Origin of the sequence: Paraburkholderia metrosideri (genome assembly GCF_904848625.1) — a bacterium.
Taxonomy (GTDB): domain Bacteria; phylum Pseudomonadota; class Gammaproteobacteria; order Burkholderiales; family Burkholderiaceae; genus Paraburkholderia; species Paraburkholderia metrosideri.
The window spans coordinates 1-115,343 of the sequence record NZ_CAJHCP010000011.1 but is presented as its reverse complement, the minus strand read 5'-3'; the positions used below and the strand labels follow the sequence as shown (position 1 = coordinate 115,343).

The window sequence follows — 115,343 nt, the reverse complement described above, 5'->3', positions numbered from 1 at the left end:
TCGCCGGCGTCGTTCGCCGGCATCGCTCCGCACGTCACCACGCTCCTCACCATCATCATGCTGGCGATGGGCGTCACGCTGTCGGTGGCCGATTTCCAGCGTGTGTTCACGCGGCCCGCGCCGGTGATCGCCGGAATCGTGCTGCATTACCTCGTGATGCCGCTCGCCGCGTGGGCAATCGCCAAGGCACTGCGCATGCCGCCGGATCTGACCGCCGGCATGGTGCTGGTAGGCAGCGTGGCGAGCGGCACCGCGTCGAACGTGATGATCTATCTGGCGCGCGGCGACGTCGCGTTGTCGGTGACCATCAGCGCGCTGTCGACACTGGTCGGCGTGTTCGCGACGCCACTGCTCACGCGCCTTTACGTGGACGCGTCGATTTCCGTCGACGTCCACGGCATGCTGATGAGCATCCTGCAGATCGTCGCGCTGCCGATCGTGGTCGGCCTGATCATCAACCATCTGTTCGGCAAGATCGTGCGCAAGATCGAGCCGATTCTGCCGCTGGTCTCGATGGTCGCGATCGTGCTGATCATCGGCGCCGTGGTGGGCGGCACGCAGAAGAGCATCGCATCGGTCGGGCTCGTGGTGATGGTGGGGGTGGTGCTGCATAACGGCATCGGCCTTCTCGGCGGCTATTGGGGCGGCCGTCTGCTCGGCTTCGACGAAGCGGTCTGCCGTACGCTCGCAATCGAAGTGGGCATGCAGAACTCGGGCCTCGCGGCCACGCTCGGCAAGCTGTATTTCACGCCGATTGCCGCGTTGCCGGGTGCGTTGTTCTCGGTATGGCACAACCTGTCGGGCTCGCTGCTCGCGGGACACTGGGCGGGTCGCCCGGCGAAAGGCTCGACTTATCCGGAGGGTCAGCAGGTGCCGGAGGCCAGGCGCGGATAAGCTGGGTTTGCCAGAAACCTCAACCATCGCGGTCTCGCGCCAGGCGATGACCGCGATGTTGCGATGTTGCGATGTTGCGACCGCGCGACGCGCGGCGCGCGCGGCGCGGCGCGCCGCGGATGGTTGGCGCCCACCGCGCTTCCTTCGCTCACGCCGTCCATCTGTTCCAGCCCGGGCGATCGCGCTCTGCCTATCAGTCCACGCATCGCGACCGCATCCGAACAGCGAGCCGGCGCTGACGCCGCGCTCAAACACTTCGCCTGAAACCCACTACCCCGAATCCCCCGCCGCTGCCCGCCCCAAAAAACCCCACTCGCAGAATCCCTTAGAATGCATTTCTCGTCAGCGTGAGCTACGCTGCCGCCACGAAAAGCGTACCAACCAAGGGAAGACAGCGTGCCGGGGCATCACAACCAGAACGACGACGCACAGCAGCACAAGCACACATTCCGCCAACCCCGGAAGCCACTCACCTGGGAATCGGCGAGACATTTTTTCCTGCTACTTTGCGCGACGGCATTTCTGACCGCCTGCGCCACCAAACCTCCCGCCACCGCGTTCGATCGACCGATCAGCCACGCGCTCCCCGCCACCGAAACCACTGCGCTGCGCACCGCACTTGCGCCGCTCGAAGCCGCGCATCCGGGGCAATCGGGTTTCCGTGTGTTGTCGAACGGCACCGACGCGTTGCAGATGCGCATCGCGCTCGCACGTGCGGCGACCAAAACCCTCGACATGCAGTACTACATCGCCAACGAGGACACCACCGGCAAGCTGCTGCTCGGGGCCGCGCTCTATGCAGCGGACCACGGCGTGCGGGTGCGCATGCTGGTCGACGATCTGAATTTCAAGGACATCGACCGCGTGATGGCGGGCCTGAATTCGCACGACAACATCGAGATTCGCGTCTTCAATCCGTTTGGCAGTGCGCAGGAAGGCATGTTCGAACGCACGACGAATCTCTTCACGCAGATCGGCCATTTCACTCGCCGCATGCATAACAAGGCGATGATCGCAGACAACCAGCTGGCGATTGTCGGCGGCCGCAATCTCGGCGACGAATATTTCAGCGCAAGCGAAACGCTGCAATTCCGCGATCTCGATGTGCTGGCCGCGGGCCCGATTACCGCCGACATTTCCGCGAGTTTCGACGACTACTGGAACAGCAGCATTTCCTATCCGCTGCGGGTGCTGAACAAACAGAAATTCGATCAACAGGAACTCGACGCCACACGCGACGATCTGCGCGCGCACTGGCGCACCAATGCCGATCCGTACAACGCCAAACCGCTGAACGCGACACCGCTCGCGCAGCAGATTGCTAACGAGTCGCTCGGCCTGACCTGGGCGCCCGCCGAATTCAAGGCGGACTCGCCGGACAAGATCGAAAATCCCTCACCCGATTACGTCAGCCCGCCGATGCAGCGGCTAAGCGAATTGATGCGCGACGCGCGCCAGGATTTCCTGATCATTTCGCCATACTTCGTACCGCACGAGGGCGGCGTCAAGGCTGCCGGCGAACTGACCCATCGCGGCGTCCGTATCGCCGTGCTGACCAATTCGCTCGCCGCCACCGACGCAGTCGCGGTGCAGGCGGGCTACAGTCCGTTTCGTGTGCCGTTGCTGCAGCAAGGCGTCGAACTGTACGAATTCAAGCCGCAGCAGGACACGCCGACCGCGCGTCTGACCGGCTCGAAATCGCGCGCCAGTTTGCATGCAAAGACGTACGTGATCGACCACAAGATTCTGGTGATCGGTTCGATGAATCTCGATCCCCGTTCGGCCAATCTGAACACCGAACTGGCGCTGGTGATTCACAGCCCGCCACTCGCCGAACAGGTCGCGCAGATCTTCGCGCGCGCTACATCCCCGGAGGCAAGCTACCGCGTCACGCTCGCGGACGACACGCAGCTTGCCTATCTCCACTCGATCGGTGCGCCACTGTCACCGCTCGTGTGGACCGATACCGAAGACGGCATCAGCCGCACCTACATTTTCGATCCACAGGCCGGGTTATACCGGAATGCGTTAACGGGTCTATTCTCCCTATTGCCTGTCAACGCAGAACTTTGAGAAGCGGAGTTGAACATGACTGAAGACGTACGCATGGAGCGCGACACGTTCGGCGAAATCGCGGTGCCGAACGCTCGTCTATGGGGCGCGCAAACGCAGCGCTCGCTGCAGAATTTCCGCATTTCGACCGAGAAGCAGTCGCCCGAACTGATCACTGCGCTGGCCATCATCAAACGCGCTGCCGCCGAAGTGAACACGGGCCTCGGCGTGCTCGACGAAAGCAAGGCAAAAGCGATTATCGAAGCCGCCGACGAGATCATCGCCGGCAAGCACGCCGGTGAATTTCCGCTTGCCGTGTGGCAGACCGGCTCCGGCACGCAGACCAACATGAACCTCAACGAGGTGATCGCGAATCGCGCGAGCGAGTTGCTTGGCGGCGAGCGCGGCGAAGCGCGCAAGGTGCATCCGAACGACGACGTGAATCGCGGCCAGTCGTCGAACGACGTGTTCCCGACCGCCATGCACGTGGCCGCGGCCGACGCGATCGTCAAGCATCTGCTGCCCGCGCTGAAGACGTTGCGCACCACGCTCGACGGCAAGGCCAAAGCGTTCGCCGACATCGTCAAGATTGGCCGCACGCACTTGCAGGATGCGACGCCGCTCACGCTTGGCCAGGAGTTTTCCGGCTACGTCGCGCAGTTGGATCACGGCATGCAGCACGTGGAATCGGCGCTGCCGCATCTGTATCAGTTGGCGCAGGGCGGCACGGCGGTCGGCACCGGTCTGAACGCGCATCCGCAGTTCGCGGACAAGGTCGCAGCCGCCATCGGCAAGCAAACCGGCCTGCCGTTCGTTTCCGCGCCGAACAAGTTCGAGGTGATGGCCGCCGCCGACGCGCTGGTGTTTGCGCACGGCGCGTTGAAGACCATCGCCGCGAGCCTGAACAAGATCGCCAACGACATCCGCTGGCTCGCGAGCGGCCCGCGTTGCGGCCTCGGCGAGCTGTCGATTCCGGAAAACGAACCGGGCAGCTCGATCATGCCGGGCAAGGTCAACCCGACCCAGTCCGAAGCGCTGACGATGCTGTGCTCACAGGTGTTCGGCAACGACGTCGCGGTGAATATCGGCGGCGCAAGCGGCAATTTCGAGTTGAACGTGTTCCGTCCGATGATCGCGCATAACGTGCTGCAATCGGTCCGCCTGCTCGCCGACGGCGCGCTGAGTTTCAACGACAACTGCGCGGTCGGCATCGAGCCGAATCACGACCGTATCGAAACGCTGCTGAACGAATCGTTGATGCTGGTGACTGCTCTCAATCCGCACATCGGCTACGACAAGGCCGCGAAGATCGCGAAGAAGGCGCACAAGGAAGGCACGACGCTAAAAGCGTCGGCGCTGGCGCTGGGCTTTGTCACCGAAGCGCAGTTCGACGAGTGGGTTCGTCCGAACGAGATGGTGGGGAATTAAGCGGGACTTGCTGCTGTGGAAATCGTGCAAGGGCTTAGAGTCTGGCAGCTTGCACGGCGGTGACTGACTGGCGTTCCGGTGGCATGACACCGGGATAGCCGCGCCGCAGTTTCACGTCAGCAATCATCTGCCTATCTGATCCGCCGGCCGCGTGAACCGCACGTTCACGCGGCCGTTCTGCTTTTCAAATCGACGCGCGCCGCGAGTACGCCGCTTAAATCTTCCCCTGCGCCACTTCTTCCGGCTTCAGTTCGACGATCGCGTCGAGCGCTTCTTTCACGTCCATCGCGTATTTGGCCAGACGCTTCTGCTCGTCGGTCTCCGGCACGAAAGCCGGCACCGGCACTGGATGACCGTTCTCGTTGACTGCGACCATCACGACCAGGCAGTCCGTGGTTTGCAGCAGCTCGCCGCCCTTCGGATCGCCCGCCTGCACCGACACGTGAATGTGCATGCTGGTGCGGCCCGTCGTCACGACCCGGGCGCGCAACTCGACCAGATTCCCCACCAGAATCGGCCGACGAAAGCGGATATTGCCGACGCTGACCGTCACGCAATAGCGTCCCGACCACACTGCGGAGCACGCGTACGCGGTCTCGTCGATCCACTTCATCAGCGCGCCGCCATGCACCTTGCCGCCGAAGTTGACCGAGCTCGGCTCAGCAAGAAAGCGGAAGGTGGTTTCCGAACGGTCCAGCGGCGCTACGGATGGGGTGCTCATATTGACTCCGGTCAATCGGATGCATTGAAAGGAGGCGATTATACGAGCGCAATATTGCTTGCGTCGCGAGTCAGAGCGGGTTGTGGTGCGGGATTGTTGTGGAAACGGGCGCGATTCTTCCTGGCGGCTGTCAGGCGATCAAGCTTGAGGCGAAGCTAGCTCGCGCCCATTCACGCTTATTTGCGGACCGAGATGCCTTCGTCGATCGTGCCGTACATGTTGATGCTACCGGTGCCCGCACCCGAGCCCGATCCGCCGCCGCCCTGCGCGCAGGCGGTGCAAAGCAGAACGATGGCGACGACGGCAAGAAGAGTTTTCATGACAACCTGTTCCAGCAAAGACAGACGTAAATTCTAGCCTGGCGGGACTGGGCGGCGCAGAAAGGTGCCCGCCCGCTACTGCCGTGATGACTGGCCCCCGCGCCTGACTGCACGTCTTCAACGCGTCGTCTCCACCGAACTTTCGTCGCCGTGCATTCGATCGTTCACGCCAGGCTGAAACATCGAATGCTTTAGCCCGCTACAGTGGACTACATGGCGCGTTCCGCGCCACCAATTGGAGACGTCAATGACCGCCACGCTCTCAGACGAACAGAACCACTTCCCCGGCTTGAGCCGGATCGGCTCGCTGCTCGCCGATCCCGGCCGCGCTGCGATGTTGTGGGCGCTGATGGACGGCAGCGCTCGCCCCGCCGGCGAACTGACGATGATCGCGGGGCTGTCGCCGTCGGCGGCCAGCGCGCATCTGGCGCGTCTCACGGACGGCGGCCTGCTTGCGCTCGAAGTGCGCGGCCGGCATCGCTATTTCCGGATCGCGACGCCGGAAATCGCTGCATCGATCGAAGCACTCGCCAACGTCGCGCAGGTCAGCGCGCCGCAGCGGGCTGCGCCGCGTCCGGCGCGCACCGTGCCGCTCGACATGCGCTACGCGCGCACCTGCTACGACCACATGGCGGGCGAACTGTCGGTGCGCGTTTTCGAGCGGCTGGTCGAGCGCGGCTTGCTGACGCTGCACGGCACGTCGCTCGAAGCGACACCGGACGGCGTCGCCCGCTTCACCGAATGGGGGATCGATATGTCCGTGCAGAAGAGCCGCCGGCGCCGCTTCGCGTGCACCTGCCCGGACTGGAGCGAGCGGCGTCCGCATCTGGGCGGCGCGCTCGGCGCGGCATTGCTGGATTCGTGGTCGGCGCACGGCTGGGTCGAGCGGACCGAGCGGCCGCGAATCCTGCGGATCACGCCGAACGGTCATCGTCATTTCGATGCTTTTCTCGCGGCATAAAGCGATATGCGACGCTCGAAGCGGCTAAGCCAATCCGTCCAACCATCGACGCCAAGCCATCGTCGAGACGTTTTGTTACACCACGATAGACGCGCCTTACAAAACCGGGGGCCTTGAAACAAACGCCACGGGTAAAGTGACTCACGGACCCGGCACACGGCTGCGTCCGTCGGAGATAAATCATGAGAACAGTCACCAACCACCCTCGTTCGACGCGCCGCCTCAACGGCTACGCGCGCTATACGCTGATCGCCAGCGCCGCCTTTCTGCTGGCCGCACAAACGGGCTTCGCGCAGGACATGCAGCCGCCACCCGCGACCCAGGATCCCGCTGCCAGTCAGAACATCGATCCGCCGGGCCGCGTTGCGCGGCTGAACTACACGGCCGGCGCGGTGACCACCGAACCCGCTGGCGCCACCGACTGGTCGTACGCACAGATCAACCGTCCGCTCACCACCGGCGACCAGCTCTGGGACGATCAGAACGCGCGCGCCGAATTGCACATCGGCTCGACCGCCGTGCGCCTTGGCCAGTCCACCAGTCTCGACGTGCTCAATCTCGACGACAACGCCGCGCAACTCAAAGTCGCGCAAGGCACGCTGTCGACCCGTGTGCGTGAGCTCGCACCGGGCTCGTCGTACGAAATCGATACGCCGAATCTCGCACTCGGGCTGAACGGCCCTGGCGACTATCGCGTCGACGTTGCGCCGGATGGCAGCAGCACGACGGTCACCGTGCGCAGCGGCAATGCGACCGTGTACGGCGACGCCGGCCAGGTGCCGGTGGCGGCGGGCCAGCAGATCCGCTTCGGCGGCACGAGCCTGCAACAGCTTGCCGACAACGGCGTGCCGGGCCTCGACAGTCTCGATCAGTGGGCCGCGACGCGCGACGCCACTGAGGACCGCTCGGTGTCGGCGCAGTACGTGTCGCGCGACGTCCCCGGTTACGAGGATCTCGATGCCAACGGCACGTGGCGCAACAGCCCGCAATACGGTGAGGTATGGGTGCCGCGCGCCACGCCGGCCGGCTGGGCGCCCTATCACGACGGTCACTGGGTATGGCAGGCGCCGTGGGGCTGGACCTGGGTCGACGACGAACCATGGGGCTTTGCGCCGTACCACTATGGCCGCTGGGCGCAGGTCGACGACACGTGGGCGTGGGTGCCGGGGCCAATGGTGGCCGACGCGCCGCCGGTCTATGCGCCGGCGCTGGTCGCATTTGTCGGCGATGACGAAGGCGGCGGCGGGGTCGACTGGGGGGTGAGTCTGGCGGTCGGCGGTGCGCTCGCAGCGGGCGTCGCATGGTTCCCGCTCGGCCCCGGCGAGCCGTGGCATCCGCATTGGGGCGGTCACGATCACTGGAGTTCGGGTTACTACAACCGCGTCAACCGGACGACCATCGTCAACAACTACAACCGCAACGTCGACATTCACAACACGTACATCAACTATCACGCGCGGGGCGGCGTGACGGCGGTGCCGGCGACTGCCTTCGTGCACGGCCAGCCGGTCGGACGTTTCGCGCAGAAGGTCGATCCACAGCAATGGCGTAACGCGCGGATCAACCCGGGTGCGCCGGGCATCGCGCCGGTACGCGAGAGCTTCGGGCCGGGTCTGCGCAACGCGAATTACCGGCCGCCCGCCGCAGTGATGGCGCGGTCGGTGGTCGCGACGCGGAATCCGGCGATGCCGGCCGCTTATCACGACAGCCTCGCACAACGTTTCGCGCAAAGCGGCGGACGGGTGCCCGGTGCAGGTCAGCCGATTGTGCGGACCTCGGTGCCGGCGCGGATGGTGGGTGGTCCAGGCGGATTGCCGGCGCAAAATGTGCGGGTTGTCCAGTCGCACGTCCCCGGACGTGTGCCGGGAGCGGCGATGGCTGGCGGCCCGAATGGAGCGCAGCAGGCTGGGCAGCGGCCCGGTGAAATGCCGGGGCAGGCGCAGCAACGGGGTGGCGAAGCGCCGGGCCGCCCGGGTATGGCGCCGCAGATGGCGACGCAGATGGGTGGCCAGCGGCCGCAGCCGGGAGAGATGGGCCGTCCGTCGAACGGCGTGCCTCGGCCTCCGCAGGCGAACGGTGGCGGCAATCCGGGCGCTTATGCGCAGCAGCACGGGATGCCGCAGCAACCAGGCCAGCAGACGGGCGAGAGCGGACGCCGCGAGCCGGCGTGGACACAACCGCATACACCGATGGCGCAGCAGCAAGGACAGCAACGCGGTGGACCTCAGGAACAGGCCGGACGGCCTGGGTTTGCGCAGCAGCCAGGCGGCCAGACTGAAGCCGGGATGCAACAGCGTGGCGCGTCGCATCCCATTGAGAATCCGGCGATGCAGCAGCAGGCACGGCAACAGGAGGTTCATCCGCAACAGGGGCAGCAGGGGCAGCAGCCGGAGCAGCAAGCTCGCATGGAACCGCGCGCTGAACAGCGGCCTGCGCAAATGCAACAGGCGCAGCAGCAGCAAGAGCAGCAGCGGATGCAGCAGCGGATGCAGCAGCAAAGCCAGCAGCAAGCTCAGCAGCAACAGGAGCAACGGATGCAACAGCAACGTCAGCAGCAGGCTCAGCAACAACAGGAACAGCGGATGCAGCAGCAACGCCAGCAGCAGACTCAGCAGCAACAGGAACAACGGATGCAGCAGCAACGCCAGCAGCAGACTCAGCAGCAACAGGAGCAGCGGATGCAGCAGCAACGTCAGCAGCAGCAGCAACGCCAGCAGCAGGCTCAGCAGCAACAGGAACAACGTATGCAGCAGCAACGTCAGCAGCAGATGCAACAACAACCGCGTCCGCAGCAAGTGCAGCAACAACGTCCTCAGCCACAGCAGCAGCAACAACACGCTGAGCAACATTCCAACGGCGGCAACCGTGACGACCATCACAAAAGCTGAGCAGGCACCGATCCGATAAACCGCCAGCGCCGCCAGGCTGCTCGGAAGAGTCATAAAAAAACCCCCGCGATTCACATCGCGGGGGTTTTTTCTTCTAGCAGGCCAGAATAACCAGCCAGCCTGAATTCAAATCGCCATTGGCGCCGTCAACGGTTCATGGTGCCTATAACCGACCAGCGAGAAATCAGAAGGCTCGATTTTCTCCAGCCATTCCGGCTCGTACACGCCGGTTTTCGCGTAATCCGGCACGCGGTCGGAAATCGCGAAAGCCGGGCTCTCGTACGGTTCACGCGTGAGCTGCTGTTGCAACATATCGAGCTGATTCTCGTAAATGTGCGCGTCGCCGATAAAGTACGTGAACCAGCGCGGCGTATATCCCGTCAGGCGTCCCACCAGGTGCAGCAACGCCGCGCCTTCGGTCAGATTGAACGGCGTGCCGAGACCCACATCGTTACTGCGGATATACAGGCACAGCGAAATCTCGCGCTTCGCGACATTCGGCAGGAACTGGTACAGCAGATGACAAGCCGGCAGCGCGATCTGGTCCAGCACGGCCGGATTCCACGCGTGAAACAGAATGCGCCGGTCGGCGGGGTTCTGCATGATCGTATCGAGACACTGACGCAACTGGTCGATCGCCTTGTACAGCAATACCTTCGGGCTGCCGTTTTCGTCAAATTCGGTCACGACCTGGAAGCCGCGTGCGGCCGCGTCGGCAAGCTGCGCGCTCGCGCCGGCGTCCAGCACCTTGTACGCCGGCCACTGACGCCACTGCACGCCGTACACATCGCCGAGATCGTCCGGTCCCTGCCGATACGGGTTGGCCAGCCATTGCGGATTCTGGTTGGCGTTGGCGTCCCACACCTTGCAGCCGAGATCGCGAAAATCCGCAGCGCTGCGTGACGCGCGCAGAAATCCGACCAGTTCGCCAATGGCCGACTTGAATGCCAGTTTTTTCGTCGTGACCGCGGGGAAGCCCTGCTGAAGATCGAAGCGCAACATGGCGCCCGGCATGCTGATGGTACGGATGCCCGTGCGGTTCTCCTGCCACGTGCCGGTGTCGAGGATCGTGCGAACGAGGTCGAGATATTGTTTCATGCAGGTTCCTTCGACGAGGCGCGGACCAGAGCCCGACCGCGCGCCACGGAGATTGAGCGTAAAACCCGATTTTAACAAGCGCAGCCGGACAACGTCCGGTCATGGCTCTAGAAGGCGGGAATATCGACGGGAAATGGGGCTGGCGGAGTGGGCGACACGAACAACGGGCTTGATGCGCGGCCGTCTGTCAACGTGACCGCGCTTCCGGAACCCAGGTGATCAACGAATCAACGAATGACAGCGTGGCGGCCCGTCAGCGCAAACCACGCGCTCAGGGCAAGGAAACCAACGCCAAACGTCTCAAAGATGCGGCACAGAAGCCGGCAAATCCCCATGCGGTGCAGACATCGGCTCGCCTTCCATATGCCGCATGCCATGCGAACACAGCAGACGATACAAGGTCACGCGCGAAATGCCGAGTTCCTGCGCGGCATCGCCAAGCCGCCCGCGATGACGCAGCAGCGCCAGCTCGATGGCCTGCCGCTCAGCCGCTTCACGTGCCTGTGCAAGCGACACCGGCACGATCTCGACATATTCGGCCAGTTCGAGGTCGCGAGCGGTAATCGCGCGCCCCTCGGACATCACGATCGCGCGCCGCACCCGGTTGATCAACTCGCGCACGTTGCCTGGCCAGCCGTAGTTATGCAACGCCGCGATCGCGTCAGGTGCGAAGCCGCGCAGTCGGCGGCTCGCATCTTTCTTAAAGCGCTCGAGCATGTGCCGCGCCAGCAGTTCGATATCCTTGCCGCGCGCGCGCAGTGGCGGCTCGTCGATTTGCAGCACACACAGCCGGTGATAAAGGTCAGAACGAAAGCGTCCTTCGATCATCGCGGCGGTCATATCCACGTGCGTGGCCGAAATGATGCGCACGTCGACATCGATCGCACCGTGGCCGCCTAGCCGCTCTACTTTGCGCTCCTGAAGAAAACGCAACAGGCTCGCCTGGCTCTCGAGTGGCAAATCGCCGATTTCATCGAGAAACAGCGTGCCGCCGTTGGCCGCCTCGACACGCCCGATCTTGCGTTGATTGGCGCCGGTAAACGCCCCACGTTCATAGCCAAACAATTCGGATTGCAGCAGATGCGGCGGAATCGCTCCGCAATTGATCGGCACGAAAGGCGCATTGCGGCGCGCCGAGCGTTCGTGAATCGCAACCGCCGTCAATTCCTTACCCGTGCCCGATTCGCCGGAAATAAACACCGGCGCGTCCGTCATCGCGACTTTGCGAATGGAACGGAATAGCGCGAGCATCGCGTCGCACGAGCCGACCATCTCCCCTTCGGCACCTTGAGATGCATCGTTTGAAGCGGGTTCGCCAAGCGAAATCATCCCGTAAGCGTGCCCGACGGAATCGACGATCCGGTCGCCGGAATAAGGCACGGTCACGTAATCGAAGCAATAGTCACGCACCAGACGGCGCAATGCGGCGTCCTGCAACTGACCAGGCGTGGTCGCTGCCACCCAGCCGACATTCGGCATGGTCAGACAGGATTCGAAAGCGGCAATTTCGTGCGGCTGAAAATCGCTAGAAAGATCAAGCAGGCCGCCCGCTGCCATTCCGGCGCGAACTGCCCGGCGCACATCGCGCGCCGATCCCACGACTTCAACATGCCAGCCGCGCTGATTAAAGCGGTTATGCAATTCCGCGCTTGGATCGCGCGAAACATAAATCAGTTGCCGCGTTGCGGGTTCCATTATTCAGATCCTCTCGTCAACGAACGTTAAGGATGACGCACGCACCTGAACCTCAAAATTCAGACACGCTGACTCATTCGGGATTCGCGAATAGCAAATACCGAACGGCCATTCCATTCCGTGCGGACAGCTGATCCCCAAGTAAGCGGCGTGTGTGTTTGAGACGGCCCATTTGTGGGCTTTTTTAAATCTGAAGCTCTTTTCGAGAGCTTACTATACGCGCGCCGCTTGGAAAACAAATATGCGAATTTAATCGGGGACCCTTGCCCAGCAAGGCCTTCGTGGCATAGGCCTTTTATTAAACCGACAAATAAAACATTAGTGGAAGCGCTTTTCCTGGCGTTCACCCGGAGGTACTTCGTACCGTCGCGATTAACAAATTATAGGTATTTTGTGCCCACCGTTTCAGCGTTGAAACGTTTTGGTCCGATTTCCAGACTCTTACTCTTTATTTTCGGGTCGCATCCCCGCTGCACCAATGGATTGCGAGCGATGGCACACGTTTCGCTAAATGCTGTGCACCAAGGAGACACATCATGCGATTCGTTGGCCGCATTGATCTGAACAATATCGTGCACTACGCCGCCCTCTGTGCCGCGCTTGTGCTGATTACCGTGCCTGGCGGTGTCCACGCACAGGAGGCCGGCCAGGCCCAATCCGCCACACTGGCGGATTTCGCCGCCCCGCTCGGCCATGCCCCGTTCGTTTTCACGAACCCGGAACCCGCCGTGAAGACGTCAGCCGAGGCAACCGCTGACACGCTCGCCGAAAGCAGCCAGCTCACCGGCTACCCGCTGACGCTGCCGGCCGATGGTGCAGCGATGAACGATATTTCGCTCGACGACCAGGTGCTCTCGCGTCAACGCGGCGGAGCGCTCGGCATGGTGATGGTCGCCGCGACACCGCAACTGATGAGCGGCAACAGCGGCGTCACGCTGTGGGACGAGATCGCTCCGCCCTCACCCATGCCGATTCCCGTCGACGCAGCACGCAGTGCCCAAGGTAACGTCGCCACGTACCAAAGAAAGTAACGCGAACAAATTAACGATGCAAACAGATGGCGCTGACTGACCGCACAAACGACCAGACCGACGCCGCGACCAGCAAACAGAATAAAGGACCGAGACATGACCACCCTCAACAGGACGCCGCGCGCGCATAGCTCGCCGGCGGCGTCGCCCGAGTTCGCCTCGACGCCGGGCCTTGCGCTGACCTGCGGCAGACTGCCCGCCGCGCTGGCAGGCCTTCTCACCCTGTTCGCCACCTGCTTCGCGATCGACGCTCACGCGCAGCAGGTCGCCAATCCCGGCGACATCATCGTCGAGCGCACGGTGACACCGCGCGACGCCTTCGTTCCCGTGCCACGCGATCAGGATCCGGTCGCGGTGCGCGCCACCACTTTCCCGGCCAACTCGTTCAATCCGGCCGTCGCCCAACTCGTGGGCGATACCGATCTGACGAATGCGCACGGGTCCAGCGGTGTCGCCGACAGCGGCGTCCTCAGCGGCAGCGGCGGCATGCAGGCGGTCACGCAGATCCTGAGCGGCCGCGCGACCGGCAACAACATCGCGCTGAACGCCGGCGCGATCGGCGGGCCGGCGGCAGGTATCGGCGGGACCATCACGTCGTCGGTGACAGGCGCGCTGGCGCCGCTGTCGAACGTGCTGAGCGGCGCGCTCGGAGGCCTGAAATGAACGCCCTTCGCTTCGATCCGCTGCGCTTCGCGATGTGCGTCTGCCTGAGCGGCGCGGCGCTGGTGGCGAGCCACGCGCACGCGCAAGCGGTGCCGCAAGTGGGCGCCGACGCGACCATCGGCAACGGTGCGGGCGCGGGCGTGACCGGCGCGTTCACCGTCAACGAAACGGCGGGCCTCAATAACGCGCAGGTCAATCAGGTGACGATCACGAACGGCGCGCTGACCGGCAATGACAACGCGAGCGTGCAGAGCGCGTCCGGTGCCGCGAAGGTCACTAGCGCGCGGGCGACGATCGACGCCAATGCTTTTTCGAATACATCCGGTGCGGTGCTGGTGAACCAGTCGGCCGGAGCAGGGAATCTGCAGCGCAACAGCACCCAGATCGGGACTGCCGCGCTCGGAGTCGAGACCGTCTCGGATGGGGAGCTATCCGCGACGGCCGCGAAAAACGGAGGTCCGGGTCAATCCATCGGGGTTCATAGCGTCCGCGAGGCAAACATTTCCAGCGATGCCTTCAAGAACGTCAACGGAATCGTGCAGATCAACCAGACAGCCGGCGCCGGTAATGCAACGGCAAACAGTTTTGTGCTCCGTCCCCCGGCGGGCACTTTTTTTAACTGACCACACTTAAAGTATCGGAGCGAATCATGAAACGCACTCTTATTGCCGCAGCCGTTTTCGTTGCCGCATCCGGCAGCGCATTTGCCGCAAAGCCCGTCTATCTGTTCAATGCCACGATGGTCGGCGAAGCGGTTGGCGTCGAGGGTCTGGTTGGACTGTATGGTTGCGTCCACGTGTCCAGCACCGCCGGCGCGGTGATCAACAACACCCAGTCGGTCAACGTGCAGGCAGCATTGATGCCGCAGGCGCAGAGCTATACGGTCGGCGCGGTCACACAGTCCTATAACGACGCGAACAGCTCGATCAAGACCAGCGGCACCGCCAGCGTCACGCTGTCCCAGTCTCAAACGACGAAGACGTCCGGCTCGCAATCGCTCCAGGCGTCGGGCGGCTATGCGTACGGCAGCCAGAGCGCATCGGTGACGGGCGGCGGCTATGAAGGCAGCCAGCAGGCTTCGGGCATCGTCGGCGGCTTCACGCACACCGCGTCGAATTCCGGTGGCCATATCGCGGCGGGCGGCTCGATTGGCGGCGGCTACAACTACGACACGCATAACTCGCGCAACGGCAGCAGCGGCTCGTTCAGCGCGGGCGCGGGCTTGCAGGCCGGCTATCGTGCTTCGGACTATGCCAACACGTCGGGTGTCGCCGGCGGCTTCGAAGCTACCGAAGCTTCCGGACAAGGCAAGGCGTGGAACTACAACGCCAACGAAGGTTCGGGCTACGCGGCAGGCGGCGAACAGTCGTCCGGTCATTCGAGCAGCCATACGTCGACGACCAGCACCTACGGCGCACAGTGGGATATCAGCGGCAGCCTGAAGACGACCAACGAAACGACCACCGGCTCCGTCACGCAGTACACCAACACGCAGGCTCCCGGCACGCTGACCGCGACCACCGGCGCCAACGCCGCCAACAACGTGTCGGGCAACCTCGGCATCAACATCGCAGAAGGCATCAGCAACGCGCAAAGCAACGACACGTCGCTCGCCTCGGTCGATGTCGGCAACGTGTTCGGCAATGCGCAAATCTTCAGCACGCAATCGTCGGCTGGCACCGCTCAGATCAACAACTTCAATCTGAACGCGTCGATCGGCGATGGCTCGCTGTCGGGTGTGACGGGCAATGTCGGCGTGAACGTCGCGTCGGGTATCGGCAACGTGCAGAACAACAGCCTCGCCGGTGCAGTGACGACGACGGACCAAAGAAACGCCTCGACCACGGCGATGGTCGCCACGGATGACAACTCGCAATCCGCCAGCATGACGGTCGCGGGTCAATTCCAGGGCACCGCGATGCTGGGTGCCGGCGCGCTCTATAACGCGTCGGGCAACATCGGCGTGAATATCGCGGGCGGCGCGGGCAATCTGCAACACAACGGCCTCGCCATCGCAGCGCTGAACAGCGGCAAATAAGCTGACCGGCACAAGAAGCCAGAAGCAGATCGGGAGGGACGTGCCGGCCGCCATTCGAAGCGGCCGGCACGGATCAAGGCAGGAGACCAGTATGACCGGGTACAAGGGGTTCCCGGCGCGACGGTGGTTGGCCGTTGCGCTGGCAGGCTGCGCGCTGTGCATGGACCAGAGTTACGCACAGTCGACCATCGACACGTCCACGCTGGTGGGCGTGCCGTTGAAAAAAACGATCCGTTCGATGAAGGACATTCGTTACAGCCACATCGTCAGTCAGCAGTTCGACTACAGCTGCGGCGCGGCAGCGCTCGCCACCCTGCTCAAGTTCGGTTACGGGATCGATATTCCGGAAACCGAACTGATTCGCCGGATGATGGTTTTCTCGACGCCCGCCGTCGTGATCAAGAACGGCTTCTCGATGCTCGACATGAAGAAGTTCGTCGAGACCATCGGTCTGCGCGGCCGCGGCTTCCGGGTCAGTGCCGACGCGCTCAATCATTTACAGATCCCCGTCATGGTTCTGATGAACATCGACGGGTATGAGCATTTCGTGATCGTCAAGCATGCGGAAAACGGCCGCGTATTTCTCGCGGACCCGGCGCTGGGCAATCGCATCGTGCTCGAAGAGGATTTCGCAAAGACCTGGAACGGTCTCGTGTTCGCGGTCCTCGGCAAACCCTTCAGGGAGGATTCACCGCTGTTGCAGGACAACGAGTCGCTCGCGCTCAAGCTGCGCGCCAGTGCGCTGGCCAACGGCACCGCCGCGACTCCCTTTGTCGAGTACGGCTTGATCAAGGCAGACCTGTTCTGACCCAACCATGAAGCAACATCTCACTCAGCTCGGGCTGGCCTTCTGCGCCGTGACGTTCGGTGCAACCGGCAGTGCCCATGCGTCGCAAGGGGCCGGCTCGCCATCGGCGCCGGAATCGCTTACGTCATCTGCAACTTCCCACGACATGGAGTCCGCCGCCGTCAAGGTGCAGACGGTCGACGACGATGTGCTCGCCACCCAGACCGGCAAATATGCCGGCGCCACGATGATTTCCGGCTTCGTGCTGAACGTCATTTCGCAATGGCAGTTGCCCAACGGCGTGAGCGCGCTAGCCCAGGGGACGCTTAGCGCGGCAACCAATGCAGCCGGTCAGCTCATCAGCAGCGTGAGCACCCAGGCGAGCGTGACAGGCAAAGGGCACGGCGACTCGGGGGCCAATCCGAACGCGCAGACACGCGGCGGACAAAGCATCGCGGTCAACGGCGTGTCGCAGGTCACGCAGGTCGCCGGCGACAGCAACAGCGGCATGAACTCCGCCACGATCGACTTCAACAGCGGCGCTCTAGCGTCGCTGGGCAGCGCCAATACCCCGTCCGCCTTAGCCAGTAACGCGAACGGCTCCGTCACGGCCGGCATCGCGTTCGGCAGCACGGGCGTGAAGGTGTCGCTGCAAACACCGGCCGGGCTCGCCACCCAGACCATCACGCCGGGCAACGGACAGATCGCCCAGTTACTACAGATTGCAGGCAATAACCAGCAGGTCGCCAATGCGCTGCAGTTGAATCTGCAGACGCACCAGATGTCGGCGTCCATGCTCCGCCAGATCGGCGTACTACAAGCTCTGCAAAACAGGAGATAGACAGGAAGCCAAAGGAGAAAAGCGGCGGGCCGCCACCTGCCACACAAGCAGCAAACGCAGTACAGATACGGCCGGGCGACGTCAGTAGAAGGACCAGCGGCATCGCGCAGCCGGAACACCGGGGGAGTGCAAAATGACAAGACTTTCATCGACCAGGGCGCCACGCATGGCGCTGGCGGCCATTCCGGCTGCCGCCATGCTGTTTGCCTTTTCACAAGGTGCGAGCGCGCAGGCGCTGGCGGGACAATCCGTAGAAGACCGGCTGAACACGTTGATGCGGGTCGTCGACGAACAGCAGCGGCAGATTCATTCGCTTGAACGACAGGTCACTGATCTGGAAATGTCGCAACGCGGACGCGGCGTGCCGGGCGTGGGGGCGCCCGCCGGAAGCGAAGCCGTGGCGGAACAACCGGGCGCAGACGGCTTGCCGGTGCCGCTACCGCCACTCGCGCAGGTCAATCCCGGCGTCCCCACGCCGGGTGGCAACACGGGCACGGCGACCGGCGTGCCGGTCAACCCGCCGTCGCCCGACGGCGGCAGTGCGGGCGGTCTGCCGCAGGCCACCGACGGCAGCGGCCGCACCGGCACCGTCGGCCAGACCCAGCAGGCCGCCGAGCCGACCCGCACCCAGGCCGAGCAGGCCGTCGTGCAACGCGAGCACGCGCCGCTGTTCGACCACAATCTGACGATGGACCTCGGCTTCAGCGACACGTACTACGATCGCCGTCAGTTGCAGTTGTCCGGCTTCCTCGCGCTCGACGCGATTTTCCTCGGCAACATCAACCTGGGCGAGACCAAGTCGCACCAGGTGATGGCCGATCTCGACACCCGCTATGGTCTGACCGACCGTATCAGCGTCGACCTCGACGTGCCGTACGTGTACCGGCGTAGCAACTTCATCGTCGGCGGTGCGGGTGGCGCGGCGAGCACGCTGTCGGATGCGTCGGTGAGCAGCAACGCGCTCGGCGACGTCAACTTCGGGATCTACTATCAGTTCCTGAAAGAGACCAACAGCCTGCCGGATATCGTCGGCAGTCTGCGGTTCAAGGCGCCCACCGGCACCTCGCCGTTCGGCGAGAAAGTCGTGCAGATCGACGAGAACAACACCAACCTGGTCGCGCCGACCAAGCTGCCCACCGGCACCGGTTTCTGGAACATCACAGCCGGCGTTTCGGTGCTGAAGACCTACGACCCGGTGGTGCTGTTCGGCAGTCTTTCGTACACCTACAACATCGCGCGCTCGTTCGCGGACATCTCCTCCGTGCAGGGACAAACCGAGCCGGCCACGGTCAAGCTCGGCGACGTCGTGCAGTTCGGCGGCGGCGTGGCGCTCGCGTTTTCGGACAAGGATTCGGCCAGCATCTCGTTCACGATGGCGCTCGAACCCGAATCGGAAACGCGTGCGCCGGGCGGCTCCTACACAAAGGTGCCGGGCAGCGAAACCACCGCCGCAGCGATGAATTTTGGCCTGAACCACGTCGTGAACAAGCACCTGACCATCAACGGCTCGGTCTCGATCGGCATGACACCCGACGCGCCGAACTTCGTGGTTGGCGTGCGTTTCCCCTACACCTTCTGACGTGAAAACCCAAGCGAGGTCGACCGTGCGTGAATCACCTCATCTGACCAGTGTTGCCAAGGTGGCGGGAGCCGGCGCGGGCGCGCGTCTGTCGCTCGCGGTACCCAATGGAAGCTCCGCCGACGCGCCTGCCGACCTGTTGACCAGCCGCGCGCAGGCGAAGGCCCTGGCGCCCGGCGCGGGGCCGTCGGCGTCGACGTATTCCGCGACGGGGCGGCGCCTGCTTTACGTGGCGCGCACGCTCGACGAAACGTTGATCGCGCATCTGAAAAGCCGCGGCTGGAATGTTTCCGCTGCGCGTTCGGCGCATGAACTCGGGCGGCTGGTGAAGCCCGATCTGGCCTGCGCCGGCATCGTCGATCTGGCGAGCTTTCCGCCACGCGACCTGGCCGGCCTCGAAGCCAGCCTGCGTCAACAGCAGATCGGCTGGATCGCGCTCGCCACCAGCGAGCGGCTCAATGATCCGGTGGTGCGCCGGCTCGTGCGGCATTACTGCTTCGACTTCGTCAAGATGCCGGTCGCGCAGGCGACGGTCGACTACCTGGTCGGCCACGCGTTCGGCATGATGACGCTGTGCGATCCCGAAGCCGCGCCGCCCGCAAGCGAGTCCGGCGACGACGAAATGGTCGGCACCTGCGAAGCAATGCAGCAACTCTTTCGCACCATCCGCAAAGTGGCCAACACCGACGCAAGCGTGTTTATCTCCGGCGAATCGGGCACCGGCAAGGAACTGACCGCGCTCGCGATTCACGAGCGCTCGCCGCGCCGCAAAGCGCCGTTCATGGCGATCAATTGCGGCGCGATTCCGCACCATCTGCTGCAATCCGAACTGTTCGGTTATGAGCGCGGCGCGTTCACGGGCGCGAATCAGCGCAAGATCGGCCGCGTCGAAGCCGCCGACGGCGGCACGCTGCTGCTCGACGAAATCGGCGATCTGCCGCTCGAAAGCCAGGCGAGCCTGTTGCGCTTTTTACAGGAAGGCAAGATCGAGCGGCTCGGCGGCCGCGAATCGATTCGGGTCGATGTGCGGATCATTTCCGCGACCCACGTCGATCTCGAAGACGCGATGCGCGACGGACGCTTCCGCCCCGACCTGTTCCACCGGTTGTGCGTGCTACGGGTGGACGAGCCGCCGCTGCGCGCGCGCGGCAAGGACATCGAGATTCTCGCGCAGCACATTCTCGGCAAGTTCAAGACCGACAGCGCGCGCAAGATTCGCGGCTTCGCGCCGTCCGCGATCGAGGCGCTGTACAACTACAACTGGCCCGGCAATGTGCGCGAGTTGATCAACCGCGTGCGCCGCGCGATCGTGATGGCGGAGAACAAACTCATTTCCGCCGACGACCTCGACCTCGCTCAATTCACCGAGCAGCAGACCATGACGCTGTCGCAGGCGCGCGAGGCCGCTGAAAAACGCGCGATCGAGGCGGCGCTGTTGCGCCATCGGCATCGGCTGAACGAGGCGGCGGTGGATCTGAATATTTCGCGAGTGACGCTGTACCGGCTGATGGGTCAGCATGGTCTGCGCGAACTGAGCATCGCCGACGAAAAAGCGGCGCTCGCCGAGGACGAGCCGGCGCAGACGTGACCCCCGGCATTCGGCGGGACGGGCCGCTACGGCGGCCCGTCAGGCGCGTCAGGTAGAATCGTTCAGATTACATTCCCTTTTCCATTCGATGACGACGCTCACCCTGATCGTCGCTCGCGCCAACAACGGCGTGATCGGCCGCGACAACCAGTTGCCCTGGCGACTCCCCGAAGACCTCGCGTTCTTCAAGCGCACCACGATGGGCGCGCCCATCATCATGGGCCGCAAGACGCATGAATCGATTGGGCGGCCGCTGCCAGGACGCCGCAACATCGTCGTGACACGGGACGCCACCCGGCGCTTCCAGGGCTGCGATGCTGCGACCACGCTGGAAGACGCGCTCGAACTGGCCGCGCAGGATCAGGCGCCGGAAGCGTTTCTGATCGGCGGCGCGCAGTTGTATGCGGAAGGGTTGCGCCAGGCGGACAAGCTGATCGTCACCGAGATTTCCGCCGACTTTGAAGGCGACGCCACCTTCCCCGAGCTGGATGAAAACGAGTGGGAAGAGGTTGCGCATGAGACCCATCGTGCAGATGCGCCGAATGACTTCGATTACGCATTCGTGACGTATAAGCGCAAGGGTGTTTGAGCTTTCGCGGGCGTAACGCCGGCTCGGGGTCGAGGTTCATCGCCACAAAAACAAAACGCCACGCAGAGTTTGCGTGGCGTTTTTTCGTTTGCAGCGGCGCTGGAGCGATTCAACCTGCCCGCGGCTAATACCCGTTACTGCCCGGCAATCGTCATCCGTTCGATCAGCACCGAGCCCGTCTGCTTGGTGCCGCGCGTGATCGTGTCCGCGCCGATCGCGACGATATGGCGGAACATCTCCTGCAACGTGCTCGCCACCGTGATTTCCTCGACCGGATACTGGATCTTGCCGTTCTCGACCCAGAAGCCCGACGCACCGCGCGAGTAGTCGCCCGTCACGTAGTTCACGCCCTGCCCCATCAGTTCGGTCAGCAACAGGCCAGTGCCGAGCTTGCGCAGCATCTCTTCGAAGTCGTCTTCGGGACGCGTGTTCGAACTTTTGAACGACAGATTGTGCGAGCCGCCCGCGTTGCCGGTGGTCTTCATGCCGAGCTTGCGCGCCGAATAGGTGGACAGGAAATAGCCTTCCACCACACCGTCCTTCACGACCGAACGCTGTTTGGTGCGCACGCCTTCTTCGTCGAACGGCGCGCTGCCCATCGCACGTGCGGCGTGCGGGTCTTCGACCACCTGAATATGCGGCGCGAATACCGGCTTGCCGAGGCTGTCGACGAGGAACGACGTCTTGCGATACAACGCGCCGCCACTCGTGGCCTGCACGAAGGCGCCGAGGATGCCTGCGGCAAGCGGCGCTTCGAACAGCACCGGCACCTTGCGCGTATCGAGACCGCGCGCGCCGATGCGCGAGAGCGCGCGTTGCGCCGCGTAGCGGCCTACCGCTTCCGGATCGGCCAGATCGCCGGCGTTGCGGGTCGACGTGTACCAGTCGTCGCGCTGCATGTTGCGGGCGCTGCCGGCAATCGGCGCGCACGCAATGTAGTGACGCGAGTACGGATAACCGGCGAGGAAGCCACGCGAGGTGGCCAGCACGAACTGCGAATGCTGCGCTGAGACGCTGGCGCCTTCGGAGTTCTTGATCTGCGGATCGGTGGCGAACGCGGCGTCTTCCGAGCGACGGGCGATTTCAACCGCTTCGTCGGCGGACAGATTCCACGGGTGATACAGATCGAGGTCGCGCGGCTCGGTTTCGAGCAGTTCGGCTTCAGCGAGACCGGCGCAATCGTCTTCCGCCGTGAAGCGCGCGATGTTGTATGCCGCCGCGACCGTATCCTTCAGCGCTTGCGACGAAAAGTCCGAGGTGCTCGCGTTGCCGCGCTTGTTGCCGATGAACACCGTCACGCCGACCATCTTGTCGCGATTGTGTTCGATCGTCTCGACTTCGCCGCGCCGCACGGAGACGGACAGGCCGTCGCCTTCGGAAATCTCGGTTGCCGCGTCGGTGCCGCCGAGTGACTTCGCGTGACGAAGGATGTCCGAGGCGATTTCCTTCAGTTCATCCTGGGTATGCGGAAAAAAGCGCTGCTTGACGTCCATGTCTGCTGCCATTGTCGTTGCCATCCTGTTCGGGGCCGAGCGGCCCTGTGTGTTTTGCACATGCCACGCACGCGCGTGACGAAGCATCCCGCGATCATAGCAAGGTACGCGGCGCTGTACCTGGCAATCGCCTGGTGATTGCGTGGTGATTGCGTGGGCTTTGGCTGGTCATTTGTGTGCGCACGGCCTGGACGTTCGCATGGGCATCGGGCTGGTCCTTCGCGTGACAACGGTGCGAACCTTCGCATGCGCGTGGCCGGCATTTCGCGCATGGACGGCCCGGACGTTCGCACGTGCAACTGACTGGGTATTCACCTGGGATCGGCCCGGCCGATTGCCCTTCATCGCCTGGCAGTTCACCCTGCTCTCGCAGCCAGCCGCACGGCCGGCCGCGCATCGCGCGAAGCCCTGCTTCGGGCCTTATCGCGGGTTCCGAGGTGCCCGGCACGCTACAATATCGGTATGACACGCAAAACCCGCATTCAACCCATCGAGTCCGCCGAACCGGAAGTCGACGAAAACGGCTACGACCGTCCCAGCAAGTCCCAGCTCAAGCGCGACATGCACGAGCTGCAGGAGCTGGGCTCGGCGCTGATCGCGCTGCCCAAAGATGCGCTCAAACGCATGCCGATGCCCGAAAAGCTCGACGACGCCGTGCGCGAAGCACGCCGCATCACCGATCACGAAGGCAAGCGCCGCCAGGTGCAATACGTCGGGCGCGTGATGCGCTCGCTGCTGGACGAGGAAACCGCCGCGCTGCGTACCGCGCTCGACACCTATAACGGCGTCAACAAGGCGGAAACGGCCAAGCTGCACTGGATCGAGCGTACCCGCGAAAAACTGCTCGCCGACGACGCCGCGCTGACCGATTTCATCCGCCAGCACCCGAATGCCGATCCGCAGCAAGGCCGCACGCTGATCCGCAACGCCCGCAAGGAAGCGCAGCAGAGCAAGCCGCCGCGCTACTTCCGCGAACTGTTCCAGTGGATCAAGAACGCGGACGGCCCGTCGGCGCAGTCCGATTCCGACGCCGACGGCGCGCTGGACGACGACGATGACGACCGCGACGACTAAGCCCACGGCTGCCCAACGCAATCACCCTGACGAAATCGTGATCGGCCTCGTGTCGATCAGCGATCGCGCGTCCACCGGCGTGTACGAGGACAAAGGCATTCCGGCACTGCAGGAATGGCTCGGCACGGCGCTGAGCTCGCCGTGGCATGTCGTCACCCGTCTGATTCAGGACGACGCACCGACTATCTCCGCGACGCTGGTCGAACTGGTCGACCAGGTGGGCTGCGATCTGGTGCTGACCACCGGCGGCACCGGGCCATCACGCCGTGATGTGACGCCCGAAGCGACGCTCGCGGTCGCGACGAAAGAGATGCCGGGTTTCGGCGAGCAGATGCGGCAGATCAGCCTGAATTTTGTGCCGACGGCGATTCTGTCGCGGCAGGTCGCGGTGATTCGCGAAACGGCGGATCACGCGGCGCTGATTATCAATCTGCCGGGGCAGCCGAAGTCGATCAGGGAAACGCTGGAAGGGTTGCGCGATGCCGAAGCGGGCGCCGTGAAAGTGCCGGGAATTTTCGCGGCCGTGCCCTACTGCATCGACCTGATTGGCGGGCCTTATGTGGAAACCAATCCCGAGGTGGTGAAGGCGTTCCGGCCGAAAAATGCGGTGCGGGCGCCGCGTACCTGAGAACGCGCCGGCAGCCGCGCCCGCGAAACCAGCGGCTGCCCCCTACTACGCTTAAACCTCGCTTACCCAGCGCTGCCCGACTCGTCCGGCGCCGACGGAATCAGGAAATGCTCACGGTAGTACTTCAGCTCGTCGATCGATTCATGAATGTCGGCCAGCGCCGTGTGCATCGCGCGCTTCTGAAAACCCTTGTAAATCGCGGGCTGCCAGCGGCGGCACAATTCCTTCAGCGTGCTGACGTCGAGATTGCGGTAATGGAAAAACTGCTCCAGTTCCGGCATCCAGCGCGCCATGAAACGGCGGTCCTGGCAGATCGAGTTGCCGCACATCGGCGATTTGCCGGGCGGCACGTACTGGCCGAGGAAATCGCGAATCTGCTCGGTGGCGTCGGCTTCGCTCACCGTGGACGCCTTGACACGGTCGATCAGTCCCGAGCGGCCATGCGTGTTCTGATTCCACTGATCCATTTTGGCGAGCGTTTCATCGCTCTGATGAATCGCCAGCACCGGGCCCTCGACCAAACGGTCGAGCGTCGAATTCGTCACCACCACCGCGATTTCGATGATGCGGTCGGAGTCGGGCTCGAGCCCGGTCATTTCCATGTCGAGCCAGACGAGATTCATGTCGCTGCGTACGAGCGGCTGGTCGGTGGATGCGAGGATGTCAGTCATGAAGGCAACCCTGATGACCGGGCAGACGGCTCCTGTGCAAGCCTGCCTGCCACGGCGATTGTTCGTTTGAAATTGGTTTGCGCGCCCGGGTTGAAATCCGGTTTGAGCGTGCTCCCGCCGCGAGGCAGGAAGAAACATATAATTCTCGCATAGATACCACGGAATCCCCGGATGCCTACCCTGTACTTCACCGTTCTGTTCGTCATCGCCGTCGTGGCAATGGTCGGCACCAAACTCTGGCTCGCGTCGCGGCAAATCCGCTTCGTCGCCGGGCATCGCGAGCAGGTGCCAAGCCAGTTTGCCGGCACCATCGCGCTGAGCGCGCACCAGCGTGCCGCCGACTACACCATCGAACGCACCCGTCTCACGATGATCGAAATCGTCGTCAGCGCGGCCGTGCTGATCGGCCTCACGCTGCTGGGCGGCGTGCAGGTGCTCGACCTGGCCATCTCCGACTGGATCGGCCGTGGCTACGCTGGCCAGATCGCACTGGTCGCCGCCGTCATCGCGATCACCAGCGTGATCGACCTCCCGTTCGACTACTACCGGCAGTTCGTCGTCGAACAGCGCTTCGGTTTTAACCGGATGAGCAAAGGCATTTTCTTCATCGACCGTCTGAAGGGCGTGCTGCTCGGCGCCGCGTTCGGCTTGCCGCTGCTGTTCGTGGTGCTGTGGCTGATGAACCAGGCCGGCAGCCTGTGGTGGCTGTGGACGTGGATCGTGTGGGTCGCGTTCCAGATGCTCGTGCTGGTGCTGTATCCGTCGTTTATCGCACCGCTTTTCAACAAGTTCGAACCACTCAAGGACGAAGCACTGAAAAACCGCATCGAAGCGCTGATGCAGCGCTGCGGCTTCGCGGCCAAAGGCCTGTTCGTGATGGACGGCAGCCGCCGCTCGGCGCACGGCAACGCGTACTTCACCGGCTTTGGCGCGGCCAAGCGAATCGTGTTCTTCGACACGCTGCTCGCGCGTCTGTCCGGCAACGAGATCGAAGCGGTGCTCGCGCACGAACTCGGCCACTTCAAACGCCGTCACGTGATCAAGCGGATGCTCGTCACGTTCGCGATCAGCCTCGTGATGCTCGCGCTGCTCGGCTGGCTCACGCAATGCGTGTGGTTCTACGAAGGCCTGGGGGTGCGGCCGTCGCTGATCGGCGGCAATAGCGGACTCGCGCTCGTGCTGTTCTTCCTCGCGCTGCCGGTGTTCGCGTTTTTCGTCACCCCGCTCGGCAGCCTCAGCTCACGCAAGCATGAGTTCGAAGCCGACGCGTTTGCCGCGACACAAACCGATGCGCAAGATCTCATCAACGCGCTCGTCAAGCTGTATGAGGACAACGCGTCGACGCTGACACCCGATCCGCTCTACACCGCGTTCTATTACTCGCATCCGCCGGCATCGCAGCGGATCGACCGACTGATGCGCCACGCATGAGCGGCCGCTCCCCGAAGAAAGCACCGCGCGCGCCGTCGAGCGCACGCGTAGGCGGCCTAGTCGTGGCCGCGCATGGCCGTCACTATCTGGTCGCGCCCGAAGACGGTGGTCCGATGCTCCAGTGCTTCCCGCGCGGCAAGCGCAGCGAAGTGGCGGTCGGCGATCGTGTGATTTACGAACTGGCGTCCACTGATCAGGGCGTGATCGTCGAGATCGGTGAACGGCGCAATTTGTTGTATCGCTCGGATCAGTACAAGTCGAAGCTGTTCGCGGCCAATCTCGATCAGTTGCTGATCGTGCTCGCGACCGAACCGCACTTCAGCGAAGACCTGCTCGGCCGCGCACTGGTCGCCGCCGAAGCGAACGAGTTGAAGCCGCTGATCGTGCTGAACAAGATCGACGTGACGGGCGAGCTGGAATGGGCGCGCAAGCGGCTCGAGCCGTATCGGGCGCTGGGCTACACGGTCGTCGAGGTGTCGATCAAGACGCAGCCCGACGCCGCGCGTGCCGTGTTGATCGAACATCTGCATGGTCATTCGACGTTGCTGCTCGGCCAGTCCGGGATGGGCAAATCGACACTGGTGAATCTGCTGATTCCCGATGCCGAAGTCGCCACGCGGGAAATCTCGACCGCGTTGAATAGCGGCCGTCACACCACGACGTTCACGCGCCTCTATCCGTTGCCCGATAGCGCCGATAGCGAGGGCGGTGCGTTGATCGACTCGCCGGGCTTCCAGGAATTCGGCCTGCACCATCTGACTGAAGGACGGCTCGAACGCGCATTCCCGGAGTTCCGGCCGCTGCTGCCGAACTGCCGCTTCTACAACTGTCACCACCTGCAGGAGCCTGGCTGCGCGATTCTCGAAGCTGTCGCCGATGGCCGGATCCGCCGCGAACGGCACGCGCTTTATGCGCAACTGGTGCACGAAGCCAGCCAGGTCGTCCGCTGACATGAAACTGATGCGCGCGCCGAACCTGATCACCGGACAGCATTGGGTCAACGTGCTGGCGACGGCGGGCATCGCGTCCGAGTTGCACAACCGGTATCTGAACGGCGCGCTCGGCGATATTCCCGCCGATCAGTGCGCACCCGAATTGTGGCTCGTCGATGAACGCGACGAGGCGATGGCGCGGAGGTTGATCGAGGCGGCGTTGCATGGACCGGCGGCGGGCTCGCCTGGGTGGCGCTGCCGGCAGTGCGGTGAGGCGCTGGAAGCGCAGTTCACGGTGTGCTGGCAATGTGGGACGGAGCGTGATCCCCGGGATGGATAGAGGATCGGGACTGCGGCGCGTGATGGTAACGGCGCCTGGACAGGGTGATTAAAGCAATAAAAAACCGCGCATACGCGCGGTTTTTTATTTCATCGCGACGATCCTGACCAGCGATCTCACGCGAGCCATACCGCGATGGTGAGCATCAACAGCAAAATCATCCACAGCACCACTGCGCGCCACACCAGACCCACTGCCGATTGCAACGTGCGCGGCGTGCAATCGTCGCCGACCTGCATTGGACCACCGTCGCCGGTAGCAAGCGCGTCGAGGCTCGACGGCTCGGCCAGCGGCCCGCTCAGACGCGCGCCCAGCGCTCCGCTTCCCGCGGCCAGCAATACACCGTCGTTCGCATCCGGCCACTGACGCGCGTGATTGCGCCACGCGTAAATCGCATCTTCAAAATTACCGACAATCGCGAAGCCCAGCGACGTCAAGCGCGATGGAATCCAGTCGATCACGAAGAACGCACGTTGCGCGAAACTCGAAAACGCCGCTGTACGGTCATCGGCCGGCTGCGCCCACGCGCGGGCCAGATATTCAGCAATCCGGTAAAGCACCGCACCCGCCGGCCCGACCGGAATCAGGAACCAGAAGAACACACCGAACACATGCCGATGCGATGCGACCACCGCGTGAATCAGCGTATGACGCACGATTTCGCTGACCGGCATGTCCACGGTATCGAGCCCTGTCCACTCGTTCAGAATTTCGCGTGCGCGCGGCACGTCGTCGTTATTCAACGCGAGGTGGATGTCGGTGAAATAGTGGCTGAACTGCCGGAAACCGAGCGTGAAATACAACACCGCGACGTTCCACAGGAACGCCAGCGCAAAGTGAATGTGATACAGCACGTAGTAGACGAGCGCGACGGCCAACGTCCACGGCACTACGACCACGAGCCACGCGAGCAAGCCGTGCTTGGGCTTGCCCGCATCGAATCCGTGCGCCGCCGACTCCGCATGGTATTGAAGCAGCGCGGACACCGGGTTGTTCGGTGACAGTGCGCGTACCTGTTCAATGATCAGAGCCAGCAATACGGAGAAAAAAGTCATGCGATGCGCCGTGCTTTTTAAGTTTTACGATTGTTTTATAACGATAGCACAGGGTCGGATGCGACTGAGCGCAGGCGCTGACAAACACGCGACAACTGCACAGACCGCTTGATTACGCGGCAAGGAAGCGATACAGATTGCGCAGCATGGCCGCCGTCGCGCCCCAGATGAAATGGTGGGTACCTGTGCTGCTTGCGGGTTGCTCGTCTGTGCCCGTCGCCGTTTCTTCGCGTGGATATGGCATCGCGAAAAAGCGGCGCTCGCCACCTTCGTAGCGGAACAGGCGTTCTTCGTGGTTCGCCGGGTCCATCAAAAACGCGAGCGGCACCTCGAAGACTTCCGCGACTTCGAGCGCATCCATTTTTAGCGCGAACGGCGGATGCACGAGGCCGATCACCGGCGTCACGCAGAAGCCCGTTCCCGTCAGATAGTCGGGTAAGGCGCCAAGAATTTCGACTCGCGACGGCGCAAGCCCCACCTCCTCTTGCGCTTCACGCAATGCGGTTGCGGTGGCGTCGTCGTCGAAAGGTTCGTGACGGCCGCCAGGAAAGCTCACCTGGCCAGCATGATCGTTCAGATGATCCGCACGCTGCGTGAGCAATACCGCCAGCCCATGTTCGCGGACCACGAGTGGCACCAGCACAGCGGCGACGCGTGGATCGGCGTGTGTATCGCGCCACGGCGCCTCGATGATCGGCTCGGGGGTCCACTCAAGGGTTTGCTCGAAGCGCGCCCGCAGCCCATCGGGCGTGAGAATGTCGCCGGTCACCGGCGGCAGATGGGAGCCCGTCGCGACGACAGGCAATGATTCAGGCTCAAAGACGGGACGGGTCAACGGGTCTCTCGAAATAGGCGGATTGGGGACATGCCGCTATTTTGACCTGGCAAACAAAAAAGCACCCACAGGGGGTGCTTTTTCTTACAGCATTTACGCTTGGGAAGCAGCGCGGTCTTTCGAGACCAGCTTTTCCTTGATTCGAGCCGACTTGCCCGAACGGTCGCGCAGATAGTACAGCTTCGCACGACGCACATCGCCACGACGCTTGACGACGATGCTTGCCAGCAGCGGCGAGTACGTCTGGAACGTACGCTCGACGCCTTCGCCCGACGAAATCTTACGGACGATGAACGACGAATTCAGACCACGGTTACGCTTGGCGATCACGACGCCTTCGTAAGCCTGAACACGCTTACGCGTGCCTTCAACCACATTCACGCTGACGATCACCGTATCGCCCGGAGCGAATTCGGGGATGGTCTTCTCGCCGAGGGCGCGCGCGATTTCTTCCTGCTCGAGTTTTGCGATCAGATTCATTACTGACTCCTAGATCCATCTTGTCGGCGTTCGTACCTGCCTCGCACTCAGTTTCCTTGCGTGCTCGGCTACGGCCCCGATAGAGGATGGGTTCACATCTGGCGCCGTACACGCATGTGCGGTGCCGCCTGGTGTCCGCTCGAAAGACCGGAGGCTTTACGCCTTCGACTCTTCTTTCGCGAGACTCGTCAGCCATGCCTCGTCGGCACGGCTCAACATCTTGTTCTTTCTGGCCTTCACGATCAGATCGGGCCGCTTGTTCAACGTATTACGCAAGGATTCCCGCCGACGCCACGCTTCGATTTCCTTGTGATGGCCGCCAAGCAGCACATCAGGCACACGCACGCCGTCGTATTCCTCCGGACGCGTGTAATGCGGACAATCCAGCAACACGTCGACAAAGCTATCCTGCACCGCCGACTGTGAATCGTTGAGCACGCCGGGCAACTGGCGTACGACCGCATCCATCAAAGCCATGGCCGGCAATTCGCCGCCGGACAACACGAAGTCGCCAAGGCTGACTTCTTCGTCGACAACACGGTCGAGCAAACGCTGATCGATCGCTTCGTAGCGCCCACACAGCAGGATCAGACCGGGCTCGGCAGCGAACTGCATGACGCGGTCGTGATCCAACGTGGCGCCTTGCGGCGACATCATCACGACGCGCGATGCCCCAATGCCCTGCTCCGCCTGAGCCGCTTTCGCGGCGCCGATCGCGTCTTCCAGCGGCTTGGCCAGCATAACCATGCCGGGGCCGCCACCGTACGGGCGATCGTCGATTGTGCGGTAGTTGTCGGTCGTGAAATCGCGTGGATTCCACGTACGCAACCCATAGCGTTCCTGTTTCGCGGCCCGGCTGGTGATACCCCAGTCGGTCAGCGCACGGAACATGTCAGGAAAGAGCGTCACGACATCAAACTGCATCGCTCTCTCCGTTCAGCGAATGATTTAGTAATCGGCTTCCCATTCGACGGTAATCTGCTTCGCCGCCTGGTCTACCGTTTTGACAAAGACGCCGACGAACGGGATCAAGCGCTCACCAGCAGCCGGCTTGCCGCTTTTGTCAGTAGCCGGATATTCGATACGCATCACCGAGTGCGCACCGTTGTCGATCATGTCTGCAACCTTGCCGAGATTGACTCCGGCAACGTTCACCACGTCCAGGCCGAGCAGGTCGACCCAGTAGAATTCGTCGGCTTCGAGGGCCGGAAATTCGCTGCGGCTGATATAAATGCGGGTGCCGCGCAGTGCCAGCGCCACATCACGGTCAGTCACGCCGCCCAGATGGGCAACCACACTGTCGCTATGCGTTTTCGCCTGCAATGACGGCGCCGACTTGCGCTCCTGGCCTTTTAGAAGCCACCAGCGTTTCGCGCTCAGCAGAGCATCGCCGCCGTGCCCCGCATCTGCATGAGCAGCTACCTTGACCCAGCCTTTGAGGCCGTAAGCGTCGACGATTGCGCCGACCTCGACCGCGTCGGCCGGCCAGCTTTCCACTGTTTCCGTGCGCATTTCTGCCGCAGCGGAACCAGCGTTTGCAACATTGGCTTTCGCCTTGCCTTCGGCTCGCTCGACCGGCTTACGGACGAATGCACCGAACGGCGCCTGATCAGACGCCTTAGCGCGCGGAGCTGCCACTTTTGCCTTCACGCGACCTGAACTGCTTGAATCACGCTCAGACATAAGAACACCTCGCTGCCAGCTTCGACGTCTGCTTCAGTAAAACAACTCGCGCATCGGACTGCTCACGCAACGCGCGCGAGCCGCCGGCGGAACCGACGACGATACGCATGCTAGCTACCATTAAGCAGCCGGCTGCGCCTTTTGCGCTTCTTTCACGAGACGCTCGACGGTCGGCGACAGTTGTGCGCCAACACCTTGCCAGTACGTCAGGCGGTCCTGAGCGATACGCAGGGCTTCGCCCTTCGTAGCGACCGGGTTGTAGAAACCAACGCGCTCGATGAAGCGGCCGTCACGACGGTTACGCGAATCGGTTGCGACGATGTTGTAGAACGGGCGCTTCTTGGAGCCGCCACGAGCCAAGCGGATGATGACCATACTAGAATCCTTGAAAACCGGGGTTCGGAACGACTGAAACACGCGATTATAGCGGGAAACCGACGCCATAACAAACACTTACGGCGATAAACTGAGTGACCGCGTTGCACCGGCCGTCCAGACGAGGCTCCCCGACCACGCCCAAACGCCCGAATTACTTGACGGAGCGCCCGTGAAACTGCTGCCATCGACTGCGTTTTTGCCCGTTTTTTTTCTCGCTTGCGTGCGACTCACCGGTTTCGCGCGCGCGTCGCGCGGTTGGATTCTGCGTTGCGCGGCGGCATCACTGGTCGCCGGCCATGCATTATCGGCATTTGCCGCGCTACCGGTCGAGCGCATCAAACTGCCGCCGGGCTTTCACATCGAGGTTCTGTCGGATGCCGTGCCGAGCGCGCGGGCCATGGCGTTCTCGCCGAAGGGGATTCTTTATATAGGGAGCCTCGACGGACACGTCTACGCACTCGAATTGCAAAACGGCCGGGTGACGGGCCGCCACGTGATCGCTTCGGGCCTCGAGAGTCCCGCAGGCGTGGCGTGGCGGGACGGCGCACTCTATGTCTCAGCGGTATCGAAAATTCTGCGCTTCGACTCAATTGACACCCATCTTAGCGATCCGCCCAAAGCTGCCGTCGTCATTGACACTTTGCCCACCGAGACACATCACGGCTGGAAATTCATCGCCTTCGGCCCGGACGGCAAACTGTACGTACCGCAAGGCGCGCCCTGCAACGTCTGCCTGAAAGACCGCAGCAAGTTCGGGATGATTGGCCGCATGGAGCCCGACGGCAGTCATTACGAAGTCGTGGCGCGCGGTCTACGTAATTCCGTCGGATTCGCGTGGCATCCGGTGACGCATGAACTGTGGTTCACCGATAACGGCCGCGACGAACTGGGCGACGACGTCCCCGACGACAAGCTCAACCGCGCGCCGCGCGTCGGGATGGACTTCGGCTTTCCGTACTGCCACGGCGGCGACACGCCCGACCCCGAATTCGGCAAAGATCATCCATGTAGCGCATTTACACCGCCAGTGGTCAAGCTAGGGGCGCATGTAGCGTCGCTAGGCATGCGCTTCTATACCGGCCCGATGTTTCCGCCTGCCTATAAGAACAACATTTTCATTGCCGAACACGGGTCTTGGAACCGCAGCAAAAAGGTTGGCTATCGCGTCGTGCGCGTGACCACCGACCCGGACGGCACCCACGCACACCAGGAAGTCTTTGCCGAAGGATGGCTTCAGCCAGGCGAAAACGTCTGGGGGCGCCCCGCCGATGTCTTGCCGCTGCCCGACGGTTCACTGCTGATCAGCGACGATTACGCCGGCGCAGTTTATCGGGTGACATATACGGCGCCTTAGTCTTAATGTGCTGTGCGGCGAGGCAGCAGGAGTCCATACCGCCTCGCTGGGTCAACCCGACCGCGCAACGATTGCGCAACAACTGCAGGAAAAACCTGTCATTTCGCCTCACCACTACTGCCTATCGCGTCAGCCGTGTGATCACCGCAACGGCGCGGGCGTAGAATGCGCGTCGATCCGCACCCAATCGGTGTGCCACTCCCCTCGACCGCCTGTCACTCTGCCCACGCCCCCATGTCCACCCTTGTTTCGGCTTCCACGCGCTTCAGATCCAAGACGATAACCGCTGCACTGGCGTTCTTCCTGGGCAGCCTCGGCGCCCACCGTTTTTATCTGTACGGCAAACGAGACTTTTATGGCTGGGCGCATGTGGTCGGCACGCTGATGGGCATTCCCGGCGTCTTGCTGCTGATTGCAAGTGAACGGGTCTCGCTGCCTGGCTGGGTGCTCGCCTTTTTCGGCACTGTCTCTGTGCTCTCCGCATTTCTCGCCGCCATCGTCTACGGGCTGCGTCCGGATGAAAAATGGGACGCGCAGTTCAATGCGCACACCGAGAAAAAAAGCCAATCCGGCTGGACGGTCATCTTCATCGTGATTTTTTCACTGCTGATCGGCGCGTTTCTGTTGATGTCCGCACTCGCCATTTCATTCCAAACCTACTTCGAAAGTCAGGTGCAAGCGGCCAAAGACCTGTCGCAGTGAAAACCCAACTCTGCCCCCGCTAGAAAAGATTCAATTGCGGATTGACGCGCGCCAGCTCCTCGGCCCGCGACGGCTCGATCCGCCGAAAGTGCGACATATCGAGGATGCCGCGGTCGCGCCGGTTTAATCCCAAGCGACGCACCGCTTTGTGAAATCGCTGTTTGAGCAGATCCGCCCACAAGCCTTCTCCTTTCATTCGCGTGGAGAAGTTCGAGTCGTAGTCCTTGCCGCCCCGCATATCGCGCACACGACTCATCACGCGGTCAGCACGGTCAGGGAAATGAGCGGCTAGCCAGTCCTTGAACAATGGTGCGACTTCCCACGGCAACCGCAGCACGATATAGCTCGCATTAGTCGCACCCGCCTCGGCACAAGCTTCGAGCACACGCTCCATGTCCGGCTCGGTAACGAAGGGAATCACCGGCGCAATGCTGACGCCGACCGGAATGCCCGCCTCGCTCAACGTGCGAATGGTGCGTAAGCGGCGCGACGGCGTGGCCGCGCGCGGTTCGAGCGTGCGCGCAATCTCTGCGTCTAGCGTGGTGATCGTAATCGCTGCCATGAATTGGCCACGCGCAGCCATTGGGGCGAGCAGGTCGATATCGCGTTCGATCAGCGATGACTTGGTGATCGCCGCAAACGGCTGGTTGCGCTCGCTGAGCACCTCAACCACCCTGCGAGTCAGGCCAAGCTCGCGTTCTGCAGGCTGCCACGCGTCGGTGTTGACGCCAAGCGCAATGGGCTCCGGTACATACGATTTCTTCGACAACTCCCTTTCGAGCAATTCGGGCGCGTTGATTTTTGCGTAGATCCGGCTTTCGAAATCGAGCCCCGGCGACAACCCCAAATAACTATGCGTGGGCCGCGCAAAGCAATAGATGCAGCCGTGCTCACAGCCGCGATACGGATTCAGCGATACGCTAAAAGGAATATCCGGCGACGAGTTGCGCGTGAGAATGGTTTTGGCCCGCTCTTCGAAAACCTGCGTGCGCAAGATTTTAGGTTCGTCACCCTCTTCTTCTGCAACATGCAGCCAGCCGTCGTCCACGACTTCGCGCTGATCGACTTCATACCGGCCTTGCAGGTTCGTCACTGCCCCACGCCCCTTGCGAGGCTGAGGCGGCGCAATCGGAAATTCCTGGACGAAATGAGGATCGGATTCGGTCACGGTTGAAGTCACACAAAACAGAAACGGCGCAAAACACCTGTATGAATATACAGTGTTTACGCCGTTTGTCGAGTGCAACATCACACGCCCAGGCTACCGCTCAGTCCCCCACCGCGATGGTCAGCGTTTCCTTGATTTCTTCCATCACTACGTAGCTTTTTGACTGCACCGCCCCGGGCAGTTGCAGCAGGATGTCGCCGAGCAGCTTCCGGTAATCCGCCATTTCGCCGATGCGCGCCTTGATCAGATAGTCGAAATCGCCCGACACGAGGTGGCATTCCAGCACTTCGGGGATTTTTTGCACCTCACGCCGGAACTGGTCAAACATGTTGCCGCTTTTGTGATCGAGCGTGATCTCGACGAATACCAGCAGCGCAGCGCCTAGTTCAGCTGGGTTGACGCGCGCGTGATAGCCGGTGATCACGCCATCGCGCTCCATCCGCTTGACCCGCTCGATGCACGGCGTGACTGACAGCCCGACCTGTTCGGCCAGGTCCTTCATGGCCATGCGGCCGTCCTGTTGCAGGAGCCGCAGAATCTTGCGATCGAGTTTGTCGAGTGCGCGGACCGGTTGGCGCTGTGTTCGCATGGTGTTTTTTCTGAAAATTCTGAAAATACAATAACAAAACCTACCTGACTGTTAATAGTATAGCGGTTAACACTGGGCGATCCGCGTTACACCTCGTGAATCGACGTGAGTCGGAAAATTCCAACGAATCGACGAGCGCATCGCCCTTCAAACTTTTCTGAATACCTGGAGCAGCTATGCGAGTCGTCGTCCTGGGCAGTGGCGTTGTCGGAGTCACGAGCGCGTATTACCTCGCTCGTGCGGGCCATGAAGTCACGGTTATCGACCGCGAAGCCGGTCCGGCACTCGAAACCAGTTTCGCCAACGCGGGTCAGATTTCGCCGGGCTACGCATCGCCGTGGGCTGCGCCCGGCGTGCCGCTGAAAGCCGTCAAATGGATGTTTCAGAAGCACGCGCCGCTTGCCATCCGGCTCGATGGCACGCAATTCCAGTTGCAATGGATGTGGCAGATGCTGCAAAACTGCACGTCGTCGCGTTATGCAGTGAACAAAGGCCGGATGGTTCGTCTCGCCGAATACAGCCGCGACTGCCTGCAGGCATTGCGCGCGGACACCGGCATTCAGTACGAAGGGCGCACGGGTGGCACGCTTCAGGTGTTTCGCACACAGCAGCAGTTCGACGGCGCGGCGAAGGACATCGCCGTGTTGAAAGACGCAAATGTCCCTTATGAGTTGCTGTCGGCGGCTGAGCTTGCTCAGGCTGAGCCCGCGCTTGCTGCCGTGTCGCATAAGCTGACCGGCGGTCTGCGTCTGCCGGGCGACGAAACGGGCGATTGCCAGATGTTCACCAAGCGCCTCGCGGCATTGGCCGAGGAATTGGGCGTCAAGTTTCGCTACAACACGCCGATCGACGCACTCGCAATGGCCGGTGAGCGTATCGCCGGCGTGCAATGCGGCGCCGAACTGGTTCGCGCGGATTCGTTCGTGGTCGCGCTCGGCTCGTACTCGACCCAGTTCCTGTCCGGCCTGGTGAAGATTCCGGTTTATCCGCTGAAGGGTTATTCGATCACTGCACCGATCGTCAACGCGGCAGCCGCGCCGGTGTCCACGGTGCTCGACGAGACTTACAAGATCGCGATCACGCGGTTCGACGACCGGATTCGTGTCGGCGGCATGGCGGAGATCGTCGGCTTCGACAAGTCGTTGCGCCAGGCACGCCGCGACACACTGGAACTGTGCGTGAACGACCTGTTCCCGGGCGGCGGCGATACGTCGAAGGCCACGTTCTGGACCGGCTTGCGTCCGATGACGCCGGACGGCACGCCGATCGTCGGCCGCACGCCGGTGCCGAACCTGTTCCTGAACACCGGCCACGGCACGCTCGGCTGGACCATGTCGTGCGGTTCGGGTCAGTTGCTCGCCGACGTGATGTCGGGCAAGCAGCCGGCGATCAAGGCGGACGATCTGTCGGTGCACCGTTACCTTGGCGAGACTGGCGGTGCGCATCGTCCGGCTTATGCCTGAAATCGGCTGACGCTCGAATCGTTGCAATAAAAAACGGCGCCTCGCATTCGAGGCGCCGTTTTCGTTTCAGGCCGAAAATTCAGGCCGGAAACGCCGACCGCAATCGCTGATAAATCAGAACTGATCCGCCGACAACGCCAGCACGCTCTCGCCACCCTTCGCGCTGACAATCGACGCTTCCAGCGCCGACGCCTGCGGCAACACATGCTCGGCGTAGAACTGAGCGGTCGCGATCTTCGCGCCATAGAACGAAGGATCTTCGTCACGCTTCTGAGCGGCCACGAGCAACGCACGCGCCATCTGCCAGCCGCCCAGCACGACGCCCGCCAGCTTCAGATACGGCACGCTGCCCGCAAACACCGCATTTGGATCGCTCTTCGTATTGGCCACGACGAAATCGACCACCGCGCTCAACGAATCATGGCCTTGCGCCAAGTACTTCTTCATCGAAGCGAACGCGGCGCCCTGTTGCGAACCCAGCGCCTCGACCGTTTCAGACACGCCCGCAAGCAGCGCCTTCGCCACCTTGCCGCCATCGCGCAACGTTTTGCGGCCGATCAGGTCATTCGCCTGAATCGCCGTCGTGCCTTCGTAGATCGGCAGAATGCGCGCATCGCGGTAGTACTGCGCGGCGCCCGTCTCTTCGATGAAGCCCATGCCGCCATGCACCTGCACGCCCAGGCTCGTGACATCGATCGACAACTCCGTGCTCCAGCCCTTCACGATCGGCACGAGATATTCGTAGATCGCCTGATGTTCGGCGCGCGTCGCTTCGTCGGCATGTCGATGCGCGATGTCGCAATGCGCGGCCGCGACGTACGCCAGCGCACGCGACGCCTCGGTCAGCGAGCGCATGGTTGCCAGCATGCGACGCACGTCCGAATGCTGGATGATGGCGACCGACTGTTTCGCAGAGCCATCCACGGGACGGCTTTGCACGCGATCCTTCGCGTACGCCACTGCGTGCTGGTAAGCGCGGTCCGACACGCCGACACCCTGCATGCCAACCGCGAAGCGCGCCGCGTTCATCATGATGAACATATACTCGAGGCCGCGATTTTCTTCGCCGATCAGATGACCGATCGCGCCACCATGGTCGCCGAACTGCAGCACGGCCGTCGGGCTCGCCTTGATACCGAGCTTGTGTTCAATCGACACGCAATGCACGTCGTTCCGCTCACCGAGCGAACCGTCTTCGTTGACCAGAAACTTCGGCACGATGAACAGCGAAATGCCCTTCACGCCTTCCGGCGCATCTGGCGTGCGCGCCAGCACGAGATGGGCGATGTTCTTCGCCATATCGTGCTCGCCCCACGTAATGAAAATCTTCGTGCCGAACAGCCTGAAAGAACCATCGCCCTGCGGCTCGGCGCGCGTGCGCACCAGCGCGAGATCGGAGCCGGCTTGCGGCTCGGTCAGGTTCATCGTGCCGGTCCATTCGCCGGAAATCAGCTTGGGCACATAGGTTTGTTTTTGCGCTTCGGTGCCGGCGGTGAGCAGCGCTTCAATCGCGCCGTCGGTCAGCAGCGGACACAGCGCGAACGACAGGTTCGACGCGTTGAGCATTTCGACGCAAGGCGTCCCGATCAGCTTCGGCAGCCCCTGGCCTTCGTAGTCGAGCGGATGCTGCACGCCTTGCCAGCCGCCTTCGGCAAATTGCCGGAACGCTTCCTTGAAGCCGGGCGTTGCCGTGACCACGCCATCTTTCCAGCTACTCGGATTGCGATCGCCTTCGACGTTCAACGGCGCCAGCACCTCCCCGCACAATTTCGCCGATTCTTCGAGCACAGCCTGCGCCGTGTCCAGGTTCGCATCTTCGAAGCCGGGCAGCGTCGCGATATTGTCGAGACCGGCCAGCTCCTTCATCACGAACAGCATGTCCTTGATGGGCGCCGTATAGCTCATGTCAGTTCTCCTCCTGCCTTGATATAAAAAAAGGGCGCTGGACTTGATCGGTCCTGCGCCCTTCGTGTGCTGCCAGACGCCTTTTACTCGACGCTACGGCGCTCTGGTGGTACCGCGATGATTAGCCGAGTTCGCTAACCAGCTCCGGCACGACCGTGAACAGATCGCCCACCAGACCGTAATCGGCGACGCTGAAAATCGGCGCTTCCGGGTCCTTGTTGATCGCGACGATCACCTTCGAATCTTTCATGCCGGCCAGATGCTGGATCGCACCCGAAATGCCGACTGCGACGTACAGTTGCGGCGCGACGATCTTGCCGGTCTGGCCGACCTGATAGTCGTTCGGCACGAAGCCCGCGTCCACTGCTGCACGCGATGCGCCCAGCGCTGCGTTCAGCTTGTCGGCCAGCGGTTCGAGAACCTTGGTGTAGTTCTCGCCATTACCCAGACCGCGGCCACCCGACACGATGATCTTCGCCGACGTCAGTTCCGGACGGTCCAGCTTCGTCACTTCACGGCTAACGAACGACGAGATGCCGCTGTCTGCCGCGGCTTCGATCTTCTCGACCGCTGCGCTGCCGCCTTCGGCTGCGACTGCGTCGAAACCAGTCGAGCGCACCGTGATGACCTTGATCGGGTCAGCCGACTGCACCGTCGCGATCGCGTTGCCCGCGTAGATCGGACGCTCGAACGTGTCGGCGGAGTCTACCGCGGTGATGTCGCTGATCTGCGCGACGTCGAGCTTTGCGGCGATGCGCGGCGCGATGTTCTTACCGTATGCGGTGGCCGGCGCGAGAATGTGCGTGTAGTCCTTCGCGATGTTCAGCACGGTTGCTTCAACGTTCTCAGCGAGGCCGGCTTCGAGTTGCGGCGCGTCGGCCAGCAACACTTTCGACACTCCCGCAATCTTCGCCGCCGCATCAGCAGCAGCTTGCGCGTTATGCCCTGCGACCAGCACGTGAATATCGCCGCCAATCTTCTGCGCCGCTGCGATCGTGTTCAGCGTCGCGGCCTTGATCGACGCGTTATCGTGTTCTGCAATTACCAGATTCGTCATTTCGTCCGTCTCCTTACAGCACCTTGGCTTCGGTCTTCAGCTTCTCGACCAGCGTCTTCACATCCGGCACCTTCACACCGGCGGAGCGCTTCGGCGGCTCGACGACTTTCAGCGTTTTCAGGCGCGGTGCAACGTCAACACCCAGGTCTTCCGGCTTGATCGTTTCCAGCGGCTTTTTCTTGGCCTTCATGATGTTCGGCAGCGTTACGTAGCGCGGCTCGTTCAGGCGAAGGTCGGTCGTGATGACTGCAGGAAGCTTTAAAGCCAAAGTTTCGGCACCGCCGTCCACTTCACGCGACACGGTAGCCTTGCCGTCAGCGACAACCACTTTCGACGCAAACGTTGCTTGCGGCAGGTTCGCCAGCGCGGCCAGCATCTGGCCGGTCTGGTTCGAATCGTCGTCGATGGCCTGCTTGCCGAGAATGATCAGTTGCGGCTGTTCCTTGTCGACCAGCGCCTTCAGCAGCTTGGCGACAGCCAGCGGCTGCAACTCTTCGCTCGATTCGATCAGAATCGCGCGATCTGCGCCGATGGCCAGCGCGGTACGCAGCGTTTCCTGCGACTGCGTCACGCCGCACGACACAGCGATCACTTCGGTCGCGACGCCCGCTTCTTTCAGACGCACGGCTTCTTCAACTGCGATTTCGTCGAACGGATTCATCGACATCTTCACGTTCGCGATGTCGACACCCGTGCCGTCCGACTTGACCCGGACTTTCACGTTGTAATCGACCACTCTCTTCACTGGCACCAGGATTTTCATGCACACGCTCCAAAGTTACGAATACGTCAACCCAACGAACATTATAACGACTGCCCTCATGACAGCCTTGTCGCGGGCGCTTTAGCAGGAGGATATCGCTCCTCAGTGGCGTGACGGCAATATCGAACGATCGTTCTATTTTAATCTCGAAAAAACCCGGGCGACAACCCCGGGTCCCGACTTTTGACTCTAATTTCGCATTGCCGTCTTGTCTTGCTGTGTCTTTTTGCTATGCCGATAAGCCACCGGCCTACCAGGCGGCGATCACCGCGCCGCCGAACTTGCTGTCGATAAACTGCTTCACTTCCGGCGAATGATACGCCGCGACCAGTTTGGCAACCCACGGCTTATTCCGGTCGGCTTCACGGATCGCAATGATGTTCACGTACGGACCTTTCGGGTCTTCGATCGCGATGGCGTCCTGCTTCGGCTTCAGACCCGCTTCCATCGCGAAGTTCGTGTTGATTACAGCGGCGTCCACATCGCTCAGCGAGCGCGGAATCTGCGCTGCGTCGAGTTCGACGATCTTCAGCTTCTTCGGGTTGTCGACGATGTCGAGCGGCGTCGCCTTCAGACCGGCGTCGGCGCGCAATTTCAGCAGACCGAGTTTTTGCAGCAGCAACAGAGCGCGGCCGCCGTTGGTCGGATCGTTCGGCACCGCGATCTTCGCGCCCGGCTGCAATTCGGCCAGCGTCTTCACTTTCTTCGAATAGATGCCCATCGGGTACGTGACTGTGTCCGCGACACGGATCAGCTTGTAGCCGCGATCTTTCACCTGCGCCTGCAAGTACGGGTCGTGCTGATAGCTGTTCGCGTCGAGATCGCCGCCAGCGAGCGCGGCGTTCGGCTGCACGTAGTCCGAGAACTCGACGATCTTGATGTTCAGCCCGTTTTTCGCCGCGACCGTCTTCACGACTTCCATAATCTGCGCGTGCGGACCGCCGGTGACACCGACCTTGATCGTGTCTTCGGCGTACGCCACCGTGGCGAACAGCGACGCGGCGCCGAGCGCGGCCGCCAGCTTGAGAATGAAACGACGTTGCATGATGGACCTTTCCGAGTGGCTCTTTAGCGGGTTCCGATAACCCTTGTTGATTTATTTATGGCTCAGACGACGCACGAGCCAGTCCCCGAACGACTGCACGAGTTGCACGAACACGATCAGGATCACGACGACCGTCAGCATCACCTCCGGCAGGAAGCGCTGATAACCGTAGCGAATGCCGAGGTCGCCCAGACCGCCGCCGCCGATCGCACCGGCCATCGCCGAATAGCCGACCAGCGACACGAACGTGATCGTCAAGCCGGCGACCACGCCCGGCAGCGATTCCGGCAACAGCACCTTGAAGACGATCTGGCTGGTGGTCGCGCCCATCGCCTGCGCCGCTTCGATCAGCCCGCGATCCACCTCGCGCAGCGCGGTTTCCACCAGACGTGCGATGAACGGCGCGGCGGCGATGGTCAACGGCACGACCGCAGCCGCCGTCCCGATCGACGAACCCACCACCAGACGCGTGAACGGAATCACCGCGACCAGCAGGATGATGAACGGCGTCGAGCGGACCGCGTTGACGACCACGCCCATCACGCGATTCACCCCGACGTTTTCCAGCACGCCCTGACGGTCGGTCAGATACAGCAACACACCGAGCGGCAACCCCACCACAGCGCCGACCAGTCCGGAAATGCCCACCATCACGAGCGTTTCCCAGAACGACTGGACGAACATATCGAACATTTCACTCAACATGCGAGAGCTCCTCCACCACCACACCCTGTTCACGCAGATACGTCAGCGCCTGCGCCACCTTCGCCGGTTCGCCGCCCGCGAGCACCGCGAGCGAGCCGAACGCCTGCCCCTGGATCTCGTCGATCTGGCCGTGCAGGATGTTGAAGTCGAGTTCGTAGCGGCGAATCGTTTCCGACAGAATCGGCTGATCGACGCCGGAGCCGGTGAACGCGAGGCGCAGCAAGTGACCGCTGCCCGTCTTCAGACGTTCGGCGACGCGCGCCTTCATCGCGGGCGGCAGCTCCTGCGCGATCACGTCGCCGATCAGCGCGCGCGTGACTTCGTGATGCGGTTGCAGGAACACGTCGATCACCTTGCCCTCTTCGACCACCCGGCCTGCGTCCAGCACCGCGACGCGGTCGCAGACCTGCTTGATCACGTCCATCTGGTGGGTGATCAGCACGACTGTCAGGTTCAGTTCGCGATTGATGCGCTTGAGCAGGTCGAGAATGGCCCGGGTGGTTTCGGGATCGAGCGCGGAGGTCGCTTCGTCGGAGAGCAGCACTTTCGGCTTGCTCGCGAGCGCGCGCGCAATGCCGACGCGCTGCTTCTGGCCGCCGCTGATCTGCGCCGGATAACGGTCTTTCTGGGCAGAGAGGCCCACCAGGTCGAGCAGCGGCAGCACATTGGCCTCGATCTCGCCGCGTTTCATGCCGGCGAGTTCGAGCGGCAGCGCGACGTTCTCGTACACGGTACGCGACGACAGCAGGTTGAAGTGCTGGAAGATCATGCCGATCTCGCGACGCGCCTCGCGCAATTGCGCGGCGGGCAGCGTGGTGAGATCGCGTCCGTTGACGACGATATTGCCTTCGGACGGGCGCGTCAGCAGGTTGATGGTGCGTACGAGCGTACTCTTGCCCGCACCGCTGCGGCCAATGATGCCGAACACCTCGCCCGCCGGAATCGACAGATTGACGTTGTGCAGCGCCTCGACCCAGCCCCGGGGCCCAGCGAAGCGCTGGGAAACATTACGTATTTCGATCATGGAAAAACGAAACGGCGGAGTCTGTTCGCGAGCGTTGTACGCTCCCGACAAGCGGCCGCCGTTGCTTTTATTGGGATTTGAGGCCGCAATTCTACCGCAGCGCTGACATTCCCTTTAATAATCAATTCCGATCTTTTCATAACCTGTGAGCATTAGAGGGATCCGAAGGTACGCGAGGGTCGCGCGCCAGGCGCGGCTCCGACTATGATCGGGCCTCACCAATCAGGATCAGGGTACGCCGCCACCATGGAGACATCTCAACCGAGCTCGAACAGCAACGCGCACCCGAGCGGCGTCAACGTCGGCCGCAACACTGCGGTGCTGCCGCGCTCGTCGGTGACGACGGCCGACGGCGTGGAACTGCCGCTATACCGCTGGCCGGCGATCGGACAGGCGCGCGCCACAGTCGCGCTGGTGCATGGTCTGGCTGAGCACGCGGGCCGCTATGCGGCACTGGCGGCACGTCTGAACGCGGTCGGCATCGAACTGGTTGCAATCGATTTGCGCGGCCACGGGCACGCACCCGGCAAGCGAGCCTATGTAAAGCGTTTCGACGACTATCTGCTGGATACCCAGGCGCTGCTCGACGAGGCGGCGCAAAGTTGCGTGCCGCTGTTCCTGATGGGACACAGCATGGGCGGCGCGGTGGCCGCGCTCTACGCGATCGACAGACTCGAAGCGACGGGTCGCCGGTTGAACGGCCTGATCCTGTCGAGTCCCGCGCTTGCGCCTGGGCGCGACGTGCCTGGCTGGATGCTCAAGCTAAGCCAGCTCATCAGCCGTCTCTACCCCACCTTTCCGGCGATGAAAATCGACGCCGCGTTGCTGTCGCGTCTTCAGCCTGTGGTGAACGCCAATCGTAACGATCCGCTCGTGCATCACGGTGCGATTCCGGCGCGCACGGGCGCAGAGTTGCTGCTGGCGATGGCGCGTATCGAACGGGGACGGGCGGCGTTGCGTATGCCGCTGCTGGTATTTCATGGCACCGAAGACAAACTCACCGAGCCCGAAGGCAGCCGCGAATTTGGCCAGCATGCGGGGTCGCCGGACAAGACGCTTACGCTGCACGACGGCAGCTATCACGAGACGATGAATGATATGGATCGGGATCGGGTGATCGGTGCATTGATCGACTGGATCGACAGGCGGCTGGTGCGGGCGTGAGCGGCGATGGGCGCCAGCTGTTGCAGAGGCCTCGTTTTCGCAAGCCCTCACTGTTGCGAAGCGCGGTGATTGCGCTCGCGTGATCGGCGACCAATGAGCAAGCCGCTCAGCGTTTCCAGTCCGGCGGGCGTTTATCGATGAACGCCTGCACGCCTTCGAGAGCCGACTCGTCCATCATGTTGCAGGCCATCGTCTGGCCGGCGAGTTGATACGCCGCTTCAATCCCCATCTCGAGCTGACGATAGAAAAGCCCTTTGCCTGCGCTCACCGCTTCGACCGGTTTCGCGCAGATGCTGGTGGCGAGCCTCGCCAACTCCGCATCGAGCGCGTCCAATGGAACCACGCGGTTCACGAGGCCTTGCTGCTTTGCTTGCGCGGCATCGATGAAATCGCCGGTGAGCAGCATTTCAAGCGCCGCCTTGCGCGACAGATTGCGCGATAGCGGCACCGAAGGCGTCGCGCAAAAAAGCCCGAGATTCACGCCGGACACCGCGAAACGTGCGGTGTCCGCCGCGACCGCCAGATCGCACATCGCCACCAGTTGACAGCCGGCCGCCGTCGCAACGCCCTGCACGCGCGCGATCACTGGCTGCGGCAGACGCTGGATCGTCATCATCAGCTTCGTGCAGCGCGCGAATAGCGCCTGGTAATAAGCCAGCGACGGCGCCGCGCGCATCTCCTTCAGATCGTGTCCGGCGCAGAACGCGCGTCCCGCCGCGGCAATCACGACCACGCGTGCGCCGTTGGACTGTGCAATGCCGTTCAACCCATCCTGCAGACCATCAAGCATTGCTTCAGATAGCGCGTTGAACGCGTCGGGCCGGTTCATCGTCAGACTCACGACGCCTTTAACGCCATAGGCATCGTGTTCGATCTCGACCGGCGAGGTGTTGCGGGTGTCGTCGGAATTCACGGCTAGCTCCTCTTCGCTGTGATTGCTTCTGCATTGCTGCAGCGGCGCGCACGCAGCGAGGCTCAGATTCCCGCGAGCGAACGCACGTGAGCGACCACACTGCGCCCAAGCGCCGACAGGTTATATCCGCCCTCGAGACAACTGACGATCCGCCCACGCGCATAGCGTTTCGCGATTTCGCGCATCTGGTCGGTGATCCACGCGTAGTCGTCTTCGACGAGGCCCATGTTGCCGAGGTCGTCTTCGCGATGCGCATCAAAGCCTGCCGAGATGAACAGCATCTCGGGCTTGAATTCATGCAAACGCGGCAGCCACAACATATCGACCGCCTCGCGCACCGCCATGCCTTTCGAACGCGCCGGCATCGGTACGTTGCACATGTTCGGCGCCTGGTTGTCCGCGCCGGTGAATGGATAGAACGGATGCTGGAAGATGCTGCACATCAGCACACGCGAGTCGCCCGAAAAGGCCGCCTCGGTGCCGTTGCCGTGATGCACGTCGAAGTCGATGATCGCCACGCGCTGCATACCGTGCACGTCGAGCGCGTGACGTGCGGCGATAGCGACATTGTTGAAGAAACAGAAGCCCATTGCGCGTGCCGGCTCCGCATGATGGCCGGGCGGCCGTACGCTGCAAAAGGCATTGTCGTAACGGCCTTCGATCACCGCGTCCGTCGCCGCTACCGCAGCGCCCGCCGCGCGCAACGCCGCCTGCCAGGTATGCGGGTTCATCGTCGTATCGGGATCGATCTCGGCGATGCCCTCAACGGGCGAACGGCTGCGGATGTAATCGACATGCGCCTGAGTATGCACGCGCAGCAGCGCGGCTTCGTCGGCGAGCGGCGGCGACTCGCGCTCGATCAGCGAGTCGATGCGGCTCGCGATCAGTTGATCTTCGATTGCCTGCAGGCGCGCCGGACATTCGGGATGCCATTGCCCCATGTCGTGCAGCAGACAATCGGCATGAGAATAAAAGCCTGTTGCCATGGTTCTCTTCTGCGGCGCGGCTTCTTTGAAGCGCGCGCTGCGTGTCTCCATCCAGGGGGCGCGCGCCCTTGGCGCGCCAACATTTACGAAGTTACCACACGATGTCGCGATAAACGTGGCCATGACGTTGCAGTGACGTAACGGGCACGGTTTTGCGGAAGGCGTCGGGTATACTGCCCCGAACCAATTTACCTGTCTCTTTCGCCCTGCCTCCTTGCACACTATGACCGTCAAGCTTGCTCTGTCCGCACGAAACCGGCTACGCATCAGCACGCTGGCCACCGCATTGGCTGTTGCATCGTGCATGATCATGGCAACCAGTCCGGCCGTCGCACAAAGCGTCGGCAAAAAGCCGCCGGTACTGGTTGCGCAAAGCCAGCCACAACCGGCTGCGCAGCAAGGGCAAACATTCGAAGAAGAGATCATCCCGCAGCGCTACGCGAACAATCCCGACGTCAACGTGTTCATCGACGACATGGTCGCGCGCTACGACTTCGACCCGGCCACGCTGCACGCGCTGTTTGCCAGCGCGAGCTATTCGGCGACCGCGGTGAAACTCGTCACGCCGTCGGCGTCGCCCACGGTCAAGAACTGGCGCGTGTATCAGTCGCGCTTCCTCGACCCGGTCCGCATCAACGCGGGTGTGCGCTTCTGGCGCGCGAATCAGGCGACGCTACAACGCGCGTACGAGGAGTTCGGCGTGCCACCGGAGGTGATCGTCGGCATCCTCGGGGTGGAGACGATTTATGGCCGCTTCATGGGCAACTTCCGCGTGCTCGACGCGTTGACCACGCTCAGCTTCGACTACCCGGCTACGGCTAATCGCGGAGATCGTCAGGCGACCTTCCGCAAGAATCTCGAAGACTACCTGGTATGGACGCGCGATTCGCAAATCGATCCGACCACGGTGCTCGGGTCGTACACCGGCGCGATTGGCATTCCGCAGTTCCTGCCGAGCAGCATCGTCAAATATGCGGTGAGCTATGACGGTAACAAGCAGATCGACCTGCGCACGAATCAGGCGGACGCGATTGGCAGCGTGGCGAACTATCTGCGTCAGAACGGTTGGGAAAGCGGCCGGCCGGTGGTGTGGAAAATCGGCTCCGACGCGGGCAGCCTGGGGGTGGCGCAAGCGGCTGCCGACGGCCAGCCTGAACCGCGCTGGCCGCTCTCGCAGTTGCTGCGCGCCGGCTTGCTGCTGAACCAGCCGGATGTGGATGTCGCTGCGGAAGCGGGTACGCCGGTGACGGTGGTGGATCTGCCGTCGCCGGGACGCGGCACCGAGTTCGTGCTGGGTCTGAAGAACTTCTATGTGTTGACGCGCTATAACCGCAGCTTCTTTTATGCGCTGGCGGTTTATCAGTTAGGCCAGCGTGTGAAGGAACAGATGCAGGCTAGTGATGCAGCAAATGCGATCAGCAACGGGGCTTCGTCGTCGGGCGGGGCATCGCAATAGTTTGCGATGCGAGCGCCGGATGCACGTTAGGCGCGAGTGGCATTGAAAAAGCGCCGGTCAGTTAAAAACTGACCGGCGCTTTTTTTGGCTACCTTGCTGTGAGCACCAGCGTCACTGGCTCACGCGGGGAACACCCCGGTCGACAGATAACGGTCGCCACGATCGCAAACGATGAACACGATCGTCGCATTCTCAACCTGGCGCGCGATACGCAGCGCCACTTCACAGGCCCCGCCTGACGAAATGCCGGCGAAGATCCCTTCAACCGATGCCATGCGCCGCGCCATTGCCTCAGCAGCGGCCTGGCTCACATTCTCGACGCGGTCCACGCGGCTGCGGTCGAAAATTTTCGGCAGATAAGCTTCCGGCCATTTGCGGATACCCGGAATACGCGACCCCTCTTCCGGTTGCGCACCGATAATCTCGATCGCCTGATTTTGCGTTTTCAGATAAGCGGACACGCCCATGATCGTGCCGGTCGTTCCCATCGACGAAACGAAGTGCGTGATGCGCCCTTCGGTGTCGTGCCAGATTTCCGGGCCCGTGCCTTCGACGTGCGCCGCCGGGTTATCCGGATTCGCGAACTGGTCGAGGATGATGCCCTTGCCTTCGCGCTGCATCTGCTCGGCCAGATCGCGCGCGTATTCCATGCCGCCGGTGACGGGCGTCAGAATGATCTGCGCGCCATACGCCGCCATGCTCTGACGGCGTTCCACCGACAGATCTTCCGGCATGATCAGAACCATCTTGTAGCCACGGATCGCTGCCGCCATGGCAAGCGCGATACCGGTGTTGCCGCTGGTCGATTCGATCAGCGTGTCGCCCGGCTTGATACGCCCGCGCGCTTCGGCTTTCTTGATCATCGACAACGCCGGGCGATCTTTCACCGACCCCGCGGGATTGTTCCCCTCGAGCTTCGCAAGGATCACGTTATTGCGGCTGCGGATTTCGTCGTCGGGGAGCCGGACGAGTTGCACGAGCGGCGTATTGCCGATCGTATCTTCAATCGTTTTGTAAGCCATATCGGTTCTGGTGCTGTCGCTGCGGGGAGTCTGCAATCCGTCGATTCTAAACTACCGTGCTCGTGACTGCCGGGCGGCCCTTCTGCCTGCATGGATGCAGGAGCCCGCCAACGGCTTACGCAAAGCGCTGCGTGGGCGCATAGAAACACCTTCAAGCTAAGCGGGAGCGCAAAAAGCCCGCGGCTGAGTACCGCGGGAGCCAGTCATTTGCATGACAGCTGAAGGAGTGTGCTGATCCACTCCGACCATGAAGGGGGAAACAAACGGCAACGGGCTGCGTATGCAGATAACCAGGCCTGCGCACGCAGCCCAGTTCAGGCTATTTCTTGACCGTCACCGTGGGATTGGCTTTGGACGCATCGGCCGAAACGGTCGTGCCTTTGGCCTGTGAAGACGCCGCAGTCTGCGCGTTAGCAGCCGCGCCAGCCGGACCGACAGCGAGACCCTCCGCCTGCAGGCGCTCGACGGTATGCCCGCCCATGCCCTTGACGCGCTTGCCGAGGTCGGCCGGGTCTTTGAACGGACCATGCGCTGTGCGTTCGTCGAGAATGGCTTTGGCTTTGGCCGGACCAATGCCCTTGATGCCGCGCAGCGCATCTTCATTAGCCGTGTTGACGTCGACCGCCGCGTACGCGTGACCGAAGGCGGCGAGCATTGCCGCGGTAACCAGAATTTTTCGAAACATATGGAATCTCCCTCGTACAACCGGTTGGCGACCATCACCAACCGGGAGATTCCAGTTTAAAGAGGTATCCGAATTATTTACACCTGGCCGAACAGCCAACGTACGTATCGATCGACACCTTCCTGCACGCTCAAAAACGGCGCGTCGTAACCGGCTGCGCGCAGCTTCGACTGATCGGCCTGGGTGAAGCATTGATACTTGCCGCGCAACGCGTCAGGGAACGGAATGTATTCGATCAGACCACGCTGCACCTGCTCCGCCAGCGACAACGCCGGCTCGTTGTTCAACGAACGCAGCGTGTTGACCACCGTGCTGGCGATGTCGTTGAACGGTTGCGCGCGGCCACTGCCCAGGTTGAAGATGCCTGACTTGTCCGGGTTGTCGAAGAAGAACAGGTTGACCTTCACGACGTCTTCGATCGAAACGAAGTCGCGCGTTTGCTCGCCCGCTGCATAACCGTTGTACTCGCCGAACAGCTTGACTTTGCCGTCAGCGCGAAACTGGTTGAAGTTGTGAAATGCGACCGACGCCATGCGCGCTTTGTGCGTTTCTCGCGGCCCGTACACGTTGAAGTAACGGAAGCCGGCAATCTGGCTCTTCGCGGTGGGCAACACGCGGCGAACCACCTGGTCGAACAGGAACTTCGAATAACCGTACACGTTCAGCGGCTGCTCGACTTCGCGCTCTTCAACAAAGCGGCTCGACCCGCCATACGTCGCCGCCGACGACGCATACAGGAACTGGATGTTCTGCGCCTGGCAGACATCGAGCACCTCGCGGCTATAGCGGAAGTTGTTGTCCATCATGTAGCGGCCGTCGGTTTCCATCGTGTCTGAACAGGCACCTTCGTGGAAAATCGCGCGCACTTTGCCGAAGTCGCCGCGCCTGAAGCGCTCGACGAATTCGGTCTTGTCGAGATAATCGTCGATCTCGCAATCGACCAGATTCTTGAACTTGTCCGCGCGTGTGAGGTTGTCGACGGCAATGATGCGTTGTTCGCCGCGCTCGTTGAGCGCCTTCACGAGATTGCTGCCGATAAAACCGGCCGCGCCGGTGACGATGAGAGTCATGGTGGTCCTGCTGTAATGGGTTTCAGTTGACGCCCCGCGGATTCTTTTTTACGCCGCCCGACGGCGCGTAACGAAAGAACCCGGCGGACCGCATCAATGAAAGAGTTCGTCGTAGTCGACGGTGGCGGTACCGAGTTTGCCGACCACGATACCGGCTGCGCGATTCGCTAACCCGACCGCTTCGACCAGCGTGAGACCCGCGCCCAGCATGGCCGCGAGCGTGGCGATCACGGTGTCGCCGGCACCCGAGACATCATACACTTCGCGTGCTACGGCCGAAGCGTGCAGGATGCCGTCGTCGGAGAAGAGCGTCATGCCCTCTTCCGAACGCGTCAGCAACAACGCCTTGAACTGCAAATCGGCGCGTAGTTTCGTCACCCGCGCGATCAGGTCTTCTTCGGATTTCCATTGACCGACGACTTCACGCAATTCGGCGCGATTCGGCGTGATCAGCGTCGCGCCGCGATAGCGCTCCCAGTCGTCGCCCTTCGGATCGACCAGCACCGGTTTGCCTGCGGCATGCGCTTTCGCGATCATCTGCGTGACGTGCGTCAATCCGCCCTTCGCGTAATCGGACATCAGAATCACATCGTGCGACGGCAGCAATTCGTCGAAACGCGCGAGACCCGCGAGCAGCACTTCGTGCGCCGGCGAGTTTTCGAAATCGACCCGCAGCAGTTGCTGCTGACGCGACAACACGCGCAATTTGATCGTGGTGAGCAACGCCGGATCGCGTTCGAGATGCGGCGTGACTCCGCTCTCGCCGAGCAACTGGACGATGCGCTCGCCTGGCTCGTCATGGCCGACCACGCAGAGCAACCCGGCTTGCGCGCCCAGCGCGACCGCGTTGCGCGCGACGTTCGCCGCGCCGCCCAGGCGATCCTCCTGACGCTGCACATGCACCACAGGCACCGGTGCTTCCGGCGAAATACGATTCACGTCGCCGAACCAGTAGCGGTCGAGCATCACGTCGCCGACCACCAGCACGCGCGCTGCGCCCAGTTGCTGGCGCGGCACCACGGTGAGCTCGGGTGCCGGTGTGGGCGCAGAGGTCGCGGGCACGGCGTCAGGCATCGGCCGGAAGTTCAGAGGGTTGGGCATAAGGGCGTCCAATCGAGTGATAGTCGATGCCGAGTTCGGTCATCGCGTCCGGTTCGTACAGGTTGCGGCCGTCGAAAATCAGCGGCGACTTCAGTACCGATTTCAGATGCGCGAAATCGGGACTCTTGAATTCTTTCCACTCAGTCACGATCACCAATGCGTCGGCGGCCGTGAGCGTTTCATCCTGCGTGCTCGTGAAAGTGAGGCGCGCGAGCTGCTCCGGCGCCGCGTGCAGATCCATCGCGAACACACGGCGTGCTTCCGCTACGGCGACCGGGTCGTACGCGCGCACGTGGGCGCCGCGCGCCAGCAATTCAGCGATCACGCGACGGCTCGGCGCTTCGCGCATGTCGTCGGTATTCGGCTTGAACGCGAGGCCCCACACGGCAAACGCGCGACCGCTCAGGTCTTCGCCGAGCTTCGCCGTGATCTTCTGGACCAGCACGTCCTTCTGCTTGTAGTTCACTTCCTCGACTGCTTCGAGAATGCGCAGGTTGTGGCCGCTTTCGCTCGCGGTGCGGATCAGCGCCTGCACGTCCTTCGGGAAGCACGAGCCGCCGTAGCCGCAACCGGCATACAGAAAGTGATACCCGATGCGCGGGTCCGAGCCGATCCCGCGCCGCACCGATTCGATATCCGCGCCAACGCGATCCGCCAGATTCGACATCTCGTTCATGAACGAGATGCGCGTGGCGAGCATGGCGTTAGCGGCGTATTTCGTGAATTCGGCCGAGCGCACGTCCATATACAGCGTGCGTTCGTGATTGCGGTTGAACGGTGCGTACAGGCGCTTGATCATTTCGCGCGCGCGCTGGCCGGCTTCGTCTTCGTCGACCCCCAGCACGATGCGGTCGGGACGCATGAAGTCGTCGACCGCTGCGCCTTCCTTCAGAAACTCCGGGTTCGACACCACCGAGAAACGGTGCTGTTCGCTGTTGGCAAGACCCCGCTTGGCCAGCTCTTCTTCGACCACCGCGCGCACACGCTGCGCGGTGCCGACCGGCACCGTCGATTTGTCGACGATGACCTTGAAGCCGTTCATCGTGCGGCCGATGTTGCGGGCCGCTTCGAGCACATATTGCAGATCGGCCGAGCCGTCTTCATCAGGCGGGGTGCCGACCGCGATGAATTGCACGTCGCCGTGCGCCACGCTCGCTTCGATATCGGTCGAAAACGTGATGCGGCCGGCCGCACGCGTGCGGGCGATGATTTCCTGCAAGCCCGGCTCGTGAATCGGCACGCCGCCGTTATTGAGAATTTCGATCTTGCGCGGATCGACGTCGAGGCAGAACACGTCATTGCCGATCTCGGCGAGACACGCGCCAGTGACGAGGCCCACATAGCCAGTGCCGATGATGGTAATTTTCATACGCTTTCCGCTAGAAGGTTTCGGTGATGATGCCGATGATGAAACCGTGGCAAATTCTGCCCGCGCCTGCCAGGCCACCGTCGCGCTGCCTATGGCACGCCGATGCAGCTCTGCGCGACGGCCGCACGGGTCAACGCCGGCGCGGTCGCAGTGGTCACATCATGTCGCCCGGGTCAGCTCGACGCCGCAATCGGTTCGACACGGCGGGGAGCGTAGGTCTCCCAACCGCTACAGCCAGGGCATTGCCAGTAAAAAAGCCGCGCCCTGAAACCACAATTCTGGCACGTATAGCGGGGCAGATTTTTGGTGCGCTGACGGATCAGCGTGCGCATCAGTTCGAGTTCGCTGCGGCGCGGCTCTTCGGCGACGGCCTGCTGCGCTTCGAGCAAACGCGTCATGCCGGCCAGATTCGGCGACTTCTGCATCTGCGCGCGTGCCAACGCGTGCGCTGCTTCAGGCCCGCGCAACGATGCGACATGCTGATAGGCGACGTCGAGCAGATCGTTCGTCGGATGACGGTCCACCCAGGTCGTCAGCAGATCGGCGCCTTCCTGCGCGCGGCCCAGTGCCTCATAAGCCTTCATCAGCTTTTCCGCGACGAGCGGCAGATAGGCCGGATTCTGTTCCTCGACGCGTCGCCACTGCGTGATCGCCGCTTCCTGAGCGCCACCCGCGGCGTCGACGTCGCCGAACAGGATCGTGGCGCGCACGTTGGTCGGATTTGCCTTGAGCGCCAAGCCGAGTTGACGGCGAGCCTCATCAGCGTTTTTCTGCTGCAACGCTTCCTGAGCGAGTTCGCAATGGAACTGCGCGATTTCCTTGTCGAGCGATTCGGCGCCCATCGTTTCGAGATGACGGGCGGTGTCGATCGATTTCACCCAGTCCTTCTCGATTTCGTAGATGGTGAGGAGCGCGCGTTGTGCGCCTAGCGCATAGTCGCCGGTTTCGAGCGAGCGGAACGTCTCTTCCGCCCGATCCAGCAGACCCGCCTTCAGAAAGTCCTGACCCAGTTCGTATAACGCGTGGTCGCGCTCGGTAACCGGCAGGTCGGCCCGGCTCAGCAGATTCTGATGCACGCGGATCGCGCGATCCGTTTCGCCGCGCCGACGGAACAGATTGCCCAATGCGAAATGCAATTCGATCGTTTCGGGATCGAGTTTGACCACTTCGATGAACGCGTCGATTGCCTGATCGGGTTGCTCGTTGAGCAGGAAATTCAGGCCGCGGAAATACGAACGCGGCAGGTTTGCGCTCTCGGACAGCAGCGTCTTGAGGTCGTAGCGCGCAGCCATCCAGCCGAACGCAAACGCGACGGGTATGACGAGCAGCCACCAGAAGTCTAGATCCATGCGATAAATGCAAAAGTGCCGGGAGTGCCGGAAAGCGGGAACGGAAAGCCGCGCTCAAACCGCGCGGCAGAAGAAATATCAGATCAGCGGCGGCATGGGCGGTTGTTCGACCACGACCGGCGTTTCACGCGCCACGCGCAACTCGCGTTTGAGCCGGCCATTCTCCATGCGCAAACGCACCACGGCAGGCATGGCCGACACCAGCCCGGCCAGCAGCCCCACGACAAAAAACGCGAGGCCAATCAGGATCAAAGGCGCCGACCACGCATAGCCAGCGAGGAAATTCAGCGTAGCAGGTTGTGTATTGGAGAGTGCCAGCACGAGCAGCAGCACGAACACCAGCACACGGATCAACCAGACGATAAATTTCATGAGTAGGTCTCTTGACGGCAATTGCGGAGTGACGCCGGCCTGATGACGCGTCGCGCCAGGGGTGTTGCCCGCGCCGAAGTGACCCGTATTGTAATTGAAGCCCTCGCGGCTGGGCAGGAACTGGCGGATTGCGGCCTTACACGAGATGATTGTTGCCAGGAGCGCACACAGACGAAGGCGTCGATAGCCATGCCGCCTCTACACCGGCCGGCTCAGCACGGCGTAACAGTGGGCGCCATCCCCGATTTGGAGAATACCAGTCGAAACGTACAGACGAAAAAAAAGCGCCCGAAGGCGCTTTTTCTGGTCTTTTGCCGACTGTGGCTTTGGCCGCTGACGCTACCAACGCTACGCTGCAAACCACACAGCGAAGCATTTACAGATCGTCATCCGGCTCTTCGGCCTTCAACGGCTCACCCGCGCGGCGATCTACCCGCTCACGCAATTCCTTGCCCGGCTTGAAGTGCGGTACGTACTTCTCAGGTACCAACACCTTCTCGCCCGACTTCGGATTACGTCCGACGCGGGAGGGACGGCGGTTGAGGCCGAAGCTGCCGAAGCCTCGAATTTCGATGCGATGACCGTTGGCAAGTGCCTCCGACATCGCATCAAGCATCGTCTTCACCGCGAAATCCGCATCTTTAAGAACAAGCTGCGGAAATCGCGTAGCCAGCTGGGCGACCAATTCCGATTTGGTCATACTGCAGCAGACCTCTCAGGCTTACTGGTTCTGGCCGTCGAGCTTGGCCTTCAGCAGCGCGCCGAGGTTCGTCGTGCCGGTGGCAGCCGAGCTCGAGTCCGACGAAGCCAGGCCGCGGATCGCTTCCTGTTGCTCAGCCGAATCCTTGGCCTTGATCGACAGGTTGATACCACGCGACTTGCGATCGATGTTGATGATCATCGCGTTGACCTTGTCGCCTTCCTTCAGCACGTTGCGAGCATCTTCCACGCGGTCTTGTGCGATTTCCGAAGCGCGCAGGTAGCCTTCGACTTCCGTCGACAGCTGAACCACTGCACCCTTCGCGTCCACCGTCTTGACCACGCCGTCGACGATCGAACCCTTGTCGTTCATTGCAACGAAGTTGCTGAACGGGTCGCCTTCGAGCTGCTTGATACCCAGCGAAATACGTTCTTTCTCGACGTCGATGCCGAGAACGATCGCTTCCACTTCGTCGCCCTTCTTGTACTTGCGAACTGCTTCTTCGCCCGTTTCCGACCACGACAGGTCCGACAGGTGAACCAGACCGTCGATGCCGCCCGGCAGACCGATGAAGACGCCGAAGTCGGTGATCGACTTGATTGCGCCTTGCAGCTTGTCGCCCTTCTTGAAGTTGCGGCTGAAGTCGTCCCACGGGTTCGGCTTGCATTGCTTCATGCCGAGGCTGATACGGCGGCGGTCTTCGTCGATTTCGAGAACCATGACTTCGACTTCGTCGCCCAGCTGCACAACCTTCGACGGTGCAACGTTCTTGTTCGTCCAGTCCATTTCCGATACGTGAACCAGGCCTTCGATGCCCGATTCCACTTCGACGAATGCGCCGTAGTCGGTGATGTTGGTGACCTTACCGAACAGGCGCGTGCCCGACGGGTAACGGCGCGAGATGCCTTCCCACGGATCGTCGCCCAGTTGCTTGATGCCCAGCGAAACGCGGTTCTTCTCTTGGTCGAACTTGAGGATCTTCGCGGTAACTTCCTGGCCAACCGACAGAACTTCGCTCGGGTGACGCACACGACGCCATGCGATGTCGGTGATGTGCAGCAGGCCGTCGATACCGCCGAGGTCCACGAACGCGCCGTAGTCGGTGATGTTCTTCACCACGCCTTCCACGATCGCGCCTTCCTTCAGCGTTTCGAGCAGCTTTGCGCGCTCTTCGCCTTGGGTCGCTTCGATCACAGCACGGCGCGACAGCACGACGTTGTTACGCTTGCGGTCGAGCTTGATAACGCGGAATTCCAGCGTCTTGCCTTCGTACGGGGTCGTGTCCTTGACCGGACGCGTGTCGACCAACGAACCCGGCAGGAATGCGCGGATGCCGTTGACCATGACGGTCATGCCGCCCTTGACTTTACCCGTGATCGTGCCGGTCACGAGTTCGTTGTTGTCGAGAGCCTTTTCCAGCGACAGCCACGAAGCCAGGCGCTTCGCCTTGTCGCGCGACAGGATCGTGTCGCCATAGCCGTTTTCCAGCGCGTCGATCGCGACGGAAACGAAGTCGCCCGCCTGCACTTCTACCTCGCCCGCGTCGTTCAGGAACTCTTCGAGCGGGATGTAGGCTTCGGACTTGAGACCAGCGTTGACGACCACGAAGTTGTGGTCAACACGCACGACTTCGGCGGAAATCACTTCGCCGGCGCGCATGTCTTGCTTGGTCAGCGACTCTTCGAACAGAGCCGCAAAAGATTCGGTATTCGGGGTAGAGGTTTGCAGGTCGGACATAAAAATCAAAATTTGCATGGTGCTCGCGGTGCCCGGCTGGCCGGAAGGGTCAGCAACAACGGTCAAGAAAGCGAATGCCACGCGGGGTTAAGGGGTTAATACAACGCTTCGCGACAATCGCAAAGCACCTACTGACAACGGACTTCTACTGCGCCCACCGCTGATTCAAAACACCTGCTTTGATCAGCTTTGCGGGACTAAAGCTTCATACCACTGCACCACCTGCTCGACCGCCTGGTCGACTGACAATGCGGAGGTATCAAGCAGCTTTGCATCCGCTGCGGGCTTGAGTGGCGCGGCTGCGCGCTGACTGTCACGCTCATCGCGCTCACGCAAATCCCGGAGCAAGTCATCCATATTAGCAGAAAATCCTTTTTGGATCAATTGCTTATACCGGCGTGCCGCGCGGGCCTCGACGCTGGCGGTCATGAACACCTTCAGCGCGGCGTCCTGGAAGATCACGGTGCCCATATCGCGACCATCGGCAACCAGTCCTGGCTCCTTGCGGAAGGCCCGCTGACGGGCCACCAGAGCGGCTCGCACGGGAGCGTGGACGGCAATGGCCGACGCCCGGCTGCCGACTTCCTCTGCGCGAATTTCCGCCGACACATCGACGCCGTCGAGCTGCGCCAACCCCTCTCGAAAGGTGATGTGGAGCTCGTCGATCAGTTTGACAAGGGCGTCTGCGTCGTGCTGCGCAACGCCGTAGCGGATACTCGCCAGCGCGGCCAGCCGGTACAGCGCGCCGCTATCCAGAAGGTGAAAGCCGAGGCTCGCGGCTACCAGCGCTGCCACAGTGCCTTTGCCGGAAGCACTCGGGCCGTCGATCGTAATGACGGGCGTCTGGTGAAAGGGACGGGTCGGTTTCATCGAAAAAGTCGCACGTCAGTCGATTCAGGGTTGAGCGAGCGCGGTGAAGCGCTCGAAATAATCGGGAAACGTCTTGCCGACGCACTTCGGGTCGTTGATCCGGATCGGCACGCCGCCCAGGCTCACCAGCGAGAAGCACATCGCCATACGGTGATCGTCGTAGGTATCGATCGACGCGTTCGGAATCAGCTTTTCAGGCGGCTCGATGACGAGATAGTCTTCGCCTTCCTGCACTTTCGCGCCAACCTTGCGCAACTCCGTGGCCATCGCGGCCAGACGGTCGGTCTCCTTCACGCGCCAGCTGGCGATGTTGCGCAACGTGGTCGCGCCGTCCGCGAACAGCGCAGCGACCGCGATCGTCATGGCCGCGTCGGGGATCAGGTTGAAGTCCATGTCGATCGGATTGAGCTTGCCATTGTCGTTACCGACACCGCGCACTTCGATCCAGTCGTCGCCCATCTGCAGGTTCGCGCCCATCTTGATCAGCGCGTCGGCGAAACCGACGTCGCCCTGGATGCTCGCACGGCCCACGCCTTCCACTTTCAGCGGACCGCCGCCCAGCGCGCCGGCAGCGAGGAAATACGACGCGGACGACGCATCGCCCTCGACCATGATCGTGCCCGGCGACTGATACCGCTGTCCCGCCGGCACAATGAACTGATGCCAGCCGTTGCGCTCGACCTCGATACCGAAGCGCGCCATCAGCTTGATGGTGATCTCGATATAGGGCTTCGAGATCAACTCGCCGTCAACCTGCACCGTGCTCACACCGCTTTCGGTGCGCAGCAGCGGTAGCGTCATCAGCAGCGAGGTCAGGAACTGGCTCGACACGTCGCCGCGCACGCGGATCGGTGCGTCGGCGGTAATTTGCGCGGGGCGAATCCGCAGCGGCGGATAGCCTTCGTTCTCTTCATAGTCGACCTTTGCGCCGATCTGCCGCAAACCGTCGACCAGGTCGCCGATCGGCCGCTCGTGCATGCGCGGCACGCCATGAATCCGGTAGTTGCCACCGTTCACCGCCAGCGCCGCGGTCAGCGGACGGACCGCCGTGCCCGCGTTGCCAAGGAACAAATCGGCCGAGCGCGCGGTAAATGCGCCGCGCGTGCCGGTCACGACACAGGTGTCGCCGTCACGCTTCACGCGCACACCCAGCTTCTCGAGCGCGTCGAGCATCACGCGGGTGTCGTCGGAATCGAGCAGGTTCGTGATCGTCGTTTCGCCTTCGGCAAGCGCCGCCAGCAGCAACACCCGGTTCGAAATGCTCTTCGAGCCAGGCAGACGAACCGTGCCGGACGCACGAGCAAATGGTCCGAGATCGAGGAATTCCATGATTGAGTCCAGTTCCGGTTATTTCGATGCGTCGCTCGGGGCGACGCTAGCTGCACGTTGTTCCTGCCACTCGGTGCGCGCAACGCGTGAGCGCGCAAACACGGCTTCGAGCGCGGCGCCGTCGGCGGCCTCGATTGCCGTGCGCAGGCGCGCGAGCACGGCCGTGTACGCGTCGAGTTCGTCGAGTAACGCGGCGCGATTGGCGACACACACGTCGCGCCACATTTCCGGGCTCGACGCGGCGATCCGCGTAAAGTCGCGAAAGCCGCCCGCGGCGAACGAGAATTTCAGCGCCGCGTCGGGTGAATTGAGAATCTGTTCGACCAGCGCGAACGATAAAACGTGCGGCAAATGGCTAACCGACGCGAACACGCGGTCGTGCTGCTCGGCCGTCATTTCGCGGACGAGCGCGCCAGTTGCCCGCCACATCGATGCGACGCGTTCGACTGCTTGCGGCGTGTTCTCCGGCAGCGGACACAGCACGACATTGCGGCCCACATACAGATCGGGCAACGCGGCATTCACGCCACTCGATTCGCGTCCGGCAATCGGATGCCCCGGCACGAACTGGCCGATCCGCGTGCCGAGCGCCGTACGGGCCGCCGCAACCGCGTCCGATTTCGTACTGCCCGCGTCGGTGACGATCGTGCTGGCGTCGAGAAACGGCGCGATGCGTTCGAGCAACGGCAGCGTCTGCGCGACCGGCGCGGCCAGCAGCACGAAGTCGGCGCCGGACAGCGCGTCGCGCAACGCGGCATCGTCATTCAACGCCGCGGCGGCGTCGATCACACCCAACTCGAGCGCACGCTCGCTCGATGCCGACGAACGCCCGACGCCGATCACGGTGCGCTTGCCGTCGGCTTCGTCACGCTCGCGCAACGCGCGCGCGAGCGATCCGCCGATCAGGCCGACACCAAAAATCACCAGCTTAAAAAAAGAAAACGCGGCCACGTCGATCACAAAAAAAGCGCACCGTTCATACGCCGCGGCGCGCGGGTCAAGGGTTGCCGCTTACGCGGTGGCGAGCGTCTTTTCGAGCGCCGCGAGGAATGCTGCGTTTTCTTCCGGCAGGCCGATCGTGATGCGCAGCCATTGCGGCAAACCGTAATTGCCGACCGGACGCACGATTACACCCTGCTTCAACAATTCCAGATTCACGCGATTGCCGGCAGCAGCGTCATTGCCCACGCGGACCAGCACGAAGTTACCGTCCGACGGCACGTACTCGAGACCCAGCTTGTCGAATGCTTCGGTCAGGAGGCGATAGCCTTGCGCGTTCAACGTCGCGCTCTTTTCGAGAAACGCCTTGTCGTTCAGCGCGGCGATCGCCGCGGCTTGCGCCAGCGTGTTCACGTTGAACGGCTGACGCAGGCGGTTCAGCAAATCGGTCAATTCAGGCTGCGCGATCGCAAAACCGACGCGCAGCCCCGCCAGACCAAACGCCTTCGAGAACGTACGCGACACCAGCAGATTCGGATAACGGCGCACCCATGCAATCGAGTCGTAGCGCTTCTGTTCCGGCAGATATTCCGTATAGGCTTCGTCGAGCACCACGACTACGTGGCGCGGCACCTTGTCGAGAAACGCTTCGAGCTTCGGGCCTTCGATAAACGTGCCGGTCGGGTTGTTCGGATTCGCCACGAAGACGAGCCGCGTGTCGTCGGTAATCGCGGCCAGCATTGCGTCGAGATCATGACCGTATCTGAGCGCCGGCACGACGATCGCGCGCGCGCCGACGCCTTGCGTGGCGAGCGCATAAACCGCGAACGAATACTGCGAGAAGACGATCGACTGACTCTTTTCCACGAGCGCATGCGCGGCGATTTCGAGAATGTCGTTGCTGCCGTTACCGAGCGTGACCCATTCGGCCGGCACGTCATAACGCCCGCTCAACGCGGCTTTCAACTCGAATCCGTTCGAATCCGGATAGCGGCCGAGTTCGCTGGCGGCCTGCGCGATCGCGTTTTTCGCCGAATCAGGCATGCCCAACGGATTCTCGTTCGACGCCAGCTTCACGATGCTCGCTTCGTCCAGACCAAACTCACGGGCCACTTCCGAAATCGGCTTGCCGGCGATGTAAGGTGCAATCGCGCGCACGTAGGAAGGACCGAAAGACGCTGTCATGACTATCTCCGAACAACTATGAATTAATGATGGTGCGGCTGGGTGGCCTCGCGCCGCCCGAATCCCGTTGCGTGAATCGCATTGTTCGCGGCGCGCATGCACGCCGCCTGCTCCACTGCCCGGTGATCTGTTACCGGGCGCGCGGATACGAACCCAGTATTTTCAGGAACTCGGCTTTTTCGCTGAGTTCGTCGAGCGCGGCCGACAAGGCCGGATCGTCGCGATGGCCTTCGACGTCGATATAGAAGTAGTACTCCCACGTGCCCACGCGCGCCGGTCGCGACTCGAAGCGGGTCATCGACACGCTATGCCGCGAGAACGGTTCCAACAGTTTGACCATCGCACCCGGTTCGTTCGCGACCGACACGATCAGCGAAGTCTGGTCGTAACCGCTCGGGCCAGACGGCTGCTTGCCAATCATCACGAAGCGCGTGCGGTTATGCGGATCATCCTGAATAAGCGCGTTGACCACTTGCAAACCATAATGGATCGCCGCGCGGTCCCCTGCGATTGCCGCAACCGTCGGATCTTCGGCCGCCATGCGCGCAGCCTCGGCATTGCTCGACACTGCCTGGCGCTCCAGATGCGGCGCGTTCGTCGACAACCAGCGCTGACACTGGGCAAGCGCCTGAGCATGCGCGCACACGCGCGTCACGCCAGTCAGACCGCCGTTCAGCGTCAACAGATTGTGGTGAATCGGCAAAGCCAGCTCGCCGCCGATCGTGAGTTGCGTTTGCAGCAGCAGATCGAGCGTGCGCGACACCGCGCCTTCGGTTGAATTCTCAACCGGCACGACGCCGAACTCCGCGGCGCCCGCTTCGACAGAGCGAAACACTTCGTCGATTGACGGACACGGCAGACCTTCGATCGATTGACCGAAGTACTCGTGCATGGCCTGCTCGCTATACGTGCCGATCGGCCCGAGATACGCGGCCTTAATGGTCTTTTCGAGCGCACGGCTCGCCGCCATGATTTCGCGCCAGATCGCGCTGATATGCTCGCTCGCGAGCGGCCCTTCGCTCATGTCCTGCAGACGCGCGATCACCTGCTGCTCGCGCTCCGGACGGAACACCGGCGCGTTGAAATGCTTCTTGACCTCGCCCACTTCGAGCGCCACAGACGCACGCTGGTTCAGAAGAGCGATGAGCTGCGCGTCGAGCGCGTCGATGCGCTCACGCAGAGGTTTGAGTCGGGTATTAAGTTCGTCGTCCATGCGTGAAAACGGTCCTGCCGGGTAACTGCTGAAAAGGATACGCACACCTGTCAGTCAATCTGACTCAGGCGTTGCGCTGTTCGAATTCCTTCATGTATTCGACGAGCGCTTTGACGCCTTCGAGCGGGACGGCGTTATAAATCGACGCCCGCATGCCGCCGACGGACTTGTGGCCCTTTAGCTGCACCATTCCCCGGGCTTTCGCGCCGGCCAGGAAATCATCGTTGCGCGATTCGTCTGCGAGGAAGAACGGTACGTTCATCCGCGAGCGCGAACCACGTTCGACCTTGTTCAGATAGAAGCTGCTCGAATCGATTGCGTCGTACAACAGCTTCGACTTCTCGAGATTGCGCGCTTCCATCGCGGTAAGGCCACCCTGCTTCTTCAACCACTTGAACACCAGCCCGGCGATGTAAATCGCATAGGTGGGCGGCGTGTTGTACATCGAATTGTTTTCAGCGACGGTTTTCCATTCGAACGCCGACGGGCAGATGGCCTGCGCGCGATCCAGCAGATCTTCGCGCACGACCACCACCGTGACGCCAGCCATGCCGATGTTTTTTTGCGCGCCGCCGAACAGCACGCCGTATTTGGCGATGTCCATCGGGCGCGACAGGATATGCGACGAAGCGTCCGCGACCAGCGGAATGTCGCCGAGGTCGGGAATTTCGAAGGTCTCTACGCCGTGAATCGTTTCGTTCGTGCAGAGATGCACATAAGCGGGATCATCCGACAACTGCCACTCGGCGCGCGCTGGCGCGCGCGTGAAACCGTCGGCGGTCTGACCGCTCGCGGCCACATGCACGGTGCCATACTTCTGCGCTTCCTTGACCGATTTCTGCGACCACGAACCGGTGACGACGAAATCCGCGCGCGACTTCGAGCCAAACAGATTCATCGGCACGATCGCATTTTCGCCGAGACCGCCACCCTGCAGGAACAGAATGCGATGGCTCGCCGGCACGTCAAGCAGGTCACGCAGATCAGTCAGCGCTTCTTCGTGGATCGACATGAATTCTTTGCCGCGATGGCTCATTTCCATCACGCTCATGCCACTGCCTTGCCAATCGAGCATTTCGTCGGCTGCCTGGCGCAGCACTTCTTCGGGCATGGCCGCCGGACCGGCTGAGAAATTAAAGACGCGCATCGTGAAATCCTGGAAGCTGGCGCGAAACAAGAAAGATCGCGCAAAAGTCGGCGAAGGTGGCAACCGGAAGGCCACCACGATGAAGCTGGCCACGTGAGTCTGACGACGCGGGGTTCGTTAGCGCGGAATATTCAGAACCGAATCTGCCGCAGCGACTTTTCCGAATTTTCGAAAAATTTCGCGTCGAAAAAGAAAATGGCCGTCTGCGCGTGTGCGCAAACAGCCATTATCGCATTGTCATCGCCAAGCCGCCAAACCCGGTACGCCGCACGACTTACCTGGCATACCTTTCAAATGGCGGCTGGCGCGACGTCAGCGCAGCCTTTCGACCTCGTGCTTACTTGGCCGGCTTGACCGCAGCGACTTCCTTGTCAGCCTGGTCACGCGTTGCCTTGATCGATTCCGGCATGTACTTTTGCATCAAGCCGTTCACGACATCGCGGCCAACCTGGTCTTGGACCTGGATGAACTTGCGGCCGGTCGGGCTCTTGTAGAACGCCGTCAGATCCTTGATTTCCGACGTGCTGTAGTACTTCGCGTAAGCGTCGTACTGAGCTTGCATTGCGTCCTGACGGAAGCCGTCGGTCGCGAACACTTGACCTGCGCCGTCAACCAGCTTCGGCACCGCGTTCTTTTGCAGTGCCGGGACGGAAGCCTGCTTCTGCTTGTCCGTCATCGTCTTGTTTTCGCTCAACGCGTCCGACAGGATGGCCGGAACCAGTTGCTTGGCTTGCATTTGCGCGCTGTTGCCGATTGCGCCAACCAGCTTCTGTGCGTCGATTGCGTCCAGCAGGTCCTTGATGGCCGCCTGCTTGGCCGGATCAACCGGTGCTGCGGCAGCAGCCGGAGCCGCCGGAGCCTGGCTTTGCAGAGCTTGAGCCATAGCGAAGGTCGGCACGAGGGCAGCCAGCAACATCAGCTGTTTGAATCGTTTTTGCATCATTACTCCCTGAGAGAAATTAACTTGAACTGCGCGCCGCGCAGGATGTGCGCGGGACCTATGCAGATCCGACACGCCAAAATTCCTGCGCAGCTTAGCTTTCAACCATTAACTGAGACTGAAACTGCCGACGCGATCAGGCTGCGCCACCGTCTTCACCGCCGTTGTCGCCTTCGGCAGGACCTTCGGCGTCACCCTCCACATCACCCTCTGCTTCCGCCTCAGCAACCTGTTGCAGACCGGAAAGCTTGGTCCCTTCGTCAAGGCTGATGAGTGTAACACCTTGGGTTGCGCGGCCCATTTCCCGAATTTCCGACACGCGGGTACGAATCAGCACACCCGTATTGGTGATCAGCATGATCTGCGCTTCCTGATCCACCAGTGTGGCCGCGACGACCTTGCCGTTACGCTCCGACGTCTGGATCGCGATCATGCCCTTCGTGCCGCGCCCGTGACGCGTGTACTCGATGATCGGTGTGCGCTTGCCGAAGCCGTTTTCGGTCGCCGTGAGCACCGACTGCTGCTCGTCGCCGGCCACCAGCAATGCGATCACGCTCTGCCCGTCTTCAAGCTGCATGCCACGCACGCCACGCGCTTCGCGGCCCATCGGACGCACGTCGTTCTCGTCGAAGCGAACCGCTTTACCCGAATCCGAGAACAGCATGACGTCGTGCTGACCGTCGGTGATCGCTGCGCCGATCAGGTAATCGCCGTCATCCAGACCGACCGCAATAATACCTTTGCGCAACACGCGGCCAAAGGCTTCCAGCGGCGTCTTCTTTACCGTTCCTAACGCAGTGCCCATAAAGACGAATTTGTCGGCCGAGAATTCCTTGACCGGCAACACGACCGTAATCTTTTCGCCTTCCTGCAACGGGAAGATATTGATGATCGGACGGCCCCGCGAGTTCCGCGAACCTTGCGGCACTTCATAGACTTTCACGCTATACACGCGACCGCGATTCGAGAAGCACAGAATGTGATCGTGCGTGTTCGCGATGAACAACGTGTCGATCCAGTCGTCCTCTTTCATCGCCGTGGCTTGCTTGCCGCGCCCACCGCGCTTCTGCGCGCTGTACTCGGACAACGGCTGCGACTTCACGTAGCCCGCATGCGACATGGTCACGACCATTTCCTGCGGCGTGATCAGGTCTTCGGTGTTCAGCTCGGTTGCGTTCAGCTCGATCTTCGAGCGGCGCGCGTCGCCGAATTCGGCTTTGATCGACGTGAGTTCGTCGACGATGATGGCCGTAATGCGTTCCGGGCGAGCCAGAATGTCCAGCAGGTCGGCGATCTGCGCCATCACTTCGCGGTACTCGCCGATGATCTTGTCCTGCTCCAGACCCGTCAGGCGTTGCAGACGCATCTGCAGAATTTCTTGAGCCTGGGTGTCGGACAAACGGTAGAGGCCGTCAGTCTGCATGCCGAACGACGGATTCAGACCGTCAGGACGGTAAGCCTCGCGACCACCCGCCGACGCATTATCCGTCTCGGCGCGCGCCAACATTTCGCGCACCAGCGACGAATCCCACGGACGCGCCATCAATTCCTGCTTGGCGATAGGCGGAGTCGGCGCAGCTTTGATGAGCGCGATGAACTCGTCGATATTGGCGAGCGCAACCGCCAGGCCTTCGAGCACATGACCGCGTTCGCGAGCCTTGCGCAGTTCGTATACAGTGCGCCGCGTCAGCACTTCCCGGCGATGCGACAGGAAGCACGACAGCATTTCCTTCAGGTTCAGCAGCTTCGGCTGGCCGTCGACCAGCGCGACCATGTTCATGCCGAACGTGTCCTGAAGCTGGGTCGCCTTGTACAGATTGTTCAGGACGACTTCCGGCACTTCACCGCGCTTCAACTCGATCACCACCCGCATGCCGCTCTTGTCGGACTCGTCGCGGATGTCGGAAATGCCTTCGAGCTTCTTCTCGTTGACCAGTTCGGCGATGCGCTCCAGCAGCGAGCGCTTGTTCACCTGGTAAGGCAATTCGTCGACGATGATCGACATACGCTGGCCGCGGTCGATTTCCTCGAAGTGCGTGAGCGCGCGCATCACCACACGGCCGCGGCCGGTGCGGTAACCATCACGCACGCCCGCGACACCGTAGATGATGCCGGCGGTCGGGAAATCGGGCGCCGGAATGATCTCGATCAGTTCGTCGATCGTGGCTTCCGGGTTTTTAAGCAGATGCTGGCACGCGTCGACGACCTCGTTGAGGTTGTGCGGCGGAATGTTGGTCGCCATACCGACCGCGATACCGGACGAGCCGTTGATCAGCAGATTCGGGATGCGCGCGGGCAGGATGGCCGGTTCGTTTTCACTGCCGTCGTAGTTCGGCGTGAAGTCGACCGTTTCCTTGTCGATATCGGCGAGCAGTTCGTGGCCGATCTTCGCCATGCGGATTTCGGTGTACCGCATGGCCGCGGCGTTGTCGCCGTCGACCGAACCGAAGTTGCCCTGACCGTCCACCAGCATGTAGCGCAGCGAAAAGTTCTGCGCCATCCGGACGATGGTGTCGTAAACAGCCGTGTCGCCGTGCGGGTGATATTTACCGATAACGTCGCCGACAATACGCGCCGACTTCTTGTAAGCACGGTTCCAGTCGTTGTTCAGTTCGTGCATCGCGTACAGCACGCGCCGGTGTACCGGCTTCAGGCCATCGCGAACATCGGGAAGCGCACGCCCCACGATCACGCTCATCGCGTAATCGAGATACGAACGGCGCATTTCCTCCTCTAGGGAGATTGGCAGAGTCTCTTTGGCGAATTGATCCATTATCCGTATCTTTTACGTGCCAAGACGCGGAACTAACCGCGCCTTCGCGTAAGCATTGCAGGCGCAATACATCACGCGATTCTAACATGCCGCGAATCCGCTCCCGCCGAGGGTACGTATACCTATTAGCAGGACGTCTTGGAGAGGCGTCTGGAGTCACCATTTTTTACATCTTCAGGCTCGATTCGTGCGTAGGGCAATCCGCCGCTCAGCCAAGACTGGCGGCGCCTCCGGCCGATTGCTTCTGTTGCGCATGCACCACAATTAGAGGGTGAATTGATCGGGGACGGATTTTTTTATCGTCGGAAGGGAACGATATGGCAAAATGCCAACGCACAAAGAGTTAGACGCTGCTCGAAGTCTACACACGACGTTTTTTGTTCTGCACCAATGTTATACTTCGAGCAATGTATGACTTGTCTTCGTCAACAGGCTCGCAGTAAACCTGCGGTAATCTCAATTTCGAGAGGAGAAATATGAATAAACTTTCAAAGCTCGCGTTCATTGCAGCTACCGCGGTTATGGCTGCATCCGCCATGGCACAGTCGGTGCCGGCGTCGCGACAAGCTACGAACGATAACTGGGTGAATGGTACCGGCGAATACGTGTGGATGAACGGCACGAACGAACTTTGCTGGCGCGATGCATTCTGGACGCCGGCAACTGCCAACGCAAAGTGCGATGGCGCGCTGGTTGCTCAGGCTCCGACCCCGCCGGCTCCGGTTGCACCTGCTGCACCGGCTATCTCCAGCGAAAAGATTACGTATCAAGCTGACACCCTGTTCGACTTCGACAAGGCAATCCTGAAGCCGGCTGGCAAGGAAAAGCTGGACGAACTGGCATCGAAGATTGGTGGCCTGAACCTGGAAGTTGTCGTTGCAACGGGTTACACGGACCGCATCGGTTCGGTAGCTTACAACGACCGTCTGTCGCTGCGTCGTGCACAAGCTGTCAAGGCATACTTGGTCAGCAAGGGCATCGAATCCAACCGTATCTATACGGAAGGCAAGGGCAAGCGTAACCCGGTTACCACGGGTTGCAACCAACGCAACAAGAAGGCACTCATCGCCTGCCTCGCACCGGATCGTCGCGTGGAAGTCGAAGTGGTCGGTACCGCAAAGCAGTAAGCTTTCAAGTACCGCAGCCTCAAAAGCCCCGCTTTGGCGGGGCTTTTTTTATGCCTCGCGTTATGTATGCCGCTGCGATGAGCGATGTCCGGCACGACTTTCCTTGGGTCGGAGCGCCCGTCGATTGCCGCCCACATAGTGGACCGGCCCGCATTTTTGCCGCCCTGGCCCCCGACCTATATACTCGGGGTTTATCCTCGAGCGCCCGCTCACCGCTCTCATCGAGGCAGCTTCCGCCATGACCAACGCCGATCCCCACGAACTACAGAAATTCAGCGACCTCGCGCATCGCTGGTGGGACCCGAATGCCGAATTCAAACCGCTGCACGAACTCAATCCCATTCGCCTGAACTGGATCGACGCTCATGCGCATCTCGCGGGCAAGAACGTGCTGGATATTGGCTGCGGCGGGGGCATTCTGTCCGAGTCGATGGCCAGCTTAGGCGCGCATGTGAAGGGAATTGACCTGTCCAGCCAGGCTTTGGGGGTCGCCGATCTTCACAGTCTTGAAAGTGGTGTAACCGTCAATTACGAAGAAATCGCTGCTGAGGCGCTCGCCGCCCGCGAACCGGGCACGTATGACGTGGTCACCTGCATGGAAATGCTGGAACACGTACCCGAACCCGCCGCGATCGTCGAAGCGTGCAAGACGTTGGTGAAGCCTGGCGGCTGGGTATTTTTCTCGACGCTGAACCGCAACGTAAAGTCATACCTGTTCGCGGTGATCGGTGCCGAGTACATCGCGCGGATGCTGCCCAAGGGCACGCACGACTACGCGCGTTTTATCCGCCCATCGGAACTGGCGAGCTTCGTGCGCGCCGCCCACCTACGCACGGCCGACATCAAAGGTATCGTGTACAACCCGCTCAGCAAGCATTTCACGCTGTCCGCCGACACGAGCGTGAACTACATGCTCGCCTGTCGTCGCGACGCCTGATCCGCCCCACCCGCCGGACCCGACCCGATAATGAGCGACCCTACGCCCCTGCCCCAACGCGAAGATAACGACGACGCACTCGGCCTCTGCCAGGCCGTACTTTTCGACCTCGACGGCACATTGGCCGACACCGCGCCCGATCTCGCGGCGGCCGTCAACAAGATGCGCCATGACCGCGGACTGGAGATGGTGCCGCTTGAGAACCTGCGCCCGCTTGCCTCGGCCGGCGCGCGTGGGCTGATTGGCGCAGCGTTCGGCATTGGCCCTGACGATCACGAGTTCGCATCGATGCGCGAAGAGTTCCTCGCCAATTACGAAGCGGATTTGTGCATCGAGACCACGCTGTTTCCGGGCATTCCGGAGCTGCTCGACGATCTCGACGCGCGCGGCGTGCGCTGGGGCATCGTCACGAATAAGGTCTCGCGGCTCACCGAACCGCTGGTCGCGCAACTCGGCCTGGAAGAGCGCGCCGGTTGCGTCGTGAGCGGCGACACGACTCCGCATTCGAAACCGCATCCTGCGCCGCTGCTGCACGCCGCGCGCGAGTTGGACGTGATGCCCGAGCGCATCGTGTATGTCGGCGACGATCTGCGGGACGTGCAGGCCGGTTTCGCCGCCGGCATGAAAACCATTGCGGCCGCTTATGGCTATTGCGGCGACGACATTCCGCCAACTCAGTGGCACGCTCAGCACGTCGTCGAATCGCCGTTCGAATTGCTGAAATTGCTGCGCGATATTGGTTGAAGGGAAAACGACGCCGCGCTCAAACAGGTCAATGAGTCGGGACGCGGCCGTCAATCTATTGTAAAATCTGCGTTGGTTCAGATTTTTTGAACAACGAACCGCGGGGGCGACCTGGTTTCGACAGGGGTTGCGAAGCGGCTAGGGCATGTCGAGGACCCGTCACCTCGTTAATCAATGGGAAAAACGTAACTGCAAACGACGAAACGTTCGCACTGGCAGCCTAAGGGCCGCCGTCCTCTGCCTAGTTCACTGACGGGCTAGAGTCGCAAGACCGGTAGCAATACCGACAGAGGTCATATACGTCAGTTAAGCCTTGGTGGTGTCACGACATCCGGGTCGAAAATCTAGTGAATCGCCTTGGTGCAGCGTGTTCGTCCGCGTCACCTGGGTTAAATCAAATGACAGAACTAAACATGTAGAACTAGTCGTAGAGTGCTTCTGGACGCGGGTTCGATTCCCGCCGCCTCCACCAGACATCGCACAGCAAGCTGTGCCTTATAAAAAACCCCGATAGCGCATGCTCTCGGGGTTTTTTGTTTGCATCAGGGTCAGCACACGCTCATGCCGCCTACCGTCGCCGCCCTGCGGCACGAGGCGCGCCCCCACTCTCGGCCGCGCCACCCACCAGCAACTCGTTCACCCTCGCGACCTCACCAAGATCCAACGTCGCCGTCGCGGCCTTGAGCTGCAGCAGCGCGACGATCGCCGTATACCGCGCCCGGATCAGATCGCGCCGATTCGCGTAGAGCGATTCAGACGCCCGCAGCACATCCGTACTAGTTCGGCTGCCCACCTTGTAACCTGTTTGCGTGGCGCTCAGCGTAGCGCGCGACGTCTGCACCAGCCGCGTCAACGACTCTACCCGCGCGACGCCGTCACGAAAGCGCGCCCAGTTCTCGCGCGCCGTCGCGCCCGCCACTCTCGTTGCGCCAAGCAGTTCGTCCTGTGCCTTGTCTTCGAGCGCAAGGGTTTCGTCGATAATCGCGTCCGTCTCGCCGCCCTCAAAAATCGGGATCATCACCGACAGCATCGCGGTCGACGTCGTAGTCGGACGCGAATAGCCAGAGCCCGCGCCGGCCGGCGTATGACTGGCCGTCACGCTCACCACCGGTAGATGTTTCGCGCGCGCCTTCTCGACTTCAAGCGTCGCAATGCGCTTGTCGATCTGCTTCAATTGCACCAGATAGTCGTGAGTTTCGGCTTGCGCGACCCAGTTATCGCGATTCGCAGCGCTGATCTGCGGCATCGTTGCGGCGTCCGGCAGTCGCGACAGCGCCACAAATGGCTGCCCCGTGATGTGCTCCAACGAGAGCCGCTTCAACTCCAGATCACTACGGGCATCCAGTTGCTGCAACTGCGCCTGCTCAAGTGCCGCCTCGGCCTCCTGCAAATCGATCACGGTCGCCTCGCCCGCCGCCCGCCTGCGATGCAGCTGGTCAAGATGCAATTCCAGCGCCGCGGTGTAATCGTTCGCGCGCGCCTGTTCGTCCTCGGCGGCGAGTTCGTCGAAATACGCGCGCACCGCCTGCAGAATCGACGATTGCTCGGCCCGTGCGGCGTCGACTGCCCCACGCGCACCGACAAAGTCCGCCTGCCGGTAAGCGGTCCAGAGACTCCAGTCGAACACGGGCTGGGTCAGCGAGACGGTCCAGCCGTTCTGCCAGTAGCTTTCGCCGGGAAAGCCGTCCGTTTTGATGCTGTTGTACGCGCGCCCCCAGCCGCCGCCGATTCGTGGCAACAACGCGGCGCGTGCCTTGGGCACGGCTTGCCGGGCGGCCTTTGAACCAGCACGGGATGCAGCCAGGTCGGCGCTGTGGTCGACGGCCTGCTCGGCGACCGTGAGCAGATCGACGGCGGCTGCACTGCTCACATGGGCACCGCACACGACGACAAGCAGCAGCGCGGATAGTGTGCGTTTATTCATTGACGAGCGCCTCCGCACGAGCCTCGCAGACCAGTTCGCCATCCACGAGCCGATACCGCGTGTCGAATGCCGCCGCGAGTGACATGTCGTGCGTAATCACCACGACGGTTCGCTCGATACGCTGTAGCAGCGCAACGATATGACGCACCGAAACGGGATCGAGATTTGAAGTAGGTTCATCGAGCAACAGCAGTTCACGTTGCTGATACAACGCGCGCGCAAGCAGCAGACGTTGGCGTTGCCCGGCGGAAATATTCGCGATCGTGTCGCTGATGATCGTGCGCGTACGCATCGGCAAACGCATCACGTCCGGCAGCAGTCCGACATCGTCGAGCAACGCGTGAATGCGCGCTTCGTCCGGATTGCCAGCGAACAGCGACACGTTGTCCGCAATCGAGCCATGCAAAATCAGATCGCCCTGCCGCATATGAACGGCGTGACGGCGAATTTCGTCGACGGTGAGATTCGGCCACGCAATGCCGTTCAGCGCGATCTCGCCAATCTGCAGCGGCTCGGCGGCCGCCAGCAGTTTGAACAGCGTGGACTTGCCGCTTCCCGACGAACCGGTAATCACGATCTTGTCGCCCTTGCGGACGACGATGTTCGCGTTTTTGAGCACCGGCTGATCCGACACGCCATAGCGAAACGTGACGTTGCGCACGTCGATACGCTCGAAGTCTCGCACTTCGACAGTTCTGTGCGCGTCGCTGGCCGGTGTGTACCGTTCGGTGTCGCCATCGACGATATCGCCCACCCGGGTGACCGGCACGCCAAGCATGAAATACTGGAACGCTGCATTGATCGATCGTGCAAAGCGCTCCGACAGCAACGACTTGTAAATCAGGAACGAATAGAACACGCCGACCGAGATCGTGCCGCCCAGCATGAGACGTGCAGCGAACCAGGTAATCAGGATCGTATCCGCGTAGACGACGAGTTTAAGAATCGCGTCGCGCGCGCTGGCGAGGCGGCTACTGTGCACCAGCGCCGCAATGTAGGCCCGGTACTTCGACATGAAGATCGCGGTGCGCCGTGTCTCGCCCTGCGATAGCTTGATCAGCGAGGCCCCGCGAATCGTTTCGATCAACATATCGTCGCAGCGTGCGGACTCTTCCAGAACGAGCGCGTGGGTGTCGCGCATTCGCGAGAACAGCGCAAACGACACCGCGATGTAGAAAGCAAAAACGATCAGGGCAATCATTGTCAATTGCCGGCTCTGCACCAGCATCAGCGACAGTGCGAGCAGGCCCACCACCAGGTCGATACCCAGCATGATGAGCGTACGCGTGCCGTACGAACTGATTTCGTCCTGCGCCTTCACACGCGCGAACAGGTCGCCCACATGCCGCTTCTCGAAGTACGGAATCGGATTGCGCAACAGCTTGGCCAGCAAGCCCTCGGTCACGTTCATCTGCACGTGTCCGTGCAGGAGTTCGACCAGATAGGTCTCAACGTACTGGCTCAGCGCGCCGACCATGAAAATGCAGGAGAACGTCAGGATGAGGACGTTCAGCAAATTGAGGTTGTCTGCGGCGACGACGTCGTCGAGCACCAGATTGCCGAGGTACGGCATCGCGAGAATGGCGAACTGGCTGCCGAGTGCGACGAACATCACCTTGACGATCTGCGCACCCAGTTCAGGATTCATTGCCCGCAAACGCGCGAGCGCGGCCGGCACACGCGACTTGTCGCGTATGCGCGGCATCTGCGGCGTGGGCGTGCATTCGAGCATATAACCGGACACATTCGCTACGAAGGTATCCATCGAGACGCGCCGCCGGCCAGCCGCTGGGTCGATCACCTGCACATAGCCGCGCGTGCACTTCTCGAATACGACGAAATGCGCACCGCCGAAATGTAGGATCGAGCCGCGTTTGATGTCCGACAGATGACCCGCATCGAAGCGGTAAGCCTGCACCGACAGACCATATTCGACGGCGACGTCATACAGGTCCATCAGCGTCAGGCCATTGGCCGAGACCGGCCGGTATGCCTGCAATTCGCGCACTTCCGTGGCACGGCCGAAGTGCGACAGCACCATGGCCAGACAGGCGTAGCCGCACTCGGCTACTTCGTTTTGATAGATTGCACGCATGGTCAGCCTCGCAGCACCCGGTACAGCGGCGCAAGCACCCATTCGGCAATGGTGCGGCGCTCGATCACGATGCTCGCGGTCGCGGCCATGCCGGGCAGGATGTCGAAGTGTTGCCGCTCGAAGTTGAATGTGTCGCCGCTCAGCGTGGCCCACGCCATGTAGTCGCCGTCGCCACCGCTCGCCTCAGAAGCGCCTGACGGCGACATCGCCGAGTGCACGGTGGTGCGCGAAATCGAATCGATACGGGCGGGATAGCTGCCGAATTTCCCGTACGGAAACGCGTCGAACTTGAGCCGCACGATCTGCCCTTCGCGGACAAAGCCGCGCCGTCGCGACGGAATACGCAACGCAGCACGCAATGCGCCCTTCTCGCCAGTGGAAATGACGAGCGCAACGTCTTGCGGCGCAAGCGTGCGGCCCGCAATCAGCGCGGAATAGGTGACGACGCCGGCCTTCGGTGCGGAAATGGTCGAGTCCTGCCGGGTCTGCTCGAAGCGGGCACGAATGTCCTGCAACTCGCGGGCGTGGAGCGCCTCCAGTTCGTTGATCTGCGCGCCGAGACTGGTTTGGGTGCCGATGGCCGCGCCGATATCCGCGCCAAGTTGCTGACGCCGCGCGGAGGTTTGCGCCAGCGCGACTTTCGCCTGATGGGTATCGGCGCTCGCCTGCTCGATCCGATCGGCAGTCACGTAATCGGAGACCGACTCCAGGCGGTCCAGCTTGCGCCCGGCTTCGTCGGATATCAGGCGGTTGTGGGTCAACTGCTCGTCGAGCGCGGTGACTTCGGCGCGCCGGCTTTGCAGCGCCAGCCGAGCTGCGCCCAGTTGTGCGGTGAGGTCCGCCTTGCGCTGGCTGTATTGCGCTTCGCTCGTACGAATCTGCTCGTCGCGGCCCAGTTCGTCGAACGCGCGCCGTTGCAGGCCGTTACTCGCGAGAGAAAGATTGCGATCGATGCGGAACAGTGGCGTGCCCTGCACGACGGGCGACGCACGGTTCACGTAAATGTCCGACACTAGCCCGGTCAGCCCCTGGATCTTGATTTCCGCCGACGACACGATTTCAGCGCTCACGTCCTGCTTCAATTCGACATGGTGAAAAAACGCAAACGCGATGGCGAGAGCCACGAGCGACGATGTCCCGTACGCGATCCAGCGCCACGAGACGTCCCTGAATTGGGGAAGATTGATTGGTTCCATAGCGTCATTGCTGCCGGATGCCGGTCAGCACGATGTTTGTCCGTCGAGGACGGACGAGGTGCCGCACGGCGGCTTTGCCGGCGGCAAGATAAATGAGGAAGCGCCAGGCCAAACGTCTAGCGAACGGGCGCGAACGAGTACATGGACGGATGCCCTGCGATGATCCAGTCGGGATAGTTGTCGACGACGGCGGCTTCGATATATCTGGCGAGCCGTTGGGGGGCACCTGGCTCGGTGAGCGGCAGCGGTTCGAACAGTTCGGCGCTAAAGCGGCCTTTTTTGAAGCGCAAATAGAACGGCAACAGCAGTGCGTTGAACGACATGCCCAGTCGAAAAACGCCGTTGTGGATGCGCGCGTCGCGACCGAAAATCGAAACGCCCACCGTTTCCATTGGATAGTGGTACAGGCTGAACGGCGGCACATCGGAAAACAGCACCGCGACACCATTGCGCTTCAATGTTTTGGCGACCCGCAGGCCAAGGCCATTGCGGTCTTCGTCGCCGTACGTGTAGAGCACCTTCACGCCGGGTATCAGCGATTCGTCATCGCCATACATATCTCGCGGCGCACCGGACACCACGCTAATCGACTCAAGACCCAGCACCGCCCGCAATTCGTCGATGACGTAGATGTTCGCGTATTGCGACACGTAATGAAAAGGCGACACGATTACCGGGCGCCCTGGCTGTTCCGCCCGCAACTGGCGGATTTTCTGCGCAAGCACAACGGCGATGTGCTGCAGGTCTGGCCACGCCTCGCTACCGCGAGACAGCCGCCCGTAGTAGATACGTTGATCGATCAGACTCTCGCGCAGGCTGCCGGATGCAACGCGATTGACGTTGAATGGCGCCAGGCCGGGTATGTCACGGCCTATCTCGCAACGCGAGATGCCTTTCCAACGCGCGCGTGGATTGACGAGACTGCGAATTTTCCACTGGACAACGGCAAATGGCTCAATGGCCGAACGTGGCGTGCGGGCGATCAACTCGCATTTGACTCTGCGCCTTGCATTGACGATCTTGTTGCGCAGCGAGGTCAGCATGGCTAACGCGGCGGCCCACGATTCCATGTTTCACTCCGTGTTCATGTGGCATACCGGGAAGGTCCCGGGGAGGTCTTCCCGGCACGCAAACGACTCTTACAGCTTGTACATGACCTTCACCGGTGCCGGAGTCGGCGCCGGTGCAGGTGCTACCGTCTGGGTCGTGGTCGGCGGCGCGCAAGTCGTCTTGCAGTTGCCACCTGCGATGGCGGATTTAGCGAGTTCATTGCGATTGATTTTTTGCATTTCAATTACCTTTAGTGAATCAGTCATTAAAAGCCCGCCGATCAATACTGCATTTCGACAGACGAAAGCAGCTTAACATCGCTTATTTTTGGTACGAGAATCTTTGCGTTATTTTACACTTTCATTTTATATATCAAATATATTGTTCAATCGTCTAATTTAATGTCACTCACGCACATTGTTTTCGTTTATAAAATATCGAATCCGCCTCGAAAAATGCGCGACGGGACGGGCCAACCGAGCGGGTACGCTCCTTCTGCCATTACTATCCACATTAATATTTTCACCTCACCACGCAAATCAAAAAAACATATTTTTCATTGATTAAAATCGGCAATCAAAATACACATCAATTCAAGAATGAAATTTCCCAATCATTAGCCAGAAAAATCACAATTAGCAAAAAATTAAATGCAAGAAAATCCAGATTAAACGCGATCGGACAAAACCAGCCCGATCGGAATCGACGCGTCGCGCGGAATAGTCTGGCGTCTCCGTCCGTTTATTCATCGCATACGAAACGGCAGTTCGCGACCCTCCGCCCGCTGCCTATACTCAGATCACCGGTAGCCAACCCTGGAGTCCACATCATGCGCAAGATGACCCTTTTCGCCGCATTGATCACGCTGGCCGCGCTGCAACACGGCGCGTTCGCTGAAACGCCGAAGGTGAGCAGCGGCCGCCTCGTCAATGCGGACGGCATGACCCTCTACACGTTCGACAAGGACGTCACGCCCGGCGTCAGCGCCTGCACCGGTGGCTGCATGAGCAACTGGCCGGCGGCCACGGCGAGCCCCACCGACAAACCGTCCGGCGACTGGTCGCTGCTGTCTCGTGCCGATGGCGCACAGCAATGGGCGTACAAAGGCCATCCGCTATATCGCTACGCAGCGGACAAACAGGCAGGAGACACAAAGGGAGACGGCTTCAAGGAGGTATGGCACATCGCCAAACCCTGAACGCGAGCCGACAGAACGTCGACCCAGTCACGGCGGCTGCGCAGCAGTAAGCGCCAGCGGCCGCGAAAACAAAAACGCCGGCAAACCGCCGGCGCTGTGGGAAAAACCTTATTCGTCTTTAGGACACTGCAGGTTGCAGCCGTTCGGATCGCCGTTGTCGCCGCGCTTGCGCATCGCCGATTTCTTATCCGATTGAAACTTGTCTGAAGGCGCCGACGCAGCGAATGGCATTTGCGGATGTTCGGCGAGACGGAACTGGTCCTGCAGGATGCCGCCCGGCACGCCGGGCGAATTCTGCGCAAAAGCAACCGAAGCGGTGCCGAGAAGCACACCAGTCGCCGCAACTGCGGCACATACGTGTAAAAGTACTTTCATATCGATTCGCGCTGCGGGCGCGCGGTTAAGGCGGGAACGGAAGCGTAAAGGGTATCCGAAACCGGCGTCCCGCGCAGCGATGCGGACAGCTTTATGTTTACAGGCTCTTACGCCGCCGCCTCGCCAAGGCCGGCTTCCACATCCACCAGCCGTCCGCAATCCCGTGGGTCATAGCCTTCCAGCAGAGCGACGCTGTCGTGAAACGCGTTGCCGCGCAGCAATCCGATCACGGTAGACAACGGCGCGCGTTCGAGATGCGCGCGGTCGCACGCGAAGTAATAGTCTTCGTCGACGATCGGCATGAAGTCGAGCCCGAAGTGATGCGCGGCGGGTTCCACGCCGAAACCCACGTCCGCCATGCCGCTTGCGACAAACGCCGCAATCGCCGAGTGCGTGAGTTCAGTCGACGCGTAACCATTGACCCGATCCGGATCGACGCCGACCTGACGCAGCGCGAGATCGAGCAGCATCCGCGTGCCGGAGCCGGGCTGACGATTGACGAAACGGATGTCGTCGCGTGCGAGGTCACCCAGTCCGCTGATCCGTTTCGGATTGTTCTTGCCGAGAAAGAGCCCCTGCTTGCGTCGCGTGAGGTGCACGAGCACGTGGCGCTGCGGATCGAGCCAGCGCCGGTAGGTATCGGCACAGGCAGCGCGGAATGGGCCGAGCGGCAAATGAAAGCCCGCGAGGTCGCATTCGCCGCGTGCCAGTGCGCTCACCGCGTCGGCGCTATCGCGGTACTTGATATCGACCGGCAGATCGTTCGCGACTAGTGCCGTGACCAGCGCGGCCACTGCATAACCATGCGACGCGTGGATGCGGACGTCGTCGGCGGGGGGCGCGAGCCAGCGGTTCAGATCGCTGGCCACTTCGCTCGCGAGCGCCTGCATGTTGCCGTCGAGCCGCTCACCGCACAGACGCTGCGCACGCAACACCGCCTGCCCGAGTTCGGAGAGTACCGAGCCACGTCCGCGCTCCTTGGCAATCAGCGGGCCGCCCAGCCGTTCTTCGATGCTGCGCAGCAAACCCCACGCATGCCGGTAGGACAAACCCTTAAGCTGCGCGGCCTGCGCGATGCTGCCGGACTCGTCTACCAGCGCGAGCAACGGCACGACGTCCGACAGGCTTGACTCGCGGCCATCCGCGCCCTTCACCACCAGTTGAGCCTGGCACTCGATCCGAACCATATATGTTCCACTCTTTCCTATTGCGCGGGCCGGTTCACCCGCCTATCTTTCAGCAACTACCAATCAAACAGAAGAAGCATAAGTGCACACTTTATGAATAACAAGTGCATATATGACTTTGGAGGAGCCCCCTTTGGACGATTTCCACGCCATCGCGCCGGAGCAACTGGTGCAACGTCACGCGCAGCCCGGCCTATCGCTGCTGGCGGTGCTGCACGCCATTCAGGACGATCTCGGCTACGTGCCGCCCGCCACGGTTGCGCCGCTCGCGCGTGCGATGAACCTGTCGCGTGCGGAAGTGCACGGTGTCATCACCTACTACCACCACTTCCGTACCGAGCCCGCCGCCCCCGTCGTCGTGCAGCTATGCCGCGCGGAAGCGTGCCGCAGCATGGGCACCGAAGCACTTGCCCAGCACATCGAGGGACGCACCGGATGCCGGTTCGACGCTGAACATCAGCATGGCGCGACGGTGGAACTGGAATCGGTGTATTGCCTCGGGCAATGCGCGCTGTCGCCCGCCTTGATGATCAACGGCAGCTTGCACGCCAAAGTCACGTCGCAGAAATTCGACGCGATTTTCGCTGCTGCCAGCAAGTGCGTGGAGGTGGTCGCATGACGCGCATCTATGTCCCTCGTGATTCGTCGGCGTTGGCGTTGGGGGCCGACGCGTTGGCGCAGTCCATCGAAGCTGAAGCCGCGCGACGCGGCGTTGAAATCGATGTGGTTCGCAACGGCTCGCGCGGACTGTTGTGGCTCGAACCGCTCGTGGAAGTGGCAACGGCTGAAGGCCGTATAGGCTATGCCAACGTCGAAACGACCGATATCGCCGCGCTGTTCGACGCCGGCTTTACCAACGGTGGCGATCATCCCCGCCGCGTCGGCGTAGTCGACGACATTCCGTATCTGAAGAACCAGCAGCGGCTGACCTTCGCGCGCATTGGCATCACCGACCCACTTTCCATCGACGACTACCTCGCCCATGGCGGCCTCGACGGCTTGCGTCAGGCGCTGCAAACCGACGGCGACGCCGCCTGCGAAGCGCTGATCGAATCCGGCTTGCGCGGACGCGGCGGTGCAGCGTTCCCTGCGGGCATCAAATGGCGCACGGTACGCGGCGCCAAAGCTGCGCAGAAATACATCGTCTGCAATGCGGACGAAGGCGATTCCGGCACTTTCTCCGATCGCCTCGTGATGGAAAGCGATCCGTACCTGCTGATCGAAGGGATGCTGATCGCGGGCGTCGTGACCGGCGCGACGCTCGGCTACATCTACGTGCGCAGCGAATATCCGCATTCGATCGCCACGCTCGAAGCCGCGATCGCCAACGCGCGCGCCGCCGGCTGGCTCGGTGACAGCGTGCTCGGATCGACCGCGCATCGCTTCGAACTGAGCGTGGCGAAAGGCGCGGGCGCGTATGTGTGCGGCGAGGAAACCGCGCTGCTCGAGTCGCTCGAGGGCAAGCGCGGCATCGTGCGCGCGAAGCCGCCAGTGCCGGCGCTCGTCGGTCTGTACGGACAGCCGACCGTGATCAATAACGTCATCACGCTGGCAACGGTGCCGACCATCTTCGCGCGCGGCGCCGCGTTCTACAAAGACTTCGGCATGGGACGCTCGCGCGGCACGCTGCCGTTCCAGCTTGCGGGCAACGTGAAGCAAGGCGGCCTCGTGGAACTCGCGTTCGGGGTCACCTTGCGCGAATTGCTCAACGATTTCGGCGCTGGCACGGCAAGCGGGCGACCGGCACGCGCAGTGCAGGTCGGCGGTCCGCTCGGCACCTATCTGCCGGAAAGCCAGTGGGACATTCCGCTGGACTACGAAGCCTACGCGGCCGTCGGCGCGGTGGTCGGCCACGGCGGAATCGTCGTGCATGACGACACCTCGAATCTCGCCGAACTCGCGCAATACGCGATGCACTTCTGCGCGCTCGAATCGTGCGGCAAGTGCACGCCATGCCGGATCGGCTCGACGCGCGGCGTCGAAGTGATTGCCCGGATTCGCAACGGCGATACGTCCACGCGACAGGTGCAGTTGCTGCGCGATCTGTGCGACACGATGGTATCCGGCTCGCTGTGCGCGATGGGCGGCATGACGCCGTTTCCGGTGCTGTCCGCGCTCGATCACTTCCCCGAAGACTTCGGTCTCGCCGACGCCGACGTGTCGAATCACGTCGATCACCACGCACCCAAAGCGGCCTGACCCAGGAGCCCCCATGTCCGATGCGATCAATTCTTCTGCTGGTGCTGGTGCTGGTGCCGGTGCAGGCGGCTGCGGCTCAGGCAACTGCGCGTGCAAATCACAGGCACTGGCGCAACCACGTGCGCCGCGCTCCTTTTTCGACGACACCGACTACGGCACACCCGAACGCCACGCCGACCTCGACGTCACGCTTGAAATCGACGGCCAGGCCGTCACCGTTCCCGCCGGCACCTCTGTGATGCGCGCCGCCGTCGAAGCCGGCGTGAACGTACCCAAACTCTGCGCGACCGATTCGCTCGAACCGTTCGGCTCATGCCGTCTGTGTCTCGTCGAAATCGAAGGCAAGCGCGGTTATCCGGCGTCGTGCACGACGCCGGTCGAAGCGGGTATGAAAGTCCGCACGCAAACGGATCGTCTGCAATCACTGCGCCGAAACGTGATGGAGCTGTACATTTCCGACCATCCGCTCGACTGCCTCACCTGCCCCGCCAACGGCGACTGCGAATTGCAGGACATGGCTGGCGTGACCGGCCTGCGCGAAGTGCGCTACGGTTTCGACGGCGCGAATCATCTGAAGGACAAGAAGGACGAGTCGAATCCGTACTTCACGTATGACCCGTCGAAATGCATCGTCTGCAATCGCTGCGTGCGCGCGTGCGAGGAAACCCAAGGGACGTTCGCGTTGACCATCGCCGGACGCGGTTTCGAATCGCGTGTCGCGGCGAGTGCCAACCAGCCGTTCATGGAGTCGGAATGTGTGTCGTGCGGCGCGTGCGTCGCCGCCTGCCCGACCGCGACCTTGCAGGAGAAGTCGGTCATCAAACTCGGACAGGCCGAACATTCGGTGGTCACGACGTGCGCTTATTGCGGGGTCGGCTGCTCGTTCAAGGCGGAGATGAAGGGCAACCAGGTCGTGCGGATGGTGCCGCACAAAAACGGCCAGGCTAACGAAGGACACGCGTGCGTGAAGGGCCGCTTTGCATGGGGCTATGCCACGCACAAAGACCGCATTACGAAGCCGATGATCCGCGCGAAAATCACCGACCCGTGGCGCGAAGTCAGTTGGGACGAAGCGCTCACTTATGCGGCGTCGGAATTCCGCAGAATCCAGGCGAAACATGGCCGCGATTCGATCGGCGGCATTACGTCGTCACGTTGCACGAACGAAGAAACGTACCTCGTGCAAAAACTCGTGCGCGCCGCGTTCGGCAACAACAACGTCGACACCTGCGCACGCGTGTGCCACTCGCCGACCGGCTACGGCCTGAAGGCCACGTTAGGCGAATCGGCGGGCACGCAGACTTTCGCGTCGGTCGACAAAGCCGACGTCATCATGGTGATCGGCGCGAATCCGACCGATGGCCACCCGGTGTTCGGCTCGCGCCTGAAGCGTCGGGTGCGCGAAGGCGCGAAGCTGATCGTCGTCGATCCGCGCAAAATCGATATTGTCGATACGCCGCATGTGAAGGCCTCGCATCATCTGCAATTGCGGCCCGGCACCAACGTCGCCATCGTCAATGCGCTCGCGCATGTGATCGTGACCGAAGGCCTGCTGAACGAGGCGTTCATCGCTGAGCGCTGTGAGGCGCGTGCGTTCGAGCAATGGCGCGCTTTCGTCGCGCTGCCTGAGAATGCGCCGGAATCCACGGAATCGTTGACGGGCGTGCCTGCCCAACAGGTTCGCGAAGCCGCCCGCATCTATGCAACCGGCGGCAACGCCGCTATCTATTACGGTCTCGGCGTCACCGAACACGCGCAAGGCTCGACGATGGTGATGGGCATCGCGAACCTCGCGATGGCCACCGGCAACATCGGCCGCGAAGGGGTCGGCGTGAATCCGCTGCGCGGTCAGAACAACGTGCAGGGTTCGTGCGACATGGGCTCATTCCCGCACGAACTGCCCGGCTACCGGCATATCAGCGACACGGTCACGCGCACGCTGTTCGAAGAAGCGTGGAACGTCACGCTGCAACCGGAACCCGGATTGCGTATTCCGAACATGTTCGACGCCGCCGTGCACGGTTCCTTCAAGGGCCTGTATTGCCAGGGCGAGGACATCGTGCAGTCGGACCCGAATACGCATCATGTATCGGCGGCGTTGTCGTCGATGGAATGCATCGTCGTGCAGGACATTTTTCTGAACGAGACGGCCAAATACGCGCATGTGCTGCTACCGGGTTCGTCGTTCCTCGAAAAGGACGGCACCTTCACCAACGCCGAGCGCCGCATTTCGCGCGTGCGCAAAGTGATGCCGCCGGTGCCCGGTTACGCCGACTGGGAAGTCACCGTGATGCTCTCCCGCGCGCTCGGCTATGAGATGGACTACACGCATCCGTCGCAGATCATGGACGAGATCGCGCGTCTCACGCCGACCTTCCACGGCGTGTCCTATCGCCGGCTGGAAGAGCTCGGCAGCATTCAATGGCCGTGCAACGAAAGCGCGCCGGACGGCACGCCGACCATGCACATCGACAGCTTCGTGCGCGGCAAGGGCAAATTCGTGATTACGAAGTTCATCGCCACGCCGGAGAAGGTCACGCGTAAATTCCCGCTCCTGCTGACCACCGGCCGCATCCTGTCGCAATACAACGTGGGCGCGCAAACGCGTCGTACGGAGAACTCCCGCTGGCATGACGAAGACCGGCTCGAAGTGCATCCACACGATGCCGAGGAGCGCGGCATCAAGACGGACGACTGGGTCGGCATCGAATCACGCGCGGGACAAACGGTGTTGCGCGCGAAAGTGACCGAGCGGATGCAGCCGGGTGTGGTCTACACGACCTTCCACTTCCCGGAATCGGGCGCGAACGTGATCACCACCGACAGTTCGGATTGGGCCACCAATTGCCCTGAATACAAGGTGACCGCCGTGCAGGTGATGCCGGTCGAACAGCCGTCGCAATGGCAGAAAGACTACTCGCGCTTTAACAGCGAGCAACTCGATCTGTTGAAGCAACGCGAGTTGGCCAACTCCGGCTCGGACAAGTGAGAAAGTGAGATAGCGCATGGACAATCAGAATCTGATCGACATGGCGAACCGGATCGGTGACTTCTTCGATTCGATGCCGGACCGGGACGAAGCGCTGGCGGGCGTGGCCGATCATATCCGTCGTTTCTGGGAGCCGCGGATGCGGCGCGCGCTGCTGGCGGCGCTGGATGAACCCGAGGAGAACGGCGTGGCGATGTCCGCATTCGTCAAGGAGGCGCTTGTCGAACATCGCGAACAGTTGATGCCCGCCGCGCCGTCGACGGCGTAAGACACCGTGCCGTTTCAGGCTGCGCGTCACGTCAAAGCGCAGCCTGCTCCGGTATCTCGCCGCCCACCGCGAACCACGCCTCGCAATGCCGCAACAGGCCGTGCAAGTCCGACCCCGTGCGCCCTCGCGCGCTGATATACCCATCCGGGCGCACGAGATAGAACGACGGCCGCGTGCGTCCATACGACTCGGACAGTGCCGGGCCGCCATCGCCGGTCGTATCGGTGATGCGCCAGATTCGCACGGCGCCCGGCAGCAATCGTTCGACCTCAGCTGTGAGCCGCTCCAGTTCCGGGTCCGATGGCGGCGCATGTTTGGCGGCTGGATCGAGTGGCGTGTCGTCTACCGGCAACGGCGGCACCAGCAAAAACAGCGAGAAAAACGCCGGGTCGTGCAGATCAAACAGGCAGCCGACACCCGGCGCGCGGCCCAGCGGCCCGTCCACGACGTGCACCAGCGCATCCGGCGCGCGTTCGCCGGCGCGTGGACCGCCGTCGAGTACCCGTTCGAGCGTCAATGGACTGCGTCGGTATTGAATCGACAATTCGCTGATGGTCAGGCGCGCGGCGTCGCGCAGCGGCCCTAATGCGGCCAGGACCGGCATCACACGCTCACGCAGCAGCTTGAGCGGACCGTGATCGGCCTCGGCCATCTGCGTGATGAAGCCGGTCTGCCGCAACACGTCACGCTCAATGGGATGCCGCTCCATGTGATACGTATCGAGCAGCCGGTCCGGCGCCGCGCCGTTCAGCACTAGCGCCAGTTTCCAGCCGAGATTGAACGCTTCCTGAATGCCGGTGTTCATCCCTTGCGCGCCCGCCGGGCTGTGAACATGCGCAGCATCGCCGGCGAGGAAAATACGGCCCACGCGCAGCCTGTCGACCATCCGGCTATTCAGATGGAAATACGATGACCACGCGAGATCCGACACATCGACCCGTTCACGCACGCGCCGCGCGATCAACGCCTTGCATTGTTCCAGCGACGGCGGCGGCACCTGATCGAGCGGCGGTTCGCCGAGCACCGCAGGCGTCGGCGGCGCAGCCACGGCGGCCGGTTCGACCGCATGATCGGCGATCAGCCGATGCCGGCCATGTCCCATCGGAAACAGCGCCACCAGCCCCTCGGCCGACGCGAAAATATGGAACTCGTCTTCCGGCCAGTCGGTTTCGGCGTGCAGATCGGCAAGCAGGAAAGTCTGCTCGAACGTCTTCCCCTCGAAGCTCAGCCCCAGCCGATGACGGATCGCACTATGCGCGCCATCGGCGGCGATCAGGTACGACGGACGCATGGTCTCGGTATGACCGTCCGCGCGGCGCAACGTCGCCTGAATGCTCGCGGCACCCTGCGAGAACATGGTCAGCTCGACGCCCCGCTCAACTGTCACGCCTAGCGTGGCGAGATGCTCGGTAAGCAAGCGCTCGGTCACCGACTGATCGAGAAACAGCAGATACGGATAGCGCGTGTGCAGCGGATCGAAATCGAGTTGCGCGAGGCGCATGCCGTTCGAAAACAGATTGGCGATGCGCGCGCGATGACCGAGTTCGAGAAACGGCTCGATCAGCCGATGCTGTTCGAGGAGCTCAAGGGTGCGCGCCTGGATGCCGATGGCGCGCGAACAGGGGTTCGGTTGCGGCGCCTTATCGATCAGGCGCACGGGAATATGAGCGCGCGCCAGACTCATCGCCGCGGCAAGTCCGGTGGGACCGGCCCCGACGATCAGCACTGGCGACGCACCGGTTGCAGCAGCGTCCATGCGGAACTCCGGCAGACACAGTGCGCTCTAGTGTACGCCGACGAATACGGGGTCAAGGTTGCGCTGCATCATTGGCAAGGCTTTCGGGCCGTTAGCGCCCCGCCGTGCGAGCCCAAATCCGGGCGCCCCTCACCGAGTGTGGGAAAATGCGGCCTCTGCCTCACCCAAATGCCAGCCCCCGTCATGCAACAAGTATTTGACCGCGCTTTTGCGGCGCATCGTGACGGCCGCCTCGACGACGCCGAACGCGGCTACCGCGCAACGCTCGACGACAATCCAGTGCACGTCGATGCGTTGCATCTGCTGGGCGTCCTGCGCCACCAGCAGGGCCAGCACGCCGAAGCCGCCGCCCTCGTGCGGCGCGCGGTGAACCTGCGTCCCGAAGATGCCGCGCTGCAACTGAATCTGGGCAACGCGCTGAAAGCGCTGGGCCAGATCGACGACGCCATCGAACAATTCCGCAACGCGCTGACGCTCGCGCCGACGTTTCCGATGGCGCATTACAACCTCGGCAACGCGTATGCGTCGGTGGGCCGTCACGAAGACGCGGCCGACTCGTTCGAGAAATCGCTGCGCCTGCAACCTGACGACGCGTCGTCGCACAACAACCTGGGTAACGCACTGCACGCACTCGGACGTCACGCGGAAGCGATTACGTCGTTCCGGCGCGCGCTCGAACTGCGCCCGGGGCACGCAGGCGCGCTGAACAACATGGGCATGTCGCTGAATGCGTTGGGGCGCGCAGATGAAGCGATACCGTGCTTCCAGGCGGCGCTGGCCGCTGAGCCGCGCTTCGTCGCCGCGCACTTCAACCTCGCCAATACGTTCGACGCAACCGGTCGGCATGCGGAAGCGGTTGTGTCGTTCGGGCAATCGCTCGCATTACAGCCCAATCTGCCGCCCGCGATCTTCGGGATGGGCAATGCACTCGCGTCGCTCGGACACCACGCGCAAGCGTTGCCGTATCTGGAGCGCGCGGTCGGTCTCGATCCGCAATTCGCGCTTGCCTGGTTGAGTCTCGGCAGCGCGCACCAGGCGCTGGGCGCACACGCACCCGCCGTGCGTGCCTTCGATCAGGCGCTGCGGCTGCGCCCCGATCTCGCGTCAGCTCACATGAACCGCGCGCTCGCGTGGCTCGCGCAGCGCAATTTCGCGCGCGGGCTGCCGGAATACGAATGGCGTTTGCAGGCGATGGCGCAACCGGTCATCCAGACCTTGCCGCGCTGGCACGGCGAGCCGATCGAACAGCGCACGTTGCTGATCCATGCCGAACAGGGCTTCGGCGATACGCTGCAGTTCGTGCGTTTCGTCCCGCTGGCCGCGCAACGGGCCGCGCGCGTCGTGCTCGAAGTGCAGCCGTCATTGCTGCCGTTGCTCGCGCCCGCCGCGCAGGCGTGGCGCGTCACGCTGATCGCGCAACGCGCGCCGCGCCCTGCCGCCGATCTGCAATGCCCGTTGTTGAGCTTGCCGCTCGCGCTCGGCACGACGTTCGACACGATTCCGTCGCGCACGCCGTATCTCAGCGTGCCACCGGCTTATGGGCGCAAATGGCGCGGCTCGCTCGGCGGCCAGGCTAAACGCAAAATCGGCATTGCGTGGTCGGGACGCGTGCAGCAGAACGAAACCCGTTCGATGCCGCTCGCCGAACTCGATCCGCTCTTCGCGCTCGACGGAATCGACTGGATCGTGCTGCAGCCCGCGTTGAGCGCGGAAGAACGCTCGGCACTGGACGCGCATCCGCGCGCGGCGTCGATCCACCGATTCGACACGCGCATCGGTGACTTCGCGGATACGGCGGCGATCATCGAACGGCTCGATGCGGTCGTGTCGATCGACACGTCGATTGCCCATCTGAGCGGGGCGATGCGCAAACCGCTATGGCTGATGCTGCCGTTCGCCGCGGACTGGCGCTGGTTCGATCGCGATACCGATAGCCCGTGGTATCCGGGCGCGACGCTGGTTCGGCAACCCCGGCCCGGCGCGTGGGGTGAGGTGGTGAATACGGTGGCGAAGGCGTTGCGCGAGGGCTAAGCAAGCAGGCTTTCCAGCAGTGACGCGCGGCGCCCGGCTCCGGCGATTTCGCCAGGCCTGGCGCTTCGAAAGCGTCAAATCCGCTTCGCCGTCGCGTGCTGGTTTGGTCGCTTTGAACTCGCCTTACCGACGCTTGCTGCCGCGAATGGATACGGCCTGCGTTTGCCCACGAACGGGCAGATGCCGCATGACCGCCCAACACCAACAAAAAACCCCGCGTTCTCACGAACACGGGGTTTTTGTTTGTCGGATCAAACGCCGAAGCGTGACACCTGCAGACGCTAGGCCGCCCGATACTGATTGCGCGCTTCCGGCGTGCGATACAGCACCAGCGTTGCGATCAACCCGCAAATCGCCGCCACGCCAAGGAACAGACCCGGCGCCGCCTTGTTATTGGTGACGTGGATCAGCAACGTTGCGATCGCCGGCGTGAAGCCGCCGATCGTCGTAGCAAGGCTATACGCGAGCGAGAAACCGGCCGTACGCACTTCGACCGGCATCACTTCGGTCAGCGCCACGACCATCGCGCCGTTATAGCTGCCGTACAGGAACGACAGCCACAACTGAACCGCCAGCAGACGCACGAACGACGGCTCGCCGACCAGCCATTGCAGCGCCGGATACGCGGTGAGGATAGTGAGGATGGTGAAGGTCAGCAAAACCGGACGGCGCCCGATCCGGTCCGACAACGCGCCCGCAAGCGGCAACCAGACCAGGTTCGACAGGCCGACACAGACCGTGACGACGAGCGTGTCGATCGACGACAGCTTCAGCACTTCCTTGCCGAAGGTCGGCGTGTACGCGGTGATCATGTAGAACGACACCGTGGTCATGATGACCATGCCCATGCCGCCCAGCACGATGCCCCAGTTCGCGGCCATCGACTTCATGATCTCGCCCATGCTCGGACGATGCTTGCGCGCCTTGAACTCTTCGGTTTCCTGCAGCGAACGGCGAATCAGGAACAGGAACGGCACGATCAGGCAGCCGATCAGGAACGGCACGCGCCAGCCCCACGCGAACATCTGGTCGGCGGGCAACAGCTTGTTCAGCATCACGCCGATCAGCGCGGCGAACACCACTGCAACCTGCTGGCTACCCGACTGCCACGAGCAATAGAAGCCCTTGTTGCCCTTGGTCGCGATCTCCGACAGATACACGGACACGCCGCCCAGTTCGACCCCGGCCGAGAAGCCCTGCAGCAGCCGCCCGAACAGCACGAGAACCGGCGCAAGTATGCCGATCGTCGCGTAACCAGGAATGGCTGCGACCGTGAGCGTGCCGAGCGCCATCAGGCCGAGTGTGAGGATCAGGCCTTTGCGCCGGCCGTGATGGTCGATGTATGCGCCGAGAATGATCGCGCCGAGTGGACGCATCAGGAAGCCCGCGCCGAACACGGACAGCGACAGCATCAACGACGCGAATTCATTGCCACTCGGGAAGTAGGTCTTCGCAATCGCCGAAGCGTAGTAGCCGTACACCATGAAGTCGTACATCTCAAGAAAGTTACCGCTGACCACACGGAAAACTGTCTTGACCTTGGATTCTTCCGCTGCGGAAGTGGCGTGTGTCGCACTAGACATGACATTCTCTGAGAAGCCCGTCGCCACATGAACGGTAGCGTTAGGGCAGTTGAAACGAGCCGCTGCTGATGGCAGCGGAACCGGCAGACGGATCGAAAAATAACGCGCCGGGGGCGCTGCATTTTCATGCTTGACGCATTCACGCGGTATCAGGGTAAACGTTGCGGATCATGCAACGCGTACGCCACCTAATGTTAGCGTTGATGGCGCGATCGCGAAATGCATACAGAACGCTTACGGACGGCGCCTGCGATCGTCGCGGTAGACTCTCCGCCCTGGCACTTCCGTTGATTGATGACCCGATGCGAACTCTTCCCGTCCTTTCGCTGCGCCCCGCGACCCTCGACGACGCCGCGCTGATTGCTTCGATCCATAGCAGCAGTTGGCAGGCCACCTATCGTGGCTTGTTGCCCGACGCGTTTCTCGATGGTGAAGTCACGCGCGAACGTGCCGCGTATTGGGAAGCACGGCTGGGCGCGCCGGGTGGCGAGCGCCGTATCGTGCTGATTGCCGAGCTCGCGGGTACGCCGGTCGGCTTCATGTGTGTCGAACGCCAGCCGGAATCCACGTGGGGCGTACTGCTCGATAACCTGCATGCGCTGCCTGGTTATCAGGGCATCGGCGCCGGCAAGCTACTGATGCGCGCCGCCGAGGACTGGGCACGCGCTCAGGGCGAGACGCAGTTGTATCTGTATGTGCTCGAAGGCAACGCGCCGGCAATCGGCTTTTATGAACGGCAGGGCTGGACGTTTGCCGGCGCCGAACCGGATCACATGGGTGGCGTGGACATCACCGCGTTGCGCTACGTGTACAGACTCGAACGCTAGAAACCCACGCATGCTCGCCGGATCGTTGGTGCTTTTTTCATCAATCGATCACGTGTGATTGGGCCGTTCCGTGATCTCTTTTCAGACCTGTCTGATCATTACGGCGGCAGCTTCCTGGCATCATCTTCCGCACCCGATGGCTTCACCGTGTGGCGTCCGCGAGACCTCGCATTGAAGTTGAATGCAGCACTTGTCTGCGTTTGGCTTCGATGGCTTTCGAGTTTTCACGGTTTCGGTCGCCACGCGCAGAAGGCGTTTCATCTGTACCGCCCCGAGCCCGAGTCCCACAGACCCCGCAGCCGCCTGTCAGCGGCCCCACTACGAGGCGCTGGAAGAGACCATGTCCACCATTCCCCTTACCCTGATTGAAGGCGCAATCGCCATGCCGCGTTTGCGCCCGCTGCGCTACGTCCCAGCGTCGTTTGGCCGTGACTGGGCGCTGCTTCCGCCGGTGCGCAACTGGCGCGCAGAACTCAAGGCGCTCTACGCCGCCGTGCTGCATACCTTCTGCCTGACCGATCAGGCAATCCTCTCGTTCTGTCAGTGGGTGCCATTGGATACGCGGCGCGCTGCGGCGAGTTTGGCGACTTCGGCATCGACGTTTGAGCGCGCCTATGTTGGTGCCGCGCCGCGTGAGGCAGACCCGCGCGTTCCCGTCGATCATGCGGTTCGCTCGACGACGATCGAGGCACCTGGGTCTCGTGCACCGGGCGATCGGGCGATTCATTGGGGGGCGTTAGCTGGCGGCGCGTGCGTAATAGGCGGTGTGGCTGCGCTTGCGTGGGTTGCGTTGGGTCATCCCGAGCATCGTTATCCGGCCAGTAGCCTGAGGCCTGCGGATATGACGGTTGTCAGCGGTAGTTCGGAGCCGACGCAGCGCACAGTGCCTGACATGGCAGCGACCGGAGAAACGCATCGTCGCGATTCAGGCGCGAAGGTTAGTAGCACGACGTTGGCTCGTGTAGATGCGAAGCCTGTCGCTGTTCCCGCTCCTGGGATGGCGTCGGCTTCCAGAAATGTCTCCGGTAACGAGACCATCATGCATCGTGGCAACACAAACTCGTTCAGCGAAAAATCGGGCCGCGCGCGCACAACCGTTGGTCGTGGCCTCACACGAAACGTCACCGACAATGCTTTACCGCGTGGCACCGCAAAACGGCATGAGCGGCCGCGCATCACTGTCCCGGCAATCGCTCAGCGCAGTCCGCCTGCGCCGTCTGTCGCCGGAGACTATTCGCCATTCGCGCCAGCCGGATTAGGTGTCGACGACTACGCATCCGTGACGATGTCGGCGGCAACCCATCTCCGCGATATCGCGCCGGGCCCGCGCGCTGCAACGTCCAGTCATCTCGCGGAAACCGATGGGACCGAATGGATGGGCCGTATTTCACATCGTCGAGTGACTGACGTTCCCGAGCAATTCGCTAAGTAAAAGCAAACCGCTCACGTTGCCGCAAAGAATCACGGCATAAAAAAACCCGGTTACGAGAACCGGGTTTTTGTGTTCATGCCGTCACTTCTGGATCGGCAATCCCAATTCCGTCTGCTGCTGCAACTGCGTGACTTCGCTTTGCAACTGACGCAATTGCGCTTGCGCCCTCGCCTTCTCCGCACTCAACGCCGCCGCTTCACCTTGCGTCTGACGCTGATAGTCATTGACCCGCGCCTGCTGCGTACGCGCGACGTTCAGATCAGCCTGCAAACGTCTTGCGCGATCTTCAGACAATGCAATCACGTTCTGGATAGATGCTTTCTGCGCCTGCAACTGCGTGCGGCGAATCTCGACGTCCGACAGTTGCACCGTCTGCTGGACGAAGCCGGTGTAAATGGCTTGCGCCCGCTCTGCATCGCCGGACTTGATCACCCGCCAGAAATGTTTGTCCTGAAATAGCGCGACGTAGTACGCCATGTCATCGGGATAGAAAAACAGGCTCGCGCCGTAACTGCCGTTATACGTGGTGCGCAACTCGCTCAGTTTTTCGTCGTGAATCATCCGCATCAACTCGGCGACGTTGCCTTGCGCGTCGGCCGTCACCTCGGGGGTGCTCGCCGGGGTGCCGGACAAGGCAGCCGACACCGCATCGGGCTGTGCCGTTAGCGCGCTGATGGCCGGGCGCGTGCCCGCGACAGGCGCAGCCTCGTCGGTTTGCGTAGCCAGCGCGAGACCGGCGTGCTGCAACAATGCGCACGCGGTCGCAAGCAATGCAGCGCGCCGCACAATGGGGGGATACGTCATACGTCCTTGCTCCAGGCAATTCCAAAACAGCCGGCGATTATCGCGCGGATTGGCCGTTAAGCGAAGCATTCAAATGCTGCATGGATCAGGCTCAAATCGAGATAAACCGGTGATGATTCATTCCGTGTAAAGGCGTCGCTTATCGCGAAAAAATTTGGTTCGGATGAGGGCAAAATAAAGCGATCCGCCTCGCAGAAACGATTGCGCGCGCGGGCTGTATTTGCGCGAATACGACATCGAGCGGCGTTGCCATGCTGGGGCGTTCCGCGATTGTGAAAATGCTTCGCGGTTTGTCGCGTTTCTGCAGGCGGAATGAAAAAGCGCGGCGATCGACGATCTCGCGTGGACAACTCGACGCGGTGGGCTCACGCATCAAACAATCAGATGCCTGACTATCGCGATAGTGACAAACGGCGATCTCATGGCGCAACCTTGTTCGCCGGGTCAGGCCGGAATCGACCGAAGCTTTAGCCAGGCATCAAGCTGCCCTGACTAAAGCCTGGTCTGCATAAGGGCATCAGCCCTATCCGAAAACCAGCGGTATTAAAACCGCGTTTCGCGCGCCACGCGCAGGAACGTATCGAGCAGCGGCGTGCAATCGAGCAACTCCGGGCCGCCCGCGCGATGAAATTCCGGATGCCATTGCACGCCCATCACGAAAGGCGCACGCCGATAACGGACTGCTTCGATGATGCCGTCCGATGCCGACACCGCCTCGATATTAAGATCGCGCCCGAGTGTCTTGACCGCCTGATGGTGAATCGAGTTGACGATCGCATCGCGCCGGCCCGGGAACATATTGGCTAGCGTCGAGCCGTCCGGGAAATGGATTCCATGCCGATGCTGATCGTAGTTCTCGTTGACGTGTGCGCCGGCGGTCGGCACGTCGGTAGCGATGTCCTGATACAGCGTGCCGCCAAACGCCACATTGATCAGTTGACAGCCACGGCACACGCCAAGCACCGGCTTGCCCGACTCGATGAACTCATGCAGCAGTTCGAGCTCGTACATGTCGCGCACACGGTCGCCCGGCCATTCGTGGCTGGTGGCCGCTTCCGCGTAGGACTGCGGCGACACGTCGGCGCCGCCTTGCAGCAGCAGCCCGTCGAGATGCTTCGCGTAATCGCGCAAACGGATATTGCTCGGATGCAGCATGCCCTGATGACCCACGGTCGGAATCATGAACACGAGCACGTCGCGCGACATCACCCAATGGGCGATCGATTCCTCGAGATATTGCAAGGTCTTGCCGCGCAAGCCTTTCGCGCCCGGTTCCGGGTGGAAGATGCGCGCCGACACGCCGATCCGCAGTGTGCGTTGCGTGATCCGTTGACCCGCGCGATCGAACAATTGCCGCGCGCGGGCCGCGATGATCCGGCCAAACACCGTCCACGCCGAATCGTTCTGCTTCAGATAGCGCGGCGGCGAAGGCGGCAGCGCGTTCGGCGGCGGCGGATTGGTCGCCGTGAAATCGGGTGCCGCGCCAAAACCCGGTGGCGGCGCACCCGCCGGGCGCGACGCGGAGCCCGCGCCGCCCTCGTTTTCGACGACGTCTTCGACGTCGACGGTGGTGGTCAGTTCGCCGGCAACCGGGTCGCTGCTGCTGAGTGTCGGTGCAACCGGCGGCACGGTTCTGGTGGCGGCGGCGTGCTCGAAGCGTGCACCGCCGTGCCGCGCTTCCCGTTCGTGAACCGCCGCCTCCTGCTTCGCGGTGGAGGCCGCGGCCGAACTTCGCGCTTCGGCCGCGTCACGTTGCCGGGCCGTTTGCGGATCGGTGGGCGTGACGGCGGACGCACTGTCGGGATCGTCGGTCGACGACCTCACTGCCGCTTCCTCCGCCGCGTCCGATGCAACCTGCGTATGGGCCGGCGCATCGTCCGGCAGCGCAGTTGAACGGACGGTGCTCGGCGGTGCCTCGACCGGCGCAGCGGGCGTCGTGGTCCCCTCTTGCGCCTTTGACACGACATCTTTCATCGGCGACTGGATCGCATCTTCATGTGAAGGAGGTAGCGAAGCGGCGGGCTCAGCCGGTGCGGCGCCGGGTTTCGGCGCGCCGGGTGTAGCGCTGGAGGGGACGCCAGTAGTAGCACCGGACGGTGCAGGCGACGATGGGCTGCCGGGCGTACCGGCGTTTTCAGGTTTGTTTTCGCTCATGACAGTCAGACAGGCGCCTTCCACGCGAACGAATGAATATGCCCTGATTATCCGCTAGCGCTGCAAACCCGGCAAACGCGCACACAATTGCTCACATTGTCACCGGCGCGCGCGGGGAACTCCCTTTTTTTGCTTTCCTGAATGACGCGCGCCAACGCCACCCGTCATTCAAGGGTCCGGCTGTTCGTTGAACGTATCGCGCAGCGCAATCTGCATCGCTGCATGGATCTTCACGCACCAGCGCCACACGAGCGCCAGCAGCAACGCCGCGCAGATCAACACCACGGCGAGCAGACCAGTGGGCGGCAAAATACTGCCCGACAGCGCCGCGACCAGCAGAAAAACGCCGACCATCGACACCACCGGCACCAGATCGGAAATCGCATAACGCAGCGCACTCGTGAGGCGCCCCGCCGTCGCCGGCTGCACGCTGACTTCGGCCAGCAGCAACGCGAGCGACTTGGTCTTGCGATAGACCGCGACCAGAAACGGCATCGACACCACTAGCGCGAGGCTCCATAGCACCACACGCTGCATCGGTTCCGAACTTAGCCAGCGCGCGAGAAACGTCACGGTATAAGGCGCGCTATACGACACGATCAGAAAGATCGCGGCGACCAGCGCGAGATTGACGGCAATCTGCAGAATGATTCGCCGCGTCATGCTGAACAGCGTGAGCTCGCCGGTTTCGGTGCTCAGGCTGCGCAACCATTGGCCGTAGAGACCGAACAGGTTGGCAAGCATCGGCGGCATCGCGTTGCCCAGGCGGCGCGTCAGCGGATCGGCGGCGCGGATCAGATACGGCGTGCAAAGCGTGGTCAATACCGACACCGCCACCGCAATCGGATACAGAAACGCGCTGGTCACCTTCAACGTCAAACCGAGCGAGGCGATGATGAACGAGAACTCGCCGATCTGCGAAACGGTCATGCCGACCCGCATCGCCGTGCGTCCGTCCTTGCCCGCGAGAAAGGTGCCGAGCCCGCACGAGATCAGCTTGCCGAAGATCACCGCGACCGTGATCAGCGCGATCGGCCACGCGTAATCGAGCAGCACGGCCGGGTTCAGCATCAGCCCGATCGTTACGAAGAAGATTGCGGAAAACGCGTCGCGCAGCGGCGCAATCAGATGTTCGATGCGACGCAGATGGCGCGACTCGGCCATGATTGCACCAATCAGGAACGCACCGAGCGCAATGCTGTAATCGAGCTTGACCACCAGCAGACAGAAGCCGAAGCAGAAGCCGAGCACGGTCACCAGCAGCATCTCGTCGCTGCGTGTGCGCGCTACGTAGTTCAGCACGCGCGGGACCACCAGAATCCCGACCACCAGCGACACCGTCATGAACAGCATCAGCTTGCCGAGCGTGACCATCGCGAGGCCGGCGCTCAGTTGCCCGGTCTGGGCGATGCCGGTCAGCAGCACCAGCATCGCAATCGCGAGAATGTCCTCGACGATCAGAATACCGAACACAAGCTGCGCGAAGCTCTCGCGCTTCAGGCCCAGATCGGACAGCGCCTTGACGATGATGGTGGTCGACGAGATCGCCAGCATCGCGCCGAGAAACAGCGAGTCCATCGAACTCCAGCCGAACACGCGGCCAATCTCGTAGCCGATCCACAGCATCAGCACGATTTCGGACAGCGCCGCGACAATCGCCGTCGCGCCCACCTGGAACAGCTTGCGCAAACTGAATTCGAGGCCGAGCGAGAACATCAGGAACACCACGCCGAGTTCGCCGAGTGTCTGAATGGTCTGCTCGTCGTGGATCAACTGGAACGGCGGCGTGTACGGACCGATGATCACGCCGGCCGCGATATAGCCCAGCACCACCGGCTGCTTCAGGCGATGGAACAGCACTGTAACGACGCCGGCCAGCGCCATCACGACCGCCAGATCCTGAATGAAGCCGATGCCCTGATGCATAAATGCGTTCCTTACAGAAAGTAATCTTTAAAAGGCGCAGTGTAACAGCCGAACCGCCCATGCCAGATCGCGCAAACCTCCGAAGGGCGCGGGGTTACCGCCGGATGCCGCGGCCAGCCGCCGTTGCTCAGCCAGGAATATTTTTGAAACGCGCTGGACTCCAGTGAAATATCACAATAATATTTGACGCATATTTTCTTTGGAGTCGAGTGATGCAGCCGTTGTCCTTCAATGTGGTAGACCGCGCCGGCCAGAGCCGTGCTGAGCATGTCGATGTGAATCGCCTGACTATCGCCGGTTGGGCCGGGCGCGACCAGGCCGCCATCGAACATCACATCGCCGAGCTGGCCGAACTCGGCGTGAAGCGGCCGTCCACTACGCCGTGCTTCTATCGTCTCGGCGCGGAATTACTGACCCAGGCCGAACAGATCGACGTGGTCGGCGTAAAGTCCAGCGGCGAGGCGGAATGCGTGCTGGTGCAGGGCCGCACGGGCCTGCTCGTCACGATCGGCTCGGATCACACCGACCGCGAGGTCGAGGCGTACGGCGTGACCGTCTCCAAGCAGGTCTGCCCGAAGCCGCTGGCACGCGACGCGTGGCGTTTCGACGAGGTGGCGGATCACTGGGATCAACTGGAATTGCGCGCCTACGCGCTCGCCAATGGCGAGCGGCGCGTGTATCAACAAGGCAGCGTCGCGTCGTTGCTGCCGGCCGCCGACCTGCTCGCGCGCGCGCCGCTCACGCAGGGCGCGGCGATGTTCTGCGGCACGCTGGCAGTACAAGGCGGCATCGTCGGGATGGCCGATAACGACGCGCTCGAACTCGAATTGCACGATCCCATCCTGAACCGCACGCTGCGCCACGCGTATCGCGTGCGCGCGCTACCTATCGTCGAATGAGGCACGCATGAGCTCCCCCTCGCTATCCGCCAGCGCCGCGGCGTCGTCCGACGCGTGGCTCGAAGCCAGCGCGTTGCGCAAGATCACCTGGCGCATCATGCCGTTCCTGTTTCTCGTCTATGTGCTGTCGTACCTGGACCGCGTCAACATCGGTTACGCGAAGCTTCAGTTCACCGGCGATCTGGGCCTGTCGAACGCGGCGTACGGACTCGGCGCGGGGATCTTTTTCTTCGGCTACTTCATGTTCGAAGTGCCGAGCAATCTGCTGCTGAAGAAATTCGGCGCACGCGCCACGATCGCCCGCATCACGATGCTGTGGGGCCTGCTGTCGTGCGTGATGATGTTCGTGCGCAGCGAAACGATGTTCTACGTGCTGCGCTTTTTCCTCGGCGTCGCGGAAGCCGGCCTGGTGCCGGGCGTGGTGCTGTATCTCACCTTCTGGTTTCCGTCCGACCGGCGCGCGCGGATGGTCGCGGTGTTCATGGCGGCGATTCCGGTGGCGGGCATCATCGGCGCGCCGTTGTCGGGCTTCCTGATGTCGGCGCTGCATGATGCGCACGGCCTGCGCGGCTGGCAGTGGATGTTCCTGATCGAAGGCATTCCGTCGATCCTCGCGGGCTTCTGGGCACTCGCCGTGCTGCGCAACACGCCCGCCGAAGCCGCATGGCTCAGCGCCGACGAAAAGCGCGTGATCCTCAGCCGCCTCGCGCGGGAAAACAGTGCGGCCGCAGCGGCCGGCGCCGAGCATAGCCTGGCGGCCGCGTTGCGCTCGGGCCGCTTCTGGATGCTCACGCTGATCTACTTCTGCCTCGTCACCGGCAATGCGGGTTTTTCGTTCTGGCTGCCGCAGATCGTCAAGGATCTCGGCGTGACGAACCTCGTCACCAATGGCTTCGTCACTGCGATCCCTTATCTGGCGGCGGGCATCGGCATGATCCTGATCGGCCGGTCGTCGGACATGACCGGCGAGCGGCGCTGGCACTACGCGGTGTGCTGCTTCATCGGCGCGGCGGGGCTGCTCGGCAGCGCGTCGGTGACGAATTCGATTCCGCTTGCGGTCACCGGTTTGTCGATCGCGTATGTCGGCATCCTCGCCGGCTTCGGCATCTTCTGGTCGATGTCGACGACCTTCCTGCAAGGCACGGCGGCCGTCGCCGGCATTGCGGTGATCAACTCGATTGCCAACCTGGCCGGCTATGTGAGCCCGTACGTGCTCGGCATCGTCAAGGATGCCACGCATAGCGTGACGTTCGGGCTCGTGCTGATTGCGGGGGCATTGATCGTCGGCGGGCTGGTCACGCTGATGATGCCGCGCGTCAAGGTGCAGCACGCGGCGGCGGTTTCGCCGGGGCGTGCCTGAGTTGCCGCGCCGTTCACGCAAAACCTTGCTCTACAATGCGGACGACATCGCCCGCTTGCTCTTCCCATGACGCTCCAGCAGACTGCCCGCCCTTCCCCGCCCCCGCGCGCGACCGCCGCCGCAAGCCTCGCCGAACAGGCCTATGCGTTCGTCAAGCGCGAGATCATCACGATGCGGCTTCGGCCGAGCGAGGTGCTCAACGAAGCGGAATTGATGGCGCTGACCGGGATCGGCAGAACGCCGGTTCACCAGGCCCTGCACCGGCTGGTGCACGAAGGGATGCTGACCATCATGCCGAGAAAAGGCATCATGGTCCGGCCGGTTTCGCTCGACGACGTGCTGGCGATCATCGACGTGCGCGTCGTCAACGAAAGCTACTGCGTGGAGCTGGCCGCCCGCCACGCGCAGCAACACGATTACGACGCGATGCAGGCGCTGCTGGAGCGCTCGTCGGTCTGCGTCGCCGCGCACGACATTGAAGGCATGATGGATATCGACCGCGAGTTTCATCTGGCGATTTCCGCCGCCTCGCGCAACCCGGTGCTGGCCGATATCCTGCGCGGACTGCACGAACGCTCGCTGCGCTTCTGGTTCATTTCGCTGTCCGAGCCGCATCATCTCGAAGACGTCCACGAGGAGCATCTCGAACTGTTTCGCCTGCTGCGCGAGCGCGATGCCGAAGGCGCCCGTCAATCGGTGCAAAAGCATATCGAGGCGTTCCGCGCGACACTGTTCAATCGCATCTGAGCGCACGCCGCGCCGCACGCGCTTGCCATTGCACGCTTTATTTGCCGCATCCATCTGATCAACCGGATTCCCACCGACATCATGGCCACTGAATTCACGCCCTTCCCGCCGCTTGCCCAGCTTTGCGCCGACCTCGCCGCCGGACGCACCACGAGTCGCGCGCTCGTCGAAACCGCGCTTGAACGGATCGCCGATCCGGCCGGTCAGGGCGCGGTCGCGTTCATGCACGTCGACGCCGACAGCGCCCGCGCCGCCGCCGATGCGCACGACCGCCTGCGCGCCGCCGGCACCGTGCTGTCGCCGCTCGCCGGGATTCCGGTGTCGGTGAAGGACCTGTTCGACATCGAAGGCCAGCCGACCCGCGCCGGCTCCATCGCGCTCGCCGACGCGCCTGCGGCGAAGGCGGACGCCGTGGTGGTCGCGCGTTTGAAGCGGGCCGGCGCGGTGATCGTCGGGCGCACCAATATGAGCGAATTCGCGTTCTCCGGGCTCGGTCTGAACCCGCACTACGGGCACCCGCTGTCGCCGTACCGGCGCGGGGTCAAAGGCGATGAGCGGATTTCGGGCGGATCGTCGTCGGGCGCGGCGGCCTCGGTCGCGGACGGCATGGCAGCCGTCGCGCTGGGCACCGACACCGGCGGCTCGATTCGCATCCCGGCCGCGCTATGCGGGTTGACCGGCTTCAAGCCGACGGCGTCGCGCATCCCCAAACAGGGCGGCGTGCCGCTTTCGCCGACGCTCGATTCGTTCGGGCCGATCGGCGTGTCGGTAGCGTGCTGCGCGCTGGTCGACCGGATGCTGGCCGGGCTCGAGCCGCGTATCCCGGCGGCCCGGCCGCTCGAAGGCGTGCGCCTGGGCGTGCTGACCAACTTTGTCACCGACGGCGTCGAGCCGGCCGTCGCGGCGGCCATCGACACCGCGCTCAAACATCTGGAAGCCGCCGGCGCGATTGTCAGCGAAGTGCGCTTCGCGCCGCTCGACCGTTTGCCCGAGATCAACCGCTTCGGCTTTTCGCCGATCGAGGCGTATGCGTGGCATCGTCCGTTGCTGGAAAAACATCGCGAACAATATGATCCGCGCGTGCTGGTGCGCATCCTGAAAGGGCAACCGGCCAGCGCGGTCGATTATCTGGACCTGCTCGCCGAGCGCGCGGCGATGCTGGACGAAGCCGCCCGCACGCTGTGGCAGCGCTTTGACGCGGTGGTGGCGCCCACGGTGCCGGTCGTGCCGCCGCGCGTGGCCGATCTGGTTCACGACGACGATGCGTTCGGCCGCACCAACGCGCTGATCCTGCGCAATCCGAGCGCCTTTAACTTTCTCGACACCTGCGCGCTGTCGCTGCCCTGCCACTTGCGCGGCGACGCGCCGGTCGGGCTGATGCTGGCCGGTGCCCCGCATGCCGACGATGCGCTGCTGGCCATCGGCCGCGCCGCCGAAGCGGTGCTCAACGCGATCCGTTAGTGCGGGCGACGCAGCGGGTTACACGGTAATAGTGTGATGAGCGTCAGGGCGAGGGTTCGCGCTAGAATCGCGGGCACCCGCCCTTTTTGGTTTCCAGACGCTAACGATCCATGAATAACGATAATGCGATGCTGCGCCGTGAGCGCTCCCTGCTGGTTCTGCTTGGCCTGATCTGCGTCGCCCTGGTGGGCGGTGCGCTGTATCTCCAATATTTTCTGCATGAAGATCCGTGCCCGTTGTGCATCCTCCAGCGTTATTTCTTCCTGCTGATTGCGGTTTTTGCGTTTCTCGGTGCGCGTTTCAATAGCTGGCGCGGCGTGCGTCTGCTGGAAACGCTGGCGGCATTGTCGGCGCTGGCGGGCATCGTGACCGCTGCACGGCACGTTTTCGTGCAGGCCAATCCTGGCTTTAGCTGCGGCTTCGACGCGCTGCAGCCGGTGGTCGACAGCTTGCCGCCCGCGCATTGGCTGCCGGGCGTGTTCAAGGTGGCCGGACTGTGCGAAACCGCGTATCCGCCGATTCTCGGCCTGACGCTGCCGATGTGGTCGCTGGTCGCGTTCGTGGTCGCGTTTATTCCGCTGGCGCTCAGTCTTGTGCGCAATCGCCGCCGTTTCGCCTGAACGGGTTTGATGCGTTAAAAAGACGCCGGATTTCGCGCCCTAGACGGGCGGCGCGAAATCCGGCGTTTTTTTGTTGTCGCTGCTTCGCCGTCACGCCATCTTCTGCTCGCGCCCCTTTGCTGCGCCGGCGCCCCGCAGTTCGCCTCGTAGTTCGCCTCGTAGTTCGCCTCGTAGTTCGCCTCGTAGTTCGCCTCGTAGTTCGCCCCGTAGTTCGCCCCGCGGTTCGCCCCGCAGTTCGCCCCGCAGTTCGCCCCATTTCCCCGCCTCGCCCCGTCAGTTATGGCTTTGCGCCATTTCGAAGCCAACGCAACTTCTCGCTCCCGCACGAATCGTACTGATTGCATGGCCGTCGCCGAATAAGCTTCATGCGACATGGGAAATATTTTCGAGACGATGTAATGCTATCTTCGGAACTGGATGGCGATCTACGTGCGCGAGGCCGGCTTTGGCGCGACCCCATGCGTAACGCGCGCCCGGTCCGCACTGTCTTTCGGATTCGCCATGACAACGCAAACCATCCGCTTTTATCACCAGGGGTCCGTCCGTGAGGTCGCGGGCGTTCCGGCGACGCGCACCGTGCTGCAGCACCTGCGCGAGAATCTGCATTGCACCGGCACCAAGGAAGGCTGTGCGGAGGGCGACTGCGGCGCATGCACGGTGGTCGTCGGCGAACTGGACACGCGCGGCACGCTTGCGCTGAAGGCGGTCAACGCGTGCATCCAGTTTCTAACCACACTGGACGGCAAAGCCCTTTTCACCGTCGAAGACCTGCGCGCCGGCGACGGCGCGCTGCACCCCGTGCAACAGGCGATGGTCGATTGCCACGGTTCGCAATGCGGCTTCTGCACGCCGGGTTTCATCATGTCGATGTGGGCGCTGTACGAAAACCAGCCCGCCGATGCCGGGCTGCCCACCCGCGACGAAATCAACGCGGCGTTGTCCGGCAATCTGTGCCGCTGCACCGGCTATCGGCCGATAGTCGACGCAGCGCAAAAAATGTTCGATTACCCGCAGTACCCCCGCGTGACGCTGGACCGCCCGGCCATTGGCGAGGTTCTGCGCGGACTGCAACGGCAAGATACCTTCGAATACAGCGCACCCGACACACGCGGCGCCCGCTTCGGCACGCCCACGTTCCGCGCGCCCGTGGCGCTCGACGCGTTCGCCCAGCTTCGCGCGGAACACAGCGAGGCGCGGCTGCTTGCCGGCAGCACCGACGTCGGCCTGTGGGTCACCAAACAGTTTCGCGATCTCGGCGACATTCTGTATATCGGCAATGTCGCTGAACTGAAGACCATCGAGCGCGACGCGCAGACCCTGACCATCGGCGCGGCCGTCACGCTGGAAGACGCGTACGCCGCCCTCGCCGCCGACTACCCCGAACTCGCCGAACTGTGGACCCGCTTCGCGTCGCGGCCGATCCGCAATGCCGGCACGCTCGGCGGCAACGTCGCGAACGGCTCGCCGATCGGCGATTCGATGCCGGCGCTCCTCGCGCTCGGCGCGCAAATCGTGCTGCGCCACGGCCCGACAAGCCGCACCTTACCGCTCGACGCGTTCTACGTCGGCTATCAGAAAACCGCGCTCGCAGCCGGCGAATTCGTCGCGGCGCTGCGCGTGCCGCGCCCGCTGGGCCGTCTCCGCTTTCGCACCTACAAAGTGTCGAAACGCTACGACCAGGACATTTCGGCGGTCTGCGCGGCTTTCTCGCTGCATCTCGATGACGACGGCGCGATCCGCGACGCCCGCATCGCGTTCGGCGGTATGGCGGCAACGCCGAAGCGTGCCACGCAAACCGAAGCCGTGTTAAACGGCGCATCATGGGACGAAAGCACCGCGCGGCAGGCGATGAACGCACTCGTCGCCGATTACCAGCCGCTCACCGACATGCGCGCATCCAGCGCGTATCGGCTGAAGGTGGCGCGCAACCTGCTGTGGCGCTTCCACCTCGAAACGCGCATTGACGCGCCGCTCGCGCTATTCGACGTGAATGCGTTCGCGTTCGAAACCGGCGCGCATGACGCGGCAATCGCGAAGGAGTCGTCGTGATGAACCGGACCGATGCTTTCGTAGAACACGCTGGCTCGCCTGCGGGAAAACTTGCCGCGGCGGCCCAGCAGCACGACGACGCTGCGATTGGCGTCTCGCTGCCGCACGAATCGGCTGCGCTGCATGTGAGCGGCGAAGCGACCTACACCGACGACATCGCCGAATTGCACGGCACGCTGCACGCGGCGCTCGGGCTGGCGCGCCATGCCCATGCGCGAATCGTGTCAATGGATCTGGACGCGGTCAGAAATGCCCCAGGTGTGATCGCCGTGCTGACCGCCGACGACATCCCCGGTGAAAACAATTGCGGCCCGGTATTGCACGACGACCCGATTCTCGCCGTCGATCAAGTGCTGTATCTCGGCCAGCCGGTGTTCGCGGTGATCGCCGAAACGCATGAACTCGCACGCCGCGCCGCCGCGCTCGCGAAAAGCGACGACGTGATCCGTTACGAGCCGCTCGAAGCCATCCTCACGCCCGCCGAGGCGAAAGCAGCCAAACAGTTCGTGCTGCCGCCGCTGCACCTGAAGTGCGGCGATCCTGATGGGAAGATCGCCAGCGCGCCGCACAGGATCAACGGCACGTTCGAAGTCGGCGGCCAGGAACAGTTCTATCTCGAAGGACAGATCGCGTACGCGGTGCCGAAGGAAATGGACGGCATGCTCGTCTACAGTTCGACGCAGCATCCGAGCGAAATGCAGCAAGTCGTCGCGCATATGCTCGACTGGCCAGCGCATAACGTCGTGTGCGAATGCCGGAGGATGGGTGGCGGCTTTGGCGGCAAGGAGTCGCAGTCGGCGCTGTTCGCGTGCGTGGCCGCGCTGGCAGCGAAACGGCTGCGCCGGCCGGTCAAACTGCGCGCCGATCGCGACGATGACTTCATGATCACCGGCAAACGCCACGACGCGGTCTACGAATACGCAGCGGGCTTCGACGACAGTGGGCGCATTCTCGGCGCGCGCGTCGAAATCGCTTTGCGCGCAGGCTATTCCGCGGATCTGTCCGGCGCCGTGGCAACCCGCGCCGTGTGTCACTTCGACAATGCGTACTACTTGAGCGATGTCGATATTGTCGCGCTGTGCTGCAAGACCAACACGCAATCGAACACCGCGTTTCGCGGCTTTGGTGGTCCGCAGGGCGCGCTAATAATGGAAGTGATGCTCGACAGCATCGCCCGTCAGTTGAATTGCGACCCGCTCGACGTGCGGCTCGCCAACTACTACGGCGTCGGCGAACGCGATACGACGCCTTATGGACAGCGCGTCGAAGACAACATCATCGCGCCGCTCACCGGCGAGTTGCTCGACACCAGCGACTATCGCGCGCGCCGTGCAGCCATCGCCGCGTTCAATGCGGGCAGTCCGGTGCTCAAGCGCGGCCTCGCGTTTTCGCCGGTCAAGTTCGGCATCTCGTTCAATGTGCCGTTCCTGAATCAGGCGGGCGCGCTGGTGCATGTGTACAAGGACGGCTCGGTGCTCGTGAATCACGGCGGCACCGAGATGGGCCAGGGGCTGAACACGAAGGTCGCGCAGGTCGTCGCGAATCAGCTTGGTTTGCCGTTGTCGCACGTACGCGTGACCGCGACCGATACCTCGAAGATCGCCAACACATCTGCGACGGCCGCGTCCACCGGCAGCGATCTGAACGGCAAGGCCGCCGAAGCCGCCGCGCACACGATTCGCTTAAGACTCGCAGAACTCGCGGCCAGACAACTCGGCGGCAACACGGACGACGTGCAGTTCGCGCACGGCACGGTATCGGTGAACGGCGGCGCAATGCCGTTCGAACAACTGGTGGGCGCCGCGTATCTAGCACGCGTGCAGTTGTGGTCAGACGGTTTCTATACGACACCGAAAGTGCATTGGGATGCGAAAACCCTGACCGGTCATCCGTTTTATTACTTCGCGTATGGCGCGGCGGTGTCCGAAGTCGTGATCGATACGTTGACCGGCGAATGGAAACTCGTGCGCGCGGACGTGCTGCACGACGCGGGTCAATCGATCAACCCGGCGATCGATATCGGTCAGGTGGAAGGCGGTTTCATTCAGGGCATGGGCTGGCTCACCACCGAAGAATTGTGGTGGAACCGCGATGGACGTCTGATGACACACGCGCCGTCCACCTACAAGATTCCCGCTGTCAGCGACACGCCCGCCGCGTTTCGCGTGCAGCTTTATCAGAATCAGAATGCCGAGCTGACCGTGTTCCGGTCGAAGGCGGTTGGCGAACCGCCGTTGCTGTTGCCGTTCTCGGTGTTTCTGGCGATCCGCGACGCGATCGCGGCGGCAGTGCCGGGCGCGCAATGTGCTCCACCGTTGCGAGCGCCGGCCACACCCGAGGCGATACTCGACGCACTGGACGCACTGCGCGCGTTGCAAGCCGCGACGCCGAGCGGGCCACCCGCAATCGAGCCCGTCGCCACCGACTCAACAGCCTGAAATGAAATCGCCCGGTATCGAATGATCGACAAACGGATCGACAAACGCTAACCAATACCACCGCGTCACGCGACACAAGCGCGTCACGCCACCCGCAACCCGCCGCACGGAGACCCCGCGCGGCCCAGTATGGAGAACCGCCGGATGCAAGCCTGGCTACCTGACCTGCAGCACCTTCTCGCGCACGGCGATGCCGCCGTGCTGGTGACGGTCGCGCGCGTCGAAGGTTCGGCGCCCCGCGAAGCCGGCACCAAGATGATCGTCACGCGCGAATCGGCGAAATATACGATTGGCGGCGGCCATCTCGAATGGAAAGCGATCGAAACCGCGCGCCAGGTGTTGCGCGACGGCATGCGCTCGCCGCATATGCGCCGGCTCGAGCGTTTCGCGCTCGGCCCGAGCCTTGGCCAATGCTGCGGCGGCGCGGTGATTCTCGCGTTCGAGCGACTCGACATCGGCGACCTCGGCTGGATCACGTCGCTCGCGAAACGCACGGCCGCCGGCCTCTCGACGGTGCGTAGCGTATCATTCGGCCCCGCACCGGATGCGGTGATGCTGTCCGACCCCGAGCCGGGCGTCGACGCGGCCGACTGTCTGCTATGGGACGGCGCCGGCTTCGACGACAGCAGTGCGCTGCTCACCGAAACCATCGCGCCAGGCGACTTCTCCGTCGTGCTGTTCGGCGCCGGTCACGTGGGCGCCGCGCTGGTTCGCGTGCTCGCCACGCTGCCCTGCACGGTCCGCTGGGTCGATGAGCGCGACGCGCAGTTTCCGCCGCTGGAATCGCTGCACGCGCCGAACGTCAAGATCGATCCGAACGACGCACCCGACGAAGCGATCGACCAGGCCACGCCGAATACGTACTTCATCGTGATGACGCATAACCACGCGCTCGACCTCGATCTGGCCGAGCGCATCTTGCGGCGCGGCGATTTCGCGTTCTTCGGCATGATCGGCTCGCATAGCAAGCGCAAGCAGTTCGAACATCGGCTGGCCGCGCGCGGCATCGATCCGTCGCAGGTTGCGCGGATGAAGTGCCCGCTCGGCGTCGACGGGATCGTCGACAAGTCGCCGGAAATCATTGCGATTTCGGCGACGGCGCAAGTACTGCAAGCCGTCGAGGCGAACGCGGGTGCCCATCACGCAACGCAGACTGTGTGAGGCATCGATGCCGGCCCACGCTTCGGACCTGGTATCGAATGCATCCGGCGAACCGACTCTAACAAACGCTAAATCATCATGACTACAACGACTGCACCCTCCACGATGCTGATTGAAAAAACCGCGCGAGCCCCGAAGGCCGAGTTGCACATTCACATTGAAGGCTCGCTCGAACCCGAACTGATTTTTGCGCTTGCCGAGCGCAATGGCGTAAAGCTCGCGTACGACTCGATCGACGCGCTGCGCGCCGCGTACGCATTCACCGATCTGCAATCGTTCCTCGACATCTACTATGCGGGCGCGAGCGTGCTGCTGCACGAGCAGGACTTCTACGACATGACGATGGCGTATGTCGAGCGCTGCCTTGCGGACAACGTGATCCACAGCGAAATCTTCTTCGATCCGCAGACGCACACCGAACGTGGCGTCGCGATCGCAACGGTTGTCGCAGGGATTGAACGGGCGCTCGCCGATGCCGAAAAACGTGGGATGACGAGCAAACTGATTCTGTGCTTCCTGCGCCATCTGTCCGAAGAAGATGCGCTGGCTACGTTCGAAGAAGCGCGGCCGTTGTTCGAGCAGTACAAGCATCGTCTGATCGGGGTTGGACTGGATTCGTCGGAACGCGGTCATCCGCCTTCGAAGTTCGAACGCGTGTTTGCGCAGGCGCGTGCGCTCGGTTTGAAGCTTGTCGCGCATGCCGGTGAAGAAGGTCCGCCGTCGTATATCTACGAAGCGCTCGATCTGCTGAAAGTCGATCGCGTCGACCACGGTGTACGCAGCATCGAAGACCCGGCGCTGGTCACGCGTCTGGCCGACTCGCGTGTCGCGCTGACCGTGTGCCCGCTGTCGAACCTGAAGCTCTGCGTGTTCGACGACATGACCAAGCACACGCTGAAGGACCTGCTCGATCGCGGCGTCGCCGTCACGGTGAATTCCGACGATCCGGCCTACTTCGGCGGCTACGTCAACGCCAACTATTTCGCCACCATCGACGCGTTGAAGCTCAACGATGCCGAGGTCTACACGATCATCCGCAACAGCTTCGAAGCGTCGTTCGTGACGCCTGAGCAACGCAGCGAACTGATCGCGAAGCTCGACGCGCACTGGCATCAAAGCGGCCCGCAATGACGGGCTGGTAAAGGACAGCCGGCGGCGGCACGGGCTTTTCGAAAGAAAGCCTGTGATCGAAGCGCGGTCCGCGCTGTTCAGTTCCCCCATCTGGAGACAGTTTTTCCATGACTCAATCGACTAACCCGGCCGTGAAGGCTCAATCGGCCCAATCCGGCCAAGCGGCGTTCCGCGCGCAATTGCTGACTTTCAACGGCGACCCCGCGCAATCGCCCAACGCGGCGGTGTTCAACGAAGACGGTCTGCTGATCGTCGAAGACGGCCATGTCGTCGCGGCCGGCGCGTATGCGGCGCTCGCCGCGCAACTCGCGCCGGGCACGCAAGTGCAGGAGATGCGCGACAAGCTGATCGTGCCGGGTTTTATCGATACGCACATCCACTATCCGCAGACGGACATGATCGCGTCGCCGGCACCGGGTTTGCTGCCGTGGCTCAACACGTACACGTTCCCGACCGAGCGCCGCTTCAGCGACCCCGCGCATGCTCGCGACACCGCGAGCTTTTTCGTCGACGAACTGCTGGCGTGCGGCACGACTACGGCGCTGGTGTATTGCACCGTGCATAAGGAATCCGCCGATGCGCTTTTCACCGAAAGCGAAGCGCGCAATCTGCGGATGGTGGCGGGCAAGGTGCTGATGGATCGCAACTGCCCCGAGTTCCTGCGCGACACCGCGCAATCGGGCTATGACGACAGCGCCGAGCTGATCGGCCGCTGGCACAATTGCGGCCGCCAGATGTACGCGCTGACGCCGCGTTTCGCACCGACCTCGACCGAAGCGCAGCTGGAAGCGTGCGGCGTGCTGGCGGGCCAGCATCCGGATATCTTCATCCAGAGCCACGTCGCCGAAAACACCGACGAAGTGAAGTGGGTCGCCGATCTGTTTCCCGGCCATCGCAGCTATCTGGACATTTACGACCATTACGGGCTGCTGCGCCGTCGCGCGGTGTACGGCCACTGCATCTACCTCGACGAGGAAGACCGCAAACGGATGGCGCAGACCGGCACGGTCGCGTCGCATTGCCCGACGTCGAACCTGTTCCTCGGCAGCGGGCTGTTCGATTTCGACAAGGCCGATGAAGCGGGCATGCCGGTCGCGCTCGCGACAGACGTCGGCGGCGGCACGTCGTTCTCGATGCTGCAGACCATGAACGAAGCGCATAAGGTCGCGCGCCTTGGCGGTCATCACCTGACGGCGACGCGGATGTTTTATCTGGCGACTGCCGGTGCGGCCGCTGCGCTCGATCTGGCGGACAAGGTCGGCACATTGAAGCCGAAGTCGGAAGCTGACTTCGTGGTGCTCGATCCGCAAGCAACGCCGTTGCTGGCACGGCGCACTGCCCGTACGGAATCGCTTGAAGAACTGCTGTTCGCGTTTGCGTTGCTCGGCGACGATCGCGCGATTTATGAAACATATGCAGCGGGTAAGCGGGTGCATCGTCGTGATGCCGGCCGGCAACACGTGACGGGGGCGGCGAGAATCGCGGCTTAACCGCACCGTTCTCCCGAGACCCAAAAAATGGCCCGGCAGGGATAACCTGCCGGGCCATTGTCTTGTTGCGCCGCAGCGCATCTCAATCAGCGCGTTCAACGCACCGCTTACTGCACCGCTCACTGCGCCGCATTCGCCCCCGAAGCGGCTGCCGGCGCCGACGCAGGCACGGCGCTGGTCGCCGCCATTTCATTCGCGGGCGCAGCGCCACCGCCCGTACCCAGCGGAATTTTCACCGTATGCACCACCCCGTTGCCGAGCGGGAAATCGGCGAACGCGCTACGCGCCAGATACGGCATCGCCCTGACCAGCGACGACTCCGCGCCTGAGTTACGCGCCGTCACGTTATAGACCTCCTTGCCGCTCGCCCGCTCGGTAATCCGCACGCCCAGCAGATGCGTGAAGATCGGATAGCTCTGGTTCACGTAAGCGGTCGGAAACGGCCCCCACGGTCCCCAGGGATCGAGCGGCCGTCCCCAGTAAGGCGACGGCCATGGGTTGTAATAGACCGGCTCCGCAACCGTCACCATGTCCGAGCGCATGCCATATGACAGGCCGACCAGATACCGGGCCCGATCGCTATCGACTTCGCGGAACGAATGCACCGCAAGCTCGTTCGCGACGATGCGCTCGTAAGTACTGAGTTCGAGATTGCTCTGCTGACCCGGCGGCCGGGTGAACGCAAAGGTTCGGTTCGTGTCGCTGCCGCTCCAGTCGGAGAATGCGGTGACCTGCGTGGTCACGTAGGTCGTGCAGCCGGACAGCAGCACCGTCAACGTTGCCAGCAGCAGCGTGGCGCGACGGGTCCATCGGTTGATGTTCATGGTCTACCTCGAAAGGCCTTGAGTTTGCTTCTGGATTGCCCGCTATTCGCCTGTCACCACTGGATTTCAACGACGCACGGGGCTTTTTTATTCCATGCGCGCGCCGATATTACGCTGACCTGGCGGCCCGGTAAAAAGTTCGCTCCGCACGATTCTCCGAGGCTTTGTACAATGGCTCGACAAGCCCGGCTCACGTGCCCTTGCGCGCCTGACCGCTCGAGTTCCTACCCTACAGAATGCCATGGCCGATACCGCAACGCCCAATGTGATCCGCCGCGCCGATTACGCGCCGCCCGCCTTCCTGATCGACACTGTCGCCCTGGAGTTCGATCTGGTCCCCGACCGCACGGTTGTCAGGAATACGATGCACGTGCGCCGCAACCCGGACGCGTCGCGCGCGTTGCATCTGGAGCTGATGGGCGAACAACTGGAGTTCGTCAGCGCGGAGATCGACGGCCAGCCGTTTCCTAATGCGCATGCGCACGACCACGGCCTGTTGCTCGATAACGTGCCGGATAGCTTCGAACTGACGCTCACCAGCATCTGCAATCCGGCTGCGAACACCACGTTGTCGGGCCTGTATGTGTCGAGCGGCAATTTCTTTACGCAGTGCGAAGCCGAGGGCTTTCGCCGCATCACCTACTTCCTCGACCGCCCTGACGTGATGGCGACCTTCACGGTCACACTGCGCGCGAGCAAAGCCGACTATCCGGTGCTGCTGTCCAACGGCAATCTGCTCGAAGAAGGCGACTTGCCCGACGGCCGCCATTTCGCGCGCTGGGAAGATCCGTTCCGCAAGCCGAGCTATCTGTTCGCGCTGGTCGCGGGCAAGCTGGTCGCGCTCGAAGAACGCGTGAAGAGCGGCTCGGGCAAGGAGAAGCTGTTGCAGGTGTGGGTCGAACCGCACGATCTCGACAAAACCCGTCACGCGATGGACTCGCTGATCAACTCGATCCGCTGGGACGAACAGCGCTTCGGGCTCGAACTCGATCTGGACCGCTTCATGATCGTCGCGGTGAGCGACTTCAACATGGGCGCGATGGAAAACAAGGGGCTCAACATCTTCAACACGAAGTATGTGCTGGCCAACCCCGAAACCGCCACCGACACCGACTTCGCGAACATCGAGGCGGTAGTCGGTCACGAGTATTTCCATAACTGGACCGGCAATCGCGTGACCTGCCGCGACTGGTTCCAACTGAGCCTGAAGGAAGGCCTGACCGTTTTCCGCGATCAGGAGTTCTCCGCCGACATGGCCGGCGGCGCAACCGACGAAGCCGCGCGCGCCACCAAGCGGATCGAAGACGTGCGCGTACTGCGCCAGATGCAGTTCGCCGAAGACGCGGGTCCGATGGCGCACCCAGTGCGTCCGGAAAGCTATGTCGAAATCAACAACTTCTACACGATGACGGTCTACGAGAAAGGCTCGGAAGTCGTGCGGATGTATCAGACGCTGTTCGGCCGCGACGGCTTCCGCAAGGGCATGGACCTGTACTTCAAACGGCACGACGGCCAGGCGGTGACTTGCGACGACTTCCGTCACGCGCTCGCCGACGCGAACGGCCGCGACCTCGCGCAATTCGAGCGCTGGTACAGCCAGGCCGGCACGCCCCGCGTGTCCGTGCGCACCCGTTACGACGCCGCGCAGCAACGCTACAGCGTGACACTGCGGCAAGGTTACGGCGACGTCGCTCCTGCCGCACGCGAAACGCAAAAAGGACCGCTGCTGATTCCGTTCGCCATCGGTTTGATCGGCAACGACGGTCGCGATCTGCCGTTGCAGTTAGAAGGCGAAGCGAAGGCGCCGGCGGCAACCACGCGCGTGCTGGAGTTCACGCAGACCGAACAGACCTTCACGTTCGTCAACGTCGCGCAGGAACCGCTGCCGTCGCTGCTGCGCAATTTCTCGGCGCCGGTGATCGTCGAGTACGACTACTCGGCGGACCAACTCGCGTTCCTGCTTGCGCACGACAGCGATCCGTTCAACCGCTGGGAAGCTGGTCAACGCCTCGCCACGCGTGAATTGTTGACGCTCGCCGAGCGCGCAGCGACGGGCGCCGCGTTGCAACTCGACGACTCGGTGGTCGCCGCGTTCGCGCGCGTGCTCACCGACGAAACGCTGTCGCCGTCGTTCCGCGAACTCGCGTTGATGCTGCCTTCCGAGGCGTATCTGGCCGAGCAAATGGGTGAATCGAATCCGGCCGCGGTACACGCGGCTCGCCAGTTTGTGCGCAAACGCCTCGCCAACGCGCTGAAGAACGACTGGCTCAAAGTGTACGAACAGCACCGCACGCCGGGCGCGTACGAGGCAACGCCCGAAGCCGCCGGTCATCGAGCACTGAAGAATCTCGCGCTCTCGTATCTCGCCGAACTGGACGACCCTGCCGAAGCCGTGCGCATCGCGTCCGCGCAATACGACGCCGCGAACAACATGACCGACCGCGCGGCGGCGCTCTCCGCGCTGCTCAATGCGGCGGCGGCCAAAGGCGGCAGCACGGAGGCGCAGCAGGCGCTGGACGATTTCTACCAGCGCTTCGAGAAGGAACCGCTCGTGATCGACAAGTGGTTCGCTTTACAGGCCACGCAACGTGGCAGCGCGCAACGTCCGGTGATCGACATCGTGCGCAGGCTGATGTCGCATCCGGCGTTCAATCTGAAAAATCCGAATCGCGCGCGCTCGCTGATTTTCAGCTTCTGCGCGGCGAATCCGGCGCAGTTCCATGCTGACGACGGCTCGGGTTATGCGTTCTGGGCCGACCAGGTGATCGCACTCGACGCGATCAATCCACAAGTGGCCGCGCGCCTCGCACGCTCGCTTGAATTGTGGCGCCGCTTCACGCCGACCTTGCGCGACGGCATGCGCGCAGCGCTGGAGAAGGTGGCGGCGCACGTGAAGTCGCGCGATGTGCGTGAGATTGTCGAGAAGGCGTTGGCATAACGCCGGTCTTCGAGCAGTTCCCGCTTCGTAAAGGCCGGCACGTGTTTGAACTGCACCCCAAAAGTTGGACACCCGTCCAACGATTTGGGGTGTTTTTTCATGAGCAGACATAGTGCGCAGTTCAAGCGTCGGGTTGTCAAAGACTATCTTTCAGG

At 62.3% G+C, this 115,343-nt stretch carries 98 protein-coding genes and 1 other RNA gene (1 of these 99 running past the window's edge); 47 read left to right on the top strand and 52 right to left on the bottom strand.

Annotated features, from left to right (window positions below):
* From panS to fumC, 3 genes are all read left to right on the top strand, one after another.
* On the top strand, nt 1-894 hold the 3' portion of the coding sequence (panS, locus tag LMG28727_RS24175) for a ketopantoate/pantoate/pantothenate transporter PanS (protein ID WP_201644844.1). The gene continues 66 nt to the left of window position 1, outside the view; 894 of the gene's 960 nt are visible here — the last part of the coding sequence; the start codon falls outside the window, past its left edge; the stop codon is at nt 892-894.
* A gap of 498 nt (nt 895-1,392) precedes the next feature.
* Nucleotides 1,393-2,967 carry a phospholipase D family protein gene (locus LMG28727_RS24170; RefSeq protein ID WP_407945865.1) on the top strand — a complete coding sequence of 525 codons (1,575 nt, stop codon included), beginning with the start codon at nt 1,393-1,395 and terminating at the stop codon, nt 2,965-2,967.
* A gap of 15 nt (nt 2,968-2,982) precedes the next feature.
* A complete protein-coding gene (gene fumC, locus LMG28727_RS24165) occupies nt 2,983-4,374 on the top strand; it encodes a class II fumarate hydratase (protein ID WP_201644842.1) in 1,392 nt (463 codons plus the stop codon).
* 214 nt (nt 4,375-4,588) lie between these two features.
* Here the strand turns inward: fumC and LMG28727_RS24160 are convergent, their stop codons facing one another.
* Together LMG28727_RS24160 and LMG28727_RS24155 are read right to left on the bottom strand one after the other, a co-directional pair.
* Nucleotides 4,589-5,095, bottom strand: a complete 507-nt coding sequence (locus LMG28727_RS24160) for an acyl-CoA thioesterase (protein WP_201644841.1) — start codon at nt 5,093-5,095, stop codon at nt 4,589-4,591.
* A 176-nt stretch (nt 5,096-5,271) separates the two neighbouring features.
* The gene (locus LMG28727_RS24155) at nt 5,272-5,415 is read right to left on the bottom strand and encodes a hypothetical protein (RefSeq protein ID WP_201644840.1); all 144 of its coding nucleotides are present in this window, start codon (nt 5,413-5,415) and stop codon (nt 5,272-5,274) included.
* A gap of 247 nt (nt 5,416-5,662) precedes the next feature.
* Between LMG28727_RS24155 and LMG28727_RS24150 the strand changes: the two genes are divergently transcribed.
* Nucleotides 5,663-6,376, top strand: coding sequence for an ArsR/SmtB family transcription factor (locus LMG28727_RS24150; RefSeq protein ID WP_201644839.1), 714 nt, complete (start codon nt 5,663-5,665; stop codon nt 6,374-6,376).
* A 182-nt stretch (nt 6,377-6,558) separates the two neighbouring features.
* Nucleotides 6,559-9,264 carry a DUF6600 domain-containing protein gene (locus tag LMG28727_RS24145; RefSeq protein WP_201644838.1) on the top strand — a complete coding sequence of 902 codons (2,706 nt, stop codon included), beginning with the start codon at nt 6,559-6,561 and terminating at the stop codon, nt 9,262-9,264.
* Nucleotides 9,265-9,390: 126 nt separating this feature from the next.
* On the opposite strand, the gene LMG28727_RS24140 is transcribed toward LMG28727_RS24145, so the two are convergent.
* Nucleotides 9,391-10,362, bottom strand: coding sequence for a thymidylate synthase (locus LMG28727_RS24140; protein ID WP_201644837.1), 972 nt, complete (start codon nt 10,360-10,362; stop codon nt 9,391-9,393).
* Nucleotides 10,363-10,662: 300 nt separating this feature from the next.
* Nucleotides 10,663-12,057: a sigma-54 dependent transcriptional regulator gene (locus tag LMG28727_RS24135; RefSeq protein WP_201644836.1), complete on the bottom strand. Its 1,395-nt coding sequence runs from the start codon at nt 12,055-12,057 to the stop codon at nt 10,663-10,665.
* 536 nt (nt 12,058-12,593) lie between these two features.
* On the opposite strand from LMG28727_RS24135, the gene LMG28727_RS24130 reads away from it, so the two are divergent.
* From LMG28727_RS24130 to LMG28727_RS24090, 9 genes are all read left to right on the top strand, one after another.
* Nucleotides 12,594-13,088 (top strand): hypothetical protein, encoded by a 495-nt coding sequence (locus LMG28727_RS24130; protein ID WP_201644835.1) that lies wholly within the window; start codon nt 12,594-12,596, stop codon nt 13,086-13,088.
* 96 nt (nt 13,089-13,184) lie between these two features.
* Nucleotides 13,185-13,751, top strand: a complete 567-nt coding sequence (locus LMG28727_RS24125) for a hypothetical protein (RefSeq protein ID WP_201644834.1) — start codon at nt 13,185-13,187, stop codon at nt 13,749-13,751.
* A complete protein-coding gene (locus LMG28727_RS24120) occupies nt 13,748-14,374 on the top strand; it encodes a hypothetical protein (protein ID WP_201644833.1) in 627 nt (208 codons plus the stop codon). The genes LMG28727_RS24125 and LMG28727_RS24120 overlap by 4 nt, the downstream gene beginning before the upstream one ends.
* A gap of 26 nt (nt 14,375-14,400) precedes the next feature.
* Nucleotides 14,401-15,789 carry a serine-rich family protein gene (locus LMG28727_RS24115; RefSeq protein WP_201644832.1) on the top strand — a complete coding sequence of 463 codons (1,389 nt, stop codon included), beginning with the start codon at nt 14,401-14,403 and terminating at the stop codon, nt 15,787-15,789.
* A gap of 91 nt (nt 15,790-15,880) precedes the next feature.
* A complete protein-coding gene (locus LMG28727_RS24110; protein ID WP_201644831.1) occupies nt 15,881-16,597 on the top strand; it encodes a C39 family peptidase in 717 nt (238 codons plus the stop codon).
* Between the two features lie 7 nt (nt 16,598-16,604).
* Complete coding sequence (locus LMG28727_RS24105) at nt 16,605-17,417, top strand: peptidase C39 (protein ID WP_201644830.1); 813 nt, start codon at nt 16,605-16,607, stop codon at nt 17,415-17,417.
* Between the two features lie 133 nt (nt 17,418-17,550).
* Nucleotides 17,551-18,996: a hypothetical protein gene (locus LMG28727_RS24100; protein ID WP_201644829.1), complete on the top strand. Its 1,446-nt coding sequence runs from the start codon at nt 17,551-17,553 to the stop codon at nt 18,994-18,996.
* A 25-nt stretch (nt 18,997-19,021) separates the two neighbouring features.
* Nucleotides 19,022-20,584, top strand: coding sequence for a sigma-54 dependent transcriptional regulator (locus LMG28727_RS24095; RefSeq protein ID WP_201644828.1), 1,563 nt, complete (start codon nt 19,022-19,024; stop codon nt 20,582-20,584).
* An 88-nt stretch (nt 20,585-20,672) separates the two neighbouring features.
* The gene (locus LMG28727_RS24090) at nt 20,673-21,173 is read left to right on the top strand and encodes a dihydrofolate reductase (RefSeq protein WP_201644827.1); all 501 of its coding nucleotides are present in this window, start codon (nt 20,673-20,675) and stop codon (nt 21,171-21,173) included.
* 134 nt (nt 21,174-21,307) lie between these two features.
* Here LMG28727_RS24090 and pmbA read toward each other — a convergent pair whose 3' ends face one another.
* Entirely contained in the window at nt 21,308-22,678 is a 1,371-nt protein-coding gene (gene pmbA, locus LMG28727_RS24085; RefSeq protein ID WP_201644826.1) for a metalloprotease PmbA, read from the bottom strand.
* A gap of 450 nt (nt 22,679-23,128) precedes the next feature.
* Here pmbA and yjgA point away from each other — a divergent pair, with 450 nt between their 5' ends.
* A complete protein-coding gene (gene yjgA, locus LMG28727_RS24080) occupies nt 23,129-23,740 on the top strand; it encodes a ribosome biogenesis factor YjgA (protein ID WP_201644825.1) in 612 nt (203 codons plus the stop codon).
* A complete protein-coding gene (gene mog, locus LMG28727_RS24075; protein ID WP_201644824.1) occupies nt 23,721-24,368 on the top strand; it encodes a molybdopterin adenylyltransferase in 648 nt (215 codons plus the stop codon). The genes yjgA and mog overlap by 20 nt, the downstream gene beginning before the upstream one ends.
* A gap of 62 nt (nt 24,369-24,430) precedes the next feature.
* Here the strand turns inward: mog and orn are convergent, their stop codons facing one another.
* Complete coding sequence (gene orn, locus LMG28727_RS24070) at nt 24,431-25,039, bottom strand: oligoribonuclease (protein ID WP_201644823.1); 609 nt, start codon at nt 25,037-25,039, stop codon at nt 24,431-24,433.
* A 171-nt stretch (nt 25,040-25,210) separates the two neighbouring features.
* Between orn and LMG28727_RS24065 the strand changes: the two genes are divergently transcribed.
* Genes LMG28727_RS24065 through LMG28727_RS24055 form a run of 3 tightly spaced genes read left to right on the top strand, consistent with a single transcriptional unit; the run spans nt 25,211 to nt 27,742 of the window.
* Nucleotides 25,211-26,470 (top strand): M48 family metallopeptidase, encoded by a 1,260-nt coding sequence (locus LMG28727_RS24065; protein WP_201644822.1) that lies wholly within the window; start codon nt 25,211-25,213, stop codon nt 26,468-26,470.
* Nucleotides 26,467-27,420: a ribosome small subunit-dependent GTPase A gene (gene rsgA, locus LMG28727_RS24060; RefSeq protein ID WP_201644821.1), complete on the top strand. Its 954-nt coding sequence runs from the start codon at nt 26,467-26,469 to the stop codon at nt 27,418-27,420. Before LMG28727_RS24065 ends, rsgA begins: the two co-directional genes overlap by 4 nt.
* A gap of 1 nt (nt 27,421) precedes the next feature.
* On the top strand, nt 27,422-27,742 hold the full coding sequence (locus tag LMG28727_RS24055) for a putative signal transducing protein (RefSeq protein ID WP_201644820.1): 321 nt from the start codon (nt 27,422-27,424) through the stop codon (nt 27,740-27,742).
* Between the two features lie 116 nt (nt 27,743-27,858).
* On the opposite strand, the gene LMG28727_RS24050 is transcribed toward LMG28727_RS24055, so the two are convergent.
* The 6 genes from LMG28727_RS24050 to rpsP all read right to left on the bottom strand — a co-directional run bounded on the left by LMG28727_RS24050 (nt 27,859) and on the right by rpsP (nt 32,170).
* Nucleotides 27,859-28,797, bottom strand: coding sequence for a CobD/CbiB family protein (locus LMG28727_RS24050; RefSeq protein ID WP_201644819.1), 939 nt, complete (start codon nt 28,795-28,797; stop codon nt 27,859-27,861).
* A gap of 112 nt (nt 28,798-28,909) precedes the next feature.
* Complete coding sequence (locus LMG28727_RS24045) at nt 28,910-29,632, bottom strand: NUDIX hydrolase (RefSeq protein WP_201644818.1); 723 nt, start codon at nt 29,630-29,632, stop codon at nt 28,910-28,912.
* Between the two features lie 93 nt (nt 29,633-29,725).
* Nucleotides 29,726-30,112, bottom strand: a complete 387-nt coding sequence (gene rplS, locus LMG28727_RS24040) for a 50S ribosomal protein L19 (RefSeq protein WP_020069334.1) — start codon at nt 30,110-30,112, stop codon at nt 29,726-29,728.
* 156 nt (nt 30,113-30,268) lie between these two features.
* On the bottom strand, nt 30,269-31,036 hold the full coding sequence (gene trmD / locus LMG28727_RS24035; protein ID WP_201644817.1) for a tRNA (guanosine(37)-N1)-methyltransferase TrmD: 768 nt from the start codon (nt 31,034-31,036) through the stop codon (nt 30,269-30,271).
* 24 nt (nt 31,037-31,060) lie between these two features.
* Nucleotides 31,061-31,795, bottom strand: coding sequence for a ribosome maturation factor RimM (gene rimM, locus LMG28727_RS24030; protein ID WP_201644816.1), 735 nt, complete (start codon nt 31,793-31,795; stop codon nt 31,061-31,063).
* 120 nt (nt 31,796-31,915) lie between these two features.
* Complete coding sequence (gene rpsP / locus LMG28727_RS24025) at nt 31,916-32,170, bottom strand: 30S ribosomal protein S16 (RefSeq protein ID WP_025600315.1); 255 nt, start codon at nt 32,168-32,170, stop codon at nt 31,916-31,918.
* A gap of 172 nt (nt 32,171-32,342) precedes the next feature.
* Here rpsP and LMG28727_RS24020 point away from each other — a divergent pair, with 172 nt between their 5' ends.
* Nucleotides 32,343-33,527: a PQQ-dependent sugar dehydrogenase gene (locus LMG28727_RS24020; protein ID WP_201644815.1), complete on the top strand. Its 1,185-nt coding sequence runs from the start codon at nt 32,343-32,345 to the stop codon at nt 33,525-33,527.
* A 234-nt stretch (nt 33,528-33,761) separates the two neighbouring features.
* Nucleotides 33,762-34,229 carry an NINE protein gene (locus LMG28727_RS24015; RefSeq protein WP_201644971.1) on the top strand — a complete coding sequence of 156 codons (468 nt, stop codon included), beginning with the start codon at nt 33,762-33,764 and terminating at the stop codon, nt 34,227-34,229.
* Nucleotides 34,230-34,248: 19 nt separating this feature from the next.
* On the opposite strand, the gene LMG28727_RS24010 is transcribed toward LMG28727_RS24015, so the two are convergent.
* A complete protein-coding gene (locus tag LMG28727_RS24010) occupies nt 34,249-35,397 on the bottom strand; it encodes a PA0069 family radical SAM protein (protein WP_201644814.1) in 1,149 nt (382 codons plus the stop codon).
* A 100-nt stretch (nt 35,398-35,497) separates the two neighbouring features.
* A complete protein-coding gene (locus tag LMG28727_RS24005; protein WP_201644813.1) occupies nt 35,498-35,986 on the bottom strand; it encodes an Lrp/AsnC ligand binding domain-containing protein in 489 nt (162 codons plus the stop codon).
* A gap of 176 nt (nt 35,987-36,162) precedes the next feature.
* Between LMG28727_RS24005 and LMG28727_RS24000 the strand changes: the two genes are divergently transcribed.
* The gene (locus tag LMG28727_RS24000; RefSeq protein ID WP_201644812.1) at nt 36,163-37,449 is read left to right on the top strand and encodes a D-amino acid dehydrogenase; all 1,287 of its coding nucleotides are present in this window, start codon (nt 36,163-36,165) and stop codon (nt 37,447-37,449) included.
* Between the two features lie 114 nt (nt 37,450-37,563).
* Here the strand turns inward: LMG28727_RS24000 and LMG28727_RS23995 are convergent, their stop codons facing one another.
* The 6 genes from LMG28727_RS23995 to LMG28727_RS23970 all read right to left on the bottom strand — a co-directional run bounded on the left by LMG28727_RS23995 (nt 37,564) and on the right by LMG28727_RS23970 (nt 43,948).
* Nucleotides 37,564-39,354, bottom strand: a complete 1,791-nt coding sequence (locus tag LMG28727_RS23995) for an acyl-CoA dehydrogenase (protein WP_201644811.1) — start codon at nt 39,352-39,354, stop codon at nt 37,564-37,566.
* A gap of 121 nt (nt 39,355-39,475) precedes the next feature.
* Complete coding sequence (locus tag LMG28727_RS23990) at nt 39,476-40,411, bottom strand: electron transfer flavoprotein subunit alpha/FixB family protein (RefSeq protein ID WP_201644810.1); 936 nt, start codon at nt 40,409-40,411, stop codon at nt 39,476-39,478.
* A gap of 13 nt (nt 40,412-40,424) precedes the next feature.
* Nucleotides 40,425-41,174 (bottom strand): electron transfer flavoprotein subunit beta/FixA family protein, encoded by a 750-nt coding sequence (locus LMG28727_RS23985; RefSeq protein WP_201644809.1) that lies wholly within the window; start codon nt 41,172-41,174, stop codon nt 40,425-40,427.
* Nucleotides 41,175-41,424: 250 nt separating this feature from the next.
* The gene (locus LMG28727_RS23980) at nt 41,425-42,219 is read right to left on the bottom strand and encodes a MetQ/NlpA family ABC transporter substrate-binding protein (RefSeq protein WP_201644808.1); all 795 of its coding nucleotides are present in this window, start codon (nt 42,217-42,219) and stop codon (nt 41,425-41,427) included.
* A gap of 51 nt (nt 42,220-42,270) precedes the next feature.
* On the bottom strand, nt 42,271-42,924 hold the full coding sequence (locus tag LMG28727_RS23975) for a methionine ABC transporter permease (RefSeq protein WP_201644807.1): 654 nt from the start codon (nt 42,922-42,924) through the stop codon (nt 42,271-42,273).
* A complete protein-coding gene (locus LMG28727_RS23970; RefSeq protein ID WP_201644806.1) occupies nt 42,914-43,948 on the bottom strand; it encodes a methionine ABC transporter ATP-binding protein in 1,035 nt (344 codons plus the stop codon). The genes LMG28727_RS23975 and LMG28727_RS23970 overlap by 11 nt, the downstream gene beginning before the upstream one ends.
* A gap of 246 nt (nt 43,949-44,194) precedes the next feature.
* On the opposite strand from LMG28727_RS23970, the gene LMG28727_RS23965 reads away from it, so the two are divergent.
* A complete protein-coding gene (locus tag LMG28727_RS23965) occupies nt 44,195-45,112 on the top strand; it encodes an alpha/beta hydrolase (RefSeq protein WP_201644805.1) in 918 nt (305 codons plus the stop codon).
* A gap of 106 nt (nt 45,113-45,218) precedes the next feature.
* Here LMG28727_RS23965 and LMG28727_RS23960 read toward each other — a convergent pair whose 3' ends face one another.
* The gene (locus tag LMG28727_RS23960) at nt 45,219-46,025 is read right to left on the bottom strand and encodes an enoyl-CoA hydratase (RefSeq protein ID WP_201644804.1); all 807 of its coding nucleotides are present in this window, start codon (nt 46,023-46,025) and stop codon (nt 45,219-45,221) included.
* A 62-nt stretch (nt 46,026-46,087) separates the two neighbouring features.
* Nucleotides 46,088-47,011 (bottom strand): histone deacetylase family protein, encoded by a 924-nt coding sequence (locus LMG28727_RS23955; RefSeq protein ID WP_201644803.1) that lies wholly within the window; start codon nt 47,009-47,011, stop codon nt 46,088-46,090.
* A gap of 223 nt (nt 47,012-47,234) precedes the next feature.
* Between LMG28727_RS23955 and mltB the strand changes: the two genes are divergently transcribed.
* Entirely contained in the window at nt 47,235-48,467 is a 1,233-nt protein-coding gene (gene mltB / locus LMG28727_RS23950; protein WP_201644802.1) for a lytic murein transglycosylase B, read from the top strand.
* Between the two features lie 119 nt (nt 48,468-48,586).
* On the opposite strand, the gene cysM is transcribed toward mltB, so the two are convergent.
* From cysM to gyrA, 17 genes are all read right to left on the bottom strand, one after another.
* Nucleotides 48,587-49,489 carry a cysteine synthase CysM gene (cysM, locus tag LMG28727_RS23945; RefSeq protein ID WP_201644801.1) on the bottom strand — a complete coding sequence of 301 codons (903 nt, stop codon included), beginning with the start codon at nt 49,487-49,489 and terminating at the stop codon, nt 48,587-48,589.
* Nucleotides 49,490-49,808: 319 nt separating this feature from the next.
* Nucleotides 49,809-50,174 carry a ComEA family DNA-binding protein gene (locus LMG28727_RS23940; protein WP_201644800.1) on the bottom strand — a complete coding sequence of 122 codons (366 nt, stop codon included), beginning with the start codon at nt 50,172-50,174 and terminating at the stop codon, nt 49,809-49,811.
* 77 nt (nt 50,175-50,251) lie between these two features.
* Nucleotides 50,252-51,244: an ADP-glyceromanno-heptose 6-epimerase gene (gene rfaD, locus LMG28727_RS23935; RefSeq protein ID WP_201644799.1), complete on the bottom strand. Its 993-nt coding sequence runs from the start codon at nt 51,242-51,244 to the stop codon at nt 50,252-50,254.
* 93 nt (nt 51,245-51,337) lie between these two features.
* Complete coding sequence (gene rfaE1 / locus LMG28727_RS23930; RefSeq protein ID WP_236592312.1) at nt 51,338-52,345, bottom strand: D-glycero-beta-D-manno-heptose-7-phosphate kinase; 1,008 nt, start codon at nt 52,343-52,345, stop codon at nt 51,338-51,340.
* Complete coding sequence (locus LMG28727_RS23925) at nt 52,311-53,714, bottom strand: UDP-glucose dehydrogenase family protein (protein WP_201644798.1); 1,404 nt, start codon at nt 53,712-53,714, stop codon at nt 52,311-52,313. The genes rfaE1 and LMG28727_RS23925 overlap by 35 nt, the downstream gene beginning before the upstream one ends.
* A 173-nt stretch (nt 53,715-53,887) precedes the next feature.
* Entirely contained in the window at nt 53,888-55,063 is a 1,176-nt protein-coding gene (lapB, locus tag LMG28727_RS23920; protein WP_201644797.1) for a lipopolysaccharide assembly protein LapB, read from the bottom strand.
* Nucleotides 55,064-55,141: 78 nt separating this feature from the next.
* A complete protein-coding gene (locus LMG28727_RS23915) occupies nt 55,142-55,435 on the bottom strand; it encodes a LapA family protein (protein WP_074765089.1) in 294 nt (97 codons plus the stop codon).
* 376 nt (nt 55,436-55,811) lie between these two features.
* Nucleotides 55,812-56,135: an integration host factor subunit beta gene (locus LMG28727_RS23910; RefSeq protein WP_007180889.1), complete on the bottom strand. Its 324-nt coding sequence runs from the start codon at nt 56,133-56,135 to the stop codon at nt 55,812-55,814.
* A 21-nt stretch (nt 56,136-56,156) separates the two neighbouring features.
* On the bottom strand, nt 56,157-57,890 hold the full coding sequence (rpsA, locus tag LMG28727_RS23905; protein ID WP_106283263.1) for a 30S ribosomal protein S1: 1,734 nt from the start codon (nt 57,888-57,890) through the stop codon (nt 56,157-56,159).
* 165 nt (nt 57,891-58,055) lie between these two features.
* The gene (gene cmk, locus LMG28727_RS23900; protein WP_201644796.1) at nt 58,056-58,742 is read right to left on the bottom strand and encodes a (d)CMP kinase; all 687 of its coding nucleotides are present in this window, start codon (nt 58,740-58,742) and stop codon (nt 58,056-58,058) included.
* A 24-nt stretch (nt 58,743-58,766) separates the two neighbouring features.
* Nucleotides 58,767-60,071 carry a 3-phosphoshikimate 1-carboxyvinyltransferase gene (aroA, locus tag LMG28727_RS23895; protein WP_201644795.1) on the bottom strand — a complete coding sequence of 435 codons (1,305 nt, stop codon included), beginning with the start codon at nt 60,069-60,071 and terminating at the stop codon, nt 58,767-58,769.
* A gap of 18 nt (nt 60,072-60,089) precedes the next feature.
* Nucleotides 60,090-61,031 carry a prephenate dehydrogenase gene (locus tag LMG28727_RS23890; RefSeq protein ID WP_201644794.1) on the bottom strand — a complete coding sequence of 314 codons (942 nt, stop codon included), beginning with the start codon at nt 61,029-61,031 and terminating at the stop codon, nt 60,090-60,092.
* Between the two features lie 51 nt (nt 61,032-61,082).
* On the bottom strand, nt 61,083-62,195 hold the full coding sequence (gene hisC, locus LMG28727_RS23885; protein WP_201644793.1) for a histidinol-phosphate transaminase: 1,113 nt from the start codon (nt 62,193-62,195) through the stop codon (nt 61,083-61,085).
* A 130-nt stretch (nt 62,196-62,325) separates the two neighbouring features.
* Entirely contained in the window at nt 62,326-63,408 is a 1,083-nt protein-coding gene (gene pheA / locus LMG28727_RS23880) for a prephenate dehydratase (RefSeq protein ID WP_201644792.1), read from the bottom strand.
* A gap of 64 nt (nt 63,409-63,472) precedes the next feature.
* Nucleotides 63,473-64,555, bottom strand: a complete 1,083-nt coding sequence (gene serC, locus LMG28727_RS23875) for a 3-phosphoserine/phosphohydroxythreonine transaminase (protein ID WP_201644791.1) — start codon at nt 64,553-64,555, stop codon at nt 63,473-63,475.
* A gap of 337 nt (nt 64,556-64,892) precedes the next feature.
* A complete protein-coding gene (locus LMG28727_RS23870; protein ID WP_201644790.1) occupies nt 64,893-65,495 on the bottom strand; it encodes a DUF2059 domain-containing protein in 603 nt (200 codons plus the stop codon).
* 136 nt (nt 65,496-65,631) lie between these two features.
* Nucleotides 65,632-68,268, bottom strand: a complete 2,637-nt coding sequence (gene gyrA, locus LMG28727_RS23865) for a DNA gyrase subunit A (protein ID WP_201644789.1) — start codon at nt 68,266-68,268, stop codon at nt 65,632-65,634.
* Nucleotides 68,269-68,744: 476 nt separating this feature from the next.
* Between gyrA and ompA the strand changes: the two genes are divergently transcribed.
* From ompA to ssrA, 4 genes are all read left to right on the top strand, one after another.
* Nucleotides 68,745-69,395 (top strand): outer membrane protein OmpA, encoded by a 651-nt coding sequence (ompA, locus tag LMG28727_RS23860; protein ID WP_201644788.1) that lies wholly within the window; start codon nt 68,745-68,747, stop codon nt 69,393-69,395.
* A 238-nt stretch (nt 69,396-69,633) separates the two neighbouring features.
* Nucleotides 69,634-70,332, top strand: coding sequence for a bifunctional 2-polyprenyl-6-hydroxyphenol methylase/3-demethylubiquinol 3-O-methyltransferase UbiG (ubiG, locus tag LMG28727_RS23855; RefSeq protein ID WP_201644787.1), 699 nt, complete (start codon nt 69,634-69,636; stop codon nt 70,330-70,332).
* Nucleotides 70,333-70,362: 30 nt separating this feature from the next.
* Nucleotides 70,363-71,076 carry a phosphoglycolate phosphatase gene (gene gph / locus LMG28727_RS23850; RefSeq protein ID WP_201644786.1) on the top strand — a complete coding sequence of 238 codons (714 nt, stop codon included), beginning with the start codon at nt 70,363-70,365 and terminating at the stop codon, nt 71,074-71,076.
* Between the two features lie 102 nt (nt 71,077-71,178).
* Nucleotides 71,179-71,548, top strand: a transfer-messenger RNA (tmRNA) gene (gene ssrA, locus LMG28727_RS23845).
* Nucleotides 71,549-71,644: 96 nt separating this feature from the next.
* Here ssrA and LMG28727_RS23840 read toward each other — a convergent pair.
* From LMG28727_RS23840 to LMG28727_RS23820, 5 genes are all read right to left on the bottom strand, one after another.
* Nucleotides 71,645-73,000 (bottom strand): TolC family outer membrane protein, encoded by a 1,356-nt coding sequence (locus LMG28727_RS23840; RefSeq protein WP_201644785.1) that lies wholly within the window; start codon nt 72,998-73,000, stop codon nt 71,645-71,647.
* A complete protein-coding gene (locus LMG28727_RS23835) occupies nt 72,993-75,095 on the bottom strand; it encodes a peptidase domain-containing ABC transporter (RefSeq protein WP_201644784.1) in 2,103 nt (700 codons plus the stop codon). The genes LMG28727_RS23840 and LMG28727_RS23835 overlap by 8 nt, the downstream gene beginning before the upstream one ends.
* 2 nt (nt 75,096-75,097) lie before the next feature.
* Nucleotides 75,098-76,291 (bottom strand): HlyD family secretion protein, encoded by a 1,194-nt coding sequence (locus LMG28727_RS23830; protein WP_201644783.1) that lies wholly within the window; start codon nt 76,289-76,291, stop codon nt 75,098-75,100.
* A gap of 116 nt (nt 76,292-76,407) precedes the next feature.
* Nucleotides 76,408-77,361: a lysophospholipid acyltransferase family protein gene (locus LMG28727_RS23825; RefSeq protein ID WP_236592310.1), complete on the bottom strand. Its 954-nt coding sequence runs from the start codon at nt 77,359-77,361 to the stop codon at nt 76,408-76,410.
* Nucleotides 77,362-77,430: 69 nt separating this feature from the next.
* Nucleotides 77,431-77,580, bottom strand: coding sequence for a hypothetical protein (locus tag LMG28727_RS23820; protein WP_201644782.1), 150 nt, complete (start codon nt 77,578-77,580; stop codon nt 77,431-77,433).
* Nucleotides 77,581-78,170: 590 nt separating this feature from the next.
* Between LMG28727_RS23820 and LMG28727_RS23815 the strand changes: the two genes are divergently transcribed.
* Nucleotides 78,171-78,539 carry a COG4315 family predicted lipoprotein gene (locus tag LMG28727_RS23815; protein ID WP_201644781.1) on the top strand — a complete coding sequence of 123 codons (369 nt, stop codon included), beginning with the start codon at nt 78,171-78,173 and terminating at the stop codon, nt 78,537-78,539.
* A 108-nt stretch (nt 78,540-78,647) separates the two neighbouring features.
* On the opposite strand, the gene LMG28727_RS23810 is transcribed toward LMG28727_RS23815, so the two are convergent.
* Together LMG28727_RS23810 and LMG28727_RS23805 are read right to left on the bottom strand one after the other, a co-directional pair.
* Nucleotides 78,648-78,914, bottom strand: coding sequence for a hypothetical protein (locus tag LMG28727_RS23810; RefSeq protein WP_201644780.1), 267 nt, complete (start codon nt 78,912-78,914; stop codon nt 78,648-78,650).
* Between the two features lie 107 nt (nt 78,915-79,021).
* Complete coding sequence (locus LMG28727_RS23805) at nt 79,022-80,101, bottom strand: substrate-binding domain-containing protein (RefSeq protein ID WP_201644779.1); 1,080 nt, start codon at nt 80,099-80,101, stop codon at nt 79,022-79,024.
* Nucleotides 80,102-80,234: 133 nt separating this feature from the next.
* Here LMG28727_RS23805 and LMG28727_RS23800 point away from each other — a divergent pair, with 133 nt between their 5' ends.
* Genes LMG28727_RS23800 through LMG28727_RS23785 form a run of 4 tightly spaced genes read left to right on the top strand, consistent with a single transcriptional unit; the run spans nt 80,235 to nt 85,557 of the window.
* Entirely contained in the window at nt 80,235-80,720 is a 486-nt protein-coding gene (locus LMG28727_RS23800) for an NAD(P)H-dependent oxidoreductase subunit E (RefSeq protein ID WP_201644778.1), read from the top strand.
* Nucleotides 80,717-82,300 (top strand): formate dehydrogenase beta subunit, encoded by a 1,584-nt coding sequence (locus LMG28727_RS23795; protein ID WP_201644777.1) that lies wholly within the window; start codon nt 80,717-80,719, stop codon nt 82,298-82,300. Before LMG28727_RS23800 ends, LMG28727_RS23795 begins: the two co-directional genes overlap by 4 nt.
* Nucleotides 82,301-82,313: 13 nt before the next feature.
* Entirely contained in the window at nt 82,314-85,289 is a 2,976-nt protein-coding gene (fdhF, locus tag LMG28727_RS23790) for a formate dehydrogenase subunit alpha (protein WP_201644776.1), read from the top strand.
* A gap of 16 nt (nt 85,290-85,305) precedes the next feature.
* Nucleotides 85,306-85,557, top strand: coding sequence for a formate dehydrogenase subunit delta (locus LMG28727_RS23785; protein ID WP_201644775.1), 252 nt, complete (start codon nt 85,306-85,308; stop codon nt 85,555-85,557).
* 31 nt (nt 85,558-85,588) lie between these two features.
* Here the strand turns inward: LMG28727_RS23785 and LMG28727_RS23780 are convergent, their stop codons facing one another.
* Entirely contained in the window at nt 85,589-87,313 is a 1,725-nt protein-coding gene (locus LMG28727_RS23780; protein WP_201644774.1) for an FAD-dependent monooxygenase, read from the bottom strand.
* A 183-nt stretch (nt 87,314-87,496) separates the two neighbouring features.
* Here LMG28727_RS23780 and LMG28727_RS23775 point away from each other — a divergent pair, with 183 nt between their 5' ends.
* Nucleotides 87,497-89,344 (top strand): tetratricopeptide repeat protein, encoded by a 1,848-nt coding sequence (locus tag LMG28727_RS23775; protein ID WP_201644773.1) that lies wholly within the window; start codon nt 87,497-87,499, stop codon nt 89,342-89,344.
* Nucleotides 89,345-89,625: 281 nt separating this feature from the next.
* Here LMG28727_RS23775 and tcuC read toward each other — a convergent pair whose 3' ends face one another.
* Nucleotides 89,626-90,927, bottom strand: a complete 1,302-nt coding sequence (gene tcuC / locus LMG28727_RS23770) for an MFS transporter (RefSeq protein WP_201644772.1) — start codon at nt 90,925-90,927, stop codon at nt 89,626-89,628.
* 302 nt (nt 90,928-91,229) lie between these two features.
* On the opposite strand from tcuC, the gene LMG28727_RS23765 reads away from it, so the two are divergent.
* Nucleotides 91,230-91,754 carry a GNAT family N-acetyltransferase gene (locus LMG28727_RS23765; RefSeq protein WP_201644771.1) on the top strand — a complete coding sequence of 175 codons (525 nt, stop codon included), beginning with the start codon at nt 91,230-91,232 and terminating at the stop codon, nt 91,752-91,754.
* Nucleotides 91,755-92,094: 340 nt separating this feature from the next.
* Nucleotides 92,095-93,186, top strand: coding sequence for a hypothetical protein (locus LMG28727_RS23760; protein ID WP_201644770.1), 1,092 nt, complete (start codon nt 92,095-92,097; stop codon nt 93,184-93,186).
* An 81-nt stretch (nt 93,187-93,267) separates the two neighbouring features.
* On the opposite strand, the gene LMG28727_RS23755 is transcribed toward LMG28727_RS23760, so the two are convergent.
* The 3 genes from LMG28727_RS23755 to LMG28727_RS23745 all read right to left on the bottom strand — a co-directional run bounded on the left by LMG28727_RS23755 (nt 93,268) and on the right by LMG28727_RS23745 (nt 98,070).
* Entirely contained in the window at nt 93,268-93,990 is a 723-nt protein-coding gene (locus LMG28727_RS23755; protein WP_201644769.1) for a DUF2968 domain-containing protein, read from the bottom strand.
* Nucleotides 93,991-94,533: 543 nt separating this feature from the next.
* Nucleotides 94,534-96,144 (bottom strand): gamma-glutamyl-gamma-aminobutyrate hydrolase family protein, encoded by a 1,611-nt coding sequence (locus tag LMG28727_RS23750; RefSeq protein ID WP_201644768.1) that lies wholly within the window; start codon nt 96,142-96,144, stop codon nt 94,534-94,536.
* Between the two features lie 168 nt (nt 96,145-96,312).
* Nucleotides 96,313-98,070: a cation:proton antiporter gene (locus LMG28727_RS23745; RefSeq protein WP_201644767.1), complete on the bottom strand. Its 1,758-nt coding sequence runs from the start codon at nt 98,068-98,070 to the stop codon at nt 96,313-96,315.
* 212 nt (nt 98,071-98,282) lie between these two features.
* Here LMG28727_RS23745 and LMG28727_RS23740 point away from each other — a divergent pair, with 212 nt between their 5' ends.
* The 10 genes from LMG28727_RS23740 to guaD all read left to right on the top strand — a co-directional run bounded on the left by LMG28727_RS23740 (nt 98,283) and on the right by guaD (nt 111,426).
* The gene (locus tag LMG28727_RS23740; RefSeq protein WP_201644766.1) at nt 98,283-98,969 is read left to right on the top strand and encodes a DUF2848 domain-containing protein; all 687 of its coding nucleotides are present in this window, start codon (nt 98,283-98,285) and stop codon (nt 98,967-98,969) included.
* A gap of 7 nt (nt 98,970-98,976) precedes the next feature.
* Complete coding sequence (locus tag LMG28727_RS23735) at nt 98,977-100,329, top strand: MFS transporter (RefSeq protein ID WP_201644765.1); 1,353 nt, start codon at nt 98,977-98,979, stop codon at nt 100,327-100,329.
* A 66-nt stretch (nt 100,330-100,395) separates the two neighbouring features.
* Nucleotides 100,396-101,076: a GntR family transcriptional regulator gene (locus LMG28727_RS23730; protein ID WP_201644764.1), complete on the top strand. Its 681-nt coding sequence runs from the start codon at nt 100,396-100,398 to the stop codon at nt 101,074-101,076.
* An 81-nt stretch (nt 101,077-101,157) separates the two neighbouring features.
* Nucleotides 101,158-102,537: an amidase gene (locus tag LMG28727_RS23725; RefSeq protein ID WP_201644763.1), complete on the top strand. Its 1,380-nt coding sequence runs from the start codon at nt 101,158-101,160 to the stop codon at nt 102,535-102,537.
* Nucleotides 102,538-102,647: 110 nt separating this feature from the next.
* Nucleotides 102,648-103,157: a disulfide bond formation protein B gene (locus LMG28727_RS23720; RefSeq protein WP_201644762.1), complete on the top strand. Its 510-nt coding sequence runs from the start codon at nt 102,648-102,650 to the stop codon at nt 103,155-103,157.
* Between the two features lie 501 nt (nt 103,158-103,658).
* Nucleotides 103,659-105,206, top strand: coding sequence for a xanthine dehydrogenase small subunit (xdhA, locus tag LMG28727_RS23715; RefSeq protein WP_201644761.1), 1,548 nt, complete (start codon nt 103,659-103,661; stop codon nt 105,204-105,206).
* On the top strand, nt 105,206-107,644 hold the full coding sequence (xdhB, locus tag LMG28727_RS23710; RefSeq protein ID WP_201644760.1) for a xanthine dehydrogenase molybdopterin binding subunit: 2,439 nt from the start codon (nt 105,206-105,208) through the stop codon (nt 107,642-107,644). Before xdhA ends, xdhB begins: the two co-directional genes overlap by 1 nt.
* A 144-nt stretch (nt 107,645-107,788) precedes the next feature.
* Nucleotides 107,789-108,805, top strand: a complete 1,017-nt coding sequence (gene xdhC, locus LMG28727_RS23705; RefSeq protein WP_201644759.1) for a xanthine dehydrogenase accessory protein XdhC — start codon at nt 107,789-107,791, stop codon at nt 108,803-108,805.
* Nucleotides 108,806-108,883: 78 nt separating this feature from the next.
* The gene (locus LMG28727_RS23700; RefSeq protein ID WP_201644758.1) at nt 108,884-109,936 is read left to right on the top strand and encodes an adenosine deaminase; all 1,053 of its coding nucleotides are present in this window, start codon (nt 108,884-108,886) and stop codon (nt 109,934-109,936) included.
* 107 nt (nt 109,937-110,043) lie between these two features.
* Complete coding sequence (gene guaD, locus LMG28727_RS23695; protein WP_201644757.1) at nt 110,044-111,426, top strand: guanine deaminase; 1,383 nt, start codon at nt 110,044-110,046, stop codon at nt 111,424-111,426.
* A gap of 119 nt (nt 111,427-111,545) precedes the next feature.
* Here the strand turns inward: guaD and LMG28727_RS23690 are convergent, their stop codons facing one another.
* Nucleotides 111,546-112,250 (bottom strand): DUF4136 domain-containing protein, encoded by a 705-nt coding sequence (locus LMG28727_RS23690; protein WP_201644756.1) that lies wholly within the window; start codon nt 112,248-112,250, stop codon nt 111,546-111,548.
* Nucleotides 112,251-112,491: 241 nt separating this feature from the next.
* Here LMG28727_RS23690 and pepN point away from each other — a divergent pair, with 241 nt between their 5' ends.
* Nucleotides 112,492-115,188, top strand: a complete 2,697-nt coding sequence (gene pepN, locus LMG28727_RS23685) for an aminopeptidase N (RefSeq protein ID WP_201644755.1) — start codon at nt 112,492-112,494, stop codon at nt 115,186-115,188.
* The last annotated feature ends 155 nt before the right edge of the window (nt 115,189-115,343 follow it).

Bases quoted from the DNA above. Each gene is read 5' to 3' on its own strand.
- LMG28727_RS24055 (WP_201644820.1), top strand. From the start codon at position 27,422: ATGAAACTGATGCGCGCGCCGAACCTGATCACCGGACAGCATTGGGTC.
- LMG28727_RS23870 (WP_201644790.1), bottom strand. From the start codon at position 65,495: ATGCAAAAACGATTCAAACAGCTGATGTTGCTGGCTGCCCTCGTGCCG.
- LMG28727_RS23830 (WP_201644783.1), bottom strand. From the start codon at position 76,291: ATGGAACCAATCAATCTTCCCCAATTCAGGGACGTCTCGTGGCGCTGG.
- LMG28727_RS24135 (WP_201644836.1), bottom strand. From the start codon at position 12,057: ATGGAACCCGCAACGCGGCAACTGATTTATGTTTCGCGCGATCCAAGC.
- xdhB (WP_201644760.1), top strand. From the start codon at position 105,206: ATGAACCGGACCGATGCTTTCGTAGAACACGCTGGCTCGCCTGCGGGA.
- LMG28727_RS23725 (WP_201644763.1), top strand. From the start codon at position 101,158: ATGGCCACTGAATTCACGCCCTTCCCGCCGCTTGCCCAGCTTTGCGCC.
- LMG28727_RS24145 (WP_201644838.1), top strand. From the start codon at position 6,559: ATGAGAACAGTCACCAACCACCCTCGTTCGACGCGCCGCCTCAACGGC.
- LMG28727_RS24130 (WP_201644835.1), top strand. From the start codon at position 12,594: ATGCGATTCGTTGGCCGCATTGATCTGAACAATATCGTGCACTACGCC.
- LMG28727_RS23820 (WP_201644782.1), bottom strand. From the start codon at position 77,580: ATGCAAAAAATCAATCGCAATGAACTCGCTAAATCCGCCATCGCAGGT.
- LMG28727_RS23795 (WP_201644777.1), top strand. From the start codon at position 80,717: ATGACGCGCATCTATGTCCCTCGTGATTCGTCGGCGTTGGCGTTGGGG.
- fdhF (WP_201644776.1), top strand. From the start codon at position 82,314: ATGTCCGATGCGATCAATTCTTCTGCTGGTGCTGGTGCTGGTGCCGGT.
- LMG28727_RS23995 (WP_201644811.1), bottom strand. From the start codon at position 39,354: ATGAGCTATACGGCGCCCATCAAGGACATGCTGTTCGTGATGAAGGAG.
- LMG28727_RS23835 (WP_201644784.1), bottom strand. From the start codon at position 75,095: ATGCGTGCAATCTATCAAAACGAAGTAGCCGAGTGCGGCTACGCCTGT.
- serC (WP_201644791.1), bottom strand. From the start codon at position 64,555: ATGCGCGTCTTTAATTTCTCAGCCGGTCCGGCGGCCATGCCCGAAGAA.
- LMG28727_RS24100 (WP_201644829.1), top strand. From the start codon at position 17,551: ATGACAAGACTTTCATCGACCAGGGCGCCACGCATGGCGCTGGCGGCC.
- tcuC (WP_201644772.1), bottom strand. From the start codon at position 90,927: ATGTCTAGTGCGACACACGCCACTTCCGCAGCGGAAGAATCCAAGGTC.
- yjgA (WP_201644825.1), top strand. From the start codon at position 23,129: ATGACACGCAAAACCCGCATTCAACCCATCGAGTCCGCCGAACCGGAA.
- LMG28727_RS23735 (WP_201644765.1), top strand. From the start codon at position 98,977: ATGAGCTCCCCCTCGCTATCCGCCAGCGCCGCGGCGTCGTCCGACGCG.
- lapB (WP_201644797.1), bottom strand. From the start codon at position 55,063: ATGGATCTAGACTTCTGGTGGCTGCTCGTCATACCCGTCGCGTTTGCG.
- LMG28727_RS23730 (WP_201644764.1), top strand. From the start codon at position 100,396: ATGACGCTCCAGCAGACTGCCCGCCCTTCCCCGCCCCCGCGCGCGACC.
- xdhA (WP_201644761.1), top strand. From the start codon at position 103,659: ATGACAACGCAAACCATCCGCTTTTATCACCAGGGGTCCGTCCGTGAG.
- LMG28727_RS23985 (WP_201644809.1), bottom strand. From the start codon at position 41,174: ATGAAAATCCTGGTGCCAGTGAAGAGAGTGGTCGATTACAACGTGAAA.
- LMG28727_RS23690 (WP_201644756.1), bottom strand. From the start codon at position 112,250: ATGAACATCAACCGATGGACCCGTCGCGCCACGCTGCTGCTGGCAACG.
- mltB (WP_201644802.1), top strand. From the start codon at position 47,235: ATGACCGTCAAGCTTGCTCTGTCCGCACGAAACCGGCTACGCATCAGC.
- cmk (WP_201644796.1), bottom strand. From the start codon at position 58,742: ATGAAACCGACCCGTCCCTTTCACCAGACGCCCGTCATTACGATCGAC.
- ubiG (WP_201644787.1), top strand. From the start codon at position 69,634: ATGACCAACGCCGATCCCCACGAACTACAGAAATTCAGCGACCTCGCG.
- LMG28727_RS23925 (WP_201644798.1), bottom strand. From the start codon at position 53,714: ATGAAAATTACCATCATCGGCACTGGCTATGTGGGCCTCGTCACTGGC.
- LMG28727_RS23975 (WP_201644807.1), bottom strand. From the start codon at position 42,924: ATGTTGAGTGAAATGTTCGATATGTTCGTCCAGTCGTTCTGGGAAACG.
- LMG28727_RS24110 (WP_201644831.1), top strand. From the start codon at position 15,881: ATGACCGGGTACAAGGGGTTCCCGGCGCGACGGTGGTTGGCCGTTGCG.
- LMG28727_RS24150 (WP_201644839.1), top strand. From the start codon at position 5,663: ATGACCGCCACGCTCTCAGACGAACAGAACCACTTCCCCGGCTTGAGC.
- LMG28727_RS23965 (WP_201644805.1), top strand. From the start codon at position 44,195: ATGGAGACATCTCAACCGAGCTCGAACAGCAACGCGCACCCGAGCGGC.
- rsgA (WP_201644821.1), top strand. From the start codon at position 26,467: ATGAGCGGCCGCTCCCCGAAGAAAGCACCGCGCGCGCCGTCGAGCGCA.
- rimM (WP_201644816.1), bottom strand. From the start codon at position 31,795: ATGTCTGAGCGTGATTCAAGCAGTTCAGGTCGCGTGAAGGCAAAAGTG.
- rpsA (WP_106283263.1), bottom strand. From the start codon at position 57,890: ATGCAAATTTTGATTTTTATGTCCGACCTGCAAACCTCTACCCCGAAT.
- LMG28727_RS24125 (WP_201644834.1), top strand. From the start codon at position 13,185: ATGACCACCCTCAACAGGACGCCGCGCGCGCATAGCTCGCCGGCGGCG.
- LMG28727_RS24000 (WP_201644812.1), top strand. From the start codon at position 36,163: ATGCGAGTCGTCGTCCTGGGCAGTGGCGTTGTCGGAGTCACGAGCGCG.
- gyrA (WP_201644789.1), bottom strand. From the start codon at position 68,268: ATGGATCAATTCGCCAAAGAGACTCTGCCAATCTCCCTAGAGGAGGAA.
- rplS (WP_020069334.1), bottom strand. From the start codon at position 30,112: ATGAATCTGATCGCAAAACTCGAGCAGGAAGAAATCGCGCGCGCCCTC.
- pheA (WP_201644792.1), bottom strand. From the start codon at position 63,408: ATGGACGACGAACTTAATACCCGACTCAAACCTCTGCGTGAGCGCATC.
- pepN (WP_201644755.1), top strand. From the start codon at position 112,492: ATGGCCGATACCGCAACGCCCAATGTGATCCGCCGCGCCGATTACGCG.
- LMG28727_RS24090 (WP_201644827.1), top strand. From the start codon at position 20,673: ATGACGACGCTCACCCTGATCGTCGCTCGCGCCAACAACGGCGTGATC.
- LMG28727_RS23755 (WP_201644769.1), bottom strand. From the start codon at position 93,990: ATGACGTATCCCCCCATTGTGCGGCGCGCTGCATTGCTTGCGACCGCG.
- rpsP (WP_025600315.1), bottom strand. From the start codon at position 32,170: ATGGTCATCATCCGCTTGGCTCGTGGCGGCTCCAAGAAGCGCCCGTTC.
- LMG28727_RS23765 (WP_201644771.1), top strand. From the start codon at position 91,230: ATGCGAACTCTTCCCGTCCTTTCGCTGCGCCCCGCGACCCTCGACGAC.
- LMG28727_RS24105 (WP_201644830.1), top strand. From the start codon at position 16,605: ATGAAGCAACATCTCACTCAGCTCGGGCTGGCCTTCTGCGCCGTGACG.
- cysM (WP_201644801.1), bottom strand. From the start codon at position 49,489: ATGGCTTACAAAACGATTGAAGATACGATCGGCAATACGCCGCTCGTG.
- LMG28727_RS24005 (WP_201644813.1), bottom strand. From the start codon at position 35,986: ATGCGAACACAGCGCCAACCGGTCCGCGCACTCGACAAACTCGATCGC.
- ompA (WP_201644788.1), top strand. From the start codon at position 68,745: ATGAATAAACTTTCAAAGCTCGCGTTCATTGCAGCTACCGCGGTTATG.
- LMG28727_RS24120 (WP_201644833.1), top strand. From the start codon at position 13,748: ATGAACGCCCTTCGCTTCGATCCGCTGCGCTTCGCGATGTGCGTCTGC.
- LMG28727_RS24155 (WP_201644840.1), bottom strand. From the start codon at position 5,415: ATGAAAACTCTTCTTGCCGTCGTCGCCATCGTTCTGCTTTGCACCGCC.
- LMG28727_RS23815 (WP_201644781.1), top strand. From the start codon at position 78,171: ATGCGCAAGATGACCCTTTTCGCCGCATTGATCACGCTGGCCGCGCTG.
- LMG28727_RS23760 (WP_201644770.1), top strand. From the start codon at position 92,095: ATGTCCACCATTCCCCTTACCCTGATTGAAGGCGCAATCGCCATGCCG.
- LMG28727_RS23840 (WP_201644785.1), bottom strand. From the start codon at position 73,000: ATGAATAAACGCACACTATCCGCGCTGCTGCTTGTCGTCGTGTGCGGT.
- LMG28727_RS23700 (WP_201644758.1), top strand. From the start codon at position 108,884: ATGACTACAACGACTGCACCCTCCACGATGCTGATTGAAAAAACCGCG.
- LMG28727_RS23810 (WP_201644780.1), bottom strand. From the start codon at position 78,914: ATGAAAGTACTTTTACACGTATGTGCCGCAGTTGCGGCGACTGGTGTG.
- LMG28727_RS24160 (WP_201644841.1), bottom strand. From the start codon at position 5,095: ATGAGCACCCCATCCGTAGCGCCGCTGGACCGTTCGGAAACCACCTTC.
- LMG28727_RS23990 (WP_201644810.1), bottom strand. From the start codon at position 40,411: ATGACGAATCTGGTAATTGCAGAACACGATAACGCGTCGATCAAGGCC.
- LMG28727_RS24050 (WP_201644819.1), bottom strand. From the start codon at position 28,797: ATGACTTTTTTCTCCGTATTGCTGGCTCTGATCATTGAACAGGTACGC.
- pmbA (WP_201644826.1), bottom strand. From the start codon at position 22,678: ATGGCAGCAGACATGGACGTCAAGCAGCGCTTTTTTCCGCATACCCAG.
- mog (WP_201644824.1), top strand. From the start codon at position 23,721: ATGACGACCGCGACGACTAAGCCCACGGCTGCCCAACGCAATCACCCT.
- LMG28727_RS23940 (WP_201644800.1), bottom strand. From the start codon at position 50,174: ATGTTTCGAAAAATTCTGGTTACCGCGGCAATGCTCGCCGCCTTCGGT.
- LMG28727_RS23780 (WP_201644774.1), bottom strand. From the start codon at position 87,313: ATGGACGCTGCTGCAACCGGTGCGTCGCCAGTGCTGATCGTCGGGGCC.
- xdhC (WP_201644759.1), top strand. From the start codon at position 107,789: ATGCAAGCCTGGCTACCTGACCTGCAGCACCTTCTCGCGCACGGCGAT.
- rfaD (WP_201644799.1), bottom strand. From the start codon at position 51,244: ATGACTCTCATCGTCACCGGCGCGGCCGGTTTTATCGGCAGCAATCTC.
- hisC (WP_201644793.1), bottom strand. From the start codon at position 62,195: ATGACAGCGTCTTTCGGTCCTTCCTACGTGCGCGCGATTGCACCTTAC.
- LMG28727_RS24015 (WP_201644971.1), top strand. From the start codon at position 33,762: ATGTCCACCCTTGTTTCGGCTTCCACGCGCTTCAGATCCAAGACGATA.
- orn (WP_201644823.1), bottom strand. From the start codon at position 25,039: ATGACTGACATCCTCGCATCCACCGACCAGCCGCTCGTACGCAGCGAC.
- aroA (WP_201644795.1), bottom strand. From the start codon at position 60,071: ATGGAATTCCTCGATCTCGGACCATTTGCTCGTGCGTCCGGCACGGTT.
- LMG28727_RS23915 (WP_074765089.1), bottom strand. From the start codon at position 55,435: ATGAAATTTATCGTCTGGTTGATCCGTGTGCTGGTGTTCGTGCTGCTG.
- LMG28727_RS23750 (WP_201644768.1), bottom strand. From the start codon at position 96,144: ATGAGCGAAAACAAACCTGAAAACGCCGGTACGCCCGGCAGCCCATCG.
- LMG28727_RS23805 (WP_201644779.1), bottom strand. From the start codon at position 80,101: ATGGTTCGGATCGAGTGCCAGGCTCAACTGGTGGTGAAGGGCGCGGAT.
- LMG28727_RS23980 (WP_201644808.1), bottom strand. From the start codon at position 42,219: ATGCAACGTCGTTTCATTCTCAAGCTGGCGGCCGCGCTCGGCGCCGCG.
- trmD (WP_201644817.1), bottom strand. From the start codon at position 31,036: ATGCAGTTTGATGTCGTGACGCTCTTTCCTGACATGTTCCGTGCGCTG.
- LMG28727_RS23785 (WP_201644775.1), top strand. From the start codon at position 85,306: ATGGACAATCAGAATCTGATCGACATGGCGAACCGGATCGGTGACTTC.
- LMG28727_RS24065 (WP_201644822.1), top strand. From the start codon at position 25,211: ATGCCTACCCTGTACTTCACCGTTCTGTTCGTCATCGCCGTCGTGGCA.
- LMG28727_RS24140 (WP_201644837.1), bottom strand. From the start codon at position 10,362: ATGAAACAATATCTCGACCTCGTTCGCACGATCCTCGACACCGGCACG.
- LMG28727_RS23955 (WP_201644803.1), bottom strand. From the start codon at position 47,011: ATGGCAACAGGCTTTTATTCTCATGCCGATTGTCTGCTGCACGACATG.
- LMG28727_RS23745 (WP_201644767.1), bottom strand. From the start codon at position 98,070: ATGCATCAGGGCATCGGCTTCATTCAGGATCTGGCGGTCGTGATGGCG.
- LMG28727_RS23775 (WP_201644773.1), top strand. From the start codon at position 87,497: ATGCAACAAGTATTTGACCGCGCTTTTGCGGCGCATCGTGACGGCCGC.
- LMG28727_RS23970 (WP_201644806.1), bottom strand. From the start codon at position 43,948: ATGATCGAAATACGTAATGTTTCCCAGCGCTTCGCTGGGCCCCGGGGC.
- rfaE1 (WP_236592312.1), bottom strand. From the start codon at position 52,345: ATGCCCAACCCTCTGAACTTCCGGCCGATGCCTGACGCCGTGCCCGCG.
- LMG28727_RS23720 (WP_201644762.1), top strand. From the start codon at position 102,648: ATGAATAACGATAATGCGATGCTGCGCCGTGAGCGCTCCCTGCTGGTT.
- LMG28727_RS23740 (WP_201644766.1), top strand. From the start codon at position 98,283: ATGCAGCCGTTGTCCTTCAATGTGGTAGACCGCGCCGGCCAGAGCCGT.
- guaD (WP_201644757.1), top strand. From the start codon at position 110,044: ATGACTCAATCGACTAACCCGGCCGTGAAGGCTCAATCGGCCCAATCC.
- LMG28727_RS23825 (WP_236592310.1), bottom strand. From the start codon at position 77,361: ATGGAATCGTGGGCCGCCGCGTTAGCCATGCTGACCTCGCTGCGCAAC.
- LMG28727_RS24115 (WP_201644832.1), top strand. From the start codon at position 14,401: ATGAAACGCACTCTTATTGCCGCAGCCGTTTTCGTTGCCGCATCCGGC.
- fumC (WP_201644842.1), top strand. From the start codon at position 2,983: ATGACTGAAGACGTACGCATGGAGCGCGACACGTTCGGCGAAATCGCG.
- LMG28727_RS23910 (WP_007180889.1), bottom strand. From the start codon at position 56,135: ATGACCAAATCGGAATTGGTCGCCCAGCTGGCTACGCGATTTCCGCAG.
- gph (WP_201644786.1), top strand. From the start codon at position 70,363: ATGAGCGACCCTACGCCCCTGCCCCAACGCGAAGATAACGACGACGCA.